Origin of the sequence: Megalodesulfovibrio gigas DSM 1382 = ATCC 19364, from assembly GCF_000468495.1 — a bacterium.
Lineage (GTDB): Bacteria > Desulfobacterota > Desulfovibrionia > Desulfovibrionales > Desulfovibrionaceae > Megalodesulfovibrio > Megalodesulfovibrio gigas.
Genome location: NC_022444.1, coordinates 731802 through 844237, shown reverse-complemented (window position 1 = coordinate 844237; position 112436 = coordinate 731802). Strand labels below are relative to the sequence as shown.

Genomic DNA, 112436 nt, shown 5'->3' with positions numbered 1-112436 from the left:
GCCGTGTGGCATGTTCGGGAGAGGGAGGCAAGGATTTCCAGCTCGTCGGCAGAGAACCGATGCGCCAGCTTGAAGGCATTGGGGCGGGAGGACGCCGCCGGCATTGTCGGCTTCATGACCAGCGCCTCCTGACACGCGCACGCCAGCCGATGATGCCGCAGGGCCAGGGCCAGATCGCGTTCCACGTCGGCCTCGCCGTCCGGGGCAAAGGCCAGATTCCAGCCGCCGTCCTCCTGCAGGCGGTCGCCGCGGAAGAGCCGGCAGCCGCCGGGCATGGTCAGGCAGGGGCCGCAGGCTCCGCCGGTTTTGCCGGTTTTGCCAGTTTCGCCAGTTTCGCCAGTTTCGCCAGTTTCGCCAGTTTCGCCAGTTTCGGAAGCCGATGGCAGCGGCGTCAGGGTAAAGGCGGCTGCATCCAGTCGGGACATGTCCGGCGAGGCCGGCGGGTGCGTCGGATCCAGCCCCAGCCGGCCGGGGCGGTCCACAGCCTCGCGGCAGCCCCAGCTGCGGGCCTCGGGGCAGGCCTCCACCGCGGCGAAGAGCAGCTCCAGCCAGCCCGGCGGGGGGATCAGGCCGGCGTCCAGAAAGACCACCCACTGCGCCCGACGCACCAGGGGATGCGCCGTGAGCCAGGTGCGGCCGATGGTGCGTCCCAGGGGGGTGGGCAGGGCCTCCAGCCCGGCGTCGGCAGGCCGGGGAACGGCCTCGATGCCGTGCCCGCACAGCAGCAGCGGGATGGGCGGGCCGGGCGCGGCGGCCAGGGCCTGCAGCGTGGCGGCCAGGGCGGCGGCATCGTCCCCCAGCAGGCAGACGAGGGGCGCAGGGACGGCAGGGGAAACACCCGGGGCGGATGGAGCAGTGGTCATGTTGTGCCGACGCTACCACACAACAACGGCGCTGCAAAGATGCCGCACGGGATGTTGCATGCGCCGGAAGACGGCTGGACAGACTGCAGGGGCGCTGCTAACAATGCGCGTCATAGTGCCCAAGGTGCGAACGACCCACGTCAGCAGGCGGAGGATGAACGTGTTCAATGCGGAAAAGCTCCTGGGGGGCATGCTGCGGCAAGGATTCAAGGGCACTCCCCCGGCAGGGGAGTTGTTTTCGTCCGGGGGCGTGTTCGGCACGAAGGCGGCGACTGGCCTTGCCTTGCTGGGCCTGGCCTGGGAGGCGGCAGAGCACTATCTGGGCGAGCCGCGTGCTCGCGAGGCCTCGTCGCGTCCAATGCCTCCGCCCCCGCCCCAAACATCCCGGGCCGTTCCGCCTCCGCCGCCCGCCGCCCCTGCGCCGGATTCCACGGCCGTGGCCTGCATGCGGGCCATGATCGCCGCCGCCTGGGCCGATGGCAGTCTGGACGGGCAGGAGCGCGCCGCCATCTTCAACGGGCTGGACGCGCTGCATCTCACGCCCGAGGAGACGGCCTTCCTGCATCGCGAACTGGCCGACCCCAGAGGCATTGAAGAAATCGCCGCCATGGCGGCCACCCCCGAGCAGGCCACGGCCATCTACACCGCCGCCTGCGTGGCCATCGTGGCCGACACCGCCGCCGAGCACGCCTTTCTGGATGCCCTGGCGGTCCGGCTGGGCCTTGATCCAAACGCCGCCCGCGCCCTCAAGCGGGGTTGATTCACGAAGTTCCCCTCAAAGGAGGACCGCGCATGTCCCAATGGTATGTGAGCTATGCCGGCAGTCAGGAAGGCCCCATGAGCCTGGCCGAGGCCAGGGCCAGAGCCCGGGAGGACAGCTCCGGCTACACCTGGCGCGAGGGCTTTTCCGACTGGCTGCCCATGGATCAGGTGGAGGAACTGATGTCCGACGAGGGGCCCGTGGGACCGGCCACGCCGCCGCCGCCGGGCATGCATATTGGCCGGGGTGCGGACAAGATCGAATACGAGATCAAGGGCGCGGAGATGCAGTTCGTGGAAGTGCAGCTTGCCCCGGGCGACTCCATTGTGGCCGAGGCCGGGGCCATGATGTTCAAGGATGCCGTTATCGACATGCAGGCCATCTTTGGCGATGGCTCTGCCACTGCCGCGGGTGGCGGCTTCATGCACAAGCTCAAGAGTGCCGGCAAGCGCATGCTCACCGGCGAAAGCATGTTCATGACCATCTTTACCAACCGCGGCCACGCCCCGGCTGTGATGGCCTTTGGCGCGCCCTTCCCGGGCAATATCATCCCCGTGAATCTGGCCGAGGCCCACGGCGCGCTCATCTGCCAGAAGGACTGCTTCCTGTGTGCCGCCCGGGGCGTGGGCATCGGCATCTTCTTTCAGAAACGCATCCTCACCGGCCTGTTTGGCGGCGAGGGCTTCGTCATGCAGAAGCTGGAAGGCGACGGCATGGCCTTCATCCACGCCGGCGGCACCGTGATTTCCCGGGAGCTGGCCGCGGGGGAGGTGCTCCACGTGGACACGGGCTGCGTGGTGGCCTTTGAGCCGCAGGTGGACTTCGACATTCAGCAGGCCGGCAACATCAAGACCGCCCTCTTCGGCGGGGAGGGGCTGTTCTTTGCCACCCTGCGCGGTCCGGGACGCATCTGGTTGCAGTCGCTCCCGTTTTCCCGTCTGGCCGGCCGCATGCTCCAGGCTGCGCCCCAGCGCGGCGGCGCCCGCGGCGAAGGCTCGGTGCTCGGTTCCCTGGGCAATCTGCTGGACGGCGACAACAAACGATAGGACCTGGGGAATCCTTTTCGCTAGGGCAAGGTGTCGTTGAAAGGAGTTCTCGGGGGAAACCTTTTGCAAAAGGTTTCCCCTCTCGCAAGATCCTTGTTCCAAGGATGCGCCGCGCTACATCTGCCAGTACATGGACGCCGACACGGCGGCCAGCAGACCGAGCACGTCGTCGGAAAACACGTGGCCGATGGTGCCGATGCGGAAGGTGTCCGCATCGCTGACCTTGCCGGGATAGATGACATAGCCGCGGGCCTTGAGCAGGTCGTAAAAGCGGCGGAAGTCGTAGGTCGGGTGCGTGGGCGAAAGAAAGGCCGTAATGACAGGGGATTGCAGCGGCCGCGCCAGCAGGGGCGTGAAGCCCAGGCCGGCCATGCCCTCCACCAGCAGCCGCTGGTTTTCTACGTACCGGGCGTGGCGGGCGGGCACGCCGCCTTCGTCCTCCAGTTCGGCCAGGGCCTCGGCAAAGGCGCGCACCGCATGCGTGGGCGAGGTGTAGCGCCACTTGCCGCCCTTGTCCTCCATCTCCTTCCACTGACTGTGCAGATCCAGCGACAAGGACCGCGCCTGCCCGGCGCAGGCCTCCAGCGCCGCCCGCCGGGCAAGAACGAAGCCGAAGCCCGGGATGCCCTGGATGCATTTGTTGGCTGAGGAGATGAGGAAATCCGCGTGGATGGCGTCCAATGTCATGGGCAGGCCGCCAAAGCTGCTCATGGCGTCCACGATGAACACCTTGCCGTATTCCTTGACGATCTCACCAATTGCCGCCACCGGGTTCAGCATGCCGGTGGTGGTTTCGCAATGCACCACGGCCACGTGGCTGATGGCCGGATTCGCGGCCAGGGTCTGCCGCAGGCGCTCCGGGTCCGGCGGGGCGGTCTCGGGGCTTTCCAGCAGCAGGTGATTCAGATGCAGCCGGGCGGCAATCTGGGCGATGCGCCGGCCGTAGGCGCCGTTGGCCAGCACCAGGAGCACGCCGTGTTCGGGCACGGCCGTGCCGATGGTCGCCTCCACGCTGAAGGTGCCGCTGCCCTGCATGAGCACCGCGGAGATGTCCGATGCGGCCTCCTCCGTGGCCAGTCTGGCCAGGGACGCGCGCACGAGCTGGACAATGCCGTTGTAGTCGTCATCCCAGGTGCACCAGTCCCGGAACAGCGCGGCGCGCACGCGCTTGCTGGTGCTCAGGGGACCGGGGGTGAGCAGGAGGTAGGGATTGTCCGGAATGTGTCTGAGATCCATCAGGTCCATGACGAGGCTCGCAGGGATAAGGGTTGCGCGGATTCAGGGACGCCCGGCGCACAGGCGGATGGCTGCCTCCAGGATGTCCAGGGCGCGATGCAGGTCGGCGTCGGCGATGGTCAGGGGCGGGGCGAGGGTCAGCACCGTGCCGGCGGAGACCTTGAAGGACAGGCCGCGGGCCAGGCATTCATACAGGACACGATCAGCCAACCCGGCGTTGTCCAGCTCCAGGGCCAGCTGCAGGCCCAGGCCCCGGGCGGCGATCACGCCGGGCACGGTGCCCACCATGGCCTGCAGGCGCGCCAGGGTCTGGTGTCCCAGGGTCTGGCTGCGTTCCACCAGCTGTTCCTGCTCCAGCACCTCCAGCGTGGCCAGGGCCGCGGCGCAGCCCAGGGGGCTTTTTTCATGGGTGTAATGCCCCAGGGCGGCCTGGGGCGCTGCGCCGGAGGCCACCACATCCAGCCCGGCGCGGGCCAGCAGGGCAGCCTGGGGCATGATGCCGCCGCCCAGGCCCTTGCCCAGCAGGAGCATGTCCGGAGCCACGCCCCAGTGCTCCCAGCAGAAAAACCGGCCGGTGCGGCCCAGGCTGGTGGGGATTTCGTCGAAGATCAGCAACACCCCGTGCCGGTCGCAACTTTGCCGCACGGCCTGCCAGTAGCCGGGCGGCGGCGGCGACACCGTGGTGCAGCGCATGGGTTCGGCGATGAAGGCGGCCACGTCGCCCTCGTGCTCGAACACGGCGTCCAGATACCGCGCGCAGGCCAGGTTGCAGGCGGCGCAGTCGCCATCCGGACGCAGCAGGCAATGGCGGGGATCCGGGGCGGGAACGTGCCCGCAGTTGGGCAGCAGCGGGCCGATGCCCTGCCGGAAGATGGCCTCGCCGCTCACGGAAATCGCATCCAGGGACGCGCCGTGGAACGCGCCCCAGCAAGAGACGAACTTGAAGCGGCCCGTGGCCAGCCGGGCCAGCTTGAGGGCCATGCCCACGGCCAGGCTGCCGCCAGGAGCCAGGAGCAGCTTCCAGGCCTCGCCTTGGGGGTCGGCCTCGGTCATGCGTTGCGTCAGGCGCTCGGCCAGCGTTACGGCCCCGGCATGGGTGAAGCGGCGGGGGCAGAAAGCCAGCGTCTCCAGTTGCGTCGTCAGGGCCTCCAGGATGCGAGGATGCCCATGCCCCAGCTGGTGGACGGAATTGCCGTGAAAATCCAGCAAGTCTCTGCCATCCAGGGAGGTCAGGTGCGCGCCGGTTGCCCCGGTCAGCACGTCCAGACAGGGGGTGGACAGGGACTGGTGCAGGAAGACGGCGGCGTCGCGGTCCAGGAGCGCCCGGGCCTCGGGGGAAAGCATCGCCTCCTGCCAGGCCCGCCGGTGCGGCGAGCTGTTCAGGTCCCCTTCGCTGTGGTCGAGATCGTCAGGGTGCGTCGCTGCTCGCACGGGTGCCCGTCCTTGTTCTACGGCCGTTCGCCCGCGGCGAGGCGGCGGGTGATGTCTTCCAGCACGGCGGGGCAGTCGGCAATGGTCTGGACCACATAATGCGCGCCTTGGGCCTGGAAGCGGGCTTCGATGTCGGCCAGCCGGGCGGCGAGCTCCGCCGGGGGCAGGGCGTCGGCGTCTTCCTTGGAGAGGCCCAGTTCGTTGCCGCTGCGGGTCAGGGCGATGGTCCACATGCCGGCGTGCAGGCCCTCCTGGACATCGCTGGGGGTGTCGCCGATCTTGACCATGGCCTCCAGGGGATAGACTTCCAGCAGCAGCGCGTTCTTGTAGCACATGAAGGGGGAGGGCCGCCCGGCCGGCACGTCCGTGGAGCAGACCACCAGATCGGGCGTGTAGCCCTGCCGCCGGGCCAGGGGCACGAGGACGTCCATCATGGACGAGGTGTAGCCGGTGGAGGTGCCGATTTTCAGGCCCATGGCCCGGAAGGCGGCCACGGCGTCCAGCAGGCCGGGGATGAGTTCGGCATGATCGACGATGGCCGCCACCATCATGGCTTCGGTGTCGTGGTAGATGGCCAGCACATCGGCTTCGGTGGGCGGGTGGCCCTTGATGTCAGCCACGCGCTCGGCCACCGCCGGCATGGCCAGCACGGCGCGCACGTGGTCGATTTTCTTCAGCCCCATGGGCACGCGGGCCTCGGCCACGGTGACGGGAATGTCATGCTGGGCAAAGGCGCGGACAAAGACATCCACGGGCCCCAGGCAGCCGTAATCCACGGCCGTGCCGGCCCAGTCCAGCACCACGGCCTGCAAGGGGCCGGCATAGGGACGGGAGACGGGAAGGGTCATGCGCGAGGCTCCTTATCGCAGCGCCCAGCGGCGGCTGCGGGCTTGCACCCCCCGGCTGGCCAGGGTGTACAGGATGCGGATGAGGATGTTCACGGCCACCACCAGCATGGCCATGGCGGCGGCGGGGGCGGTGTCCCCGGCGTCGTCCATGTTGGCGATGGCCACCGAGGCCAGCGGAATGTCAGCGGAATACAGGAAGATGACCGCCGAGACCGTGGCCATGGAGTTCACGAAATAATACATGCCGATTTCCAGCACCGCCGGCAGACATACCGGCGCCGTGACGCGGAAAAAGGTGCGGTAGAAGGGCACGGCCATGGATTCCGAAACGGCCTCGAATTCCTTGTCCAACTGCTTGAGCGCCGTGGTGGCCGTCAGAAAGCTCACGGTATAAAAGTGGACGATGTTGCACAGCACCAGAATTCCCATGGTCCCGTACAGCACATTCAAGGGATTGGGGATCTGCACCCCAGCCAGGTTGAAGAACGGCGCATTGAAGAAAAAGATGTACGCCAGGCCGATCACCAGTCCCGGCAGGGCCAGGGGGATGATGGACAGAAAATACGCCCCCTGCCGCACTCCGCGCAGGCCGCGTGTCTTTTCGATGAGATAGGCGCTGGCAAAGGTGAGGGACGCGCCGACGATGGCGGAATACAGGCTCATGCGGATGGAGTTCCACAGGGCCGCATAGCCCCCGCCGCCCATGCCCCGAAAGGCGAAGTGCCAGAAGCCCAGCTCCATGTTGTACGGCCAGACCTTCACCAGGGCGGCCAGCAGGGCGGTGCCGTAGAACACGGCCAGCAGCAGCGTCACCCCCAGGCACAGGGCCAGGGCCAGGCGGTCCCGCACGGGGTGGGGCGTGACGACCAGCGGCGTGGACCGCGCGGCGATCTGCGAGGCCTGCCGGCGCTGCACGATGCGGTCCAGGATGAAGGCCCCCACCGTGGGCAGGAGCAGCACCACGCTGACCACTGCCCCCATGACGAAATTATGCTGTCCGATCACCTGTTTGTAGATGTCCGTGGCCAGGATGTTGAACCCGCCGCCCACCACCTTGGGCGCGCCGAAGTCCGTGAAGGCCAGGATAAAGCAGACGATGATCGCCGAAAACAGCCCGTACTTCACGCCGGGCAGGGTTACGGTGCAGAACGTCCGCCAGTGGGACGCGCCCATGGACGCCGCGGCCTCGTACAGCCGGGCGTCGGTCATGCCCAGGGCCACGGTGAGGATGAGCGCCGCCTGCGGGAAGGCATAGATCGCCTCGGCAATGACGATGCCCGTCTGCCCATACAGGCCGATGTCCACGCCAGGGACCAGGCCGAACAATCCCTGCGTGACGAGGCCCTTCTTGCCGAACAGGTACACCAGGGCGATGCCGTTGAGCAGGGTGGGGGCAAACAGCGGCAGCATGCTCACGGCCTGGAAGATGGCCTTGCCGGGCAGGCAGGTGCGGGTCAGGGCGTAGGCGTAGGCGAAGCCCAGGGGCACGGCCAGGGCGGTGGTCCACACGGCCACGCTCACGGAGTTGCCCAGGGAGCGCCACAGGGCAGGGTTGCTGAAGTATTCCACAAAGTTGGCCAGGCCCACAAAGCTGCCGGCCTGGTCCTGCAGGCTTTTGCCCAGCAGGGAAGCCAGGGGCAGCACCACCACGGCCACCATCCACAGGCACAGCCCGAGGATGCAGGCCAGACGGAGCCAGCGTTCGACATCCACCGCACGCCAGGACGTGCGTCCCGGCATGGGCGAGGCCACGGTCAGGGTCTGCTCGGCGGTGTTCATGCCGCGCCCGATGCCGCGTGCCCGGCGTACACGTGCAGCCGGTCTGCCGGCAGCTGGATGCGGATGCGGTCGGCCTCGCGCACGCCCAGACGGCGGCAGTCCGCAGCGGGCACGTCGGCATGCAGGCTGGCCCAGTCGTGCGCCTCGCGGGAGACGCCGGACAGCCCCGCCTGCGATCCCGTCTGCAGTCCCAGGTGCAGCCGGTACAGGGAGCCGCGATATTCCAGGCTGTTGACGCGGGCATCAAAGACGTTGGGTGTATCGGCCGGGGGCTGGCCGTGGGCGGGTTCCAGCAGTCTGACGTCCTCGGGGCGAATGGCCACGGTGGCTGCCGCACCTTCGGCGATGCGGGCCACGTCCTCGGCGTGCAGGGTCATGGCGCCGGCGCGCAGGCGGGACCCGTTTTCCCGGACGGCCATGGGCAGGAAGTTCATGGCGCCGATGAAGGACGCCACAAAGGGCGTGGCCGGCTTTTCGTAAATCTCGTGGGGCGGGCCTTCCTGCACCAGCACGCCGTGATCCATGACCAGGATGCGATCCGCCATGGTCAGGGCCTCTTCCTGATCGTGGGTGACCATGATGGTGGTCACGCCCAGGCGGGTTTGCAGTTGCCGGATTTCGCCGCGCAGCATCACGCGCACTTTGGCGTCCAGGGCGGAGAGGGGCTCGTCGAGGAGCAGCAGATCCGGAGAAAGGGCCATGGCCCGCGCCAGGGCCACGCGCTGCTGCTGGCCGCCGGAGAGCTGCGCCGGATATTTGCGGCCCATGCCGGGCAGGCCCACCAGATCCAGCAGTTCCTGCACGCGGCGGGCGAGGGCCCCGCGGTCCATCTTGCGGTTCTTCAGTCCATAGCCCACGTTTTCCGCGGCCGACAGGTTGGGGAACAGGGCATAGGACTGGAAGACGATGCCCACCCGCCGCCGGGATACCGGCAGGGCGGAAACGTCCCGGCCTTCCACAAAAATCTCGCCGGCGTCCTGACGTTCCAGGCCGGCCACCACCCGCAGCAGGGTGGTTTTGCCGCAGCCGCTGGGGCCGAGGATGGAGATGAATTCCCCCCGGGCCGCGGCGAAACTCACATCCTGAAGCGCGGTGAAGCTTCCGAAGCGTTTGGTGACGGCCTGGGCGCGCAGGTATGCCGAATCGGCCACGGCGATCCTCCTTGGAACTGCCGCGCCGCAGGACCGGCCGGAAGAGGCGCGGTCCCGCGGCGCAGCCGGGGCGGGGTTATTTCTTGGCTTCGCTCTTGCCGTCGTAGCGCTTGGTCCACTCGGTGAGGATGCGGTCGCGGTTTTTGGCGGCCCAGTCGAAGTCGTTCTTGATCATCTGCTTTTCCGGCTCGGCGGGGTAGCCGGCGGGGACGGGCTGGCCCGAGGCATACGCCGTGACGGGATAGACCTTGCCGTATAGGCCCATGACGCTCTGGGAAATGGCCCAGTCCAGGAAGGTCTTGGCCGCGGGCTTGATGGCGGCCTTCTTCACCAGGGCATTGGCTTCCACGTCCCAGCCCGAGCCTTCGGCGGGGAACACGGTGTCCACGGGTTCGCCCTTCTGCTTCTGCATGATGCCGCGGTAGCCGAAGGACAGGCCGATCACCGTTTCGCCGGCGCCGGCCATCTTGCAGGGCTTGGAGCCGGAGTGCGTGTACTGGGCCATGTTTTCGTGCAGGGCGTCCAGGTACTTCCAGCCTTCGGCTTCGCCCTTGAGCTGCAGGATGGCGGAAACGGTCAGGAAGCCCGTGCCCGAGGACGCCGGGTTGGGCATGACCAGCAGGCCCTTGTATTCAGGCTTGATCAGGTCGGCGAAGGAGGCGGGCATGGGCAGCTTCTTGGCGTCGCGTTCGATGGTGTTCACGCAAAAGCCGGTCATCCAGGCCTTGATGCCCACCCAGGAGGGCGGGGTGGCGGCATCGCGCATGGTGGAGCGGACCTTGTCCAGACCCTTGGGCGCGTAGGCTTCCAGCAGGCCGGCCTGCTGGGCCAGCATGAGGGAGGTGGCGGCGGTGCCCCAGATGACGTCGGCCTGGGGGTTGCCCTGTTCCGCCAGGAACTTGGCCGTGATGACGCCCGTGGAATCGCGCACGATCTTCACGGTGATGTCCGGGTGCTTGGCCTTGAAGTCTTCCAGATAACCGGGAATCTCGTCGTCTTCCAGGGCGGTGTAGACCAGGATTTCCTCGGCCTGGGCCAGGGCGGTCAGCCCCAGGCACATGAGGAAGGTCAGGGCGAGGGACAGGACTCGACGCGTCGCAGCAAACATGGGGGCCTCCGTAGGGCGCAACGTGCGGTGAGGATGATGCGGATCGTCCCCATGTCTGGCATCTCGCGGTGACGACGCCGTGTCGCCCGCGTGTCACGCCGGTGACAGTTCGCCCCGAAGCTCCAGTGCGGCGCAAGGGAGTCATGGAATTGCCAAGACGTCACCAAAACGGCCGGTATTTGTCATCGATTCGCCACGGGCCGCGCCTATTGGAAGCGTGGCGAGGCACGCCGGCCCTGCGCCAGATCCCCCCGGAGCCGCCCATGAAAATTGATCTGCACGTCCACTCGAAATACTCGGACCGTCCCTCCCAATGGGCCTTGCGCAAGCTGGGCGCGCCGGAGAGCTTCGTGGACCCCGCGGTGGTCTACCAGCTGTGCAAGCTGCGCGGCATGCATCAGGTGACCGTGACGGATCACAATACCCTGGCCGGCAGTCTGGCCATCGCTCACCTGCCAGACACCTTTCTGAGCGAGGAAATCACGGCCCATTTTCCCGAGGACGGCTGCAAGGTCCATGTGCTGGCCTGGAACATCGTGGAGTCCCAGCATGAGGACATCCAAAAAATTCGCCGCAATATCTATGAATTGCTCGCCTACCTGCGTGCCCAGGGCATCGCCCACGCCCTGGCGCACCCGCTGTACGCCGTCAATGATCGCCTGACCCTGACCCACCTGGAAAAGCTGCTGGTGTTGTTCAAGACCTTTGAGGTCAACGGCACCCGCGACGGCATGCAGAACAACAGCGTCAAGGCCATCCTGGCCCTGCTCACCCCGGCCCTGCTGGAGGAGCTGGCCAATACCCACAACCTGGACCCCCGCTACGATCCCGCGGACCGCGCCCCCTGGCACAAGCATCTGGTGGGCGGCTCCGACGATCACAGCGGCCTGCACGTGGCCCGGACCTTTACGCAGATCGAAGGCCCCGAGACGCTGGAGGATTTTTTCCAGGGACTCAAATCCGGCCGCAGTCAGGCCGTGGGGGTGTATTCCAACCCGAAGACCCTCGGCCACACCCTGTACGGCATCGGCTATCAATTTTACAAATCCAAGTCGAATCTGGACAAGCACGTCCACAAGGACCGCTTTCTGACGTATCTGGACAATTTTCTGGCCCCCATGCCGGCAACAGCCACCCCCGCGGACGGCCTCTGGCGACGGGCCCGCGGCCTGGCTCGTTCCGCCGGGGCGGCCCTGCGCACCCGGGGCGGGCGGCGCGAAAAGCCCCTGCCGCGGGAGACGCACGCCATCATCCGCACCTTTGCCGAGCAGGAATTCTATGCCCGCACCGGCGGCAAGGCTTTGAAGCCCGTTTCCCAGATGCCCTGGGGCGAGGCGGAAAAGAAGTGGTTCCGCTACGTCAAGGCCACGTCCAACCGCGTGCTCAAACACTATGCCGACGAGTTCATGGACCGCGTGACCAATGCGGACGTCTTCCAGATCTTCCAGGGGCTGGCCTCGGCCGGCACCCTGTACACCATGCTCTCGCCGTATTTCGTGGGGTATTCGGTCTTCACCAAGGACCGCGTTTTCTGCCGCAAAGCCATGACCCGCTTCAAAGGACCGGACGCCCTGGCCTGTCAGCCCAACATCGCCCACTTCACCGACACCTTCTTCGAGACCAACGGTGTGGCCATGACCCTGCAGGAGCAGGTGCGCCTGGCCCAGGCCAGTGGCAAGCGCTATACGGTCATCACGTGCGATCCCGGCTGCGCCACCATGCACGACGGGCTGGCCTCCGGACCGGGGGTGCAGAATTTCAAGCCCATCGGCCGCTACGAGCTGCCCGAGTATCCCATCCTCAAGCTCTTTTACCCGCCGTTCCTGGAAATGCTGGCCTACGTGTACGAGCATGAATTCACGCACATTCACTCGGCCACGCCCGGTCCCATCGGCATTGCCGCGCTGCTCATCGCCCGCACCCTCAAGCTGCCCATTTCCGGCACCTACCACACGGCCCTGCCCCAGTACGCCATGTCCCTCACGGGCGACGAAGGCATGGAAGACCTGATGTGGAAGGCCATGGTGTGGTATTACAACCAGATGGATAAGGTCTACGTGCCCTCTGCCGCCTTTGGCGAGGAGCTGGGGGCCAAGGGCGTGCACCGGGACAAGATCACCCTCTATCCCCGCGGGGTGGATACCCTGCGCTTCACTCCGGCCAAGCGCAACGGCTTCTTCGACCGCTATTCCGGTCGTCGGGCCCTGCGGCTGCTCTACGTGGGGCGCATCTCCAGGGAAAAGAATCTCCACGTGCTGGCCCAGGCCTGGAACGCCCTGCTGGAACGCAGCAACCTGGCCGATCGGCTGGAACTGGTGCTGGTGGGCGACGGCCCCTATCGCGCCGAGATGGAAGCCGCCCTGGCCGGCACGCCCTGCGTCTTCACCGGCATGCTGGATGGCGACGACCTGGCCGCGGCCTATGCGTCCTCGGATCTCTTTGTCTTCCCCTCCAGTACGGACACCTTCGGCAAGGTGGTGCTGGAAGCCCAGGCCTCGGGGTTGCCGGTGGTGGTGACCGACCGCGGCGGCCCGCAGGAAAACGTGGAGGAGGGCGTCACGGGACGCATCGTCCAGGCCGAGAGTGTTGCCGCCCTGGTCCAGGCCCTGACCGACCTGACGGCCGATCCGCACGCCCTCCAGGCCATGGGCCTTGCCGCCCGCCGGGCCATGGAAGCCCGCTCCTCGGCCAAGGCTTTTGACGAAGCCTTTGCCCTGTATGGCGCCGGGGCGTAGCGCATTTTACTCTTGAAAAAGGACATTGCGANGGGAAACCTTTTGCAAAAGGTGCGCCCCCTCTAAAACTTTGAGAGTGACTTTGAATCACCAGAAAAAGTCTTTGGAAAGGGGGTTCGGGAGAAGAGCCTTTCTGCAGAAAGGATTTCCCCCCGAGCATCCTTTTCAAAGATAACGTGCCCTAACCTGTTGCAGGATCATTCACCATCCATGAGCCTCTCCCTCGTCCCCGCCGCTGTATCCAGGCAACGTCCCGCCCCGCCCGTGCTGTCCACCCTGGCTGCCTTCTGGCGCGGCCGCGTGCCCGGCCAGGTGGTGATCCAGTACACGGACCGCTGCAACGCCACCTGCGTGCAGTGCGGCATGCGCGCGGGCAACGTGTTTCCGCGTTCCACCATGGGGCGTGACGATGCCCGCCGGCTCATCGACGCCATGGCCGCCCGTGGCGTGCAGGCTATCTCCTTCACGGGCGGCGAGCCCCTGCTGTGCCTCAAGGACATCGTTGAACTGGCCGGCCATGCCCGGGCCCAGGGCATCCGGTACATTCGCACCGGCACCAACGGCTTTCTGTTCCGGCATCATGAAGCCCCCGATTTTGCGGACAAGATGGACCGCTTGGCCGAAACCCTGGCCGAAAGCGCCATCAACACGTTCTGGATCAGCCTGGATTCCGCGGACCCTGCCGCCCACGAGGCCAACCGCGGCCTGCCCGGGGTGGTGGCCGGCATCCGCAAGGCCCTGCCGCGCTTCCACGCCCGGGGATTGCACCCGGCGGCCAACCTGGGCATCAACCGCACCACCGGCGGTATGGGCGCACACTACCTGACCCCGGACGAGCCGGCCGCGTTTTACCAGAAGGCCGTGCAGGCCTTTGAACGGTTCTATGATTCCGTGGCAGACCTGGGCTTTACCATGACCAATGCCTGCTACCCCATGAGCCTGCCCGAGGCCGACACCGCCACCGACGCCGTGTACACCGCCACCTCCACGGCAGACATGATCCGCTTCACCCCGCAGGAAAAAGTGCAGCTGTTCAAGGCGTTGTACGACGTGATTCCCCGCCGCCGCCACGCCTTGCGCATCTTCACTCCGCGGTCGTCCCTGCTGGCCCTCATCCGCCAGTACGAGCGCGGCGAAGGCACCGCCTACCCCTGCCGCGGCGGGATCGATTTCTTCTTTGTGGATGCCAAGGACCTCAATACCTATCCCTGCGGCTACCGCGGGGAAGAAAATCTGGGCAAGTTCTGGGACCTGAATCTGACAGATCTGGCCGCCGCGCCGGACTGCACCCGTTGCGACTGGGAATGCTTCCGCGACCCGTCCGAACTGCTGGGGCCGCTGGTGGAGGGCGTGCGCCATCCCCTGCGTGTGCTGCAACGACTGCGGCAGGATCCGGCCATGACCCGCGTCTGGTGGGACGACCTGCGCTATTACAAGGCCTGCGGCTTCTTCGATGCCGGCCAGCCCCCGGATCGACAGGCCCTGGAGCGGTGGCGGGGCACAATGTAAAAAAATGTAAACCCGTCACGATCAGGATTGCGGACGGGAATCTCCCTCACGTATCCATGCAGGCACATCGGATAATGAGCCAGTGCTCAGATGGCATCCGGCGGTGTACACTGGCGTTCATCTTTCAACGGTGGGGGATTCGCATGAAAGGTGCTTTGTGGTTGCGCGGCGCGGTGTTGGCGGCGATGATGGTGCTGATGTGCGCCGGGGCGGCGCTGGCCAAGCAGGTGATTGTCATGAACGGCACCACGTTCGAGATTCACGCCCTGGCCTTGTCTCCCAGTGAATCGAACGACTGGGGAGACGATCTGTTGGGAAATGATATCCTCTCTCCTGGCGAAGGGTTGCGGATTAATATTTCCGGCAGCGCCAACAACTGGGATCTGGCCGCGGAAGATGGCGAAGGCACCGTGGTGGAATTCAAGAACCTGGATCTGCGCCAGGTGGGCACCGTCACGCTGCATTCCGACGGCACCGCCACGCTGGAATAGCGCATTTTAATTTTGAAAAAAGACATTGCTCTGGGGGGAGAACCTTTTTGCAAAAGGTTCTCCCCCCAGAGCGCGTTTCACAGAGAATGTTCCTTACCCGCCGATGGCGCTCATCTGCTTGCGGGCCACGCTCTGCTGCATCTGGCGGGCCTGGAGGATCTCGTAGCCCAGGGGCTTGCCGCGCTGGGCCATCTCGATAATGTGCTTCACCGTGGCCGGCCCCAAGGCAGGGTGGCGCAGGGCCGGACGCAGGCGGTATTCCTTGTCTGAGAACAGGCAGGTGCGCAGCCGGCCGTCGCTGGTGATGCGCAGGCGGTTGCAGCTGCCGCAGAAGTGGCTGGACATGGGGGAGATGAAGCCCAGGCGGGCAGGGCCGTCGTCAATGCGGAACACCTTGGCCGGGCCGCCCCCGGTGTCCTTGCGGTCCAGGGCCGTGAGGGACACCAGCTCCCGGGCCTGATCCAGCAGCAGGCGCGAGGGCAGGTAGTTGGCCTCGCTCCACTGGGAATTCTCGCCCATGGGCATGAACTCAATGAAGCGCACCTCGCTGCCCGTGGCCTTGGCAAAGTCGATGAATCCCGGCAACTCGGCCTCGCTGACCCCGGCCATGGCCACGGCGTTTACCTTGATGCGGATGCCGTGCTGCAGGCAGGCGTCGATGCCGCGGCGCACGTCGCCCAGGCAGTCCACGCCGGTGATTTCGTGGAAGGTCTGCGGGTTCAGGGAATCCAGGGACACGTTGACCCACTGCACGCCCAGCCGGGCCAGATCCCCGGCCATGGCGGCAAGACGGGAGCCGTTGGTGGTGATGCGCACGTCCAGGGGCGATTCCAGGCCGGCGGTACGCTCGCGGATGGCGCCCAGGAACCATGGCAGATTGCGCCGCAGCAGGGGCTCCCCGCCGGTCAGGCGCACCTTGCGCACGCCCAGTTCCGAGACCACGGTGATGAGGTCCAGCATTTCCTCGTAGCGCAGCACGTCGGCGTGAGGAATGAGGGGCGTTTCCGGTCCGCCGCGGCAGTATTTGCAGCGGAAGTTGCACCGGTCCGTGATGGAAAGCCGCAAATAGTTGATGGAGCGGCCGTGGTCGTCCACCAGCCGGCTCGGCAGGTCCGTCCCGTTGGGGACGGCCGTGTTTGGCAGTGTGGTCAAGGCGGCAACAGCTCCTCCAGTTTATCCCGCAGCGCCTCGGGGGATAGGTAGCCCTCATGCTGCAGGATGGCAAGCCCTGCGGCGTCGAAGAGCAGCAGCTTGGGGATGGATTTGATGGCCATGAGCTGCATCAGGTCCGGCGCGGCCAGGTAACTGGGCAAGGTGATGGGATTGGTTTGCAGATAGCGCGTGTAGGCGCCGCTGTCGAAGTCCAGGGAGACGAGCAGGATGCCCAGCTGCTCTTCGGTATAGGTCTGGCGCAGGGCGTGGTAGCCGGGCATCTCCTTGAGGCAGGGGCCGCACCAGGTGGCCCAGAAGGCCACCACCAGGGGCCGGCCGCGGCCCGCGCCCTGCAGACGGATCTCGTCCATCAACCCCTGGTAGTCCAGCACTGCCGGCTGCGCCAGGACAGGCGCGGCCAGGGCGGATATGCCCAGGATCGTCAGCAGGCACCATCGCAGCAGGCCGCCGAGAATCCGGCCCGGGACGCCTGGGATGACGGTCATACCCGGCAGGCCTCCCGCGGGATGTCGTGGGAGCCGCCAGCCATGCCCATGCGCATGAGCATGGCCAAGTCAGCGGGATAATTGATGTTGAAGAAGACGTGGGCCTCTTCCGGCGCATAGGGGATGTGGTGGCGCAACTCGAAGGGGATGGCCCGCGAGAGCTTGAACATGCCGGCGGCAGCGGCCGCCTCCAGCAGGGGCAGGGCGGCTGCTTCGTACACGGCCACCAGGGATTCGATGTATCCCGTGGCCGGCTGCAAAAAGGTGGTCATCACGGCATGGGGCGGCCGCCGGGCATGGGCGTCCAGCAGACGTTCCAGGGTGTCCGTGTCCAGCAGGGGCAGGTCACAGGCCAGGGCCAGCATGGGACCGCCCAGCCGGCGCAAGCAGGTGGCGATGCCGCGGATGGGCCCGCTGCCCGGGCCTTCGTCCGCCACCCATCCCAGCCGGCGCACCTCAGGCGGAAATTCTTCCAGCGAGGCGGGATTGCGGCCGGAAATGACCACGCTTTGGCACACCTGGCCGGCCAGGGCGGTCATCCGGGCCAGCAGGGGCCGGCCGTCCACGAATTCCACCACCTTGTCCCGACCGAGCCGTGTGGATTTGCCGCCCGCCAGGACCATGCCCCAGGGGAGTGTCGCGCGTTGCTCATGCATGGTCCGGCCCTCCTGCGATTCGCTGTTCGGGGTCGTGAAACACGCTCAACCGCGTGGGTTTGACGTAGGCCGCCAGGGTGATGCCGTGCTGCCGGGCCAGTTCCAGGCCCAGGGAGGTGGGCGCGGCGCGGGTGCAGACCACAGGCGTGCCCAGGCGGACGATTTTTTCCATGAGCGAAGACGTGGTCCGGGCGGAGATGCACAGGGCCAGATCCGTCAACGACCGGCCCGTCTGCACACTCCAGCCGGCCAGGCGGTCCACGCAGTTGTGGCGGGGGATGTCTTCCACGGTGACGAGGAATCGTCCCTCGGCCGGGTCCCACAAGCCGGCGCGATGGAAGCAGCCCGTCTCCACCCAGAACCCTGGCGCATCCAGCAGGGTGGCCATGGCCGCAAGCACCGTCTGCGGGGACAGGGAACCGCGCCAGGGCCGCGGGGTCGGCCTGGCGCCGGGACGCGGCGCCAGGGTGAGATCAAAGCCGGATTGCGAAACGATCTCAGGCAGTTCTCCGTCGGCGCAGCAGTGGAGCAGGGTGTGGCCCAGGGCCAGGGACGGCAGATCCACGGCATAGGCGGACAGGTGGATGGCCTCGGGCCGGCCGGCCCAACGCAGGGTCACCGGTGTTTCCGGGGCCACCATGTCTTCCATGGCGGTCCAGCGTCCATCCTGAAACCGGCGGCACGACAGGTGCGGGAAGTCCATGACGCCTCCCTGTCCCGTCAGAATCCCAGCCCGGACACGGTGGGCCGGCGGAAACCCGCCTGGCCGGCCAGCATGTCCAGGGGCAGGGATTCCAGATCGTCCAACACGGGCAGGAAGTTGCCTTCCCGCAGACGCAGGTCGATGGCCTTGGTGTAGCCGCTGCAGGTGTTGCAGTATTCGATGCGGAAGCCGGGCATCTCTTCGCCGGCCAGGAAGCCCAGGTTCTCGTTGCGGTCTTCCCCGCACAGCAGGCAGCCCAGACGCCGGACGCGGTACGTGGTGCGACAGAAGGAGCAGCTCACGCGGCGCTTGCCTTCCTTGTCCTGCAGGCAGGCGATGAGGGGCAGGCTGCCGCACACCGGGCAGTTGCCATGGGGGCGGACGTCGGTGGTCAGGTCCAGCTGTGGGTGCAGCGCCTCGGCCACGGCGATGAGGGATGGCGTGATCGAGGCCTGCGCCAGGAAGGACACTGCCCGGGGAGACTGGGGCATGGCGGTGGCAAAGGCCTCGAAAAATTCCTGATCTTCGTTGATGAACGCCTGGGCCGCCTTGCGGGGAGACAGGGGCGGCAGGTCGGCCCCGGCATCTTCCTCCAGGGCCAGGAGGATGCGCCGGCCGGCTTCGCCGGCCTGGCCGGGCATGGCCGCCAGCAGGCCAGCCAGGGTGAAAAAGAGCCGTTCGGCAGCGTCGGCGTCCCAGGGGAAGCGACTGCGTTCCAGCAGGGGCACGCCCAGGGCCAGGCGGTCCCGCGAGGCAAGGTCGGCTTCATCAGGTGCGGGGATCTGCAGGGTGATGGCCGTGACGGCCGGGTCAAGCACATCAAGCTGCGCCAGGGTCACCTGGCCCACCAGATCCACCAGGGGGGAAGGGAGATACGACACCGTGGCCAGGCGCTGTATCCGCTGGCGGATGGCGGCGCGCAGTTCGTTGAAATTGTGTGCGGGCTGTGGTTCGGTTTGGGACATGCCGGCTCCTTCTCGTAAGAGTGTTCCGGCTGTACCCCGTTTCAGCGTCCGAATCCAGTGCCGATCAAGATGCCTCCATCATGGTCTGACACAAAAACATCTTGGAATCGTTTTGGAAACTGAATATGTGGCATTCTCAGTTACGTGTCGTTTCCAACAAGATGACCATGCAAGAGTTTGATTTTACGATCAATCAAGGCCTCCAGCCAGGGATCGTCATGACTGGCCGTGATGATGGCGCAGCCCCAGCGTTCCCGGGCCAGGCGCAAGGCCTCCAGGATGCGGGCGGCGCTTTCGGCGTCCAGGTTGGCTGTGGGCTCGTCCAGCAGCAGGGCCTTGGGCCGCAGCACCAGACGTGCGGCCAGGGCCACGCGCCGGGCCTCTCCGCCGGAAAGCGCCCGCCAGGAGCGGCCGACAAAGCGATCCGGCTCCAGCCCCACCAGCTCCAGGGCCTCGGCCACGCGCCGGCGTTGTTCGCCTTCGCCGCGCACGGCCAGGCCGTAGGCCACGTTGCCGAACACGCTGCGCCGCAGCAGGTAGGGGGACTGATCCAGCAGCACGGCCTGCCGCCGCAGGGGCCAGGCCGCGCCGGAGACGGGCCGGCCCAGGAACTCCAGCCGGCCCGAGGCCGGCGCTTCCAGAAATCCCAGGATTCGCAGCAGGGTGGACTTGCCGGAGCCGTTGGGACCGGTCAGCCCCAGGCGTTCGCCTGCCGCCACCTGCAGGGCCGGCACCTGCAGGACCTCGCGGCCGGCGTAGCGCTGGGCGATGTGATCCAGCCGGTACAGGGGGGGCATCAGGCTTCTCCCCGTCGGCGCAGCCAGGTCAGGACGATATTCACCAGCAGGGCGATGCACATCAGCACCAGCCCCAGGGCGATGCCCTGGGCGAATTCGCCCTTGCCCGTCTCCAGGGCGATGGCCGTGGTGATGGTCCGGGTGTGCCATTTGATGTTGCCGCCGAGCATCATGCAGATGCCGATTTCCGAAAACACGCGACCGAAGGCCGTCACGCCGGCCAGCATCAGGCCGTGGCGGGCCTCCAGCAGGCAGGTCATGGCCTCCTGCAGGGGCGAGGCCCCCAGCGTGCGCAAGGTGACGGGCAGGCGGGCGTCCAGGCTTTCCACGCTCTGCGCCGTGAGGGCGATGACGATGGGCAGGGCCAGCAGCACTTCCCCCAGGATCATCCCTTCGATGGTGAACAGCAGGCCAAAGTCTCCCAGTGGTCCGCGGCGGGAGATGAAGGCGTACACCAGCAGCCCGATGACCACCGTGGGGATGCTCAGGGACGTTTCCACCAGCATGCGCACCAGCCGCTTGCCTGGAAAGGTGGTGAAGCCCAGCAGAAAGCCAAGGGGCGTGCCCAAGGCCAGGCTGATGGCCATGGCTGCCCCGCTCATGCCCACGCTGACGCTGATGGCGGACCATGTTTCCGGGTGTCCCTCGGCCAGCAGTCGGATGCCTTCCTGCACCCCTTCAGCAAGAAACCACATGGGGCGGACTAGTCCTGTACTGGGTCGAGGTGATGAGGTTCCATGACGCCCAGGGTCTCCAGGGCTTCCAGCGCCTGGGCCTTGCTGGCGGCTTCCAGATTCACGTGGCGTTGCACGGCCAGAAACAGGGCCAGCACCTGCTTGCCATAAGGCGTCAGGGAGTAGCCGGATCGGTCGTGCCCGGTTTTCTCCACCACGGCCTGGCCAAGCAGCGCTTCGGTCTTCTTGATTTTTCCCCAGGCCGCGCGGTAGCTCATGCTCATGGATTGCGAGGCCTTGCGCAGGGATCCCATCTGGTCGATGCGCTCCAGCAAGAGCGCCCGGCCAGGGCCGAGCAGCACGGTGCCATCGCGCTCCAGCCACACGTGGGCGCGGAAGTGCATGGCCAGATTGCCGGGATGGTCACCGGGAGGGGTGTTCGATTCCATGGAGTGCCTTGCGCTTAAAGTCAGTTCGTGCGCCTCCTATATGCTTTATTTTGCCTATAGTGAAGCGAAAACATGCCCTCCGGCCAACGCCGCCGCCGCTTTCCATTTTCTGCAAAGCGGCGTATGGATGGCGAAACCGGCACATCACTTCATTTGCAGAAGGAGCCGATCCATGCAGGCAGGACTCGAACTCGTCACGGAAAAACGCGGCCAGGCGATAGTGTTGCACCCCATGGGGCGGCTGGACAATGCCACGGCCACGGCGTTTCAGCAGGGCGTGGAACGGGTGCTGGCCATGGGTGAGACCAGGATTGTGGTGGACCTGGCCGGCCTGGAATACATTTCCTCTGCCGGCATGCGGGCGTTGTTGGCGCTGGCCATGCAGCTGCGCAGCCGGCCGCAGGGGGCCGTGGCTTTCGCCCGGCCGGCCGGCATGGTGCAGGATGTGCTCAAGCTGGCGGGATTCCATCAAATGTTCACCATCCATGCAACCCTGGAAGATGCCCTGCAGGGTTGAAGCCGCGCATGTCCTCCCTGCAACTGCATACCCTGCGTCTGCCGGCCACGCTGGAGAACCTTGACCGGGCGCGGGAATTCGTGCTTGGCCATGTCCCGGCGGCGCTGGAGCCCAAGGCGGATCTGGTGCTTGAGGAATTGTACCTCAACGTGGTCAACCATGCCTATGCCGGCGCTGCGACGGGGGCCGCCGGGTGGGGCGAGGTGGAGATTGCCTGCGGTGTGGAGCCGGATCCCGCATCGCCGCGGTTTCACCTGTGCCTGACGGACTGGGGCCCGCCCTTCGATCCCCTGGCCCTGCCCGACCCGGACCTGGAAGCCGGCCTGGACGATCGCGAGCCCGGCGGCCTGGGCGTGCATCTGGTCAAGCGCATGGCCAGCACCCTGGAATATGTCCGCACGGCCGACGCCGCCAACCGCCTGCACTGCTGCTTCGTGTTCAAGGCGTAGGCCGCCCCGGCGTGGTGCCTGTGCGTCAGCTCAGTTCATGGAACTGCACGTCCTCCATCTGGGGGATGTCCGCCAGCTTGAGGGCGAAGGCGGTGTCCAGGAAGGTATCGCACCAAAAGTAGATGTCGTGTTTGCGGATGGTCTCGCGCATGTGCTGCATGCGGCGTTTCTGTTCGGCAATGGGCATCATGCAGGCGGCCTGCAATGCGTTGGCCATGCCTTGCACGTCGAAGGGGTTCACCAGCACTGCGCCGTCGCGCTGCAGCTGGGCCGCCGCGCCGGCGAACTCGCTGAGGATCAGCACGCCGGTGTTGTTGCGGCGGCAGGCGCAGTATTCCTTGGCCACCAGGTTCATGCCGTCGCGCAATGGCGTGACGAACATGATGTGCGCCGCCAGGTAGTAGCTCACCAGCTCCTCGCGGGGCATGTTGCGATACTGGTAATGGATGGGACTCCACCCCGGCGTGGCGAACTGCCCGTTGATCTCCCCCACCAGCTGTTCAATTTCCATCTTCAAATGCCGGTATTCGCCCACGTCCTCGCGGCTGGGCACCAGCACCTGGATGAAGGAGATCTTCTCCCGCAGTTCCGGGTGTTGCTGCAGCATGAGCCGCAGGGATTCCAGGCGTTCGGGGATGCCTTTGGTGTAGTCCAGGCGGTCCACGCCGAGAATGAGGGTGCGGTGTTCGTAAGCGTCGGCCAGGGAGTGGGCGGCCTCCTTGATCTCGGGCAGGCCAGCCGTGTGGGTGAAGGATTTGTAGTCGATGGAGATGGGAATGGCGCCAATGCGCACGGTGCGGCTTTCGTATCGGGCCTGGACAATGGCCCCGCGACCGCGGATGACCGTTTTGGGCAGCAGGGACTGCAGGCAGGCCTCGAAGTTGCGGCGGTCGCGCAGGGTGTGGAACGCCACCAGCTCGTGTTCCATCAGGGCCTGCAACAACTCCTTGCGCCAGGGCAGCTTGAGGAAGTTGTCCGGCGGGGGGAAAGGGATGTGCAGAAAAAACCCGCAACGGCGGGTTGGATCGATCTTGCGGAGCATGCCGGCCACGAGCATGAGATGGTAATCATGCACCCAGCAATACGTGGAGGCCGGCAACTTGGCAGCGATGGTCTCCGCAAAGAGCTGGTTCACATCGCGGTAGTGCCGCCAGTAATCGGGCTTGTAAAAGTTGCAGCGGGTGGGCAGGTCATGGAACAGGGGCCAGAGGATTTCGTTGGAGAAGCCGGCGTAGAAACCGTGTTCCTGTTCGGGGGTGAGCTGCACGGGATGCAGCTCGTACCCGGCCTGTTTGGAGAAGGTCTCGAAGAGGGACGAGACATCCTCCTCCGTGGCCAGGCCGTTCCAGCCCACCCAGGAACCGCCGCGGTTGCGCAGCACCGGGGCCATGGCCGTCACCAGCCCCCCCGCGCCCTGGGCAAGGGTCCATTGGCCGTCGTCGTTCTTGCTCAGACGCACGGGCAACCGGTTGGAGACGACAGCAAGTTGTGGTGAGGTCATGGTGATTCTCCCTTGTTGATGCCCTCGGGCAGATCCAGCAGGGCCTGGAGGAAAGCCAGCAGCTCGGCCGGGGGACGCAACCACCAGGCCGCGACAGTGGGACGATGCTCCCCGCGCACCAGCACGGCCACATCCCGGGGGCCGAGGGCCTGGAAGGCGTCCTCATCGGTCTTGTCGTCTCCCAGATAAAGGAAGACTCGCTCCGGGCTGGCGTCCTTGCGCATGGTGGCCACGGCATGGCCTTTGTGCACGCCGCGGGGGCGCAGCTCCAGACCGCCGTCAAAGGCATGCAGCTCCAGGGGGGCGCGGGCGGCGATTTCCTGCCAGGCGGCGGCGGTGTCTGTAAGCAGAAAATCCGCCTTGGCCCTGGGCAGGCCGCGTACATGCATGGCCAGGCAGCCGGGCTTGTGTTCCAGATAGCCGGCGTGGCGGCGGGCCTCGGCCCAGGCCTCGGCATCGTCCAGGCCTTCCTGCAGGCCGGGAGCCAGGGGCAGGCGCGTGAGCTCGCCACGGGCGTTCAGGTGTTCCAGGCCGTGGCATCCCCAGATTTCCGGCGCAGGGTCAAGCCCCATGAGGGAGGCCACCAGCTCGGCCGGTCGGCCACTTACCAGGACGACATGCGTATCCGGCCGGCGCATGAGTCGGCGCACGAGATCGGGGACGCCGGGATAGGGCGGCGCGCGCATGCCCTGGGGCACAAAGGGGGCCAGGGTGCCGTCGTAATCCAGCAGCAGGGTGCGCGGCGTGGCCGCCAGACGTGCCCACAAAGGGCGGTGCGCCTGCATGGCTTGCCAGGTGCCTTGCGAAGACGTTGCAATGGCTGATGAAAGTGTCTGTTCCATACGCGGTGTGCGGGTTGGTGTGAGGCCCGGGTGGGGCCGTTGCATCAGGATGTAGCACAGAATGCAGCGAAGGTCGAACCCCATAAAAAACGCCCCGCCCGGCAATGCCGGACGGGGCGCGTACTGCTTGGTATTGCGGGATTAATCCACCCGGAAGAATGCCTGCTTCTTGGCCTTGCACACCGGGCAGGTGTCGGGGGCGTCGCCTTCGCAGGTGTAGCCACAGACGTTGCAGACGTGGTACGGCTGGTCCGCCTGCTCCTGGCCCAGGGAATCCAGGGCCTTCTGGTACAGCTCGGCGTGGATCTTTTCCACCTCGTTGGCGAAGACGAAAGACCGTTCGGCAGCCTTGTGGCCTTCGGCCTTGGCGTGCTCGATCATGTCCGGATACATATCCTTGAATTCATGGGTTTCACCGGCCACGGCCTCCTTGAGATTGGCGGCGGTGTCGGCAATGCCGTTCATGGCCCTCAGATGGGCATGGGCGTGCACGGTTTCCGCGGCGGCGGCGGCCCGGAACAGGCGGGCGACCTGCGCGTAGCCTTCCTTGTCCGCCTTTTCGGCAAAGGCAAGGTATTTGCGGTTGGCCTGGGATTCTCCGGCAAATGCTTCGCGCAGATCGGCTTCAGTCTGGGTCATGATCAGCTCCTTCAATGGTGTTGCTCTTGGTTGTCTGGGAATTGTTCTTACACGCCGGGCAGGTGCCTCGGTACAGCACATGCGGCCGGCTTGGAGTGTTCCAGCCCTCCGGCAGGGGAGGCCTGGGAAGCTCGTTCACCTCGGTCCAGTCGAAATCAGCCACAACACCGCAACGGGTGCAGACCACATGGTGATGCGGCGTCAGGTTGGGTTCGAACCGGGCGCACTCAGAACTCATCTGCACCCGGTCCAGCAGGCCCAACTCCTCGAAGAGGGCCAGTGTCCGATACACGGTGTCCCGCGAAATGGTGGGCATGGACGCTCGCACGGCCAAATACACTTCTTCCGCAGAAGGATGGCTCCTGGCCTCTGCCAACACCTCGAAAATGGCCAGACGCTGGGGCGTGCAGGCCAGATCGGCATGGGTCAAAGCCTCACGGAGCTGGTGTCGGGAAGTGACGGTGTTCATGATGGCCTCAGTTCGTATGCGAATTAATCTTTGAAAGGAATTATTCCTAATCGACCGGTTTGTCAACCGCCCCTTGGGAAAAACATTGTTTGCTGGTGAATAATTATTGAAGCCCTTGCGTCCAGAGTGTAGATTGGACACATGGTTGACGGGGTGAGCCTGTTCGTTTGCAGCCGGGGGAGAGCATGCGCAGGGATGGTTCCAGGATTGATCCGGTAGCGCCGCTGCCCCATGGCAGCCTGCGTACGTTCACCGCCTGCCATTGCGCGGGGCGTGTGTTGCCAGCGCATTTTATTCCGTCGTGGCCATAGTGTCTGACATATATCAAGACGCCCCTTATCGCCTATGAGTTCCCCTCGGCTGTCGAGCATCGTGGAAAAAACCATCGCCGCTCGTCTGCGGGTGCCGGTGCTGGCCTTTGGCCTGTTGCTGGGCTGCCTGCTGGGAGCGATGCAGTATCGCACGGTTTCGCAACACAATCTTGAACTGTCTGCCGCCATGTCGCAGTACGTGGAGCAGTACCTCGGCAATGCCGAGGGCGTGCTGCAGGCCCTGGCCTTGCAGGCTTCCCGAAGCGACGAGGCTGCGGTGGCCCAGGCCATGCAGGCCATGCTGCAGGCGGTTCCCCTGTTTGAACGGCTGGTGCGACTGGACGCCCAAGGCGTGGTGCTGTCGGGAGCGCCACCTGAAGGTTTGCTGCTGCCCCAGCCCGGCCGGCAATTGGAGGCCTCTGCCCGCGTCCGCGTGGCGACCCGTCCGCGCGTCTCGCCCGCCACGGGAAATCTGGTGGTGGAGGTGGAGTGCAGCATTCCCGGCGGCGGGGCCATGGTGGGGGCGCTCAGTCTGGAGGCGCTCACCGGGTCCATGCGCAGCCTGGTGACGGGAGGGGATGATCTGCTGTTGCTGACCGACGAAGCCGGGGCTGTCATGGTGCAGCCGCCCGGATTGCAGGGCCCGGGTGAAGACAATATCGGCCACTGGCCGGCATTTCAGCGGGCCAAGACGGGCGAGGGCAGCATCATGCTGCAGCGCATGGAGGGCGGGTTCTGCCTGACCGTGGCTCGGGAACTGTCCCACAGTGGCTGGGTGCTGCTGGTGTCGCGGCCGCTTGTGGCCCTGTTGCGGCCGGCCGTGCTGGCCCTTGCGGTGTATCTGGCCAGCGTGGCCTTGCTGTATGTGGTGCTCAGGGCGGTGATCCGTCAGGAGATGGTCCGCCGCGTGACGGCGCCGCTGCAGGCGTTCGCCGAGGCTATCCGTGCCCTGGGCGTGGCGCCATCCGCCCGCCAGACCGACTCACTGCAACAGGGGCCGTGGACCTTTGAGGAATTGGCCGGATTGGCGGAGGCCGTCGCGCGCATGGCCCAACGGGTGCAAGAGCGCGAGACCGCCTTGCGCGAGTCCGAGACCCGATACCGCACCATGTATGAGAATGCCATTGAGGGCATCTTCCGCGTCAATCCCCAGGGCGTCATGCTGGACTGCAATCCTGCCATGGCCCGCATGTTTGGCTACGTGGACGAAGCGGATGTGCTGCGGTCCGTGCCCACTGTCGCCTTGGCCTATGCCGACCTGGAGCACAGGGCCATCATCCTGGAATCGCTGTACAAGGAAGGGCAGATCACCGGCCATGAACTGCCCATGTTGCGCAAGGATGGCAGCAGCATCTGGGTGATGGTCAATGCCGTGGCCGTCTATGACGAGGCTGGCGCCCTGGAATGCATCGAAGGCATGCTGACGGACATCACCCCCCGCAAGCGCACGGAAGCGGAGCTGGAAGCGTCTCAGGAATTCTTCCGCACCGTGTTCGAAGGCATTCACGACGGCCTGGTGGTGCAGGATGCAGACAGCGGCAGGATCCTGGATGTCAACAAGCGCGCCTGCGAGATGTTCGGCTATTCCTATCAGGGAATGCTTGGTCTGGATGTGCAGCAAATCAGCCTGGGCGAGCCGCCATACTCCTTGCAGGAGGCCTGGGGCCACCTGTGCCGGGCCAGGGAGCAGGGGGCGTATTCCTTCGAGTGGCTGTCCCGGCGCAAAAGCGGCGAACTGTTCTGGTCGGACGTCACCCTCAGTTTCGCCACGTTTGCCGGCGCGGCGCGTTACATCGCCACCATCCGGGACATCTCGGAGCGCAAGCACATGGAGCTGGCACGCCGGGAAGCCGAAGCCCGGTACCGGGCGCTGGTGCACAACGCGCCGGTGGGCATCTTCAGCTCCTCCCTGGAGGGCCTCCTGCTCAGCGCCAATCCGGAGATGGCCCGCATGCTGGGCTACGCCACGCCGGAAGAGCTGCAGGCAGAGGTGCTCGACCTGGGCGCGAATGTGTACGTCGATGCCCGGGATCGGGTGGGCATCCTGGACAGACTGATGCAGCACGGCTCGGTCCATTCCCATGAAGTACGCTTCAAGCGCAAGGATGGCAGCTGGTTCTGGTGTTCCCTCACGGCCCGGCTGGTGCGCAACGAAGAGGGAGCCCCCCTGCATATTGAGGGATTCCAGATGGATGTGACCAGCCGCAAGGATGTGGAAGCCGCAGGGGAGCAGTTGCGCGAACAGTTGGAGCAGCTGGTGGCCGAGCGGACCAAGGAGCTTCGCCAGGCCAACGCCCGGCTGCTGGAGCTGGACCGGCTCAAGACGTCCTTTTTGTCCTCGGCCTCGCACGAGCTGCGCACCCCGCTTACCTCCATCCTTGGCTTTGCCAAGCTCACGGGCAAGATGTTTCGGCGTCATTTCCTGGCTGGCGAGGAGGCCGCCGGCGTGCGCCAGCACGGAGAACGCATTGCCGGCAATCTGGAGATCATCGCCAAGGAAGGGGCCCGGCTTTCACGCTTGGTGAATGATTTGCTGGACATCAACGCCATTGAGTCCGGCATGATGGCCTGGCGGGACACCGACGTGGACCTGCGCGATGTGCTGGAGCAGGCCGTGGCCAGCGCACGCGGCATGCTTCCGGCTTCCGGGCGGGTGCGCCTGGATACGCGGTTTCCCGAGGCCCTGCCCCCGCTGCGGATCGACCATGACAAGATCCTGCAAGTGCTTCAGAATCTCCTGAACAATGCCGTGAAGTTCACCATGGCCGGCGAGATTCGCGTGGAGGCACGCCTGCAGGCCGGCCCGGCAGAGACGGCAGCCGTGGTGGAGATTCGCGTGGAGGACACCGGGCAGGGGATCCCGGCCGCTTCCCTGGAGACCATCTTCGAGAAGTTCTACCAGATCGTGCCCGAAGGCCGGGACGAGGAAAAGCCCCGCGGCACCGGCCTGGGACTGGCCATCTGCAAGGAGATCGTGGAGCATTACGGCGGGCGCATCTGGGCCGAATCCATCCCGGGGGCGGGTTCGACGTTCATCGTGCAACTGCCCGTGCAGCGCGAACTGGTCTGCCTCCTGCCGCCGGCAGGCTGAGCACGCAATGTTTGGGAAGAGCCCGAACCCCCCTCCCAAAGACTTTTATTATACGTACAAGATACGATCAAATTTTTGGAAGGGGGAGAGCGCGAGCGGGGAGAACCTTTTGCAAAAAGGTTTCCCTCTCGCAATGTCCTTTTCCAAACGTAATGTCTCCTACGCCGCGCAGACCCGGTTCCGCCCCAGGCGTTTGGCCTGGTACAGGGCGGCGTCGGCGCGCTGGAGCAGGGCGTCCGGCGTATCGCCGGGCAACAGACTCGCCACGCCGGCGCTGATGGTCTGCGGGGTGCCGGTGCCCATGGCAGTGGCGGCGATGACCTGGCGAATCCGTTCCGCCACCTGCACGGCCATGTCCTCCGGGGTTTCCGGGCACAACACCAGAAATTCTTCCCCGCCCCAGCGGCCGAGGGTGTCCACCGTGCGCACGGCGTCGCGGGCGGCACGGGCCGTCGCCACGAGGACCTTGTCGCCCATCTGGTGCCCGAATTCGTCGTTCACCCGCTTAAAATTATCAATATCCAGCATGATGACCGAGAAGGGCCGGCCGTATCGCTCGCCCCGGCTGCATTCTGTGAGAAACAGTTCGTCAATGCGCGTGCGGTTGGGCAGACTGGTCAGGGTGTCTGTCTGGGACCGGCGCTCCAGTTCCTCATTGTGCTGCTTCAGGCGGCGGTTCCAGTACAGCACCACCCCCACCACGGCGAGGGCGATGGCCACCACCCGGACCACCATGGCCCGGTCCACGGCCGTCTGCACGTTGATGGACACATGCTTGTTGACGATCTGCCCGCGATCCATGGGGGTGATGGTGTCCACGCCCTTGTTGAGGATGTCCCGCAGCATAGGCTCGGTCTTCACCACGCCCATGCGCAGCGCGTTGGCATAATTGGGCAGCTGCCCGGCGATCTTGAGGTTGAACCAGCCGTCCTTCTTGATGGTGTACGCCGCCACGATGAGGGAGCGCATGGTCATGTCTGCCTTTTTCTCCGAGACCAGGGAAAAGGCCTCCTGCTCGGTGGCCACGGTGAGCACGCGCAGGTTGGGATATTCCCTGCGGATGCGCTCCTCAATGGACGTGCCTTCAGGCAGGACGATGGCTTCGTAGGAAAGCGAGGAGGGATCGGCGATGAAAGGATGCTCTTCCCGGGTGATGAAGACGTTGGAGTCCGTGAACAGGGGCTCGGTGAACGTGAGCCACTCTTCCCGATTGGGCGTCTGATTGAGGAAGCTCAGGGCCATGCACCGGCCATCTTTGGAGGCCTGCAGGCTTTCTTCCCAGTTCCTGGTGGGCACCAGCTGCATGGGCAGGCCGAGCCGGCGGGAGACCAGCAGCAGCAGATCCGCGGCGATGCCTTCGTGCTGCCCCTGCTCGTTGATCCGCTCAAAAGGCGTCCAGTCCGGGTCCACGCACAAGGTCACGGGTCCCAGGCGCTCCAGGTAGCCCCGCTCTGCCTGGCTGAGTTCAATGCCGGCGCATACGCCGGGCCGGGCAAAAGCCAGCACTCCCAAGCAGATCACGGCGAGTGCAAGGCGATGCGCGGTCGAAAAATGATGCATGCGGAAGGACATCCTTGATCCTTTGTGCTGGTTTCCCCCCTGCTGCAGTCGGGCGGTGCCCGAATCTACAGCCCTGTAATGACATGCATAGCATTGAATACGATGAATTGACAATTCCGCATCTGTTACAGCTCGTCTTCGTCGTCCATCAGCGCCTTGGGTTCCAGGTGGCCTTCCAGGCCGAAAGGACCGTACTCCCGCCCGATACCGGACTGCTTGAATCCCCCGAAGGGCGCCTTGGGCTCGTTGCTTTCCGCCCGGTTGATGAGCACCCGCCCGGCCACCAGACGCGCGGCCACGCGGCGGGCGCGGGCCAGATCCGTGCCACTCACGTAGGCGGCCAGGCCGTACATGGTGCCATTGGCAATCTCGATGGCCTGCTCCTCGGTCTCGTACGACATGAGGCACAGCACGGGGCCGAAAATTTCTTCCTGGGCAATGGTCATGTCTGGGGTGACATGCTCGAACACCGTGGGCCTGACAAAGTAGCCGTGCTCCAGGCCTTCAGGATGTCCGGGGCCGCCGATGAGCAGCGTGGCCCCCTCGTCGATGCCCAGGTGGATGTAGCGCTGGACGCGCTCGTACTGTGTCTGGCTGACGATGGGGCCGATGGTGGTGGCCTCGTCCCAGGGATCGCCCACCTGCACGGCCGCCACGGCCTGTGCCAGCCGGCGGCGGATCTCCGGCAGCATGTCCGCGGGAACCAGCAGGCGAGTGCCGGCCACGCAGGCCTGGCCGCTGTTGGCAAAGGCGATGCGCACGGCCAGGGGGATGGCCTTGTCCAGGTCGGCATCGTCCAGGATGATGTTGGCGGACTTGCCGCCCAGCTCCAGGGTGACGCGCTTGAGGGTCTCGGCCGCGCCCTGCAGGATGAGCCGGCCCACGCGCGTGGAGCCGGTGAAGGAGATCAGGGCGATGTCCGGATGCCGGGTGATGGCCGTGCCCACCTCGTCCCCGGTGCCGTTGACCACATTGACCACCCCGGCCGGCAGGCCGGCGGCGTGGATGCATTCCAGGAGCGCATCCGTCTGCAGGGTGCTGAGTTCGCTGGGCTTGACCACGGCGGTGCAGCCGGCGGCAATGGCCGAGGCCAGCTTGTTGCACAGCAGGGTGTAGTTGGCGTTCCAGGGGGTGATGATGCCCACCACGCCCAGGGGCTCCATGAGGATGGTGGCCTTGCCGATGCGGCGTACAAAGGCGAAGGTCTCCAGGGTCTCGCTGGCCAGCAGAAAGGCCCGGGCGGCAAAGCGGGTGCGGGCGATGGTGTCCTTGAGGGGGCCCCCGTACTCCTGCAGGGTGGCCTTGACGAGGGCGTCTTCGCGGGCTTGCACGGCATCGTGCAGGCGGTGCAGCAGGGCCTGACGCTCGGCCACGCTGGTGCGGGAAAAGGCGGGAAAGGCGGCGCGGGCGGCAGCCACGGCGCGCGCCACGTCCTCGGCATCGCCCAGCACGGTGTTGCCGATGACGGCCTTGGTGGCGGGGTTGATCTGCGCGTGCACCGCCGTGCCATGGGGGCGGACAAACGCGCCGTTGATGTAGATGCGGTCGATGGAAATCATCATGCACTCCTGAACCGGCGCAGCCCTGGCCGCATGCCGGAAAACAGACCGGCGGCGCGGGAGCCGGTGCCGGTCTCCTGCGCCGCCGTTGCTGACGCCGTCTTTGGTGGGCTAGAGCACGTTGTTTTTGAAAAGAACTCTCGGGGGAAAACCTNAACCTTTTGCAAAAAGGTTTCCCCTCTCGCAATGTCCTTTTTCAAGATTAATATTCTCTAGCTCATCTGTTTGAGGGCGTAGGTGAGCATCTTCTTGGCTTCCTTGAAGTCAGGATCATACTCCAGGGCTTTGTTGGCCATGTAGGCCACCTTGTCCCATTTTCCCCAGTCCACATAAAGCCGGCCGATGTTAAAATACAAATTCGAGTCGTGTTTGCAGAAGTCGAGGGCTTTGGCGTAATACTTTTCTGCCACGTCGAACTTGGAGAGCTTGCGCAGGGCGATGGCGATGCGGTTGTACAGATGGATGGATTCGGGCGAGTCTGCCAGGGCCTGGGACAGGAAGTCGTAGGCTTCCTCGTACCGACTGGCCTTGAGGAAGCGCTCGCCCACATCGGACTTCAGGGCCACGTCATCCTTGAATTCGGCCACCAGGCCGTCAAAGTGCGACTTGGCCTGGCTGAACTGCGCTGCGTCAATGAGCCGCTGGCCAGACTCCACGCCATCCTGCTTTTTGCGTTCCAGCGCGGTCAGCAGGGCCTGGGCGTCATTGAGCTGGTTTTTGCGCAGCTCGCCCAGGCACTCGCTCAGGGATTCCAGCAGCGCTTTTTCCTCGCCGGGCTTGTATTCCAGCCGGAGGGGGAAAATCGTGCGGAAGCCGCGGTGTGTGTCCAGCCGGTACACCACATCTACGAGCATGGCCGCGAATTCTTCCCGTTCCTGACGCATCAGGGGGTTGCCCATCATCGTCGCCAGGGCGTCCCGCACGGCCTGCACGGCCGGCAGGTATTTTTCCTGCTTGAGGTGGGTGCTCACCTGCGACAGTTGGGCGCGGGCTTTGATCAGCTCTGTGGACATGGGGGGCTCCAGAAGGATGCAGACGTTGCGGGCGGCCTACCGCCCCAGTGCCTCGCGCACCATGCTGCGGAAGCGATGGAAGAAGTTGCGGCTGTCGTGCGGGCCCGGGCTCGCCTCGGGGTGGAACTGGATGGCGATGATGGGCTTTTTGGTGTGGCGGAAGCCTTCCAGGGTGTTGTCGTTGAGATTCACGTGGGTGATTTCCACATCCGTGAGGCTCGCCACATCCACGCAGAAGCCGTGGTTCTGGGAGGAAATCTCAATGTGCCCGGACAGGAGATCCTTGACCGGATGGTTGCAGCCGTGGTGGCCGAACTTGAGCTTGAAGGTCGTGCCGCCCAGGGCATGCCCCAGGAGCTGGTGCCCCAGGCAGATGCCGGCCACGGGGTAGGACTGGCACAGGCTGGCCAGCTCATCGATGACCGGCCCCAGGGCTGCCGGATCGCCGGGCCCGTTGGAGAGGAACACCGCCTCGGCCCCGGTTTTGCGCACCTGCTCGGCCGTGAAGGAGGCCGGCACCACCAGGAGGTCCATGCCTTGCTCTTCCAGCAGGCGCAGGATGTTCCACTTGATGCCGAAATCGTACACCACCACGCGCACGCCGCGGCCGTCCGCAGCCGTGTGCACGCCGGGCCAGTCGTAGGAGCCGTCCTTGTTCAGGGAGATGGCCCGGGGAGCCGCGCCGTCCCAGCGGTAGGCAGACGATGCCGACACTTCCGCGGCCAGGTTCTGGCCTTCCATCACCGGGATGGCCTTGGCCCGCTCCACCAGCACGGCGGGGTCTGCCTCGCGCGTGGAGATGATGCCCCGCTTGGCGCCGTGCAGGCGCAGGTGGCGGGTGAGCTGGCGGGTATCGATGCCTTCGATGCCCAGGATGTTGTGCCGCCGGAGGTAGTCCGGCAAGGACTCCTTGGCCCGCCAGTTGGACGGGACCTTGCAACATTCCTTGACGATGAACGCTTCCACGTACACGCGGTCGGATTCCACGTCTTCGGGGTTCACGCCGTAGTTGCCGATGAGGGGATAGGTCATGCACACCATCTGGCCGGCATAGGAAGGATCGGTAAGCACTTCCTGATACCCGGTCATGCCGGTGTTGAAGATCACTTCGCCGCTGGTTTCGCCGTCGCCGGTGAAGGAGGTGCCGTGGAAGACGAGGCCGTCTTCCAGGGCCAGGATGGCACGCATGGATCAGACTCCTTGAGGGGGGATGAACACTTCCCAATACGGCACGGTGGCGCGCGGGGTCAAGCAAAAGGAATTTCTTAACAAGATTGCACCTTTTGCTCATCCATGCGCCGGGCTCTGGCCTGGCCGAGTACAAGCAGCCGGGCAATGAGGGCCTCGAACTCCAGGCCGGCGGCCCTGGCGGCTCGGGGCACCAGGCTGGTGGCGGTCATGCCCGGCAGGGTGTTGACCTCCAGCAGCGTCACGCCGTCTGCCCCGTCCCAGATGAAATCCGCGCGGCTGTAGCCCTCGCAGCCCAGGAGGCGATGGGCGGTCAGGGCCAGGGCCTGGACGCGATCGCGCACGGCGTCCGGGATGGGTGCGGGGCACAGCTCGTCGGCGCCGCCCTGCTCGTACTTGCTGGCATAGTCGAAAAATTCGCCGCGGTTGGGCTTGATAAGGATCACCGGCAGGGCCGCTTCCTCTCCCGTATTGCCCAGCACGCCGCATGTCAGTTCCACGCCGGGGCAGGCTTCTTCCACCAGGGCCTCGGCCCCTGCGGCCCACAGGCCTTCCAGCAGGGTGCGCAGGGTCACGGCGTCCGCGGCCCGGCCCATGCCCAGGGAAGAGCCACCGGTGTTGGGTTTGACGAACACGGGGAAGGCATGCGGCCAGCGCCAGTCCGCCATGTGCGGCCCGGGATCCTGCGGCAGAAAGACCCAGTTGGGCGTGGGCACGCCGGCTTCGGCCAACAGTTCCTTGGCCGCGGCCTTGTTGAGCGCCAGAAAGGATGCCGCCGGGCCGGACCCCTGGTACGGGCAGCCCACGCGGTCCAGCAGGGCCTGGATCAGCCCGTCTTCGCCGGGGGAGCCGTGCAGGTTCAGAAAGGCGAAATCCGCCTCCCGGGCCAGGGGGATGAGGCCGTGCAGGTCGTGCACGGGATCGTAGTGCCGCACCTCGTGGCCCAGGCGTTCCAGGGCCGCGTGGATGATCCGCCCCCCGGATAGGGAGACGTCACGCTCGCTGGACCAGCCGCCCGCTATCAAAAGCACACGCATCGGGATCGCATCCTAGCAATTGGGTGAAGGCCCGGGAGATTTCCAGGACCTGGGTCTGGGTCCGTTCGATGCCGGCAATGTTTTTGGGACTCGTGCCGTAGCGGTCCATGAGATCGTGATAACGCTCGTCCAGGGTGACGATGCGGTCGTGGGCCACGCGTTTGTCGCCGTAGATCACGGCCATGGGCAGAAAATGGCGGCGCACGTCCACGGGCCAGGGCCACCAGACGTGATGCGCCACGCCCTGGGCGATGCGCGGATTGCCCGTCTCGGCCAGCACCCAGGCCGCGCCCAGCTGGGCGTGGGACCCGGTGTGGCGGATGGTGTAGGCCTTGGCCAGATCGTGCAGCAGGGCGCTGGCGCGGACCTCCTGCACGGGCACGGGGAACCCGGCCTCGCAGGCGGCCTGGGCCACGGCCGTGGCGATGCGCGCCACCAGCAGGGAATGCTCGCGGATGTGCTCGGGCACGGCGTAGGCATCCCAGAGGGCCAGACAGCGCGCGTCATCAGGCACTGGAAAATCGGGCACGGGAAAGTCGGGCACGAAAACGCCCAGCGTGCGGGCCACGCCCTCGGCCACTGGCGGCGCAGGAAGAGTCAGTGCAACACCCATTAGTCAATTGTGACGAAAACCGGGGCGCGATGCAAGAAGGAAGGTCGTGCGCGGCGCATTCATGCCCTGCCATTGCCCAACAAAATCCGCGAACTCGTCTCCCCGGCGCGTTGTTGGACCACATGGGAGCCGGGGGGCAGATCTTCCGTGAGCCAGACGTTGCCGCCCACCACCGAGCCCTTGCCGATGGTGATGCGTCCCAGCAGGGTGGCTCCGGCGTAGATCACCACCTCGTCCTCCACGATGGGATGCCGGGCAATGCCCTTGATGAGCGCGCCGTTTGCGTCCTTGGGGAAGCTCTTGGCCCCCAGGGTCACGCCCTGGTAGATGCGCACGTTGGCGCCGATGATGCACGTCTCCCCCACCACCACGCCGGTGCCGTGGTCGATGAACAACCCCTCGCCGATCTGCGCGCCGGGGTGGATGTCGATGCCGGTCTTGGAGTGGGCCATCTCCGCGATGATGCGCGGGATAAGCTCCACGTCCTGCTGGTGCAGGGCATGGGCAATACGATGATGCGTGAGGGCCAGGATGCTGGGATAACAGAAGATCGTCTCTCCGGGATGCCGTGCGGCGGGGTCGCCCACATAGGCAGCCCGTACGTCCACGGCCAGCAGGCGGCGGATCTCCGGCAGGGAGGACAGGAACAGGCCGGTCGTGCGTCGGGCGGCGTCCTCGCAGGCGTCGCAGTCCGGTTCCTCATGGGGAACATCGTTGTGCCGGCAGAAGAAGCAGCGGCCGCGGCGGATCTGCTCCGTCAGCAGCCGGGCCACCACATCCAGCCCCGCGCCCACGTGAAAGCGCATGGTCTCGGGCGCGATTTCCGAATCCCCAAAATATCCTGGAAACAGAATGGCCTGCAGCCGGGCCACCACCTCCCGCAGCACCTCCACCGAGGGCATGGGCTGGTTGTGCAGGGAATGGTGGAATACGTCCTCGTAGGACTCGGCCCGGCACAGCTGTTCGGTGATCTCGTCCAGGGTCAGCAGCCGGCTCATGCCCGGGGCTCCTCGTCGGCTGGGGATTGGAACAGCGGGGAACTCAGATAGCGCTCGCCGGTGTCGCAGATGATGCACACGATGCACGCGCCGGCGAGTTCCGGCCGGCGGGCGAGGTGCAGGGCGGCAAAGACGTTGGCCCCGGAGGAGATGCCGCACAGGATGCCCTCTTCCCGCAGCAGCCGCCGGGCCGTGGCCAGGGCGTCTTGCGTGGCCACGGGCATGATCTCGTCCAGCAGGCTGCGGTCCAGCACCTCGGGCACGAACCCCGCGCCGATGCCCTGGATGCCGTGCGGCCCGGGCGCGCCGCCGGACAGCACCGGCGAATCCGCAGGCTCCACGGCCACCAGCCGTACCCCGGGCTTGCGGGCCCGCAGCGCCCGGCCCACGCCGGTGATGGTGCCGCCCGTGCCCACGCCGGCCACGAAGACATCCACGCCGCCATCGGTGTCGTTCCAGATCTCCACACCGGTGGCGGCCTCGTGTGCGGCGGGATTGTTGGGATTCTTGAACTGCTGCGGCATGAAGGCCCCGGGCGTGGCCGCCAGGATCCGTTCAGCCTCGGCCACGGCGCCGGTCATGCCCTGGGCCGCCGGGGTGAGCACCAGCCGCGCGCCGAAGCCCCGCAGCAGATCGCGCCGCTCCCGGCTCATGGATTCCGGCATGGTCAGCACCAGGGAATACCCCCGCACGGCGCACATGAACGCCAGGCCGATGCCGGTATTGCCGCTGGTGGGTTCGATGATGGTGGACCCGGGACCCACCAGCCCCTGCCGCTCGGCCTCGCGCAGCATGTGTACGCCGATGCGATCCTTGACCGAGAAGCACGGGTTGCGGTTCTCCAGCTTGGCCAGCACGGTGGCGTCCAGCCCGGCCGCAAGCCGGTTCAGGCGCACCAGGGGCGTGCCGCCCACCAGGGAGAGCATGTCCGGATGGATGTTCATGGATGTCCTCCTGTGCTGCCGGCACCTGCACCGGCTGTCTGTGGCAGTCCGGGCGGGAGATACAATTCCAGACGCGCCACGGTCATCACCCGGGCGATGCCATCTTGCAGGACGGCATCCAACACATGCCCGCCGCGGGTGCGGTCTGTGCTGAGAAAATGCAGATGCCAGCCGGCCACGCCGTAGCTGGCGGCATGGTCCGGGAAACGGAATCCCACCATGTCCCCCACCACCTGTTCCAGGTGGAAGACGGCCTGCCGGGGCAGCACCTCGGCCAGCGTGGGATACGGGGGGGACTGCCGGGGCACGCTGCGGGCCTCCAGGCTGGAAAACCGGCCGCGCACGCGGACCGCGGCGAACTGCTGGCGGTCCGGGGCCAGCTCGTCCAGCAGCCGGCACAGATCCGCCAGGGGCATGAACTGCGCCCGACGGGAGGCGTCCGGCGCAAACCGGACCGAGGTGGCGAAGGGGATGGTCGCCTCGGGCCGCGCGGCCCGGGCCACGCCGTCCATGCCCACATGATAGGCCACGCCGTCCACCTGCACCAGCTCGCCATCCAGCCCGTCCAGGGTGCCCAGTCCCAGGGTGCCCTGGCGCTCCAGGGTCTCCACGGTGACGACGCCTGCGAACGCGCCGGCCTTGAGGGCGTCCAGGGTGGATGTCTGATGGATGGCCCGCGGCTCGCCGGAGCAGCTCCAGGCCAGCAGCGCCACCGCCAGGACAGCAAGCAGTGGTATGCGGTTGTGATATTTCATGACGCCTCGCTTTGGTTGTCTGGCAGGACCATATCCCATTCCCGGACATGGCGGAAGGCCCTGGGGATATGGACAATCAGTCCGCTCCGGCGTACTGGGCAGCACATTGCCCGCATCACTGTTTCCGTTTTTTCGTGAGGCGACCATGACCACTGCCGTGCTGCTCTCCTACGTGCTTACCTGCCTTGTTGTGCTGGCCATTCCGGGCCCCACCGTGCTGCTGGTGGTGGGCGTCTCCCTGCGGGAAGGGCCGCGCGCCGCTGTGCCCCTGGCCCTGGGTGTGGCCCTGGGGGATGCGCTGGCCATCTCCCTGTCCCTGGCTGGCCTGGGCGCGGTGCTGGCGTCTTCTGCGGCGTTGTTCATCGTGGTGAAATACTGCGGGGCGGCGTACTGCATCTACCTGGGCTGGCGGATGTGGCGGGATGCGCCCGGCGATGCCGCCGGCGCCCATCTGACCGCTGCTGCGGACACCTCCAGCCATGCCTGCGCCCGACGCATCACCGGCCGGGCCTTTCTGGTGACGGCGCTCAATCCCAAGTCCATCACCTTTTTCGTGGCCTTTCTGCCGCAATTCCTGAACCCCGCCGCCCCGCTGGCCCCACAGGCCCTGGTGCTGGGCAGCGTGTTCGTGAGCCTGGCCACGGTGAATGCCCTGACGTATGCCACCCTGGCCGGGCGCTGCACCCGGTTCTTCCGCAGGCCCGGGGCCGTGCGGTTGTTCCACCGCCTGGGCGGCGGCTGCCTGATGACCGCCGGCGCGGCCGTGGCCCTGGAAGGGGCGGACGCCAGCTAAGGCAAAATGTCCTTGCGAAGAGTTCCTGGGGGGAACCCCTTTCTGTAGAAAGGGGGTTCCCCCCAGACCCCCCCTCCCCANATTGCGAGAGGGGAGAACCTTTTGCAAAAGGTTTCCCCTCTCGCACAGAATTTTTTTCTATAACGCGCTTGCCTTATCGCCGTGTCCGCGCTGCCTGTCGCAGGCTGGCGGCCACGTCCACGGCCAGGGCGGCGTTCAGCTGGCTGAGGCCGGCGGCCATGGCCGCGTAGGATTGCCCGGCCAATGGCTGTTGCAGCCGGGCGGCGCCTGTGGCCAGGGCATCCCCCCGGGAATCCAGCACCACCCAGGAGGCCTCCAGCACGCAATCACGGCCGGGCATGCAATCGTGCCGGGAAAGCTGCAGGCTCACCTGCCGATCCAGCTGCATCCCTTGCGGAAACGGGTACGAGACCGCCGGCCGGGCGCAGACCAGTTGCTCCAGATTGGTCGCCAGGGTGCGGGCGAAGGCCTTGTCCAGGGGCTCGGCCCAGCGGTCGAATTCCGCCACGGTCAGGGTGTGGTCGCCCTGGCGGGCCACCATCTGATCGCGGTCCACGAATCCGGGCAGCACCACCGGCCCCACGCCCAGCACGAAGCAGCCGGCCTCGGCCGGGGGCGGCTGGGCCGCCACGTCTTCCGGGAGGAGGGCGGCGGGCTGCAGGATATAGAATCGTGCCGGCTCGCTCCTGCCCATGCAGCCTGCGGCCAGCAGGGCCAGGCAGCAGATCCACAGCCACCGCGCGGTGCGGTGTGCGCCAGTGCGTCCGGTCATCGTTTGCCTCGCAGCAGGGCTTCGGGGTTGCGTTCCAGGTAATCGGCCAACTGTTTGACGGATTTGGCCATGGCCGCCATGTCCTGCAGGGCCCGGCGCAGATCGCCCATGGTGGGGGAGCGTGGATCAATGACCTGCTCCATCTGGGCCAGGGAGTCATGGGCCTGGGTGAGCGCGCCTTCCAGGGGCCGGAGGCTCTTGCTGGCCTCGGCCGCCAACTGGCGGTAGGCGTCCATGGTCTGGGTCATGGAGCCGGCCAGGGGATCCACATGCCCGTCCATGCGGCGGGCCAGGTCGTCATAGCTTTTCAGTGTGGCGTTGACCTGATCGGAGACGGGCCCCACCACGGCGCGCAGATCCTGCATCAGACTCCTGGCTTCCTCCAGCATGTCTGCGGCGTCGGTGGGCAGTTCCTTCAGGCGCGGGGACTGGAAGAATTCCTGAATGCCCTTCACCGCGCCGGTCACGTGGTGCACCAGCTCGTTCAGGGGGAGTTTTTCCAGGGTGTTGGCGATTTCCTCAATGGTGGAGGGCACGGTGGGAATCTCTGCCACCGCGCCGTCGCCGCGGAATATCGCCGGTTTTTCCGGCTGGTAATCCAGGGTGATGGTCAACTGGCCGGTGACGAAGCTCTGCTGCTGCAGCACGGCGCGCAGGCCCTTGTCGATGAGCCGGCTCAGGGCTTCATCGTATTGCATGTCCGGGATGTTGTCGGTGGCCAGTTGTTTGATGCCGATCTGCTCCGGCATGATCTCCACCAGCACCGGAATGCTGAAGTCCAGGGTGGAGGGGTCCAATTCCAGACGGATGTCCTTGACGCTGCCGATTTTGACCCCGCGGAACGTCACTGCCGAGCCCACGGACAGGCCGGCCACGGAGCGATCGAAGTACATGATATAGTTCCGTGTTTTGCTGAAGAGCTTGCCCGAGCCGAACAGCAGGATGGACGCCACCAGCAAGGCCAGGGCGCTCAGCACGAACACGCCGATGAGTGTTTTTCCGGCCTTGCCGCTCATGATGTGGCCTCCCGGGCCGCGGAGCCGTTTTCCTGGCCCCGGGTGAGGAACCGCCGCAGGGTCGGGTCCGTGGTGGTGCGCAATAGGTCGGTGGGGTTGCCGTGCGCGGTCATGGTTCGCGTCTCCACGTCCAGATAGATGGAATTGGTGCCGATGGCGAAGATGCTCGCCAGCTCGTGGGTGACGATGACGATGGTGCTGCCCAGGCTTTCGCGCAGCTCCAGGATCAGCTCGTCCAGCAGGTACGCGCTGACGGGATCAAGCCCTGCCGACGGTTCATCGAAATACAGGATTTCCGGGTCCAGCGCCATGGCCCGGGCCAGGCCGGCCCGCTTGCGCATGCCGCCGCTGATTTCGGAGGGGTAGAAATCCTCAAAGCCGGCCAGACCCACCAGAGAGAGCTTGAAGGACACCAGCTCGCGGATTTCCGCCGGCGTGAGCGGCGTGTACTGCTCCAGGGGCAACGCCACGTTCTGGGCCAGGGTCATGGAACTCCAGAGGGCCCCGCTCTGATACAGGATGCCCGTGCGCCGCAGCATGGCTTCCCGCCGGGCTTCGGGCGCATCCCACAGGCTTTCCCCGTGGTAATACACCGTACCCGTGGTCGGGTGTTTGAGTCCCATCAGCACTTTGAGCAGCGTGCTCTTGCCGCAGCCGCTGCCGCCCATGATGATGAAAATGTCGCCCTGCTGGATGTCGAAGGTCAGGTCGCGCATGAGCACGAAATCCCCGTAGGCCAGGGTCAGGTTGCGTACGGCAATGTGCGGATCGGCGGGCGCGGCGTTCATCAAATCCCCAGAATATCGCACGATACGGTGATGATGGCCGTGGCCACAACGAGGGCGACAATGCTTGTGACCACGGCGGCAGTGGTGGCTGTGCCCACCGCCGAGGCGCTTCTGCCGCAGCGCATGCCCTGGAAGCAGCTTGCCATGGCCACCAGCACGCCGAACACGACGCTGTGGAACAGGCCGATCCAGATGGCAGTCAGATCCACGGCATTGCGGGTGAAGGTGATGTATTCGCCGGGGGCGATGTCCAGCATGAACACGCCCACGATGAATCCGCCCAGCATGCCCATGAAGTCTGCATACAGGCACAGCAAGGGCATCATGATGGTCAGGGCTGCCAGCCGGGGCAGCACCAGGAATTCCATGGGAGAAATGCCCAGGGTGGTCAGGGCGTCGATCTCCTCGTTCACCTGCATGGAACCCAGTTCCGCGGCAAAGCTGGCGCCGGTGCGGCCGGCCATGATCACGCCGGTCATCACCGCGCCCATGACCCGGGCCATGGCGATGCCCACCAGACTGGCCACATACACCTGCGCCCCGAACATGCGCAGCTGCACCGCGCCCACATAGGCCAGGATGAGCCCCACCAGCACGCTGATGAGGGAGACGATGGGCAGGGCCTCGGCCCCGCTCATGCGGATCTGGTTCCAGACATCCGCCCGTCGCAGCACCGCCCGACCCGTGCACAGTCTCCAGACGGCCACGGTGGTTTCGCCGACAAAGGTCACATAATCCTTGGCCTTTTCCCATATGTCCATCGCCAGGGCGCCCAGGCGGGCCAGGGGGCCATCGCTGGAGGCACCGCGGGCGGCATCGGTGCGTTCGGGCACCGAGGCGGCCAGGGCCAGCAACCGGACCACGCCCGGCGGCAGGCCGGCGGTCTCCGCGGCAATGGCGCGGCGGGCGGCCTCGTCCAGAATGTTGCGGCAAACCACCAGAAAACGGCTGTCCCAGGTCTGCAGGCCGGCGGTGTCGAAGACCAGACGTGCCGGGCCTGCCGCCAGGGGCGTCTTCCACAGATCCGCGGCAGGGATACGTTGGGCAATAGTCCACTCCCCGGCGAACACAAGACGCACGACATCCCCCTCGCGGCGGGATTCCAGAACAGGCGGAGCGGGCGGGCGATCAGACATGACCTTGTCTTACCGGCAGAACAAGGGAAATGTCCATGCTCTCGTACCCGCTCCGTGAACGGCGTCTGTGCGCCGCGGCCAGCAGAACGGAGATTTGCCCTAGAGCACAGTGGTGTTGAAACGATCGGTGCGAGGGGAAGCACCTTTCCTCAGAAAGGTGCTTCCCCCGAGAACGCTGCGCACAGATCGCATGCCCTATTGCCCTCGGCGCAGCACCTGGCGCACGGCCTGCGCATTAGGCAGCTCGGCGATGCGGGCCGTCACCTCCGGTTGTTCGATCCAGCGCACGCCACCATTGGGCTGGGCCATGCTCCAGAACACCTTGTTGTCCCGGTAGCGTGCGCCCCTGGCGGCGAGGTTGTCGATGATGGCGATGATCTCCGGATAGCCGTCGGCATTGAAGTCCTCGAAAGCCAGGGCCCTGGTCAGCGGCATGCCCGGCGAGGGCTGCAGCCGGGCCAGGGTCTGCCCGCTGTACAGCAGGGCATACAGATGCGGCCCTGTGGCGGTAGCTCCGGGTTCGGCCAGGGTCACGAAACACGCCGGGCCGTACCAGGGCAGTTCCAGGCTGAAGGTTTGCTCGGGCACCATGACCTTGCCCTGGAAGCCGCGAGCCAACGGATCCGCCGGGATCATGCGGCAGCGGTTTTGGTCTGCGCTCAAGAACGAGCCACCGTGCCCCGGGGGAACGGGCATGGGCATCGTGCCTGGAGCCTGCGCGCCGGGCATTCCCTGCGGTGCACCGGGCACCGTGCTGGGAGGCATGCCCGGGGGGCGACGGGGCAGGGGCGGCTGCTGCTGCGGACCACCCGGCGCGGACGGCGGGGCCGGCACCTGCGGCGGTTGCGGGTACTGCGGTGGCTGCGGCGATTGCGGTTGCTGTTGCGATGTGGGCGGTTGTTGCTGCGGCGGTTGCGGTGTCTGGGGTTTTTGTGTTTGCGGTTTTTGCTGCGATGGTTGCTGTTGCTGCTGCGGTTGTTGCTGCTGCGGTTGTTGCTGCGGTACGGCTGTGGCCTCTGCCAGCATGGCGATACCCGGCAGCATGGCTTCAAAGGCGTCGGCCCAGGCCTTGGGCGCACCGGGGAGCTTGCCGTCTCGCGCCTGGGCAAAGAACTCCTGCTGTGCCTGCGCGTCCTGGTGGTTCTTCCACACCAGCCCCTGCCCGCACTGGGGCCGGACGGCGAAGAACTGCGGTGCGGCGGTCGCCATCTCCTGGGCATTGGCAGCGACCACGATGCTCACCTGACGATTCTGGGTGTAGAACCGCACCTCGCGTTCAAAGCGGATATCGCAGGCCTCACCCCGGGAAAAGATGGCATAGGCCTTGGCATACGTGCCCCCAGGCAGGATGAGCAGTTCTTCCGAGCCATGCACGGCCTGCCCCGGTGCTTCGCCAAATTCCTTGCCGGTCAGCACCTGCATCTCTGCCTTGGCCTGGGCGGTGGTCAGGCCGGAGCGCCCCTTGGCCGTCCGGTCCAGGGGCAGCACGTCCACGGCGATGGTCAGGCCGGAGGCCTTGCCCGCATCGGCCATGGAGGTGAGGGTGGTCCCGGCCGGAGCCGTCACGCGCAGGCCGGTGGCGGCGTCCGTGAACACGCCGCCAGCGCCGCCCTTCACGGTTCCCGTAATGCTTCCCTTGCCCTCCCTGCCCTCAGTGTTGCCTGGGCCGACGGTGGGCGGCGTCTGTTGCGTTGCTGGCGGCTGGGTCATGGACTGCAACGGCAGTGGCGCTGCCGCGGAGGCGCTGCCACCCACCTTGCGCATGCTGACGGCATCCAGTCCGGCGCGTCCTTCCACGCCGCCTTCGGTGCACAGGCCGGTCCATTGCTCCTCGGTGGCGTCGTCGATGAGCAAGAGTTGATCGCCCTGGAGGGAGCCGCGCATGGGGGCCGGCGTATTGCCGCCTTCGGTGAAGCGTTGCGCGGACACCTGCCCGTCCTGGCCGAGCGCAGTGACGGCAAGGCCGCCCCGGGCGATCACGCCGCCAGAGGCCGTCCGTTCCCAGCGCAGGGAGGCGCCTTGCTGGAACAGGTCGGCACATGGCGCCGCGGTGGCGAGGCCGGCGGGGATGAGCAGGCCGGCCAGGGCAATCAGGGCAATCAGAGCGGCGGGGCCGACCAGAGCGACCAGATTCCAGACGGTGCGCGGGGACGTGCGCCGTCGGTCACGGGCAGGGAGGGGGCTGGTCATGGGAGACATTGGACATCCTTTTGCATTCGGTGCGCGGTTGGTGCATGCTCCGGCAGCATACACCACCCCATTCGGCCTTGCCAATGGGGCACGGGAAATCCTGCCCAGAGTTTTACCAAGGAGAGACAATGACGCCAGACATCTTTCCCATCGCTCCGATACTGGAAAAAACCGGCTGGGGTGCCGTGGCCTTTGGTGGTTTCTGCCTGGTGATGACCTTGTTTTTTGTGGGCGCAATGGGCTTTGCCTGGACCACGGTGCGCAGTCTGCGCCACGCGGAATTCCGGCTGGAAGACGATGGCCTGCACGTGCGCTGCTTTCCCTTCAGCCGGGTCTATCCGTATGCCGCCCTGGAGTTGTCCGAGGCGCTGGTGACGGATTTCACGGCGCATCCGCAATTCAAGCCCACCTTGCGCACCGCGGGCACTGCCCTGGGGAGCCTCAGGGGCGGCTGGCATCGTCTGCGCAACGGGAACAAGGCCATGCTGTACCTGACCAGGGGGGAGGCGCTGGTGATTCTTCCCACCAGCCTGGGGCACACGCTGATGATCAGTCCGCAGGATCCGCACCGGTTTCTGGACCGCCTGCGGCAGCGTGCCGGGGTGCCCGCGCCGGCCGCGGCCTGAAGCGACGCACCAGGGCGGCGAGTTCCTGCAGCAGGGGCTCGCGTTGGACATCGGACAGACGTTCATAGCGCAGGGCCGTGTAACAGGCGAGGATAGCCTGGGCCTCGGCCATCAGATCCGGTCGCGCGGCGGCGATGTGTCGGCCGTAGGCCTGCGGTCCCATAGTCGGCGGGCGGGGCAGGCCGGCCGCGGCCAGCCGGCGGCAGAATGTCCGGTACTGCGTGGCGGCGGCATCTTCCCGCGCAGCCACTGTCTGCTGCAGCCGGCGTTGCCAGAAGAGCACCAGCAGCACGGCGGCACCCAGCAGCACCGCCAGCAGGGCGGCGAGCCCCAGCCAGCCGCGCAGGCTTTTCAAATCCAGCCCCAACTGCCTCAGCAGCTGCCCCTGGCGGGCCGAGCCGTAACTGAGCACCAGACTGTACCATTTGTAGGAGATGGTGGCCAGGCTGTGACGCAGCAAGGGCCAGTTGCCGAAGATGGAGGTGTTGTGATGGAAATAGCGTTGCAGATCCTCGGCACCCAGGGCCGCCTCCAGGCCAGCATGCACCCGTTCCGGGGCCACGGCGGCGGTGGGGTCCACCCGCACCCAGCCGAGCTCGGGCAGAGCCACCTCGGTCCAGGCGTGGGCCTCGGCCTGCCGGACCTCCACATGCCCGCCCACGGGGTTGACCAGTCCGCCCAGGTAGCCCAGCGTTACCCGCGCGGGCACGCCGGCGGCGCGCATGGTGAAGGCCATGGCCGAGGCGTAATGCTCGCAGAAACCGCGCTTTTGGGAAAACAGGAAGTCATCGACGGGATCTGGTCCGAGGGTCGGGGGCGACAGGGTGTAGTGGAAGGCGTCGTCTCGGAAGTGCTGCAGCATGGCCTGCACCCGCGCGGCGGGGTTGGGATGCTCCCGGGCCAGCTGCACGCCCAGGGCGCGGGCGCGGGGATTGCCTCGCGGTGGCAGTTGCAGGCCGGCTTTGCGGTCCTCCTGGGTCACGGGGTCGCGCGATTGCAGGAAGGATTCCACCCGGTACTGCCGCCGCTGCGTCACCGGCTTGCGGGCGCGCAGGGTACGGTCCTGGTGCATGACGCCAAAGAGGGGGTGCATCTCCGGCGCACGGGCGGGCTTGTCCAGGGCGAAGAGCCAGCGGGTGTGCATGGGTTCCAGGATGATGGAGTAGGACACGGGCTGCGACCCCGCCAACCGGGTGCGGATGTGCTCCACTTCCCGACCTCGCACCCAGCTGCGGCCGTCGAAGTGCCACAGGGTCAGGCCGCGCCAGTAGCGTTGCGCCGCGGGCGGAAGTTGGCCTGTGTCGAACTCCGCGCGAAAGACCAAGGTTTCGTCCGTCACCAGATGACTGATCGCGCCGGGGGTCATGTTGTCGTCAAAGCCGGTGGGCACGGCATTGGCAGGCAGGCCGAATATGCCCGAGGGCATTCGCGGAAACAGGAAGAACAGCACCAGCATGAACGGCGCGCCCTGCAGCAGCAGGCCGGCTGCCTGGCGTAGCACGTGGCGCAGCCGTTCCTGGGGCCGCACCAGATGGATGAATTGCATGCAGGCCCCCAGACTGGCCGCCAGCAGATAGCCGGCCATGCCCAGGGATTCGGTGTACAGCAGGTTGGACAACACCAGGAACAGCCCGAGCATGGTGGCGGCGATATAGTCGCGCCGGGACACGCTCTCCAGCGGTTTCAGGCCCATGACCACCGCCAGCACGGCGACGCCGCCGGCCAGGGTGCGGTTTTCGCCGGCCGCACCGGCCGGGAACAAGAGGGCAATGCCCACCGCCAGCAAGGTGACGGCCTGCAGCAGCCACCGCGGCAGCCTGGGCCAGCCGCTGCGCGGCCCGAGGATGGCATATGTCCAGGAAAGCAGGACCAGTCCGACAATCCAGGCCGGCAACCGCAAGGCATGCGGGGCCAGGCCCAGGGCCAGAAAGGCCACCAGCGCTTCCATGCGGGGAGTCGGCTGATTCATGCGGCATCCTCCGCGCCAGGGCCGTACACACCGGCCCGGTGGGCGGCCAGGGCGTTCAGGCATTGCCGCTTGTGGCGGTGCGGATCAGACGTCGGATCCAGCCGCCGGCCGGGAAGCAGCAGGGCATAGGACCGCCCCATCCCGTGCGCCTTGCGGACCATGGCGCACAAGGCCGAGAGCCTGGATTCCACATCCCCCTGCAGACGGGCGAAGTCCAGCAGGAGGGTTTCTCCGGTCATCCCTTCAAATTCCTTGACGAACAACCCCTGCCCGCGAGTGGAGGCCTTCCAGGAGACGCGCTGGGGCGGGTCGCCGGGAACGTAGGGTCTGAGTTCGCGGAAGTCATCGATGCCTGGGCCGCCACTGCGGCTGTGCCCCTGGCCGCGGTCATCGGCGTGAAAGGGAGGTGTGTCCTGCGCGGGCGCAGGCCAGACCAGGCATTCCAGATTCAGGTCCACCACGGTCCAGGCCCGGAACAGCCCCAGGGGCCAGGCCGTCTGCAGCAGCACCGGTCCGGGCCGCAGGCGGCCGCGGCGGGGGGCGTGCATGGTGAGGCTGAACAACCGGGGCGAGCCGGCCGGCAAATCCTGGGCCGGAAGTTCGTCATCCAGGCCGGACGGCAGGCCGAAGCCCAGGGCGATGGCCAGGCGGTCGGTGGGGGCCACGGCCTGCAGGGAGAACACGGCGTCCTCGCCGGCAAAGACCGCCGGCGCAGTCACGACCGAGAGGCGGATGTCACGCAGGGCCCGGCGTGTCTGCAGGCAGGCGGCCAGACTCATGCCGATGAGGAGGAAGGCCAGGCCGAAGCCGAGGTTCAAATTGTAGTTGAGGCTGCCCAGCAGCATCACCAGCAGGGCCACGGCAAACCAGCGGCCGTAGCGGGTCGCGCCCAGGGTCACGCGGCCGGGCTTTGGCTGCGGGCGTCGCCACAGGCGCAGGGCACGCGGGGGGCGGTGCGGCATCAGACCACCGCAACGTGGGCCAGCAGCTCATCCAGGGCCGCAGGCGGAAACTCCCGCAACGTGGCCCGGGCCTTGAGCCGGTGCCCCACCACCCAGGGCAGCACGGCCTGCACGTCTTCGGGCAGCACATGGTTGCGTTTCTGCAGCCAGGCCCAGGCCTGGGCAGCCCGCACCAGCCCCTGGCCGGCGCGGGGGGACAGCCCCATGACCACCTCGGGGTGGCGTCTGGTGAGCGTCAGGATGTTCAGCACGTAGTCCACCAGGGCCTCGGAGGCGAACACTGCCGCCACCTCCTGCTGCATGGCCGGGATGGCCGTGGCGTCCAGCACGGGCGAGAGACTGGCAATGCGCGAGCGCGTTTCCCCCAACTGCAGCAGCGCCTTTTCGAAATGGCGCTCCGGATACCCCAGATGGATGCGCATGAGGAAGCGATCCAGCTGGGAATCCGGCAGGGGATAGACCCCGGCCTGCTCCACCGGGTTCTGTGTGGCGATAACGAAAAACGGCGCGGGCAGGGGATGGGTGATCCCCTCCACGCTGGCCTGGCGTTCCTCCATGGCTTCCAACAGGGCGGATTGCGTCTTGGGAGTGGCGCGGTTGATTTCGTCCGCCAGGAGCACCTGGGTGAACAGCGGGCCCCGGTGGAAGTGGAAGGCCCGGTCAGCCGGGTCGTAGATGGAGACGCCGATGACATCGCCGGGGAGCAGGTCCGACGTGAACTGCACCCGCTGGAACGCCAGCCCCAGGGACCGCGCCAGGCACTGGGCCAGGGTGGTCTTGCCGATGCCGGGCATGTCCTCGATGAGCAGATGCCCCTGGGCCAGCAGGCAGGCGAGCGCCAGACGGGTCTGATGCTCCTTGCCGAAAACAACGGTGCCGATTTGATCGATGATGGACTGCGTTTGGACGTGCGCGTGCATGAGACTCCCGCTGCGGCTGGTACGGCCAGGATGGCGCGCAGGGGAAGCCTACCATCGGGCGGCCGGCAGGTCCAGCGCCAGGGGAGGGGCAACCGGTCAGAAAATGGCTGCTATTTCATGCGATAGGTGATGCGGCCGCGCGTGAGGTCGTACGGCGAGAGCTCCACCTTCACCCGGTCGCCGGGCAGAATGCGGATGTAATACTTGCGCATTTTGCCGGAAATGTGGGCCAGCACTTCGTGGCCGTTTTCCAGCTCCACGCGGAACATGGCATTGGGCAGGGCTTCCTGCACTACGCCGTCAACTTCAATGGCATCTTCCTTGGCCATGGTGACTCCTTGGTTTCAGTTACAGTCAGGGAAACCTGCATCTATTTTCATGGTTCGACGTGTCTGTCAATGAAAGAACAGCACCAAAAAGCCCCGCAGGCATTGGCCGCACCAATGTTGCTGTGCTTCTGGACTGTTGCGATTCACGAAAAAAGGGCAGGGGAGGATCAGTCGCGGGGCAGGGGCGGCGTTCCCGGCGAGTCCTGCTGCTGCGTCGCGGTCTGGTGTTGCTGCAGGGTATCCAGATCCGGCATCTCCAGGGAGGGGTCCAGCTCGCGGGCCAGCTCGAAATCCCGCAGCGCCTGGGCATGATTGCCGGCCAGGGAGAGGGCATAGCCGCGATTGAAATGCAGGGTGGCGTTGCCCGGCAGCAGGGTGATGGCGTGGGAATAATCCGTGGCGGCCTGGAGGAATTGTTCCTTTTCCTTCCAGATGTCCCCGCGGGCGGCATAGGCCTGATGCAGGGTGGGATTCTGGACCACGGCGTTGGTGAAGTCGTTGAGGGCCTGTTCGTAGCCGCCCAGGGCGTACCAGGCGCGGCCCCGGTAGTAGTAGGTCAGGGCCAGATTGTTGGGGCCGAGTTTGTCGGATTCGATGGCCTTGGTCATGAACTTGATGCCGAGTTCCTCGCCCACGGCCAGCACGGCTTCCAGCAGCGGCGTGATGACGAATCGGGGATCCAGACGGCTGGCGTCGGCAAAATCTTCCATGGCCTTGGCGGCATCGCCATTGAGGGAGTACAGCAGGCCGCGGACAAAATAGGCTTTGGGATTTTCCGGCGCCAGGGCCACGGCCTGATCCAGGTCCGCCATGGCGGCGGCATAGTCGTTCTTGTCTTTGAAGATTTGCCCACGCTTGATGAGCGCTTCGGCAAAGGACGGATTCTTTTCCAGGGCGAGGTTGAGATCCTCCAGGGCCTTGGCGAGATCCTTCTTGTGATACCAGGCGTTGCCGCGATTGTAGTAGGCAATGGGCAGGTTCTCTGGGCCGAGCTTGCCGGACTGCAGGGCCTTGGTGATCAGCTCAATGCCTTTGTCGTAGTCGCCCTGTTCAAGCGCCTTGTAGCCGGCAATGGCGTCCTGCAGGGGGCCGGCAAAGGCGGCTTGTGGCGCTGTCGCGGCGTGGCCGGCCAGCAGGCACAGCGCCAGTAGCAACACCACTCGCAGCAGCATGATCTCCATGCAGGCACACCATCGTGAGGGGGGAATCTTTTTGGGAAAGATTCTCCCCTCTTGTGCGCTTCCCCTCCAAAAAATTTTACAGAACGCTGTAATCATAAATAAAATCTTTGGAAAGGGGTCGTGGGAGAGAACGTTGTTGCGGCACGCTTCCTGTGGCCGGGCCAGTCAGGCTCCGCCGCCGCACACCGCCTACTTGGTGGAGACGCTGCCAAAGGCCAGGGCGAACCGGGCCCGCAGGTCTGCCGGGAGGTCCTCCCATTTGACGTTGGCGGGGTCCAGGTTTTTTTCCGCCGCATACATGTCGATCCAGGACTGCTTGATGCGAGCGGCAATCCATTCGTTCCACTGTTCCTGTTCCGTCTGGGTTGCCTGGGCCGGCTGGCCGGCAAGGGCCGGCACAGGCACGAACAAGGTGCAGCAGGACAGGGCCAGAACAAGTGCGGGGGCGAGAAGTCGGGACGTCATGACGGGTCTCCTGAACGTAACGCAGTCAGCGCGGACAATGCTGGCAGGTACGGCAACCACTAGCTGTCGATTCCAAGCAACGTCTTCAGATCGCGACGGTATGCCGCGCTGGAGGGGTCGAATTCCGGGAACAACGCGAAGAAGGTGGCCATGTAGTTCTTGGGGAGGTTGTACAATGTGGCGGTGCGCTGGCACTCCAGCAGATCCGAGGCAGTGCTGTTGATGCTGCAGTAGGAGTTTACCAGCTGCTGCGCAGTATTGCGGGCGGCCTCGTTGCGGGCGGCTTCCTGCTCGGCTGTCAGGTCGGAGGGGTAGACGTAATGGTCGTCGAGGTACTTGTTTTCCCGGTCCACCTGGGCGTCAAGGTTTTTGAGCTCCCGGTCAACCTCCGCGTCGAGCGCCTTTTTCTGCCGCGAGAAGTCGGCCTGCTGGATCTCGTCCATGAGGTCGCCGGTTTTTTCGAGGATCTCGGCGAGGCTGGCCCGTTGGGATTCCTGAATGGCTTCGCGGCGCGCCTGGCGTCCGAAGTCCAGCTGTTGCGAGGAAGCCGACAAGGCGTCCAGAAACAGCGCGCCCAGACAGCCGAGCACAAGAAGCATCAGTGTTCGCACCATGTTGCTGGCCATGCTCCACCCTCCTGCAAACGCGCCTGTATGACATGGCGCGTGTTCGTGGCCACTGGAGGCCATGCGGATTGCTGCCCGCGCGCAAAACGGCACGGGGGCGCACAGACGGCAGCCGAGGCGCGCGACATGGCGCATCGCGTCTGACTCTATGCGTGGGGTCAAAATATCTGATGTGCAGACTCTTGTCAATTGCATTTCTACTTTAGCGCGGCTGCAACAGCGGCGCAAGACATTCAGGAGCACACAATGCAGCAATCATTGGACACACAGTTTGGCAGCACCTGAACGTATGATTATGTCTGGCACATCTTTCTGTTGGAAAGATACATTAATATAAACAGGTATTATCATCTAAAAAAAATCTAGAGAACACAAGTGGACTGCATGATTACGCCAGAATACGTGCCGAATGCTGCCGTGCTTCTTCTGCATCAGCGCCTTCCCCGTACGGATACCGAAAAAAACCCGGGCAGCACCTTGCCTGCCCGGGGTGATGCGGTTTTTCGCCGCGGCGTCGTGTCGCAGCCCCGTCAGGCGCCGTATTTGCTGGCGCTGACCACGGGGCAGGGTGCCTCCACCAGCACCTGATGCAGCACGGCGTCGTGCCATTCCTCTTCGGTATCGAGGTGGCTGGCGTGATGGGCCATGACCACCAGCCCTGCGTGCAGGGCCTTGGCCTTGGCCACGATGGCCGGGGCGGCGTCGCCTTCCGCGATGCTCGTCGTCACGGGCACGCCGTCGGCCTTGTCCAGGTATTTTTTCTTCAGGGCTTCGTCCACTTCCGCATCGTCCAGCCCTGCATGGAGGATGTGGATGGACGCGCCGACCGCCTTGGCAACGGTCTTGGCGAAGGCGAAGGCCCGGTCGCAGTAGGGGGAAAGGTCCGTGGCGAACACGATGGTGTTGAGGTCTTCCAGCGCTGCCGGCGTGGGGTGGTTGACCACCAGTACCGGGGCCTTGGCGGCCTTGGCCACGCGCAGGATGGTGGAGCCGGGGAAGTCTTTTTTGACCTGTGCCGCTTCCAGCTCGTCGTGGGTGGACCCGCCCATGACGATGAGGTCCACCTGTTCGTCGCGGGCGATGCGCAGGACCTCGCGGTGCGGGAAGCCCACGGTGGTTTCAATGCGGCAGGTGGCGCAACCGTCCAGGTCGCTGGCGTAGTATTCGCGCACGGCCGTGTCCACCTTGTCCTTGTATTCGTCGGTCAGCACCACATCCTCGCCGGTTTTGAGGTCGGCGAAGAACTGGCTGTAGGCCCGGGTGGGGGTGGCGAAGTCATTGAAGATCAACAGATCGGCCTGGGTGCGTTTGGCCATGGCGAAGGCCAGGCGGGCGGCGTCGTCGCAGGCAGGCGAGGCTGAGGTGGCGAAAAGAATTTTTTTGAACAGGCTGGTCATGCGTGGCTCCTTACTGCGCGAGATGCAGGGCGGGGCGCTCGTCATCTGGAACCGACCCTCGCTCCTGGGATTTTTGATGTGATGACGATACCGCAAGACGTCCCCTCGTGCCAGCAAAAATGCGGAATATGAGGGAGGACGCAAAAAAAACCGGGAACGCGCAAAGCACGTTCCCGGCTGCAGTGGCTCATCGAAGCGGGGAGGGAGCTCGCCAGTACAGGCGTGCTCCGGCGCCGTGATTCCAGGCCTGCGACACATGGCTGCGTCTTCCATGTGCCTCAATCCGGAAAGGAAGCCCAAGCCACGCGGGCGGGGAGCGCCAGGGCGTTCCCCGTTGCCGCGCGGTGTGGTCGGCTATGCTTCTTCTTCCATCTCCTCTTCTTCCTGCGGCTTGAGGTGCTCGGGGATGATGGCCGCGTGCACCACAAGGGGTTTGAGGAAGGACCAGCGGATGCCGATGGCGAAGTGTTCTTCCAGGTCGCGGATGGCGTCCCAGCAGTTGTGACAGGGGGCGATGACCAGCTTGGCCCCGGTGGCCAGGATCTGATCACGTTTGGTCATGAGCGCGAAGTTGCGTTCCTTGCGGTACATGCCGATGCCGTTGAAGCCGCCACCACCGCCGCAGCAGTAGTTGTGCTCCAGGTCGGGTTCCATGGGCCGGTAGTAGCTGGGGTCGGCCAGGTAGCTCATGACCTCGCGCACGGCCTTTTTGATGCCGTGGTTGCGCACGTAGTTGCAGGAGTCCTGGATGGTGTAGGGCTCTTTGATGCGCTTGGCGGGGTCGATCTTGATCTTGCCCAGCCGCAGGGCTTCGGCCAGCCATTCCACGTAGTGCTGGCAGGGCACGGGGGGCAGGCCGTCTTCGCGGCCGGCCCAGTAGGGGCCTTCGATGACCGTGGCGCGGTGGGCGTGGCCGCATTCGGTGCCCACCATGCGCTTGGGCTTCAGGCGCTCCATGGCGTCATAGACTTCCTTGACCTGCATGGTGCAGGCTTCCCAGTCTCCGGCGAACATGGAGAGGGAGGTCTGTTCCCAGCCCTTGGAAGGCACGGTCCAGTCTTCGCCGGCGATGTGGAAGAGGATGGCCATTTCGGCAATGTCTTCCGGGTAGTGCTTGGGCTCGCGGGCGTTGCAGGTGTACATGATGTCCGCGCCCTCTTTATCCACGGGGATTTCGAGGAGCGGGTACTCTTCCTGCTGTTCTTCGGCCATCCATTCGCAGGTTTCGACCCAGTCTTCTTCCGTGACGTTCATCTGTGCGCGGTACACGCGGTGCATGCCCGAGCCGATCTTCAGTTCCCACGGCACAAAGCCCTGGGAGAAGAGCAGGCCGCGCAGGTAGCCGAACATCACGCCCATGTCGATGCCGTGCGGGCAGTAGGTGCCGCAGCGGTTGCAGCAGGTGCACTTGGCCCAGGCGGTGTACATGCAGTGCTGCATGAACTTGTTGTCCACCTTGCCGTTGCGGCGCACGATTTCGCCCAGGGTGGTCTGGATCTTGTAAGCGGGCACCTGCTTGGGATCGCGATTGTGAATGCGATACAGGAAGCAGCTTTCCGCACACATGCCGCACTTGGCGCAGATGTTGAGCCAGGTGCGCAGGCGCGATTTGAGGGTTTTCTGGAGGGTGGCGGCCAGTTTGTCCGCATTCACATCCAGTTCTTGCATTTCAGCGTAGTATTTTTTGCCGCCGGTGTCTGCGAGGAGCTCTTTGAGCTCCTCTTCATTTTGCACCGGCAAGGCCCGACACAACGTACCTTGAGGCATGATGCGATTCCTCCTCGGAGTTCGAGCTTACCAGGCGAATTTCGTGCCCTTCAAACCACCACGCTTGATGCCGAAGTCCATGCCCAGCTGGCCGCGGGACATGAAGAACAGCACAAAGTGAGACAGCTTGGTGAACGGAATGGCAATGAGCATGACTTCGCCGCAGAAGATGTGCATGTTCAACCAGAACTGGTAGTCACCGGTATGGGTGCTGGCAAGCACGCCGGTGATGAAAGGCGCGATGGTAATGGCCAGCACCATCACGTCCTGCCAGTTGGTCAGGATGCGCACTTCCGGCAGCGCGACGCGCCGCAGGATGAGGAACGCTGCGGAGATGAAGAACATCAGGATCAGAAAATCCACCACGCTCTGGGGCAGGGACAAGGGGGCAATCCACAGCCACTGATCCATCAGCGTCGTGTGGGCAGGCGCAAACAGCGGGATGCCCACAATGGCGAAGTGGAAGAAGAACGTGGCGATGGTCATGGCCGGCTTGGCCCGCCAGGTGTGGGACCCGAAGGGGATGATGAACGCAATCACCGAGCGGGCGGCATGCTTGAGGCCGTGCTCCAGATGCGCCTTGTAGGCCACGCGATCGAGCTTCTGGTCCAGCCCGCGGATGTACCACACCACGCGCCAGATGCAGCCGCCGATGAAGATGGCCAGGGACAAGTACAGCATGGGGCCGGTCAGGAAATCATACATGGCAGCGGCTCCTTAGTATTTGCGGATGGGCTTCTCACGGGCAGTCAGGAAGCGCCAGAAGATGAGCGCGCCAATGGCAATCACGCCCATGAGAATGTAAACGTTGCCTTTGCTGTGCACTATGAAGTCGTGCAGCGTGTGGAACGTGCCGGTATCCATGTGGGTTCCCCTTTAATGACCGCCGTGGGCGGGTTCGACGGCGGCGTCTTCGTCGTGATCTTCATAGTCCGGGTGCGTGTACAGGATGGGCATCCTGTTGGCGATGAGCCGGAAGACCAGCACGTGCAGTCCGAGAATGAAGGCCGTGACCACGATTTCCCAGAAATGCGGGAAGTAGCGCAGGTCGGACGGCAGCTGCCAGTTGAACGCGATCTGGGAGACATTCAGGCGGTTGACGACAATGCCCAGGATGGTCCACACGGCGGCCACCTTGACGAAGGTGGGGTTCTGTTCCCGGTAGCCGATGGCGTAGCACACCGCCGGCAGGAAGACGAAGCCGATCACTTCCACCAGGAACCAGGCGCCATAGCCGGTGCCCAGGTAGTGCCAGTTGTTGTCCGCGGCCACGCCCACCCACTTGATGAAGAAGTAGCCCATGAGGACCCAGGCGGCAGCCTTGGCAAAGCCGAACATCACGCCGTCGTGTTCCTCGATGGTGATCTTGTCCATCTTCGCATGCATGTATTTGTGGGACAGCATGCCCTCGAAGATGACCACCGAGAGGCCGGCGCAGATGGCCGAGACAAAGAAGTACACCGGCAGGTAGCTGGAGTACCACAGCGGATGCACCTTGGACGGCGCGATGAGGAACAGCGCGCCCAGGGAGCTCTGGTGCAGGGTGGAGAGCATCACGCCGAAGATGGTCAGCACGATGGTCAGGCCGTGCACCACGTTGCGAATCTTCTTCAGGCCCAGCCACTCCAGGGCGGCGGGGCAGAATTCGATGAACAGCACGGTGAGGTACAGGAACACGCACAGGCCCACTTCAAACAGCAGGGAGCTTGTGCCCTGGGACCAGAACAGGGGGTAGGGCAGGCGGTAGGGCCGGCCGACGTCGTAGTTCAGGGCGAAGACCACCAGGGCGTAGCCGATGAAGGCCGTGAGGATGGCCGGGCGCACCGCGGAGTGGAACTTCTTGAAGCCGAAGATGTAGCACGCGGCGGAGGTGACGAACCCGCCGGCTGCCAGGGCGACACCGCAGAGCAGGTCGATGGAAATCCAGATGCCCCAGGGGTTGTTGTCGTCCAGGTTGGTGACCGTGCCCAGGCCGAAGGTGAACCGCAGCAGGGTGGCCAGGCCGCCCATGATGAGCAGGGTGGCCATGACCGGATGCTGCCGGGCGGCCTCAAGGATTTTCTCCTTGGTGGTCAGCTCCCTGGCAAGGCCGGTGAGGCCGTCTTTGGTCAGGTATTTCGGGTCCACGGTGAACGTGGACACGTCTGGCTTATGGTCGGACATTAGTCGCCCTCCTTCTGGTCGCCTTCAGACGGCGCTTTGGCGGCTTCCATCTCGGCCACCTTGGCCTTGACGGCTTCGTCCACGGCTTTCTTTACTTCCGCGTCCATCTTCTTCTGCGCGGCGGCTTCGGCTTTCTTCAGCTCTTCCTGCAGCTTGGCTTTGGCGGCTTGCTCGGTTTCCTGCCTGGCCGTGGCCACGGCGTCGGCCTTTTCCTGCTTCACGGCACGGTCACGCATGGTGTTGATGCCGTAGAGGCCGCCCAGCAGCACGGGCCACAGGCCCACCACGATGGGCACCGCGCCCAGGGCGCCGGCAGTGAGGGCCGGAGCCGGGGTCACGCCCAGGCCTTCGTTGAGGCCGATCTGCTCGAAGGGCACGGGGGAGATGACCATCCAGGCCGTGCCGCCCATTTCGGTTTCGCCGTAGACGTGTTCCACGTACTTGCCAGGATTGCTGCGGATGCGTTCCCAGGCCAGGCGCAGCACGTCTTCGCGCTTGCCGAAGAGCATGGCTTCCTTGGGGCAGGCTTCCACGCAGCCGGGGAGCAGGCCCTGCTCCAGCCGGGGATGGCAGAAGGTGCACTTCTGGACTTTGGGGACCAGGGCGGAATCGTACTCGTACGTGGGCACGTAGAAGGGGCAGGCGACCATGCAATACCGGCAGCCCACGCAGAGGCTGGCATCGTAGGTCACGGAGCCGTCGGGGTTCTTGGTGAACGCCTTGACGAAGCAGCTGGAGGCACACGCCGGTTCGTTGCAGTGGTTGCACTGAAACTTGTGGAACGTCTTGCCTTCCGGTGCGGCCGGGTTGGCGAACTGATTGATCACCGTGTAGTTGGTGGCGTCGGTACGGCGGCGCTCCTGCAGCACGGTGAGGTCGTCAAAGGGTTTTTCGGGCTTGGGCAGGTCGTTGACCTTCTGACACGCTGCTTCGCATTTGCGGCACCCGATGCAGCGGGTGGCGTCGAAGACCACGCCAAAGCTGTCCTTGTAGCCAGTAAAGTGGGTATTGCCGGCGGCCTGCGCTGCGGCGGGGGCAAGGCTTGCTCCAAGCCCTGCCGCGCCCACGAGGCCGAGGAACGAACGTCGTTTCATGAGCTCCTCTCTTTTGGGATGCGCCGCTTAGGAGTTCTTGGGCTTGTGACAGCCCTGGCAGTCCGTGGCCTTGGGATTGACCTGCATCTCCTGGTGGCAGCCGATGCACTGATTATGGAACGCGCCTTTGAGACCGGGCTGATTCGCGGTGCGCTCCTGGAACGGCTTGGAGTGGCAGGAGGCGCACTTGGGCGGATTCAGCGAGGGCTTGGCGTTGTGGTGACAGCCGGAGCACATGGTCAGCGCATCGCCATGGAAATGGTTGGCCATGGGGCTCTTGGCCGCTTCTTCCACCAGCTTCTGGTAGATCTTGCGGTGCGGGAATTCCGCGGCCTGCCATTCGTCGCCCTTCTCATCCATATAATTGAGTGTCAGCTTCTCAGGCACGTTTTCCAGGGGCACCGTCTTGGGCTTTTCGTCCTTGGCAGCCAGAATCTTGGCAGCCGTGGCTTCGCGTTCCTCCTTGCCCAGGGTCTGGGTGCCGGACGTGGGGAAGCCGGCTTCGTGGCACTGGATGCAGCTGTTCTGCGAAAGCGCCGTCTTCTGCATGGGCGCATGGCAGCCGGCGCATTCCTTGCGGGCATTGGCCTGGGTGGTGTGGCATCCCACGCAGGAGGTGGTGACGCCCAGCTGGTGCGCGGACTGGGCTGTGGTGACGAAGTTGCCGTCCTTGCTGCCGGTGGTGGTGTGGCAGGCCACACCGCAGGCCGCCAGGGAACCGCCGGTTTGGGTGGGATGATGGCAGGTGACGCAGTTGCCCACAAAGCCTTCATGGGCCTTGTGATCAAACGCCACCGGACCGGGGCCGGCAGCGGCCCAGTTCACGTCCACGGTGCCGTTGGCCGTGGCAGCGCCGGCCACGAGCAGGGTGGCATCGGGCTGGCCGCGGAACAGACGGGGCGTTTCAGCCGTCTTTTTCCAGGCTGCCTGCGCCTCGGCAGTGTGGCAACCCACGCACAGCACGGGGCCGCTTTCAGTCTGGGCCTTGCGGGTGCTCAGGTGACAGTTGACGCAGGATTCATGGGAGGCGTCCCGCGTGCTGGGCACGACACGGTCCTGCTGCACCGGGGAGGGCAGCGGTTCCTGCTTGTGGCAGTACACGCAGCTGCCTTCTTCGCCCTTGGCGTAGACAAGCTTCTTCTGCGCTTCGTCATACGTGTGGTGGCAGGCCTTGCAGCTTTCGTCTTCCTTGACCTGCAGCCGCTTGGCTTCCGCAACCACATGGCGGCCATGCAGATTCAGATCCAGGGACGGCTTGGGCGTAACGGTGGCGCCTTCCACCCCGGGGCCCACATGGCAGCGCTTGCACTCGGCCGCCTGGGGCGCCGTGGGATAGCTGCCCACCACTTTCTCGTGACACGCCATGCAGTTGGCGTGGTACTGCTCGGCCATGGCGTTTTTGGACGTGGGATCCACTGTCCGGGCGAACTTGAAGGACAACTTGCCTTCGGTCTCCACATGGCAAGACGTGCAGTCCTTGGCCATCTTCTCAAGGGCAGTGGTGTGCTTTTCGTGATAGAACACCACCCCCGGCTGCTCCAGCTTGCCGAATACGGCAGCCGTGTCGATGACGATGGCGTCCACCTTGGGCTCGGCGGTGCTCGCCGGGCCGGGCGTGCTCGCCGTCGCCGAAATAAAGGGAACTGTCAAAAAGAGAATCGCACACGGGATTCCCACCCACCTAGCCGCTCGTTTTCGTTGCGTCATGGCCTCACATTCCTTCCTGAGTTGCACGTCGCCACTGCCGCTGGATTTGTACCAACTCCGCCTCGACCGCCTGGGAAGAAGGCGCCCCTTCTTCCCAACATTTCATACCAAATCAATCCGAGATTCGCCGCATTTTATGACCCGTTTTATGGAATACAAGGTTTGCCAGTCAAGGGAAATTTCTCACATAGCCCGCAAGAATAGGATATGATTATGAACCAGTTGCGCCCAGAATCCGGGGAAATCCGGCCTTTTTTGTCAAGTGGCAAATATATTTAAATCGATAAGGCCATCAATTCGCGACCCTGCCGCCGTGCCGTTTTGAAATTTGCCACCAGATCGGCACCCTTTTTTTGTCGAGGCCTGGAAAAAATTGTGCTACACTTGATGGAACGTGTGATGTACCCATCCTTGCCACTACCTTTTGGAGGCGACTGCGCATGACGAATATTTCTGCTCTGCTGGGGGACGAGGCCGACTCGCTCCTTACCCATGTCTGCAAAACCATACCAAAGGCGTCGTTGCATCTGCCTGGCTCGGACTTTGTGGATCGCGCCTTCCTCGATTCGGACCGCCCCATCCCGGTGCTCAAGAATCTGCAAGCCTTGTACGGCGCGGGTCGCCTGGGTGGCAGCGGGTATTTGTCCATCCTGCCGGTGGATCAGGCCATCGAGCACACTGCCGGGGCGTCTTTTGCCGCCAACCCGATGTATTTTGATCCGGAAAACATCGTCAAACTGGCGGCAGAGTCCGGCTGCTCCGGCGTGGCCTCCACCCTGGGCGTGCTGGCATTGTGCGCCCGCAAGTGGGCCCACAAGATTCCCTTCATCCTCAAGATCAACCATAATGAATTGATGACCTACCCCAACAAGCACGACCAGATTCTCTTCGCCTCCATCAAGCAGGCGTTCGAGATGGGCTGTACGGCGGTGGGGGCGACCATCTACTTTGGGCATCCCACGTCCAACCGGCAGATCCAGGAAATTTCCCGCGCCTTCGAGGCGGCCCACGCCTACGGCATGGCCACCATCCTGTGGGCCTACACCCGCAACGACGCCTTCTCCACCCCCGAGAAGGACTACCATGTGGCTGCGGACCTCACGGGCCAGGCCAACCACTTGGCTGCCACCATCAAGGCGGACATCGTCAAGCAGAAGCTGCCCGAGAACAACGGCGGCTTCACGGCCCTCAAGTTCGCCAAGTCCGATCCCCGCATGTATTCGGAACTCTGCACCGACCACCCCATTGATCTGTGCCGCTATCAGGTGGCCAACACGTACATGGGCCGCATCGGGCTCATCAACTCCGGCGGCGGGGCTGGCAAGCGGGATCTGGAAGAGGCCGTGCGCACGGCCGTCATCAACAAGCGCGCCGGCGGGCAGGGGCTCATCATGGGCCGCAAGGCCTTCATGCGCCCCATGGGCGACGGCGTGGCCCTCATCCAGGCCGTGCAGAATGTCTACCTGGACAAGACCGTGACCGTGGCCTAGGGCCTGTTGTTTTTTGAAAAGAGCTCTCGGGGGAAAACCTTTCTTTAGAAAGGTTCTTCCCCCGANAAAGGGTTCCCCTCTCGCAATCTTCTTCTTTTAAACGAAATTTTCTCTCATGCCACTCATCGTTGCCTGCCGGGCCGGCGCTGCAGCACCTCGGCGACGACGCAGGCAAGGGTGTCCATATCCACGGGTTTGGCGATGTAATCGTCCATGCCGGCATCCAGGAAGGCTTCCTTGTCCCCGGCCATGGCATAGGCTGTCATGGCGATGATGGGCGTCCCGCGCCGGTCCTCCCCGGCCTCGCCGCGGCGGATGGCCTGGGCGGCCTCCACTCCGTGCAGCACCGGCATCTGTACGTCCATGAGCACCACATCAAACGGTTCCCCGCGCAGGGCGTCCAGGGCTTGGCGGCCGTTCTCCACGGTGCGGACCACGCCGCCGTGCTTTTCCAGCATGCGCGAGGCCGCCACGCGGCTCACGGCGTCGTCTTCGGCCAGGAGGAATTTGCGGCCGGCCACCACCGCTGCGGGCCTGGGCTCCGGGCAATCGGCGGGCGGGCCTTTCGGCAGGAGGAAGGGGATGCTGAAATGGAAGCTGGTGCCACGGTTCAGCTCAGATTCCATGGAAATGCCGCCGCCCATGAGCCCGACCAGCCGTTTGCAGATGGAAAGCCCCAGCCCGGCGCCCTGGTGGGTGCGCTGGTAACCCTGGGCTGCCTGGGAGAAGGGCTCGAACAATTGGCCGATCATCTGATCGGGAATGCCGCACCCCGTATCTTCCACCGTGAAGAGCACCCGCTGCAGCCCTGGGCGGGAATCGGGCAGGGCGACGGCGTGAATGGTCACGTGGCCCTGGGCGGTGTATTTGAGGGCGTTGCCCACCAGATTGATGAGCACCTGCTGCAGGCGGCAGGCGTCGCCGATGACCACGGGGGGCAGGGCAGGGTCGAGATGGCATTTCAGGGCCACACCGGACTGATGCGAGGCGGGGAGCAGCAATTCCACCACCTGGTGCAGGATCTCCTGCAGGGTGAAGGGCTCGGCCACGATGTGCATCTTGCCGGCTTCGATCTGCGAGAGGTCCAGGATATCGGAGAGCAGGCGTGTCAGACGCGTGCCCGAGGCGATGGCCAGATCCACATATTCGCGCTGGTCGTCGCGCAGGGCATCGGCGCGCAGCAGTTGCAGCATGCCCAGCAGCCCGTTCAGCGGGGTGCGGATTTCGTGGCTCATGTTGGCCAGGAATTCGGATTTGGCCCAGTTGGCGGCCTCGGCCTGTTCCCGGGCGGCGGCCAGGTTGGCCAGGGCCTCGTGCAGGGCGGTCACGTCATCCACCTGGGAGAGGATGGACACCGTGTTGCCCGTGGCATCGCGCTGGGCGGAATTGTACCACTGGCAGTGGATGACGCTGCCATCCTTGCGGACGTTGCGGTTCTGAGTGATGTTGCAAGGGGTTGAGCCATTGAGCAACGAGCCGATGGACTGGGTGACGGACTGCTCGTCCTCGGGATATACGAGCAGGAAGTCCCCCCAATTTTTGCCCAGCACTTCATCGGCCGTCCAGCCGAAGATCGCCTCGGCCCGGGGGCTCCACAGGGTGATGGTGCGGCCGTTCTCCCACTCGATGACGCCAAGGGGCGAGTTCTCCACATGAAAGGAAAGCCGGTCCAGGGCGTGCTGCAGGGCCAGCTGGGCCTGCTTGCGGTCGGTGATGTCCAGGGACATGGACAGGACGCAGGGCTGCTGCGCCCGGCCGTAGCGGATGGGGAGCATGGTGTTGTGGAACCATTGTTCCCCTGCGGCCATGCGCACGCAGACTTCGCGGATCCGGGGGGTCTGGGTCTCCACCACTTCCCGATACTGCGCCATGAGGGCCTGGGCATGCTCGGGGGGGGCGAAGTCCCGGATGTTCCGGCCCGTCACGGCTTCGGGAGGCTGCCCGCCGCTCAGGTTGCAGGCGGCCTTGTCGTTGACGAAGAGAAAGGTCCCGTCTGGCGTGATGACGGACAGGGTCTCCCGCATGGCGTTGATCACCTGCCGGTAACGTTCCTCGCTTTCCCGCAGGGCTTCCTCGGCGCAGCGGCGCTCGGAGATATCCTCAAAAATGCAGTGGGTCTGCTTGAAGCGGCCCTCGGCATCGCGGCCGATGCGGCCATTGAACGCCACCAGGACGGGGTGGCCATCCTTGTGGATCAGCTCGAATTCCACGCCCAGGATTTCGCCCAGGGCCTTGAAGCGGGGAAAGTTCTGGCGGAAGTGATCCTGCCATTCCAGGGGCAGGAACTCGGCGAAGTTTTTGCCGAGCACTTCCGCCCTGGTATAGCCCAGGGCGGTCAGCCATGCCTGATTCACTTCCAGGAAATTGCCGTGCTCATCAAGGGATTGATACCCAAGCGGGGCATTTTCAAACAGTTTTTGGAACTTGAGTGTTTCCTGCTGCTGTTGGGTTTCGCGCGCGGCGAGGCGCGCTTCCAACTGGGCAATACGCCGATGGCATGCCGCCAGCGCTGCGTCTCGCGGGTCTGTGTGTGTGCTGCCGGTCATTGCCCCCCCTCAGACCAAACACTGCGTACGGTCTTGCGTTGCGTATCCCATACTCCATTGCCACGGCACGGCGGTCAGCGCAATGCCGGGGAGCGCGGGGAGTCGTTTTCCTGCGGTCGATGCTTGCGGAAAGACAGCAATAAGCGTACGATGTTTTTTCGGAATATTCTGCCCGCGATGCGGGCGCCTGCAAACTGCGGGGGCAACGTGCGCAACCATTCGGTAGAACCCTGGTTCACGCAATTGCGGAAGTTCGTGGCGCCGGAAATGGTGTTTGGCCTGGGCGCGCTGGAGATGGCCGGTCGCTTTGCCGGAAACCTGCGGGCCTCGCGGGTACTGGTGGTCAGCGATGCTGCCCTGGCCGGCATCAGCTGGGTGGAGCGGCTCCTGGAGGTGCTGGCGGCCGCCGGGGTGGAGGCCAAGCCCTGGCTGCAGGTGTCCGCCAATCCCAAAGACGGCGAGGCCGCGGCTGCGGCGGAATTTTATCTGCAGGAAGGCTGCGAGGGCATCGTGGCCCTGGGGGGCGGCAGTCCCATGGATCTGGCCAAGGCCGTGGGCATCATCACGTCCAACCAGGCGCCCGTGCTGTCCTTTGCCGGGGTGGACAACGTGGAGAAGCCCGGCCCGCCCCTGATCTGCCTGCCCACCACGGCCGGCACGGGGGCGGAGGTGTCGCAGTTTGCCATCATCACCGACACGGCCAACCGGGTTAAGGTGGCCATTGTCAGCAAGACCGTCATCCCGGATGTGGCCCTGCTGGACCCGGAACTCACCTGCACCATGGGGCCGGAGCTGACGGCCCACACCGGATTGGACGCCCTGACCCACGCCGTGGAAGCGTACGTGTCCAACGCGCATTCCCCCCTCACGGACATGCTGGCCCTGGAAGCCATGGGCCGCATTGCCCGCTGGCTGCCCGTGGCCGTGCAGTCTGCGTCGGGGCCTGCCCCGCACCTGGAGGCCCGGTCGGAAATGCTGCTGGCCAGCCTGCAGGCAGGCATGGCCTTTTCCAACGCCATCCTGGGCGCGGTGCATGCCATGGCCCACAGTCTGGGCGGGTATCTGGATCTGCCGCACGGGCTGTGCAACGCGCTGCTGCTGGATCACGTCATCCTGTACAATTTTTCGGGAGCCGAGGCGCGGTACCGGGCCATCGGCAGGGCCCTGGGCGCGCACATTCCGGACGATGCCCCGGCGGACGAGGCCCGGGAGCTGGTGGTGGCGACGGTGCGGCAGCTCAAGCAGACCGTGGGTGTCACGCAGTCCCTGGCCACCCTTGGCGTCACGCCCGAGTCCCTGGACACCCTGGCCGGCAAGGCCGCTCAGGACCCCTGTATGCTCACCAACCCCATCCCTGCAGACGTGCAGGATCTGAGGCGCATCTTTGCCAAGGCCGCCGGATTCGAGTGATCCACCCCCTTCCTTGCGGGAGAAGCTCATCGGTCTTGGGGAACGCTCCATCGCCAAAAGCTACTATCCTGAACTCAAGGAACGGCTGCAGGAGCTGGAACGCTTCCGCGCCCTGATGGACGCGGCCAGTGATGCCATTTTTCTGGTGGAAACGCCGTCCCTGCACATCATGGACGCCGTGGGCGCCTGGCGCGATCTCCTGGACAAGCCCGATGGCGAGGTGGTGGGGGTCTCGTTCCTCGATCTGTTCCCGGATCCGTGCCACAGTCCCCTGGCCGACCAGTTCTCCGGCGTGGCCTCGCATGCTACGGTGGTCTGTGCCTTGCGCCCGCCCCCGGGCACCGAGGAAGGCGCGCTGGTGGAGATGAGCATCCGCCTCACCCCGGATGGCGGCCGGCGCAGCGCCGTGGTGGTGGTGCGCGACGTGACCGAACGGGCGGTCATGGAAAAGTCTCTGGCCGCCAAGGTGCAGGAACTCCAGGCCCTGCACCGCATGGGCATGGCGGTGGCCTCGTATCTGTCCGTGGAAAGCGTCATCCAGAGCGCATTCAAGGACGTCATGAACGCCGTGGAGCCGGATCTGCTCATGCTCTTCACGGCGGACGGCCAGCGGCTGCGCCTGCAGGGGTTCGAATCGCGCCGGGGCGATGCGAATGCCGACCAGTTCGCGGGGCACGGCATCACCGAATGCCTGTGCGGGGCCACGGTCTCGGAGGGAGAGCCCCTCTTCGTGCAGGACATTCACGCCGACCCTCGCTGCACCAGGGATGAATGCAAACACCACGGCCTGAGCTCCATGGCCACGCTGCCCCTGCGGCTGGGGAACCTCACCATCGGTGTGCTGGCCCTGGGCTCCTTCACGCCGCGGAATTTCGGCGCGGCGAGCGTGTTTTTGCGGTCCGCAGCCAGCATCGTCACCGGGGCGCTGCACAACGCCATGCTTCACGAGGACCTGGAACGCTCCATCCGGGAACTGAACGAATCCCGCGAAAACCTGACCACCATCCTGGATACCCTCCCCGTGGGCGTCATTCTCATGAGCGCAGAGCGCAAGGTGCTGCGCATCAACGGCTATGCCCTGAAAATGTTGGACTATGACCACGAGGAGGAGCTGCTGGGCAAGACTTGCCGCGAGGTGCTCTGCGTCTATCATAATGATCGCTGTCCCATCTTCGACCAGTGCCAGGAAGTGGACCAGCGCGAGTGCGACCTGCTCACCAGAAAAGGCAGACCCCTGACCGTGCTCAAAAGCGCCATCCCCATCACCCTGGAAGGGCAACGGGTGCTGCTGGAGGCCTTCACCAACATCAGCGAGCTCAAGGAGACCCAGCTGGCGCTGCAGCGGGCCCACGATGAGCTGGAAGAGCGTGTGCTGCAGCGCACCCGGGAACTGCAGCAGGCCAACGACCGGCTGCAGGAGCTGGATCAGCTCAAGAGCTCCTTCCTGACCACTGTCTCCCACGACCTGCGCACGCCCCTGACCTCCATTTACGGTTTCGCCAAGCTCATCCGGCGCGACCTCAGGCGCATCGAAGCCAACGTTCCCATCCAGGACCCCGGCATCCGCCGCCGCCGCGAGGCCGTGCTCTCGAACATCGACATCATCCTTAACGAAAGCGAACGGCTCACGCGGCTGATCAACGACTTCCTCGACCTCTCCAAAATCGAGGAAGGCCGCTACGAATGGGCGGACGAAGCCGTGGACCTCGGCCAGCTGGCCCTGGACACCGTGGATTCCATGCGCGGCATGTTTCTGGAAAATCCGGCGCTCACCCTCCATGTGCAACTGGAGTCGGGGGTGCCGCTGCTGCAGCTGGATCCGGACCGCATCCAGCAGGTGCTGGTGAACCTGTTGAGCAATGCCTACAAGTTTACCTCCCGCGGGGAGGTGAGTGTGGAGGTGCGCACCGGGCCGCAGTGCGTGCAGGTGTCTGTGTCTGATACCGGCGAAGGCATCCCGGCGCATGAGCAGGAACGCATCTTCGAGCGGTTCCATCAGGTGGTGGGGGATACCCTGCATGCCCCCAAGGGCACAGGCCTGGGGCTGGCCATCTGCAGGCGCATCGTGGAGCATTACCGGGGCCGCATCTGGGTGGAGTCGCGAGTCGGCGAGGGAAGCCGCTTCATTTTTGAGCTGCCCCGGCCGCAGGAAGACTGCCCGCCGCCGTGCTGAGCCCGTGTGCGCAGTTCTCTTGCAATCAACAAATCAAAACACCTGCGGCGGCCTGATGACGCCGGCGCGCTTGAGCTGGCCATCCTCCAGACACAGCGGCAACACCGCCGTGTTGCCGGGCTGTCCGGTCACCTCCACCCGCAGGATGACGGCCGGAGTGCAGCTGCGGGCAAAGCGAGAGTCCGGCAGCAGGCCGGGCCCAGGCGGCAGCCAGACAAAGCGCAGGGCGCGGGGATTCGTCCCCAGGGCAGCCAGCATCGGCCGCAGGGTCTGCTGGTTCCAGGCCACGTCCGTCATGCTCATGCCGGCGGTCATGAGCAGGGGTTCCAGCGGGGCGATGCTCCCGGTGCGGACGGCCTCCCGAAAGGCCGCCGCAAAGGCGTCCTGCTGCGCCGGGGCGACAGCGGCAATGTCCCCCGTTCCCTGGCCTGCTACGGACGGACCAGCCCACAGCCATGCGCCCGCCAGAAGCGCGAACACCAGCACCGCACCACATACGCGGCAGCGTGACGACATGACATGACCTCCTGCAATGATGTTGCACACCCGGCTGCCTGCGAATGTATCCGGATTCGGCGCGATGGCCAACCGCGTCGCGTGCAGTGTTTGCCGCCAGTTGCGCAATCCTGCAAACATGCTATTTCGAGGCGGGTTGACGCAGCATAGCCTTCCTGCAAGGGGCGAGGGGGACATCGCGTTGCATGCATCGAACGAGGCGTCGTCGTTGCCATCCGCCACACCGTATGGGGCATTGCCACCGGGCGCCGTGCTGGGCGGGTATGTGGTCTGGCGCGTGCTGGGCAAGGGCGCGTCCGGCATCACGTACCTCGCCGAAGACGTCACCCTGCGCACGGAAGTGGCCATCAAGGAATTTTTTCCCCAGGACGTGGCTTTCCGGGACACGTCCGGAGGCATCCGGCCGGCCGCTCCCGAGCTGCAGGCCGTGTTTCTGGCCGGTCGCGAAGCCTTTCTGGAGGAAGCGCGCACCCTGGCCCGGTTCAAGCATCCGAACATCGTCAGGATTTTGGCATTCTTTGAAGCCGGCAACACGGCCTGCTTCGTGATGGATTATGAGCGCGGGCAGAGTCTGAAGATGCTGCTTAAACGTCGGGGTACGCTGACCTCGGACGAAGTGGCCGCCCTCCTGACGCCCCTGCTGGACGGTCTGGAGGAATTGCACGCCCAGGACGTCCTGCATCGTGACATCAAGCCCGGCAACATCTATCTGCGCCAAAACGGCGAGCCGGTGCTGCTGGACTTCGGGGCCGCCTGCGGTCGTCTCGACGTATCCGGAACCGTCAGCCCTGTTGTCACAGCCGGCTACGCCCCGCTGGAACAGTACCGGGACGATCTGAGCGCCCAGGGTCCCTGGACGGATTGCTATGCCCTGGCTGCCGTGGCCCTGCGCTGCCTGACCGGTGCGCTGCCGCCGGATGCCCCGGCCCGGCAGCGGGCGCTGGAGATGCGGGCGGAAGACCCGCTGCTGCCGTTGTTGCGCCAGGCCCAGGCGGTGGCGTCTGCGCCGCTTTTGGCCGTGCTGCGTCGTGGGCTGGTGCTGAATGCCCGGCGGCGATTGCGCAATGTGGGGGAGTGGCGGCAGGTCTGGGAGCAGGCGGTTCGGGCGCAGCCCACTCGGACAGACCGACCGGACCGCGGGGACCGGCCGGACCGGGGAGACCGACCGGACCGGCAAGTCCAGGCAGACCAGGCAGACCGGGCAGACCGGGCAGACCGGGCAGGCGCCGGCACGGCCTGCGCCGTGGCTCCAGGGACCCGTCCTGCGGCCGTCTTGCTTGTCACGGCCATCCCCGAGCACGGGGCCGAGGATGCGGCCTCCTTGCGGCAGCTGTTGCCCGTGGCGACAGTCGCCGTCACCACGGGGGAGGAGGCCCTGCAGCGGCTCACCCGTGCGCGATGGCACGGCTGTGTGGTGGATTTTTTGCTGGAGGACATGAGCGGCCTGGAATTGCTGCGCCGCCTGCGGGATGTCGCCAGCCTGCGGCAGCCGCCCCTGTGCCTTGCCGGGTCAGATCTGGCCCGCGATCAGCAGTTGGAGGCCGTGAGCCTGGGCGCATGCGCCCTGCTTGTGCGGCCATGCACCGTGGCAGGCATGGCCCTGGCCGTGCGCCGGATGGACGCCTTGCGGGAATGCCATGCCCGGGAGGCCGGGGCAGTGGCGCAATCGCGCCAGGCATTGCGCCGGGAGGATTTTGCGGCGGCCCTGCGCTGCTTTGAGACTTGGCAGCCGCTGTTGCCGGGGCCGGATGCCATCGGGACGTCGCCGGCGTCGGAGGGGTCCCGTCTGCGCGGGGCGTCCCTGCAACTGTTCGTGCAAGGGTGCAATGCCCTGGTGCAGGACCGGCTGGACGATGCCGGTCTGGCCCTGGCCATGAGCCGCAAAACGGCCATCCTGGAAGCGGAAGCCCGCATGGCCATGGGCGAGGCGCATCGCATGGCCGGCTGGCTGCAGGCCTTTGCCGAGTCTGCCCAGCAGGCCCATCATGCGCATCAGCTGCTGGAGCGTATGGACCAGGTGGCCGCGGCGCTTGTGGAGGTGTTGTGTTATGATGACCGTCTCCCCCTGCCCCTGAACACGGCAGGCGTGCAGTTGCGCCGGGCCGGGGAGCTGGATGCCGCGGAGCTGGCGTATGCTGTGGCCCTGGAGCTTTCGCCTCAGGCGCCCGGCGTGCACTTCAATCTGGCCAAGACGCTGGCCCGCAACAGCAGGCACAAGGAAGCCTTTGACGAAATACGCCGGGCCCTGCAGTTGGATCCGGATTTCGAGGAAGCCGGCCTGCTGTACCGCAAAATCACCGGCAAGGCGTGGCATGGCGAAGGAACCGGGATTCCCTCGCACGCGGCGCACGGGTTGCGCCAGCCGCTGCTGGATGTCTGACGCCATTTTTGCATCAAAAGCGCATCTATTCAATTTAATTTAGAAATGGATAGGGAGAATACCCAGGCGGTCTTGACGCTGCGCGCGTTTCCGGCCTAGCATGCAAGGAGCCGTCCCCTTCCGCACTTCATCCCCCCGGAGCGTCTTGTTCGTGTCCACTGCCAAAGAGGTCATGGAAAATCTGGCCCGCGCCAAGGGCTATTTTCATCGACACGATGTGCCTCGCGCCGTGCTGGCCCTGGCGCATGTGCTCAAGGAGTTCCTGGAGTCGCCGCAGATCGTGGGGCGCGACAAGCAAACCATCCAGATGACCGTCGCCGAGCTGGCCCAGCTCCTCGGCCGCACCGAGGAAGCCCAGGAGTTCATGCTGGAAGGCCTGCTGTACGAGCGGGGCAAGGAAAAGTCCTTTCTCAAGGATTGCGCCACATTTTATAAAAGACTGGACGCCGCAGCCAAGGCCGAGCAGGAAGCCCAGACCCAGGCCCGCAAGCTGCGCATGGATCGCCTGATGCTTCGCGGGGGCAAGTTCCTGGCTGCCGGCCGTCTGGCCGAGGCCCTGCAGTGTTACGACGAAGCCGCCAGCCTGCATCATGACGAGGACATCATCTTTACCATGATTGGCCGCCGGCTCCTGGAGGCTGAGGCCTCGGAGGCGGCCCTGCCCTGGCTGGCCAAGGCCGTGGCCACCAAGGATGCCAACATCACCGCATGGCTGGCCTATGGTCAGGCCCTCAAGGCCCAGAATCGCATCGAGGACGCAGCCCAGGCCTGCCGGGACGGGCTGGAACGCCTGGGGCCGCGCGCCGAGCTGCACCTGCTTCTGGCCCAGCTGGAGGAGCAGGCCGGCAGAAAACCGGAGGCGCTCTCCCAGTATGCCGCCGCCCTGGAACAACCGGATACGGACTCCCTGGTGCGCGGCAAGGCCCTGGCCGGCCGCAAGCGCCTTGGTGCGTCGTAATTTTTTGTGACACGTGCCTGTTTTTGCCGTCACCTCAACCACAAGACAAGGACCACATCGCCATGGACAACGCCATGACCGCGAATCCCGCCCCCCTGGGCCTCATGGGATTCGGCATGACCACCATCCTGCTCAACATTCACAATGCCGGCTTCTTCCCCATCTCGGCCATGATCCTGGCCATGGGGATTTTTTACGGCGGCGCGGCCCAGATTATCGCGGGCATCATGGAGTTCAAGAAAGGCAACACCTTCGGGTTCACGGCCTTCACCTCGTACGGGTTCTTCTGGCTCACCCTGGTGTTCATCATCATGGCGCCCAAGCTGGGCCTGGCCGAGGCCACCCCGCACGCCTTCATGGGCTGGTACCTGCTGGTGTGGGGCCTGTTCACCTTCTTCATGTTCCTGGGCACGGCCGGCAAGAGCCCGGTGCTGCGCTTCATTTTCGGATCCCTGGTGATCCTCTTCCTGCTCCTGGCCATCCGGGACTGGACCGGCTCCGAGTTTATCGGCATGGTGGCCGGCTTTGAGGGCATTATCTGCGGGGCCAGCGCCTGCTACCTGGGCATGGCCGAGGTGCTGCACGCCGCCCAGAGCAAGAAGGTGCTGCCGTACTAGAGCGGTTTAATTTTGAAAAAAGACCTTGCGAGAGGGGAAACCTTTTGCAAAAGGTTCTCCCCTCTCGCGNGAACCTTCCTTCAGAAAGGTTTTCCCCCGAGAACTTCTTTTAAAGACAACTTGCCCTAGGGCCTGTTTCGAAAAGTGTCATCGGGGGAAACCCGTTCCAAGGAAAGGTGCTTCCCCCGAATCTCGCAAGCGATTTTTTGTAATTTCGAGTGGCTGTCAATTTTTTGAAAGGGAAGGGCGAGAGCGGGAAAAACCCTGTGCAAAAGGATTTGCCCCGCTCCCGCAACGCCCTTGTCTAAACATTTGCAACACGCGCTGACACCCAGCAGCCCCTCCCGACACATGCCGGCAATATGGGAGCGGTATTCTCGTGGATATGAAGACGCACAGACTGCTTTTCGACGTGGGCAACACCACGGTGAGCGTGGGGCTCACGCCCCTGGACCGGCCGGACGTCCTGACGGTCTGGCAGTTGCCTTCCACCGGGCCCACCACGCCGGACGCCTTCGGGCTTTCCCTGTATGGCCTGCTGCAACTGGCCGGCGTGCCGCGGGAGCGTCTGGCTCCGGCCCTGGCCTGCAGCGTGGCGCCCTCCTTTGACGGCATCCTGCGGCAGGCCTGCGCCTCGTTCCTGGGTGTTGCCGTGCGCTTTGTGCACCAGGAGGTGCCCATTCCCCTGGAAAACCGCTACGAGCGACCCTCGGAAGTGGGGGCAGACCGGCTCATGGCTGCCTGGGCTGTCTGCCGGCTGCTGCCGGCGGCCTCGCATTTGGTGGTGGACTTCGGCACCGCCACCACCCTTGACTGCGTGCGCGGAAGCGCCTATCTGGGCGGACTCATTTGCCCGGGCGTGCTCTCGTCGGCGCGCGCCCTCTCATCCCAGACGGCCAAGTTGCCGCAGATTGATCTGGATCTGAAAAGCGAGGTCGTCGCGCCGGGCCGATCCACCAAAGAATCCCTCTCGCAAGGGCTGGTCTTCGGCTTTGCATCCATGATAGATGGACTTGTGGACAAGCTGACGCCCGTGGTGCAGGGCGGGCTTCCGGACGCGCCCCTGGTGGTGGCTGCCGGCGGCCTGGCTGCCGCCATTGCCCCGCATGCCGCGCGCATCGCGCATGTGCGGCCCGCGCTCATCCTGGAAGGCATGGCCCTGCTGGCGCTGGACGTCTGCTGATCCCCCGTTTGCCTATTGCTTTTTCCATCACCAATGAACCTGCCAGACAAACAGTTTGAGGCAAGGAGAATACGAGCATGAGCACCATCGTCGCCGTATGGGGCCGGGAAATCCTGGACTCCCGTGGCAACCCCACCGTGGAAGTGGAAGTGACCCTGGAGACGGGTGAAGTGGGTCGGGCGGCTGTGCCCTCCGGCGCCTCCACCGGCACCCGCGAGGCCCTGGAACTGCGCGATGGCGACGCCGCCCGCTACCAGGGCAAGGGCGTCACCAAGGCCGTGGACCACGTGAACGGCGAGATCGCCGAAGCCGTGGTGGGCGTGGACGCCCTGCGGCAGAGCGCCCTGGACAACCTGCTCATCGAGCTGGACGGCACCGAAGGCAAAACCCGCCTGGGCGCCAACGCCATCCTGGGCGTGTCCATGGCCGCAGCCCGCGCCGCCTCCGAATTCGTGGGCCTGCCCCTGTACCAGTACCTGGGCGGCGTGAACGCCAAAATCCTGCCCGTGCCCCTGATGAACATCCTGAACGGCGGCATGCATGCCCCCAACACCCTGGACATCCAGGAATTCATGATCATGCCCCTGGGTGCGGACACCTTTGCCGACGCCCTGCGCATGGGTGCGGAAACCTTCCACACCCTCAAGAAGATCCTTGCCAAAGACAAGCACATCACCTCCGTGGGCGATGAAGGCGGCTTTGCTCCCAATCTGGCCAGCCACCGCGAAGCCTTCCAGTACATCATGAAGGCCATCGAGGAAGCCGGCTACGTGCCCGGCGTGGATATCGCCCTGGCCATCGACGCCGCAGCCAGCGAATTCTATCGCGAGGGCAAGTACATCCTCGCCGGCGAGGGCAAGACCCTCTCCAGCAAGGACATGGTGGACTACCTGGGCCAGTTCGTCAGCGAATTCCCCCTGGTGTCCATTGAAGACGGCCTGGCTGAAGGCGACTGGGACGGCTGGAGCCACCTGACCATGGAGCTGGGCGACGTCATCCAGCTGGTGGGCGACGATATCTTCGTCACCAATCCCTCCATCCTTGCCCGTGGCATCCAGACCGGTGTGGCCAACTCCATCCTCATCAAGCTGAACCAGATCGGCACCGTCACCGAAACGCTGGACACCATCGAGATGGCCAAGCAGGCGGCCTACACCACGGTGATTTCCCACCGCTCCGGCGAAACCGAAGACAGCTTCATCGCCGACCTGGCCGTGGCCGTGAACGCCGGGCAGATCAAGACCGGCTCGCTGTGCCGCTCCGATCGTGTCGCCAAGTACAACCAGTTGCTGCGCATCGAAGAAGAACTGGAAGACGACGCCATCTACTTTGGTCCCACCATGGCCGACCACTTCTGCGCCGTGGATGAAGACGGGATGGACGCCCAGGACGAAACCGACTAGAACGACCGCGAACGCGGGATGTGCGAGGGGGAACCGGGTGCCGCGCCCCCCTCGCGCTCCCCTTTCCGGAACGGTTGCCCGGGGATGCCCCCGGCAGCTGTCCCCGGGGAGGGGGTTCGGGGGAACCCTTTCTCCGGAATGGGGTTCCCCCGATCTTTTTCTGCCCTTTTCAAAGGTGATCCTCATGCTTCTCATCGACGGCAAAGCCACGGCCCAGGCCATCCGCACCGAGCTCAAGGAAGAAATCCGCGCCATCGGCGCTGCGGCCTCCCGGCCGCCGCAACTGACGGTGATTCTGGTGGGGGACGATCCCGCCTCGGCCGTGTACGTGCGCAACAAGGAGCGCGCCTGCGCCGAAGTGGGCATTGATTCCAAAACCGTCCGCCTGTCCGCCGATACCGATGCCGTCACCCTGGATCGTCTGATTGCCGACCTGAACGCCGATGCCGGCGTGGACGGCATCCTGCTGCAGCTGCCCCTGCCCCGCGGTCTGGATTCCCAGGCTTGCCTGGCCTGCATCGCCCCGGACAAGGACGTGGACGGCTTCCATCCCACCAACATGGGCAATCTGGCCCTGGGACACGCCGGCTTCCAGCCCTGCACCCCGGCCGGGGTGATGGAACTGCTGCGGCGGTACGATCTTTCGCCCAGCGGCAAGCATGCCGTGGTGGTGGGCCGCTCCAACATCGTGGGCCGGCCGCTCTCCCTCATGCTCGGCCAGTCCGGCCCCTTTGCCAACGCCACGGTCACGGTGTGCCACTCCCGCACCAGGGATCTGCCGGCTGTGACGCGTCAGGCGGATTTCCTCTTTGCCGCCATCGGCAGGCCTCGGTTCATCACCGCGGACATGGTCAGGGAAGGCGCAGTGGTCATCGATGTGGGCATCAACCGCACCGAGACCGGCCTGTGCGGGGACTGCGACTTCGACGGCCTGAAGGACAAGGTCGCCGCCATGACCCCCGTGCCCGGCGGCGTGGGACCCATGACCATCGCCATGCTGCTGCGCAACGCCGTGACGGCCTGGAAGGCCCATCTCGGCCTGGGCGCGCGGGCCGATCATGCTCGATTCTGATGTTCGACTCTGATCGCGGCACGGCCCGGGCAGCCCGGTTCTGCGCCTGCGGTCAGGATGCCGGTGGATATGGCCCCGCAGGTCATCCTTAAACGGCTGCGCACTGCCAGCGCCCTGGGTGTGGCCTGTCTGACCCTGGGCACGGCCAGCGCCGCGGCCCCAGATCTTCCCGAGCCCTCTTGTGAGCAAAAAATTCCGCGCCGACCAGCTCGCCCATGAGCGGGGCCTGGCCGAGAGCCGCGAACAGGCCAAACGGCTGATCATGGCTGGCCAGGTGCTGCTGGAAACGGCCCACGGCCCCGAGCCCGTAGTCAAGCCCGGCCAGCCCCTGCCCCTGGATGCGCTGCTCTCCCTGAAAACGCCGCAGCGTTTCGTCTCCCGCGGGGGCGAAAAACTGCTCACGGCAATCGAGGCGTTTGCGCTCGATTTTGCAGGGAAAGTCTGCCTGGATGCCGGCGCGTCCACGGGCGGGTTCACGGATTGCATGCTCCAGCACGGCGCGGCGCGCGTCTATGCCGCGGACGTGGGCCACGGCCAGTTGCACGAAAAACTCACCGCCGATTCCCGGGTGGTCAACCTGGAACGCATCAACCTGCGCCACGCGCCGCCCAACCTGCTGCCCGAGCAGGTGGACTGCATCAGCGTGGATGTGTCCTTCATCTCCCTCGTCCACATCCTGCCGGCCTGCCTGCAATTCCTGAAGACCCGCGGAGAGCTGGTGGCCCTGGTCAAGCCGCAGTTCGAGCTGGGCCCGGGCCGCACGGTCAAGGGCGTGGTCAGACGCGAGGAAGACCGCCAGGAAGCGGTGGACACGGTGGCAGCCTTTGTCACTGCCCAGCTGGGCCTGACCCTGGTGGGCGTGGTGCCTTCGAAGATCCTCGGCCCCAAGGGCAATCAGGAATACGTCAGCTATTTCACGCGATAGATTGCCGGCCGGCATATTCTGCCGGGGTTTGCATGGAATGCTTTGTGCAAGGACGTGTTGGGATGGTGTTGCAGGCCCCCCGGACGTTCCGCCGCCGCATGTCGTGCGACCGAACGCAGCACCTGGCAGGCCTGCAGCAGCGGCGCATCGCAGTACGCACCACAAGCGGGCTGCATGCGACAGTTGAACACGTCATATAACTGGCGGAAACTCTTGACGCTGCCTGCAACTTGACACGTGAACGTTGCAGAGTCGATGCGGGCGAGTCTTTATGGAGGCAGGGCATGTCTGTCCGAACTGTTGAACTGATCGAACTGCATTGCGTGGACCACTGCAACAATAATTGCCGTTGGTGCAACAGCCATTCGCCGTTTGCTCCGGATAGAACCTATGACGCCGAGGAATACTACCCCTGGCTGGACGCCCTGGTGCGCAATCGCATCGGGTTTTCGATGCTGTCCATCTCGGGGGGGGAACCGTTCCTGCATCCCCGGATCTTCGAGTTCTGCCAGAAGCTGCGGCAGCGCTACGCCAAGCGGTTGATGCTCTCCACCAACCTCTTTTGGCTGTCGGAGTTTGATATTGAGTTCCACCGGCCATTGTTCGGCCTGCTGCATACGCTGCGCGTGACCGTGTTTCCGAACATGGTGCGCGGCCTGGGCGGGCTGGAGCGCGTGCAGAAGCTGCTGGAGCGTCTCAAGGCGACCTCGCCGCATGTGTATGTGGATGTTCGCCTTGCCGAGGAACATTTCTGCCGGCTGGAGTTCACGGCCGAACCGCTCGACGTGAATCAGCATTGTCCGTGTGCCGAGAGTGTCAACCTGCTGGTGGACGGGCGGCTGGCCCGTTGCGCCCCCGGGGCGTATGCGCACTTCAGTCCCCACGCCATCCAGGAGTTTCGCGACTCCACGGACATGTTCTACGACCTCCGCCAGCCCGACGCCGACTTCTGGCACTGGAAGTACAAGTGGCCGATGGATGCCTGCAGCCACTGCACCCACTTCCGGCAGGAGCGGTCCCAGTGGAAGGTGGAGTCTGGCACACGCCGTCGCCGCGAGCTGGAGGCGCGTTACAATCTGAATCTGGGCGCGCAGCTGGAGCAGGACGAACCGACTCCGGGCATCCTGCGCAGGCAGAACGAGGCGCTGATTGTCGCCACGCCGCCCGAAGTGCGCGCCAAGCTCCCCGCCGCCTGCCTGCATGGCAATGTCTATTACATGCCCAGACGGCAGGGACTCCACGCCCGCGAATAACCCGGCAATACGCATGGGAATCTGAACAGACAATGCGTGCGCCCGGCGTCTGCGCCGGGTTGCAAAAGGAGAGGTTGCATGACCGTGAAGGAACTTGTGCTCAAGAATCGCAGTTGCCGCCGCTTCCGGCAGGATGCGCCTGTGTCCATGGCCCAGCTGGAAGCGCTGGTGGACATCGCCCGCCTTGGCCCGTCGGCCGGCAACAAGCAGCCCCTCAAGTACATCGTCAGCAACGATCCGGTCACCAACGCCACCATCTTCGCGCGGCTGGCCTGGGCCGGCTATCTGGCCGACTGGCCCGGTCCGGTGGAAGGCGAGCGGCCGGCGGCGTATATCGTCGTCCTGCTGGATACCACCATCGATGAAAAAACCGACTGCGATCACGGGCTGGCCACCCAGAGCATCATGCTTGCCGCGGTGGAGCAGGGGTTGGCCGGCTGCATCATCGCCTCCGTGGGCCGGGAACCGTTGCGGGCCGAACTGGGCATCCCCGAGCACCTGAAGATCCTGCTGGTGCTGGCCCTGGGGCAGCCGGTGGAGGAATGCGTCATCGAGCCCCTGGGGCCGGACGGCAACATCCGCTACTGGCGCGACGAGCAGGCCGTGCACCACGTGCCCAAGCGCGCCCTGGCCGATGTGCTGGTGGCCCGCCACGGAGGGTAGGGCGGTCTGTGTCTGAAAAGAATGCTCGGGGGAAACTCTAGAGCATTTTTCTTTTGAAAAAGGACGTTGCGAGAGGGGAAACCTTATTCAAAAGGCTTCCCCTCTCGTCATGTCGTTTGTTTCGAAGACGGGTTGCGCGACTACTGTGACGTCCCCGAAATACGACGATGTTTCCATCATCCTATTTCGGGGAGGACGCAACACTACTGCCTGCTCCAGTGCCCCGGCGACCAGCTGCCGTCCGGGCGGCGGTGGGCCGGCACCCACGTCCAGCCCGGGCGCGGCGGCCCCACGTATGACCAGTAGCCTTCGGGATTGTCCGGCCCGGCAGGCACCCAGACGTAATGGTCCGGCGGACCGTCGGGGCGTGCCGGCATGAAGCCCGCCCCCACGTACCCGGGGCCGGACTCCACATAACAGGACGACAGGGACAGCGCCAGCACGGTCAGCGCGGCGCAGCACGCCAACAGCACAACTCGACGGGTGACACGTCTGCGGACGGGTGCGAGCATGGGGCCTCCGGGTCGGTCAGTGCATGGTGTCTGTGGAGCAGGAGATGGTGGGCATGGGCGCCTGGTTGAGCTTGTTCACAAACTCCTGCACCGGCGCGGAGCGTTTCCATTCCTCGTACAGTTCCATCCATTTGGCAAAGTCGAGCATGCCCTGATCCAACTGCTCTTCATGATGCTGCGTCCAGACATGGAACAACTGCATTTCTATCTGAAAGGCATTGGTGTCCATGACCTCCATCACTTTTCCTGTCGGAAACATGACGCCATCGTAATGGGAAATCATGTGCTGGCAGACCATGTTCACGGATTTTTCGTACGTGATGGTTTCGTTATTGAGCAGGTTCACCAGCTCCATGTGTTCCGGATACAGCTCCTGCATTTTTGCAATGGCGGCGTCCGGGATGCGGATGAACAGAGCGTCTTCTTCTTCCGTGATGAAATAGAAGCGAATCCAACTTTCGAACTTCATGACGCCGGAGAGCTTTTGCACGGCGTCGGCCTGATCATACTGCATTGCGTGGCTCCTTGCGCAGGGCGGCCCTGCTGGGTGATGAGGCAATGATGGACACTGTTGCGCCGGACGTCAACTCCGGACTGCGGGTTAGTCCTTGGCGGCCAGGCTGCGCAGCCGGGCCAGCACATGATCCGGGCCGATGACGTCTTCCATGGCCGGCAGGTCCATGTTCAGGGTCTTCAGCAGGGCCTCGTGGGGCTTGAGCAGGGCATATGTTTTTGATTTATTGAAGGAACTCTGCTTGTTGGTCCGGTACAGGATGTTCAGATCCTTCAGCTCGTCCACGTCGTTCCATTCCGGCATCTGCAGCAGTTCACGCCGGGCCGCCTGAAGATCGGCCACCGTGGCCTTGCAGACGCCGTTGGTGCCCCAGTGCTTGTTGGCGAACACGGCTGGCGTGTAGGCCTCCTTGGAAAAGCCGATGGCGTAGTAGCCACCATCCATGGACGGGCCGATGATGGCATCCACCCGGTGCAGCACCTCGAAGGCGCCGCCGATGACCTTGGCCGGATAGTCCGGCACGTCGCTGCCCAGGAGCACGGCCCGCTGCGCGCCCTGGGCAAAGGCGGTTTCGAAGGCGTGGGCCATGCGCTGTCCCAGATCGCCCGGCGGTTGCAGGCGGATGTCCAGATCCTGCCCGAGCCAGTGCCGGGCCTGGGCCAGGGCTTCGGGTTCGGAAAGGTCGGCGGGATCGAGCCAGAGCTGCAGCGCCGCCGGCACGGTGGCCATGGCCTCCAGCAGGTCTTCCACAAAGGCGGTGTGCAGGGCCAGGGTCAGGGCCTGGGCGGCGGCGGGGTCCATGTGGTCGGCCAGGCCTGCGGCCAGGCGCGTTTTCACTGCGCCGGCACGGGGCAGCCTGGCGAACAGGAGCAGGGTGTTGTCTTGGTGTGTCATGATTTGTCCTGAAAAGCGCGGTACCAGTGGGTGAGGGCCTGCGGGGGCACGCCGCAGGCGTGGAGCAGGCGTAAGCCATTGTTGCGCAGCCCGGCCCAGAGCAGGCCGTCGGCCCGGTAGCGCCGGGCCGACGTGGCCACCCGCTGTGGCAGGATGACCAGCTGTTCGCCACGGCGGTGCAGGGTGCGCATGATGTCCACATCCTCCATGAGCGGTATGGCCGGGTAGCCGCCCATGGCATGGAAGGTTTCTGTCCGAAAGAACTGGGCCTGATCCCCGTACGGCGTGCCGGTGAGGCGATTACGCAGGGAGGCCAGCCGGGCCATGCACTCCAGGAGCAGCCCGCCTTCCGCATACCCCAGGGAGAAGGCCCCGGCCTGGGCGGGTTTTCCGCCGCGGGGCGGGAAGAGCGCCTGCCAGATCAGGATGAGGCCCGCGGGGGGGAGACGGGTATCCGCATGGAGAAACACCAGGATGTGGCCGCGGGCCTGGGCGGCGCCGGCATTCATCTGGTTGGCCCGGCCGCGCGGGGCGCGCAAGGGGTGGACCCGCACTGCGGCTTCTGGCGCCAGGTGCTCGGGAGCCAGGGCGGCCAGGGTGTCTCCGGTGCCGGTGACGTCCAGTGCATCCACCACCAGAATCTCCACATCCGTGCAGCATTCCAGGCCCTTGACATGGGCAATGCACTCGTTGATGGTGGCGGCTTCATGCAGCACAGGGATGATTACCGAGATCATGGGCGACGCCACCGGAGAGTGGCACGCAGGGTGTTGGCGGGGGGCGTCGGGGTGATCTTCGGGGTGCGTCATGGCTGTCTCCTGCGTGATGGCGTGTTGTGACGCATTTTGCGGATCTTGAAAAGAGGCCGGCCCGCTGCGGCCGGCATCAAGCCCCTTGGAGCGAGTATCCATGCACGACGTCTGGCCGCACAATTCCCGGACCCTCATGCGCCGCAAGGAAAAGCACATGAACGATCCCGCAGCCATCGCCGCCGTGCTGCGCAGCGCAGACGTGCTGCACCTCGGTATGTGCGACGACGGCTGGCCTTATGTGACCCCGGTGAATTTTGCCTTGGTGGACGACCGCATCCTTATCCATTCTGCCCGCAAGGGCCGCAAGATGGAGATGCTGCGCAAGAACGACCGCGTGTGCATTCAGGTGGAGACCGATACCGCCCTGGTGGAGCCGGCCGCCCCGGACAACGCCTGCCAGTACACCATGCGCTTCCGGAGCGTCATCGGCTTTGGCCGGGCCGTCATCCATACCGATGCTGCCACCGTGCAGCGCGGGCTGGAAGCCCTCATGGCGCGGTATTCCTCGCGGCAGTTCCATTTTCCGGCGGCGGTTGTGGAGAAGACGGCCGTCATTGCCGTCACGCTGGAAACAGTCACCGGCAAGCAGGATGGCTGGGAATAAGGCGAATGATCTTTGAAAGGAGTACTCGGGGGAAAACCTTTCTCAAGAAAGGTTCTTCCCCCGAACCCCCTTTNGGGGAGCGCGAGAGGGGAGAATTTTTTGCAAACGGTTTCCCCTCTCGCCATGTCCTTTTTCAAGAGTAAAACGTCCGAGCGGCCGGCTTCTCCGTGCCGTTTTTGCAAAGGCAGCATCGATGCACGACATCAGCCTGGGCCATACCCTGGAGGACTACCTCACGGGCGAGCTGGTGGAAGCCACCACCTACGAAGACCTGCGCCAGGCCCTGGCCCGGCTGCTGGTGGAGGAACTGGGCTGGCCCAGGGACCGCCTGCAGCCGCGGCAAAAAATCGAGTTCGAGGCCCAGGGCGCGGCGTATGTGCGGCTGGTGGATTTCATCGCCAGGGACCACGCCGGCGCGCCGGTGTGCCTGCTGGACTTCTGCCCCGGCGAGGTCTCCACTTTCGTGCGGGAAACCCTGGCCGCGGCCCGCATCCACCCGGACGGCCCCATTCCCCTGGCCGTGATCACCGATTCCAAGGACGCGCTGCTGCTGGCTGTGGCCACGGGCGAGCCCCTGGCGCAGGGCATGCAGGCCTTGCCGCGCTGGCAGAGGCTGCAGGAACTGGCCGCGGCGCATCCCGTGCGGGCGCTGCCCCCGCAGCAGCTGGCCCTGGAGCGGCGCATCTGCCATGCCTACAGCGAATCGCGCCACAGCTGCTGCAGCCATGCCGCTGCCTGCCAACTGGCCCGTGGCGGCGGCCGGCCGGCAGGCTGATGCGTCCGCAGTGCGGGGGGATTACTTCGCTTCAGCCAACAGCATTCTGGCCACGGCTTCGTCGTACAGCAGCATGGGATTTTTGTCCGGCTGCCGATCCGAATACCGGCCGGCAGCCTGGCGGATGATTTCCAGGGAGAGCCAGCCGTGCTGCTCCCAAAGCCGCGGTTCCTGACGATTCCAAAGGCGGAACTCGATATTTCCTTGCTGGTTTTTGCGCACGTAGCAGCGGGTGTCGTGCTGGCTGGGATTGGGATAGTAGTAAAAACCCAGTTCGTCTTGCATGACGGCTCCTTTGGGACGGTGGACTCAGTAAAAAGGGCGCGGCTGCTCCTCGGCGGGCCGACACAGGGCAGATGCCTGGGAGCAGGGTGGTTGGTCAAGGGGGGGCGTTGCTGGCGTAGCGATTGATTCTCGGAACAGCCCTTGCGTTGCGGGGCGGAATACGCTAACCCCACAATGCAAAGACCTTATGGGAGAATTCCCGCGTTTCCGGGCGGCGTGGCTGCATCGCCTTGCTGGGGCAATGGCCATGTGCATTAATGAACAAATGTTTTGTTGACAAAGCAGAGCAAGCCTTCTAGCGTGAACTTCTGCTAGATGAAGCAATCCCTTCCGCCTGTGTTCGCTGCCGGTTGCGGTGGCGAGAAGGGCGGCGCACGCGCAAGTGTGCGGGGGCTCGGCAGGACCCTGTCGCGCCATCTGGTGTTGCAGCGCGTTTTGCGAACGGTTTGGTAACGTCTCGACGGGAGCGCATGCGGCGCGCCGTCGGTTGGAACATCCAACCTAACCAATGTGGAGGTAAGGCGATGGCGAAGCATCCAACCCCGATGTTGGACGAACTCGAAAAAGGGCCCTGGCCCAGCTTCGTGTCCGACATCAAGCAGGAGTGCGACAATCGGGCCAAGAACCCCAAGGGGCTTGACTACCAGATTCCTGCCGAATGCCCTGACGACCTGCTGGGGATCCTTGAGCTCTCCTTCCACGAAGGGGAAACCCACTGGAAGCACGGCGGCATCGTGGGCGTGTTCGGCTACGGTGGCGGCGTCATTGGTCGTTACTGCGACCAGCCCGAAATGTTCCCCGGCGTGGCGCACTTCCACACTGTCCGTCTGGCCCAGCCTGCAGCCAAGTATTACACGGCTGAGTACCTGGAAGCCATCTGCGACGTCTGGGACCTGCGCGGTTCCGGTCTGACCAACATGCACGGGTCCACCGGCGACATCGTGCTTCTGGGCACCCAGACCCCGCAGCTCGAAGAAATCTTCTTCGAAATGACCCACAATCTGAACACCGACCTCGGCGGCTCCGGTTCCAACCTGCGGACGCCTGAATCCTGCCTGGGCATCTCCCGCTGCGAATTCGCCTGCTACGATACGCAGCTGATGTGCTACCAGCTGACTCAGGATTACCAGGACGAACTGCACCGCCCCGCGTTCCCCTACAAGTTCAAGTTCAAGTTCGACGGCTGCCCCAACGGCTGCGTGGCTTCCATGGCCCGGTCCGACTTCGCGGTCATCGGCACCTGGAAGGACGACATCAAGATCGACCAGGAAGCCGTGAAGGCTTACGTTGGTGGCGAATTCAAGCCCAATGCTGGCGCCCACGCCGGTCGCGACTGGGGCAAGTTCGACATCGAAGCCGAAGTGGTTGGCCTGTGCCCCACCGGCTGCATGACGTACGAGTCCGGCACGCTGAGCATCGACAACAAGAACTGCACCCGTTGCATGCACTGCATCAACACCATGCCTCGCGCCCTGAAGATCGGTGATGAACGCGGCGCGTCCATCCTCGTCGGCGCCAAGGCCCCCGTGCTCGACGGCGCGCAGATGGGCTCCCTGCTCATCCCCTTCATCGCCGCCGAAGAGCCTTTCGATGAAGTGAAAGAAGTCATCGAAAATATCTGGGAATGGTGGATGGAAGAAGGCAAGAACCGCGAGCGCCTGGGTGAAACCATGAAGCGCGTCGGGTTCCAGAAGCTTCTGGAAGTCACTGGCACCAAGGCTGTTCCCCAGCACGTGTCCGAGCCCCGCCACAACCCGTACATCTTCTTCAAGGAAGAAGAAGTGCCTGGTGGCTGGTCCCGCGACATCTCCGATTACCGCAAGCGCCACATGAGATAAGGGGAGGAGAGAAAAGATGGCTTTCATTTCTTCCGGGTACAATCCCGCTAAGCCGATGGAAAACCGTATCACGGACATCGGCCCCCGCAAATTCACCGAGTTCTTCCCCCCGGTCATCGCCAAAAACGCTGGCAACTGGGATTATCACGAGATTCTTGAGCCCGGCATCCTGGTGCACGTGGCCAAAAATGGCGACAAGGTCTTCACCGTCCGTTGCGGCGCTGCTCGCCTGATGTCCACCTCGCACATTCGTGAAGCGTGCGAAATCGCCAAGAAGTTCTGCAACGGTCACCTGCGGTTCACCACTCGTAACAACATCGAGTTCATGGTGGACAACGAGGAAACCCTCAAGGCCCTCGTTGCCGACCTGAAGACCCGCAAGTTTGCTGCTGGCAGCTTCAAGTTCCCCATCGGCGGCACTGGCGCTTCCATCTCCAACATCGTGCACACCCAGGGCTGGGTCCACTGCCACACCCCCGCCACCGACGCCTCCGGCCCGGTGAAAGCGGTGATGGACGAACTCTTCGAAGAGTTCACCTCCATGCGCCTGCCCGCCATTGTGCGCGTCTCCCTGGCGTGCTGCATCAACATGTGCGGCGCTGTGCACTGCTCCGACATCGGCCTGGTGGGCATCCACCGCAAGCCCCCGATGATCGACCACGAAAACCTGGCCAACCTCTGCGAAATCCCCCTCGCCGTGGCTGCCTGCCCCACCGCCGCCGTGAAGCCCATCACCGCGGAAGTGAACGGCCAGAAGGTCAAGTCTGTGGCCATCAACAACGACCGGTGCATGTACTGTGGCAACTGCTACACCATGTGCCCGGCCCTGCCCCTGTCCGACGGCACCGGTGACGGCATCGCCATCATGGTCGGCGGCAAGATCTCCAACCGTATCAAGGTCCCCTCCTTCTCCAAGGTCGTGGTCGCCTTCGTGCCCAACGAGCCTCCTCGCTGGCCCACAATGGCCAAGATCGTGAAGAAGATTGTGGAAGTGTACGCTGAAGACGCCCGCAAGTACGAACGTATCGGCGACTGGATTCACCGCATTGGCTGGGAAACCTTCTACGAGAAGACCGGCCTGGAATTCAGCCACCACTGCATCGACGACTTCCGGGATCCCGCCTACTACACCTGGCGGCAGACCACTCAGTTCAAGTTCACCAGCCACCTCGACTAGCGGCGGCTGTCTGTCGCGGGCCGGGCGCGCATGCGCCCGGCCCGTTCACTCGAAGCGCAGAGAGGCGTGACATCATGGAAGAAGCGAAACAGAAAGTTGTGGAATACCTGCAGGGTAAAAAGGGCAAGACCAAGTTCTACTTCAACGATTTCACCGACCTCTTCCCCGACATGAAGCAGCGCGAAGTCAAGAAGATCCTTACTGCATTGGTGAATGACAGCGTGCTCGAATTTTGGTCCAGCGGCTCCACCACCATGTATGGTCTCAAAGGCGCCGGAAACCGCTCCGAGGTCGAGGGCTAGCTCTTTTTTCGTGCCCTTTGCCTATTCTTTCTTGCAAAGGCGCGCGTAAGAGGGGCGTCGGGGGATAGGTAGGGCCGCAGCACTCATGCCTGAACGCCCCGGTACCCATCCAAAGCGCGCCTTGGCGCATGCGTCACCTGCCGCCCCCGCGACGGCAGGCGAACGCGTGCGTGCGCAGGGCTCGCCAGAACCATCCCCCCCCGCTTCCCCCGCGCCGGTCAACGGCCCGCCTTCCCTGCCGCGACCTCGGCTCATGATCGCCGGCCTCAGCGGCGGTGCCGGCAAGACCCTCGTCTCCCTGGGCCTGTGCCGCGCCTGGACGCGCGCCGGCCTCACGGTGCGTCCCTTCAAAAAAGGCCCGGACTACATCGATGCCGGCTGGCTCGGACTGGCCACGGGACTGCCCCCCACCAATCTGGACCCGTTTTTCCTCAGCCCGGAGCAGCTCCAGGCCCTGTTCCAGTATCGCCTGCAGGAAGGCGAGCTGGCAGTGGTGGAAGGCAACCGCGGCCTCTTTGACGGGCACGACGTGGAAGGCGCCTGCGCCAGCTCCCGTCTGGCCCGCACCCTGGATTGCCCGGTGGTGCTGGTTATCGATGCCACCAAGATGACGCGCACCATCGCCGCCATCATCCAGGGCGTGCAGCGCTTCGAAGAGGGAATGCAGTTGGCCGGGGTGATCTGCAACCGCACTGCCGGAGACCGGCACCGCGATTCCCTGCGGCAGGCCATCGAGCAGTACACCGATGTGCCCATCATGGGCATGCTCCCGAAAATCAAGCAAAATCCCATCCCCGAACGCCACATGGGCCTCATGAGCATGCGGGAGCAGGAAGGCGCAGAAGCGGCCCTGGACGCCATTGCAGACATCATCGAGCGCCATCTGGATCTTGACCGCCTGCGGACCGTGGCGCAGGAGGCTTCGGCCTGGCATCCCGTGCCGGAACTGGTCTGGCCCGGAGACCGCGGCCCCGGCGAGCGGCCCGTGGCACGCATCGGGTATGTGCGCGACGCTGCCCTGTGGTTCTACTACGAGGAAAATCTCGAAGCGCTGCGGCGCGCCGGCGCAAAACTCGTCCCCCTGAGCCTGCTGGATCCGGCGCCCTGGCCCGAGATTCACGGCCTGTACCTCGGGGGCGGATTCCCCGAGGCCCTGGCCGAGCAGCTTGCCGCCAACGCCCCCGTGCGTCAGCGGGTGCGCATGCTGGCGGAAATGGGCGTGCCCATTTTTGCGGAGTGCGGAGGGTTCATGTATCTGGCGAACTCCTTGCGGATCAACGGCAAGGACTACCCCATGGCCGGCGTGTTCCCTGTGCATACGGAGCTTTCCTCCCATCCCGTGGGGCTGGGCTATGTGCAGGCCGAGGTGGTGGCCGAGAATCCCTTTCTGCCCCTGGGCACGACGTTTCATGGTCACGAATTTCACTATTCCCGCTGCGTGGCGGCGGATGGCGCGGTGCTCACCCTGGGCCTCAGACTGCACAAGGGCGAAGGCATGCTGGCCGGATACGACGGCCTGCTGTACAAGAACGTCATGGCCTCATACACGCACACGCATGCCCTGGCCCTGCCGGATTGGGCGCCCCGGTTCGTCCAGGCTGCCATGGCCACCCGAAGGCTGGCCGGCTGATGCGCCTGGCCGTGCTGGCAGACATCCATGGCAACCTCGAAGCGTTGCAGGCAGTCTGGGAGGACGTGCAGCGCCGCGAGGTGGATGCCGTCTATTGCCTGGGGGACATGGTGGGCTACGGGCCAGACCCCCTGGCCGTGCTGGAATTTCTGGAAGCCCACGGCGTGCGCATGGTCCAGGGCAACCACGAATGGGCGCTCATGGGCGTGGGGCGCAGCATCTGGTTCAATTTCCTGGCCCAGATGGCCCTGCAACGCACCCGGGTCCTGCTGGGTCGGCCGGCCATGCGGCGGCTGCAGGCCCTGCCCTATGCCAGGGTGGCCCATGACTGCCGCTTTGTGCATGGCTTCCCCCCGGAATCCTGCATGAAGTACCTGTTCAAGGCCGGACGCGCGGAATTGCAGGTGATGTTTCGGCACCTGCGCCAGCGCATCTGTTTTGTCGGCCATACCCACCTGCTGGGTTGGATGGAATGGGCCGACGGCCGGGTGCTGCGCCACTCCCTGCGCGAGGGCGAACATCCCGTCGATCCCGCCACCCGCCACGTGATCAACGTCGGCAGCGTGGGCCAGCCCCGGGAGCACGACAAGCGCGCCAAATATGTCATCTGGGACGCCGCGCGGCATCGGCTGGAGGTCATGGCCCTGACCTACGACGCCCAGACCACGGCCGCAAAAATCATCGCCCGGGGCATCCCCAAGGCGTATGCAACCAAGCTGCTGTAAGGAGAAACCATGCGCACCATCGGCGGGTATGGCGTTCGCGGCCTGCTGGGCAAGGGCGGCATGGGCGCGGTGTACAAGGTGGAGCACCCGGCCCTGGGCAAGCTCGTGGCCCTCAAGCTCCTGGCGCCCTCGGAGCATCTGGCCCAGCTGGTGGGGTACGAGACGCTCAAGGAGCGCTTTCTGCGGGAGGCGCGCATCATGGCCGGCATCCGCCATCCCCACGTCAGCCAGGTCTGGGACTACGGGGAAGACGCCGGCCGGCCGTTCTTCGTCATGGAATACGCCTGCGACAGCCTCGGGGCGCTCATGGGCGAATCCTACCGCATGGAAGCGCCCTCGCGCCAGTTGCCGCCGGCCATGGCCATGGATTACGCCATCCAGACCCTCTCCGGCCTGGCCCGGCTGCACCATGCCGGCATCATCCACCGGGATATCAAGCCCTTCAACCTGCTGTTGACGGAAGAAAACCGCATCAAGATCATCGACTTCGGCCTGTCCAAGCTGCGCGGGGAGACCGCCCGCAACGACCCGGACGCCGTGAAGATCGGCACCCCCTATTACGCTGCCCCGGAGCAGGCCGAGAATCCCGAAGCCGCCGGCCCGGCCGCAGACTGTTACGCCGTGGGCGTGCTGCTGTGGCGCATGCTGGTGGGCATGCTGCCGCCGGACGAGATGGAGGGCGAGGAAGCCGACGCTGCCTGCCTCCGCCGCGATGTGTTCCTGGCGCGCTGGGACGATCTGGACCCTGCCCTGGGCCGCCAGGTGCGGGACTTCTTCGCCACGGCCCTGGCCCGGGAGCCCCTGCATCGCCACGCCACGGCCCTGGCCATGGCCGCGGACATCGAGGCCCTGCGCGAACGCTTCCAGGACGCTCTGGATGCCGCCTGCCGCCTGCCCGAGGAAGATCAGACCCTGCTGGGGTTGAGAACCCTGGATACGACAGCGCAGGGAGCGGCCGCCACCACCCTGCGGGCCGTGCCCCTGAAGACCGGGCCGCTGCGGGATCTGGAGCAGCTGGAGCTGGATTGCCTGGGCCGGCCCCTGGTGCCGCGCCGGCCGCACCTCGTCTGCGATGCCCAAGGCGAGACCGTGCAGGACCCGGTCCACGGCCTGCAGTGGCAGCGCTCGGGCACGCCGTATCCCTGCACCTGGCAGGAGGCCCATGCCCATGTGGCCCAGCTCAATGCGGTCCGCTTTGCCGGTCATGCCGACTGGCGGCTGCCCACCGTGGCCGAGCTGGCCAGTTGCATTGATCCGGACAAGGAACCCGGCGTTTCCTGCGCAGATACCTGTTTCGACACCCACCAGACCACCTGCTGGAGCGCCGACCGGCGCAGCTACATCGCGGCCTGGCGGCTGCATGCGGCCATGGGCTTCATCCAGTGGGTGGATATGCATTGCCAGACCCATGCCCGGGCCGTGCGCACGGCGTGCCCCGCCATCGGGAACAAGGAGAACGCATGACTACTTGCATCCGCTGCGGCGCCTGCTGCCGCGACGGCGGCCCGGCGCTGCACCGCCAGGACCTCGGCCTGCTGACGGCAGATCCCGGCGGGGTGCGGCCTTTTTTGGATATTGCAGACCTCGTGACCCTGCGCGCCGGCGAACCCGTGCGCGACCAGCCCGCAGGGCAGGGGCTGGCCGTGCTGACGACGGAGATGGTCAAGATCCGCGGCCGCGCCCCCGGCGACTGGACCTGCGTGTTTTACGATCCCGAGCCCAGCACCTGCATCCGCCATCCCTGGCGGCCCTGGGAGTGCCGGCTGCAGGACTGCCGCAACCCCGAGGCGCTGCGTACGGCCTATCTGGAAGATCGGGCGACGCGGTTCGACATCATGCCCGCAGGCGGCCGTCTGGCCAGTCTGGCGACCATGCACGAGACCCATTGCAGCGTGCCGGCCATGGCCCGGCTGGCCCTGGCCTTCCGTCGTGGGGATCAGAACGCGGAGTCCCTCCTGCTGCGCATGCTGGCCATGGATCAGAGCGCCCGCGGCATGCTGGCCGAGGTCGGCGGCGGCGCGGCCGAAGGCTTTGTGCTGGGCCGGCCCCTGGCCGGGCTGCTGGATGTCTTCGGGCTGGCCGTCACACGCGGCGAGGACGGCGCGCTTCATCTGGTCAAGGTCGGCCTGTGGCGGTATCCCGAGACGGCAACAGCGGAGCAGACGGCATGAACGGGCGCGGCATTGTGGTGATTACCGGCGCGGCCGGCTTCCTGGGCAGCGTGCTCTGCTGGCAGTTGAACGAGCTGGGCGAGGACCGGCTGCTGCTGGTGGACGAGCTGGGCGCGGGGGAGAAGTGGCGCAATCTGGTAAAGCGCCGCTACCTGGATTTTCTGCCCAAGGACGAGTTCCTGCGCCGCGTCAAGGCCGATGCCCTGGATCTGCCCGTGCGCGCCGTGGTGCACCTGGGGGCGCGGTCCGCCACCACCGAGCGCGATGCCGGCTTCCTCTACGAAAACAACGTCCGCTACGCCACCACCCTGTGCCGCTGGACCCTGGCCCGCGGGGCGCGGTTCCTCTTCGCCTCCAGCGCCGCCACCTACGGCAACGGCGAGCATGGATTCGACGACGATTCCGCCCGCCTGCCCGTGCTGCGGCCCCGCAACGCCTACGCCTGGAGCAAGCATCGCGTGGATCAGTGGCTGGCCATGGAAGGCCTGCTGGACCGGGTGGCCTCCCTCAAATTCTTCAATGTGTTCGGCCCGAACGAGTACCACAAGGGCCCCATGCGCAGCGTGGCCCTGCAGGCCTTCGAGCAGATTCGCGACGCCGGCCGCGTGAAACTCTTCGCCTCCCACCGCGAAGACTATGCCGACGGCGGCCAGCTTCGGGATTTCGTCTCGGTCAAGGACTGCGCCGCGGTCATGGCCTGGCTGCTGGAGCATCCCGAGGCCTGCGGCATCTTCAACGTAGGCACGGGCCAGGCCCGCAGCTTCAGGGATCTGGCAACGGCCGTGTTCCAGGCCATGGGCCGGGAGCCGGCCATTGACTACATCCCCATGCCCGAGCCCCTGCGCGCCGGGTACCAGTATTTCACCCAGGCCGGCATGACCCGCCTGCGCAACGCCGGCTACGCCGCCCCCTTCCAGACCCTGGAAGCGGCCGTGACGGACTACGTCCAGGGCCACCTGCTGACAGACGACTGGTACTGCTGATTCCATGCCGGCCATGCGTGCTGCAACGAGGATCTGCCCCAGGGCAGTTTATTCTTGAGGAAGATCTTTGCGAGAGGGGAAACCTTTTGAAATAGGTTCTCCCCTCTCGCGCTCNTTTCAAAAGGTTTTCCCCCGAGAGTTCTTTTCAAAAACAACGTGCCCTATGCCGCGCCGCCCCGGCCGGACTGCAGCCCGTCGATCAGGCGGCGCAGCTGGCGGGTTTGATCGGTCAATTCGGCCAGGGCCTCGGCGGACTGGCGCAGGGCCTCGGCCGTTTCGGACGAGATGCGGCTGATGTCCATGACGCTGCGATTGATTTCTTCGGTGGTGGCGGACTGCTGCTCGGACGCCGTGGCGATGGAGCGCACCTGGTCCGTGGTCTGGTCTACCAAATGGACAATGGTTTCCAGGGCCTGCCCGGACTGGCCGGCCAGGGTGGTGGCGTTCTCGATGCCCTGCACGGCCTGTTCGACATTCTCGACATTGGTGCGCGTGCCTTGCTGAATGCCGGCAATGGCCGCGCCCACCTCCTTGGTGGCGGTCATGGTCTTTTCGGCCAGCTTGCGCACCTCGTCGGCCNCACGGCGAAGCCGCGGCCGGCGTCGCCAGCCCGGGCCGCCTCAATGGCGGCATTGAGCGCCAGCAGATTGGTCTGGTCGGCAATGTCCGAGATGACGTTCATGATCTGGCCGATACCCTGGGCCTGCTCGCCAAGGCGGGTCATGTCTGCCTTCAGGTGCAGGGCCTTGGCTTGCACGTCGCCGATGCTGCGGATCACCTGCGCCACAATGCCCGAGCCCTCGCCGGCCTTGCCGCGGGCCGTGTCGGCGGTCTGGGCGGCCTGGGCGGCGTTCTGGGCCACCTCGATGACTGTGGCGTTCATCTCCTCCATGGCCGCGGCCGTCTCGCCCACCCGGTGCGACTGGATTTGCGATCCCTGACTGGACTGGTTGATCTGCGAGGAAATGGCCTGCGACGCCTCGGTGACAGCGCCGACGATGTGCTCCAGCTGGCGGGCCGCCTGGAGCATGCCTTCCTGGCGGGCCTGCTCGGCCTTGCGCAGGGCGGCGTCGGCCTCGGCGGTGGCGGCGTTAGCCTTGCGGCTTTCCTCGGCAGCCAGCCGGGTCTGCTCCTCGGCCTCGCCGATCTTGGCCTTGAGGTTGCCCACCATGGCCCCCATGGCCCGCTGCAGGACGCCGAGTTCATCCTTGCGCGTGCTGGCCAGGATGGGACTCAAATCCCCGCCGGCAATGCGCGTGGCTGCCGCCACCAGGCCCCGGATGGGATGCAGGACGTTGCGGGACAGGATGATCCACAATCCCGCCACCAGCAGGGCCGCCTGCCCCAGGAACAGCCCCAGGATCAGCAGTCCCAGATGGTGGGCATCCGTCAGTGCGATGCGCTTGGACACGGCCATGCCGATCACCCAGTCGGTGACGGTGGATTTTTCAAAGAGGATGAGCTTTTCATCACCCAGGGAGACGGTGTCCAGGGTGCCCTTGTCCATGGCGGCCATACTGGAGCCATAGACGGTTTCCTTGAACACATTGAACTTGCCAATCAGCGAGGCGTCGGGATGGGACAGGACAATGCCGTCGGGCGCCAGGATGAAGGGATAGCCGGCCTTGGATTCCAGCGGTTTGACAAATCTGGCGGTGAACTCGTCGATCTTGATGCCCGCGCAGATGATGCCGACGAGTTTTTCTTCAAAACGCACAGGCGCGGCGATGACGAAGATGTTTCCGCCCGTGGCTGCGTTGCGCAGTGGCTTGGACGTGAACAGCCGTCCGGTCATGGCCTGCTGGAAATACTCCCGCGCCGCGAGATCGACGCCCACCAGCGCAGAGTTGGAGCCCGTGAGGCAGGTGCCGTTGGTGCTGATGAGCAGGATGCTGTCGTAAGTGGGATGCCTGGAGGCGCTGTCCTGCAGCAGGGCCAGGGCCTGCGCCACGTGATCGGGCTCGGCTGGGCCATGGTACAGTGCGTTTACGACATCCCCGGCGGCGGCCAGGGTCAACAGTTCATTCTGCGCGCCCTTCACCCATAATTCCACCGTGGACTTGAGACCATGCACACTGGCGGCGGATTTTTCGGTGAAGGCGACGGTCAACGAGGCCGTGCTGCGCGTGTACGTCAGCCAGGTCGTCACGGCCATGCCGACAAGAATAAGCGACAAGGCCGGCAAAATGAATTGCATGCGGAGGGTCATGGTTGCTCGCTTTTATGCAACGTGTTTGAAAAAAATGGTAAAAAATGATACGGCAATGTTTCAAATAATGCCACAAATATGTCGTTTTTGCAATGGATCGTCAAAAAAAGTGTCCCTGAATTATGTCAAGACAATGCAAGACGAGAACCGGGCGGAAGCCGCGGCCAGCGTGACGGAAGATCCGGCGTTTGCGGTTGAAATGGCTAGAGCATTTTAATTTTGAAAAAGGACATCGCGAGAGGGGAAACCGTTTGCAAAAGGTTCTCCCCCTCTCGCGCTCTCCCCTTCCAAAATGTGCATAGTTGCCTTGAATCACAATAAAAAGTCTTTGGAAAGGGGGGGCTTCCCCCGAGGGTTCTTTTCAAAAACAACGTGCTCCAGGGGTTCAGGGGGGGGAAACCCTAGCTGCGGCGCTTGAAGGCCCGTTCCAGGTCCTCGCCGGTCCAGCGCAGCAGGGCCGGCCGGCCGTGGGGGCAGTATTGATGATCCGGCGTGGCCTGCCAGGTTTCCAGCAGGGCGATGGCCTCATCCGGGGCCAGGGACTGGCCGGCGGTGAGGGCCGTCTTGCAGGCCATCAGCGCGCACAGGGCGTGCCCGGGATCGTCGGGGTCCAGGGTGCCGCCGGCCACATCGCGCAGCAGGCTGCGGGCCTGGGCTGCGGTGAGCATGGCCGGCACGGCCGTGCAGCGCAACAGCGTCGGGTCAATGTGCAGCGCGAATCCCAGCTGCGCCAGATGCGGCGCGGCCGTCTCCAGGGCGGCGGCCTCGGCGGGATGCAGGGGCATTTCCAGGGGGGCGGCCAGCAGTTGCGCCGGCTCCTGGCCCATGCCCTGGCGCAGGCGATGGTACAGCACGCGCTCGTGGGCGGCATGCTGATCCACCACGGCCATGGACCCGTCGGCCAGGGCCAGCAGCAGGTAGGTGGAGGCGACCTGCCCCAGATAGCGCCAGGAGGCTGCCGGTCTGGCTGCCGGCGCTTCAGGCCGGGCAGGGGAGACGGGCCGAACCGGTTGGACGGGCCGGGCTGACTGGGCCGGCGGCGGGGCGGCCGGCGGCGGGGCGGTGGGCCTGGGCTCGCCGTAGGGCCTGACCGATTCAGCCACGTGATGCCCGGGCGCGGCGATGGCCGCCGGCACGGGCAGCGCAAAGGGGATGGGGGTCGATGTTGGTCGCGCGGCGTGGTCGGTCCGTGGTGCGGGGAAGGATGGGGACTTTACGGACAGCTCCGGCGTTTCGGCCTCCAGCCCGCTCAAGACGGCGCGGCGGACCAGGGAGAAGACGCGGTCCTCGTCTCGGAAGCGGACCTCGGTTTTGGCCGGGTGGACGTTCATGTCCACGGTCTCGGGCGGAAGTTCCAGAAACAGCACGAGCTGCGGATGCTCCCGGGTCAGGAGCCGGAGCTTGTAGGCCTCGCGCACGGCGGCCTGGAGCACGCGATCCTGCACGGGCCGCTGGTTGACGTAGCACAGCAGCCGGTCCCCTCTGGCCTGGGCCTGGGCCGGGCTGCCGGTCAGGCCGTGGGCGCGGCCGTCTTCGCGGGAAAGGTGAAAGGGGATGAGCCCCTGCAGCAGCTGGGGCGGCCAGATGCTGGCCAGGCGGTCGCGCAGGGTTTGCCGGGCCGGGAAGCGGTAGGCCTCGCGGCCGTCCAGGGTCAGGGAAAAGGCCACCTCCAGATGCGCCAGGGCCAGACGGGCCAGCAGCTCCTGACAGCGCTTGGCCTCGGTGGTCTGGGTCTTGAGGAATTTCAGGCGGGCCGGCACGTTGGCGAAGAGATCGCGCACGGTCACTTCCGTGCCCGGCTGCGGCGGGATCTGGCCGCGGCCCAGCAGGCGGCCGTGGAGCACCTCCACGAACGCGCCTTCGCCGTGGCCTCGGGGGGTGGAGGCCAGGATCAGCCGGGAGACGGAGGCCACGCTGGGCAGGGCCTCGCCCCGGAAGCCGAAGCTGCCCAGGGAGAAGAGTTCCTCCAGCCGGGCGATCTTGCTGGTGGCGTGGCGGGTGAGGGCCAGTTCCAGGTCAGTGGCGGGGATGCCGCCGCCGTCGTCGCGGACACGGATCAGCCCCTGGCCGCCGCGTTCAATGGTCACGTCGATGCGCCGGGCCCCGGCATCCAGGCTGTTTTCCAGCAACTCCTTGAGCACCGAGGCCGGCCGCTCCACCACCTCGCCGGCGGCAATCTGGTTTTGCAGGGCCGGTGGCAACACGGCAATGCGTCGGGCAGGGGCGTCGGACGACGGGGCAGGGGAGTGATGCTGCATGATGGAGATGGTAGCCGCTTGGGGCGTGCTGTCAAGACAGGTGGGCGAATGGAAAATATTGAAAAAAAGATCTGAATGGTTTGCTAGTTGCGGTATGATTGTTCGTGTTTCCCGTGCGGTCTCTAGAGTAATCGCCGCGATGGTCGATAGGCAAGGCAGTGGCACACACCAGGAGGGCTGCGGCATGATGCAACGACACCACCCCAAACCGACGTTGGCCTCGGAACGCGCTGCGGCGCGGCGTGTGTTGGCCGACCTCTTTCCCGAAGCCTTCGAGGTCGGCCTGGCCTTCGATTTGTCCTTGCTGTACGCAGAATGCGGGGAGTGCGGCCGGCCGCTGGTCTGGCCGGTCAATGTCACCCGGCTGGTGCTCAAGCACGCCGGCGTGGCTCCGGAATCCCTGGACTACTCGCACCTGCTGCGCAGCAACGGCTGTGCGGTCTGTTCGCCGGAACTGACGGATCCGATCATTACCCTCGTCCGGCTCATGTGACCGCCGGCGATTACGCCGGCGATTCCAGCGTGGCAGCCGCGGTCGCCACTTCCTCGCGGAATTTCTCCCGGGCTGCGGTCAGCCGGCCGGCCAGCTCGGGATCCTGCAGGGCCAGGATTTGCGCCGCCAGCCAGGCGGCGTTCTTGGCTCCGGCGCCGTCCAGGGCCACGGTGGCCACGGGGAAGCCCGGGGGCATTTGCACCGTGGCCAGGAGGGCATCCAGGCCGTTCAGGGCCGAGGCGTTGATGGGCACGCCAATGACCGGCTTCATGGTCCGGGCGGCCACGGCGCCGGCCAGATGGGCGGCCATGCCTGCGCCGCAGATGAACACCTGACAGCCGGCGGCTTCCAGTTCATCCACCAGTTGTTCGGTGCGGGCCGGGGTACGGTGGGCCGAGGTGACGGTGAAGCGATAGGTCACGCCCAGGGCATCCAGCACGCTGGCGCAGGGGCGCATCTTGGCTTCGTCGGACAGGCTGCCCATGAAAATCGCCACGCGGGGCATACAAACTCCTGCTGCAAAAGTGGTTTCGGGTGGGAGGATCAGGCCAGGCCCAAACGCCTGAGGCCTTTCATGCCAATGTCGGAACGACAATACTTTCCGTCAAACTCAATATGCGCTGCGGCGGTGTAGGCCTGATCCCTGGCCTGGGCCAGATCCGCGCCCAGGGCGGTCACGCCCAGCACCCGGCCGCCGGAGGTCTGCACCTGCCCGTGTTCCAGGCGGGTGCCGGCATGAAAGACGGTCACGCCCGGCACGGTCCCGGCTGCATCCAGGCCGGCAATGGCCTTGCCCGTGTCGTAGCTGCCGGGATAGCCCCCGGCGGCCAGCACCAGACACAGGGCCGATTCGGGCCGGATGGCCAGCATGTCCGGCGCAAGCCGGCCCTCGCAACAGGCCAGAAGCACGGCCGGCAGGTCGCAGTCCAGGCGGGTCATGAGGGGCTGGCATTCGGGATCGCCGAAGCGGACGTTGTATTCCAGGACGAACGGCTGCCCGTCCACGAACATCAACCCGGCATACAGCACGCCCTTGAACGGCGTGCCGCGCTGGGCCATGAGGCGGACAATGGGGGTGATGGCCAGGTCGCACATGGCCTGCAGGGAGGCGTCGGGGAGGATGGGAGCCGGGGAATAGGCGCCCATGCCGCCGGTGTTGGGACCGGTGTCGCCGTCGTAGATGGCCTTGTGATCCTGGCAGGCCGGCAGGGGCACCACGTGTTCGCCGTCGCACAGGGCCAGCAGGGAGGCCTCTTCGCCGGCCAGGGCGTCCTCGATGAGCACGCGCGCGCCGGCCTCGCCAAAGCAGTGCTGCACCAGCATGGCGTCCACGGCTTCCAGGGCCTCTTCGTGGGTTTTGGCCACCACCACGCCCTTGCCGGCGGCCAGGCCATCGGCCTTGATCACCATGGGCACGCTGTGGGCCAGCACATGGGCGCGGGCGGCGTCGGCGTCGTCGAACACGGCAAAGCCGGCCGTGGGCACGCCGGCATCCACCATGGCTTCCTTGGCGAAGATCTTGCTGCCTTCCAGCCGGGCTGCGGCCTGCACCGGTCCAAAGCAGGGCACGCCGGCGGCGGCGCAGGCGTCTGCCAGACCCAGGGTCAGGGGCAGTTCCGGACCGGCCACCACCAGATCGATGCGTTCGCGGGCCACGAGGGCCATGAGGCCGGGGATGTCGCCGTCCTTGACCGGCACGTTCTGCACGCGGCCGGCGGATGCGGCGGCCATGGCGGCGGTGCCGCCGTTGCCGGGTGCGATGAGAAGCGATTCAACGGCAGGACTCTGGGCCATCTTCCAGGCCAGGGCATGTTCGCGGCCGCCGCCGCCGACGATGAGGCAACGCATGGAGGCTCCTTGCGGGTGAGCGGCGCGACGTCTGCTTTTCCCTGAGGGTGGAATGTGCTAGGAGACGCCGACGCCGATGTGGGACGTATTTGTGTGGTGGATACGAAATTTTGCCCCGCGGCGCAATTGCGACCATCTCCCCAGGAGCGCCGGCATGGCAGCCAATCGCCGATTCTTGCCCGAAGTGACCGCCCAATCCCTGCACGACACCCAGACCCGCGGCCTCGACTGGACCCTCAACCATGCCTGGCAGGGCAGCCCGGTCTATCGGGCCCGGCTGCAGGAAGCCGGCTGGCAGCCCGGCGAAGGCCTGGGGCTGGAGGATCTCGGCCGTCTGCCCTTCACCACCGTGGAAGACCTGCGCCAGGGCTACCCCCTGCCCCTGCTGAGCGTGCCCGAGGAGCAGGTGGTCCGGGTGCATGCCTCCTCCGGCACCACGGGCAAGCGCAAGGTCCTGGCCTACTCGGAAAAGGACATCCAGACCTGGAAGCACATGTTCGCCCGCTGCTACGAGCTGGCCGGCCTGACCGTGCTGGACCGCGTGCAGATCTGCGTGGGCTACGGCCTGTGGACGGCCGGGGCCGGGTTTCAGCTGGGCTGCGAACACTTCGGGGCCATGGCCGTGCCCGTGGGGCCGGGCAACCTGGAAATGCAGTTGACCCTGCTGGAAGACTTCCGCAGCACCTGCCTGTGCTCCACGGCCTCCATGGCCCTGCTGCTGGGCGAGGCCGTGGAAAAGCAGGGCTTGCGGGACAAGATCGCCCTCAGAAAATGCATTTTCGGGGCCGAGGCCCACAGCCCGGCCATGCGCAAGGCCTTTGAAGAAAAGCTGGGCCTGGAGGAGAGCTTCGACATCGCCGGCCTCACGGAGCTGTACGGCCCCGGTACCGGCCTGGAATGTCAGGCCCACGACGGCCTGCACTACTGGGCCGATCTGTTCATCCTGGAGATCCTGGACCCGGCGACGCTGCAGCCCGTAGCCCCCGGCGAGGTGGGGGAGATGGTGGTCACCACCCTGTGCAAGGAGGCTGCGCCGCTGATCCGCTATCGCACCCGGGATCTGACGCGGCTGTTGCCCGGCGACTGCCCCTGCGGCTGCAGCCTGCCGCGGCATGATCGCATCCTGGGCCGCAGCGACGATATGATCATTTATCGCGGCGTGAACATCTACCCCGGCCAGATCGCCGAAGTCCTGGGCAGGTTCGCGGACTGCTCCTCGGAATACCGCATCGTGCTGGAGCGCAGCATGGGCAAGGACGTGATGCGCGTGGAGGTGGAGCGGGCCCGCTGCGCCTCGGCCGACGCCGATCAGGCCCTGGCGGCCAGGGTGGCGGAATCCCTCCATAAGGCCCTGCTGGCCCGGGTGCAGGTGCGGCTGGTGGACCCAGGCAGCCTGCCGCGCAGCTTCGGCAAGAGCAGGCGCGTGGTGGACGAGCGCGGGGAGTAGGCGGGCCTCGGTTTTTTTGAAAAGAGTCGCCGGGGGGGACCCCTTTCTGAAGAAAGGGGTCCCCCCCGAGCCCCCCTCCCCAAAGACTTTTGGCGGGATTACAAGATACTACAAAAGTTTTGGAAGGGGAGCGCGCGAGAGGGGAGAACCTTNAGGTTTCCCCTCTCGCAAAGTCCTTTTTCAAGAGTAAAATGCTCTATTGCATGGGCGGCTCGGGCGCGGGTCTGGCGATGCAGAAGCCTTGCACGTAGTCCACGCCCGCGGCCTGCAGCCAGGCCAGTTCCTCCGGCGTTTCCACGCCTTCGGCAATGGAGATCACGTGCAGCTGTCGGGCCAGCTCGATACAGTTGCGGGTGATGGCGGCCTTGTACGCGTCCCGGTCCACATGGCGGATGAGCTGCATGTCCAGCTTCATGAAGTCCGGCTTGAGCTGGGAGAGCAGGTTCAGGGAGCTGTAGCCTGCGCCCAGGTCGTCCAGGGCGTGGCGGAAGCCATGGGCGCGGTAGTAGTCCAGGATGGCCAGCAGGTGGTTGGTGTCGGACACATGCTCGCTTTCCGTCACCTCGAAGACCACCTGGGCCGGGTCGAGGCCCCTGGCCTGGATGGCCTGGAAGGTCGTCTGCAGGCAGGCTTCTGGCCGGTAGATGGTGGTGGGAATGAAATTGATGAAGATCTTCTGCCGGATGCCGTGACGGTGGGCGGCTTCCACGGCGCTCAGGCGGCAGGCGCGGTCCAGCTGGAAGAGCAGGTCGGCCTTGCGGGCGATGGAGAAGATCTCGCCGGGGGTCACCAGCGCGCCGGCTGCGGTCCTGCCGCGCATGAGGCACTCATAGGCGAACACTTCCTGCGGCGCGTCAGCATGGACGATGGGCTGGAACCAGGTTTCAATGCGTCCCGCGGCCAGCATGTCCGCCAGCCACTCGCCGCGAACACGGGTCAGCAGTTGTTCCAGGCTCTGCAGCCGCAGCAGGTGGCCGATCTCCAGGGCCTCGCCGTGGGGCAGGTACAGGCATTTGGTGTCCCGCAGTTCCTGCTCGTGCAGGGTTTCCCCCAGTTGGGCGGCCACCGTCTCCAGCAGCCCCAGGCTGCAGGCCGTCTGCAGCAGGCCAGGGAAGCAGGCCTCGGTGCACGGCGCCTGCAGGGTGGCGAACAGTGTTTCCAGCAGGCGGGATGTGGGTGCAATGGGCGGGGCCATATACAGCATCCCCTCCCGGGGCAGGGGCGGGGGCAGCATTTCACAACGGGAACAGGGCATGGAATATCCTGGGTGGAGAACGGAATATGCCAAGTATGTACGAGGAAGACCGCGCGTTGTCAACGGGGCAGGGAGATACCGTCTGGCTCCGGGCGTGTCGTCCAAAGACGTGCAACGCGCTGGGGCGCACCTGCTATGCGCCGTCGCCAGCGTCCAGGAGCGCTCGGGCCCAGAGGCTGGCCTGGGCGTGCAGGGCGGCGGTTTCTTCGGGCGGCAGGCCCAGGTACAGCAGCAGCCTGGCGGCGGTGTCGAAGTCTCCGATGCTCAGGGCCTTGGCCAGATCCAGGGCCTTGGCGGCCGGGCCGCCCGTGCACAGCAGGGCCTGTTCCAACACGTCGGACAGGCCCAGCGCGGGCAGAATCTCGTCCATGGGCTGGCCCAGCAGGGCGTCCAGCTGGGAGAAGACGCCCAGGAGGAAGAAGCCGTCCTCGGACAAGGCCGGTCTGGGCATGCGGTGGCTGCAGGTGGCCAGAAACCGGCCGCGCAGCACGGAGGAGTAGAACAGTTCCTGGCCGCGGTCGGAATCGCCCATGTCCGAGAGGGTGGCCACCAGCAGCCACTGCCGCAGGGCCCGGCCCCCCAGAAAGGCCACGGCCTGCGGGATCGAATCCACCTTGCGGGCAAGATGGAACGCAGCGGAATTCAGGTGCCGCAGCAGGCGGAAGGAGAGGGACGGGTCCTGGGTGACGGTCTGTGCCACCCGGCCCACGTCATAGTCGTCCCTGGCCAGTTGGCCCAGGAGCTGGAGCTTGGCCATGTTGCCGGTGGACAGGGTGCGGCCGGGAATGACTTGCGGCTTGGAAAAGTAGAATCCCTGGAAGAGCTGGAAGCCGCAGGCGCGGCAAAGGTCGTGCACTTCCTTGTTTTCCACCTTTTCGGCCAGCAGCACGGCCTTGGAGCGCAGCAGCGCCCGGCTGAGGGCGATGATTGTGGCCGGCTCCATGCCCAGCACGTCCACCTTGACGATGTCTGCCAGGGCCAGCAGGGCCTCGTAGCCGGGCTGGCCCACGAAGTCGTCCAGGGCCAGCTGGTAGCCTTCCTTCTTGAGGCCCGCGCACGCCTTGAGCACGGCCGGTTCGGGCTGGACCGTCTCCAGGATTTCGGGAATGCAGATGGAGCTGGGCAGGGCCAGGGCGCTGCGGGAGAGCAGCAGCCGGGCCGGGAAGTTGATGAGGATTTTCTGCTCCGGCGCGAGCCCCTGGCTGCCCAGGGCGAAGCCGTCCGCAATGACCCGGGCCGTGGCGGCGTCCGGGTCGTCGATGCGGGCGATCTGGTCGCCCTGGGCCTGGCGGAAGAGCAGCTCGTAACCCCACACATGCTGGTCCCGGTCGAAGATGGGCTGCCGGGCCACGAATATGGCATGGAAGGCGCTGGGATTGGCAATGGGCGGGGTGGTGGGCATGGAGCGCTCCTGGAGAGCCATGCTATGGCATGGCCGGGGCGAGGCTCAGCCCGGCATCCAACGGCAGGCCGAGCATGAGGTTGGCGTTGGCCACAGCCTGGCCGGACGCGCCGCGGCAGAGATTGTCGATGACCGAGACGATGAGCAGCCGGCCGGTGCGCAGATCCGGCACCACGGCGATGTCGCAGAACATGGTGCCCCGCACGTGCCGGGTTTCCGGGAGCATGCCCGCAGGCAGCACGCGGACAAAGGCGTGCCCGGCGTAGTGGCCGGCATAGGCCTGGCGCAGGCCGTCCGCGCCCAGGGCCAGCCCTTCGGGGGTGAGCATGGTGTAGATGGTGCTCAGGATGCCGCGGTTGATGGGCAGCAGGTGGGGCGAGAAGTTCACCACCACCGGCGTGCTGGCCACGGCGCTGAGTTCCTGTTCGATTTCCGGCGTGTGGCGATGCCGGCCCAGATTGTAGGCCCGGAAGGTGTCCGTCACTTCGCAGAAGAGCGTCCCTGTCTGGGCCTTGCGGCCTGCGCCGCTGGCGCCGGACTTGGCGTCGATGACGATCCCCTGGGTGGACACCAGCCCGTTGGCCAGCGCCGGCCACAGGCCCAGGATGGCCGCCGTGGGGTAGCAGCCGGGATTGGCCACCAGGGACGCGCCGGCAATGGCGTGGCCGTACATCTCGGGCAGGCCGTAGACGGCATCTTCCAGCAGATGCTGCTGCTCGTGGGGCTGGTTGTACCATTCGCGGTACACTTCTGGATCCCTGAGACGGAAATCCGCCGACAGATCCACCACCTTGACGCCGCGGCCGCGCAGGGCGGCGGCCATTTCCTGGGCGGCGCCGTGGGGCACGGCCAGAAACACCAGCTCGCAGCGCTGGGCCAGGGCGGCGGGGTCCGGCTCCACCACCGGGCACAGGCCGGTGCGGCAGTGGCGCAGGAAGGGATAGATGTCCTGCAGCACCTTGCCGCATTCGGTGCGGGAGGTGGCGGCAACGAGTTCGAACCGGGGGTGCCCTTCCAGGAGCCGGGCCAGCTCCATGCCGGTGTAGCCGGTCACGCCCACAAGGCCAACGGGAATGCGTTCCACAGGCGCCTCGCCTAGGGTTTGCGCATGACGTACTTCATGCGCAGTTCATACAGCAGGCCGTCCACGAGCCGGGTTTCCTCTGCATCCAGATTGCCGGCGGTTTTTTCCTTGAGCATGGTCAGGGTGTCGATGGTGTGTTTGGCCATGGCCAGATCCATGCAGACGTTCCTGTTTTCCGGGTTGGGCACTTCGCCCAGGTGCACCAGGCAGCTGGAGAACAGGGAAAAGACGAAGGTGGAGAAGTTGGGCTCGGGCAGGGTGGGCATGCCGCAGACCTGCGCGGGGTCCTGGTCCTGGTCGGCCGGGGATGGTGCAGCGTCCGCCGGCCCATCCACCTGAGCGTCCGCCTGAGCGTTCGCTGCCGTTTCGTCCTCCACCGTGACTCGACGATCATGCACGACGAATTCTTCCTTTTTTTCAGTCTCCGACATGGAAGTCACCTCGTGAAAATGGATCAGTAGGGACCTGCATCGTTAGCATGCCGACAGGGGCAAATCAATGTGCATCCGCCCAGGTCCGGCCCATGCCCCAGTCCACCACCAGGGGGACATCCAGGGGCGCGATGCCGGACGCAGCATGGTCCAGCACGCCGGCCATGAGCGCCTGCAGGCGGCGTCCGGCCGTGGCGGCGACGTCTTCGCCGCCGGGCACCTCCAGCACCAGTTCGTCATGCACCTGGAGCAGCATGGCCGCGCCCAGGCGGCGCAGTTCCTCGTCGTGGAACACCGCCAGCATGGCCAGCTTGATGATGTCTGCGGCGCTGCCCTGGATGCGCGTGTTCACGGCCTGGCGGCGGGCCTGGCTGGCCACCTGGGCGTTCTGGGAGTGGATCTGCGGCAGCAGGCGGCGGCGGCGGGCCAGGGTGAGGACGAAGCCATCGCGCCGGGCGGCCTCTTCCACCTCGTCGTAAAAGGCCTTGAGCCGGGCCAGCTTCTCGAAATACCGCGCGATGAAGGCTTTGGCGTCCTTGAGGGAGACGTGCAGCTCCTGGGCCAGGGACTGCGGCCCCATGCCGTAGATGAGACCGAAGTTGATGGTCTTGGCGTTGCGGCGTTCGTCCGGGGTCACGGCGTCCTGTGGCTTGTCGAAGAGCAGGGCTGCGGTGCGGGCGTGGATGTCTGCGCCGTGGCGGAAGGCGTCGATGAGGGTGGGGTCGCCGCTCATGTGCGCCAGCACCCGCAGTTCGATCTGGGAATAGTCCGCCGCCACCAGCAGCGCACCGGGCCGGGCCACGAAGCACTGGCGCATGCGCGTGCCGTGCTCGCCGCGGATGGGGATGTTCTGCAGGTTGGGATTGGAGGAGGACAGCCGGCCCGTGGCCGTGGCCACCTGATGAAAGGTGGTGCGGATGACGCCCTGTTCGTCGGCCAGCCGGGGCAGGGGTTCCAGGTACGTGGAGCGGAGTTTTTCCAGCTTGCGAAAGTCCAGGATGGCCTGGACCACCGGGTGCGCGCCGGCCAGTTTGTCCAACACTTCCTGGGAGGTCGAGGCCTTGCCGCCGGGAGTCTTGCCGGCCGGGGCGAGCTTGAGGTCCGTGAACAGCACCTGGGCCAGTTGCAGGCTGGAGCGGATGTTGAAGGGGCGGCCGGCCAGCTGGTGGATGCTGCGCTCCAGGGTGTCCAGCTCGCGGGTGACATCCTGCAGGAACTCGCGGAAGGCGGCGCGGTCGATGGCAATGCCCGTGGCCTCCATGGACGCCAGCACCGGGAGCAGGGGCGCTTCCAGGGTGCGCATGAGCTCGGCCATGTCGTTTTCAGCCACGCGCCGGGCCAGCAGCTGCCCCAGGGCCAGGGCCTGGGCCGCGGGCACGGCCGGCGGGGCCGGGTCCAGCTCCGGTCCCAGGCGCTCCAGCAGGCGGGGCAGGGCGTAGTCGCGCTCTTCGGGGTCCAGCAGATAGGCGGCCAGGCTCGTGTCCTGGAGGGTGTCGATGCCGGCATGGATCCAGGCAGGGCAGGCCCGCAGCAGGGCCTTGACGTCCGGGCAGTGGACCGCCGCCGCCGACCGTAGCCAGCCGGCCAGGGCCTCGGCGTCCACCTCCAGCCGATAGTGCCGGTCGTCGATCCAGGCATGCGGCGCACCGTCCTGCAGGGCCAGGCCGATAGTCCGGCCGGCGATGTCCGGCAACTCTTCGGTCTGGGCAATGCGTGTTACTTCCGGCAGGGCGGGGGTGTCGGCCGGTTCCTGGAACAGGGACAACTCGGCCATGACCGCCGGCTTGGTCTGCTTGACGAGCCGTGCGGGCTGGCGGTCCTGGAAGCCGAGGGCGGGATCGGCCTGGAACTCCCGCGCCAGGGACCGGAGTTCCCATTCCTGCAGAAAGGCGGCCAGGGCGTCACGATCCGGTGCGGTGCGGGGGAAGTCCTTCCAGGTGCCGGGGGCGCAGCCCGCGCGGTCGAGGGTGGTCAGCGTGCGGTAGAGGAAGGTCTTGTCCATCACCGGGGCCAGCTTGGCCCGCACCGAGGGCTTGAGGGCGTCCAGATGTGCCTGCACGGCCTCCAGGGTGGGGTGCTCCTTGAAGATGGCCAGGGCCGTTTTGGGGCCGATGCCGGACACGCCGGGAATGTTGTCCGAGGTGTCGCCCACCAGGGCCTGCACGTCCGGCCACTGTTCGGGCGAAAGGCCGGTCTCCTGCTGGAACATGGCCTTGGTGACGAGCTTTTCCGGGGTGCTCATGGGATCCCAGAGCACCACGCCGTCGTCCAGCAGCTGCCGCAAGTCTTTGTCGGACCCCACGATGACCACCGGCCGCTCGCGCTTGGTCTGGGTCGCCAGACTGGCGATGCAGTCGTCGGCCTCGCAGCCCTGGCTCACATGGGTGCGCACGCCCAGGAGTTCCACGGCCTTGAGGATGACCGGCATCTGCCGCAGCAGGCCTTCCGGGGTGGCGTCGCGCTGGGCCTTGTATTCGGGGAAGGCCTGATGGCGGAAGTTGGGGCCGGGGCCGTCCACGAAAAAGATGATGTGCTCTGGCCGCTGCGTTTTCAGGAGACCGAAGAGCATGCGCAACACCAGAAACAGCGCATTGGTGGGATGCCCGTCGGAACGCGAGAGGTTGGGCAGGGCAAAGAAGCTGCGGAAGATGTACGCCGAGCCGTCGATGCAGAACAGGGGGGGCTGGGAAAAGCCGAGTTGGGCGGCAAGGGGCGCGGAGGGGGGCGGCGTGGTTGGAGGCATGCGAGGATCCTGGGCGTGTTGGGATGAAGGCTGGCCGGCCTCTCCTTGACGTGAGGCCCTGCGACGCTACAGGCTGGCCAGCCGCTCGATCTGTTTTTTGTACTGCAGGATGCCTTGCGCCAGCCCCTGGGCCTGGCGGGTGAGGTAGGCCTCGCTGGTGAGGTTGGCGCGTTCGGCAGGATTGGTGATGTAGCCAAGCTCCACCAGAATGGCGGGCATGCGCGCGCCCATGAGCACATAGAACGGCGCGGAGCGCACGCCCATATCCTTCACCTTGTGCTTTTTGACCACGGTGGACAGGATGCTCTTGTGGGTGTTCCTGGCAAGATCCTGCGACTCTTTCATCTTCGAGTTAAGCATGAGATCGGTGAGGATGAACTGCAGATCCGAGATTTTCTTGGAGGAGACGGCGTTTTCCCGGGCCGCCACCCGCACGGCGTCTTCGGAGGTGGCCAGGTCGAGGTAGTAGGTCTCCAGGCCGTGGATGCTGTCAGTATTGTAGGCGTTGACGTGGATGGAAATGAAGATGTCCGCCTTCTTCATGTTGGCCATGGCCGTGCGCTCTTCCAGGGGGATGAAGGTGTCGTCGGTGCGGGTGTAGAGCACCTGGAAGCCTTCCTTCTGCAGGAGCTTGCCCAGAATTTTGGCGAACCTGAGGTTGATATCCTTCTCGAAGGTGGACCCCACGAACGCGCCGGGATCCTTGCCGCCGTGGCCGGGGTCCAGCATGATCACGCCCACAGTCAGGCCAAGCTGCTCCACCAGGGTGCCGGGGTGCTTGGCGGCGCTGGCCGGAGGGACGGGCGCGGCGGCGGATTTTTTCTCAGGCACAGCAGGTTTGGCCGGCGGGGCGGCGGAACTGGAGGGTGCTGGCGGCACGCTGGAGGCCGGCGGCGCGGTGGATGCTGGTGGCGCGCTAGATGCCGGGGGAGCGCTGGACGCCGGCGGCGCGGTGGAAGATTCGCCAGCCGGACGCGAGCCCTGCTTGCTGGGTTTCTTGACCACCACAGGCTGCGTTGTGTCTGGCGTGGCGGGCGCAGCGGGCGCAGGCTGCGGGCTTGCCGCAGCCCGGGGGACAGCGCCGGTGGAGACATTCGGACCGCCATACACATCCACCAGCAGGCGGAACCCGTCGTCCGACTCCATGGCGAAGACCTTGAATCGCTGCATGGTTTGCAAATCCAGCACCACGCGGGTCACGTCCGGCGCATTCTGGGCCGTGCGCACCCGGCGCAGGTTGCCGTCGGCCACCGTGAGATCTGCCGGCACGGCCCTGGACTTGTGCACGTTCTTCAGATCCAGATACAGCCGGTGCGGCAGGTTCTTCTCCGGCGCGGGCGGCAGGGTCTGCTGGGTGTACTGGACGGGCTTGTCCAGAACCAGGGTGACGCGCGTGTACTCCTCGCTGGATTGATGCCGGACGGCCAGCAGCTGGGCCGGCCCTCCTGGCGAAACAGGTGCAGGCGCCGGGGCTGCTGGCGCAGGCGCCGGGGCCTTGGCCGCCACCGGCGGCACCGGAGCTTTGGCCGCCACCGGCGGCACCGGAGCTTTGGCCGCCGGTGCGGGGGCGGGTGCAGGCGTTGGCGCAGGCGTTGGGGCGGGTGCAGGGGCTGACGCCTTGGCTGCCGGTGCCGGCGGTGCCGCCGGGGGCGTCACCAGTTCGCCGTCTTCCGGATGGGCCTTGGAGCGAGTCACCACAGGCTGCTTGGGTTGCGCCGGTGCCGAGTCCAGGGTGACGAGCATCCGCACGAACCGGTCGCGCATGTCGCCCTTGGGGTACTTGGCCAGGCCGGTTTTGCAGCTCTGGCGGGCGGCGTCGGCGTCGTTGAGGTGATTGTACTGCACCTGGGCCGTGCGCCAGAGGGCGTCGTCAGCCCAGGAATGATCCGGATACCGGGTGGTCACGCGGTTGTAGTAGTCCAGGGCCACCTTGAAATCCGTGGCCAGGGACGAGCGTCTGCCCAGTTCTTCGTTCACCCGGCCCACGTAATACAAGGCCTTGGCCGCCACGGCGCCGCGCGGGTTCTGTTTGTAAATGGAGAGGAAGGCTGTTTCCAGAGCCTGCCAGTTGCTGCGGTACGCGCTGTCTTTTTGGTCCTGGGCCAGGGCCTGGAACTCGGCGTGGTATTTTTCGAAGTCCTCTTTGGGGCCGGCCCAGGCCTGCACCGTGGCGCAGGCCTGCAGCAGCGTCAGCCACATGAGCCACATGGCCAGCCAGCCAAGCGCCCGACGCGCCAAGGGGCGTTGGGGCGAGGCTGGCACGGGGAGGGAAACGGGACGGCGCAAGGGAGGCATCTTACTCCACGGTGACGCTTTTTGCCAAGTTGCGGGGCTGATCCACGTCCTTGCCCAGGTAGTCCGCCGTTTCATAGGCGAAGAGCTGCAGGGCCGGCAGGGCCATGAAGGCGCCAAGCGGCCCCCAGACGCGGGGGATGATCCAGGGGTGCTCCACCTGCAGGTCCATCCCTTCGTTGGTCAGGGCGATGATCTCCCCGTTGCGGGCCTGCACTTCCTGCAGGTTGGATTTGACCTTGGGGAACAATGCGTCGTCCAGGGCCAGGGCAAAGGTGGGGAAGTGGGGATCGATGAGGGCGATGGGCCCGTGCTTCATCTCGCCGGCGGCGTAGCCCTCGGCATGGATGTAGCTTATTTCCTTGAGCTTCAGTGCGCCTTCCAGGGCCAGGGGGCAGCAGTGGCCGCGGCCCAGGAACAAAAAGCTGCGGGCGTCTGCATACAGGCGGGAGAGCTCGCGGGCCTTTTCGCGCATGGCGGGCAGGTGGTCGTCCAGCAGAGCGGGCAGTTGCCTGAGGGCCTCGATGCAGGCGATGCGATCCGCCTCCCGCAGGGTGCCTTTTTCCTGTCCCCAGTGCAGGGCCATGAGGGTGAGCAGGGTCAGCTGGCTGCACATGGCTTTGGTGGAGGCCACGCTGATTTCCGGTCCGGCCTGGGTGTAGACGACGCGATCAGATTCCCGGGCGATGGACGAGCCCACCACGTTGCACAGCCCGATGACCGGCACGCCCATGGACTTGACCAGTTGCAGGCAGGCCAGGGAATCCGCCGTCTCCCCGGACTGGCTGATGATCAGCACGGCGTCGTCCTCGTCCAGCAGGACGTTGCGGTAGCGGAATTCCGAGGCGATTTCCACGGAGACGGGAATGCGCGCCCAGTCCTCGAACAGGTGCATGCCCCACAGGCCGGCATGATACGAGGTGCCGCAGGCCAGGACGTGCAGCCGCTTGGGCACGGGCATGCCGGCCAGTTCTTCCAGACAGACGCGCTGGTGCGTCGCGTCCAGGCGGCCGGCCAGGCAGTCCGCCACCACGCGGGGCTGCTCGAAGATCTCCTTGAGCATGAAATGCTTGTAGCCGCCTTTCTGGGCTGCCTGCACATCCCAGGAAATGCGCTGGGGCGTTTTGTGCACCGGCGCCAGGGTGGCCGCCTCCCAGACGCCCCAGGAGTTGGCGTCGATGCGGACAATCTCGTCGCTGTCCAGGAAGACCACATTGCGGGTGTAGGGCAGGAAGGCCGGGATGTCCGAGGCGATGAAGTTTTCGCCCTCGCCCACGCCGAGCACCAGTGGCGAATGCCGGCGCGCACCGTAGATGACGCCCGGTTCTTCCAGCCGGACGATGGCCAGGGCAAAGGAGCCGTCCACCTGATTGAGCGTCCAGGCCAGGGCCTTGAGCATGTCGCCAGCGTGTTCCTGCAGGCCCTTGGCCAGCAGGTGGGCCAGGGATTCGGTGTCCGTATCCGAGACGAAAGACGCGCCTTCGCCCTGCAGCATGCAGCGCAGGGTCTGGAAGTTCTCCACGATGCCATTGTGGGCCAGGGCCAGATGCCCGGCGGCGTCGCGATGCGGGTGGGCGTTCTTTTCGTTGGGCAGGCCGTGGGTGGCCCAGCGGGTGTGCCCGATGCCGGAAACCGCGCCGCCCACGTTCATGGAGGCCAGTTTGGTATCCAGCTCGATGAGCTTGCCCGGCGCGCGGACCACGTGCAGGCGGTCATCCATGATGTAGGCCACGCCGGCCGAATCATAGCCGCGATATTCCAACCGCCGCAGGCCTTCCATGATCAGGGGCACGGCCACACGATGGCCGCTGTAACCGATGATGCCGCACATGCCGTGTCACCTCGTAAGGGTAGAGTTGTCTGCATGCTCCGCCAAAAAGGCGGGAAGAAGCGCCGCAAGGTGGCGCAGGGCCTGCCCGCGATGGCTGCGGGCGTTCTTTTCCTGAGGGCTGAGCTCGGCCGCGGTGCAACCGGCGTCTTCATCAAAAAAAACAGGATCATAGCCAAAACCGTTGCAGCCGCGCGGCTCGTGGAGGATGCGGCCCTGCCAGCTGCCCTGGGCAGTGACGGCAGCGCCGTCCGGGCTGGCCAGGGCCACCACGGTGACAAACCGGGCCGAGCGGGACAGATCCGGCACGTCGGTCAGGGCGTGCAGCAGTTTCTGGGTATTCAGGAGATCCTTTTGCGCCCCGGTGGCATCGACGGGGAACGGCTCGCCATACCGGGCAGAGCGCACGCCCGGCGCTCCCTGCAGGGCATCCACCACCAGGCCGGAATCGTCGGCGATGGCCGGCAGGCCCGTGTGGGCGGCTACGGCGCGCGCCTTGAGCAGGGCGTTGTCCGAAAAGGTGTCGCCGGTTTCCTCTACGTCAGGCATGTCCGCAAAGGCATCCAGGCCAAGGACTGTGACCGGCACGTCCAGGGCGGACAGCAAGGACTGCAATTCGGCGAGTTTTCCAGGGTTGCGCGTGGCGAGAACAAGCGTGTGCGGCATGAAAGGACCCTTGATTCACATGGACGACAGGCAACGCATTGCAGGAGTTGCAGCGACGGCACCCGGAAGGATGCCGGAGAGCGCTTTCTTGTACCAAATTGTATAGATTCATTCAAGAGAGATTCTAAAGCTCGCGCCCTGGGGAAGAACCCCGAAGCCCGCCGCCGGGCCTGGCATTGCCGGCAGGCAGCGCGGGCAGGATGAGCGTGATGGTGGCGCCCTGGCCTTCCTGGCTGACGAGGTGCACTTCGCCCCCCATTTCTTCGATGATCTTTTTGGTCATGGCCAGCCCAAGCCCGGACCCCTGGTTCTTGGTGCTGAAGAAGGGGTTGAAAATGCGGGGGCGGATGTCTTCGGGAATGCCGGGACCGTCGTCTTCCACGGCAATGCTCACGAACGGCG

Annotated in this window: 102 protein-coding genes and 1 pseudogene (2 of these 103 cut by a window edge); 35 read left to right on the top strand and 68 right to left on the bottom strand. The window is 65.4% G+C overall.

Annotated elements, in window-relative coordinates; translation table 11 throughout:
* On the bottom strand, positions 1-863 hold the 5' portion of the coding sequence (locus tag DGI_RS18670) for a glycosyl transferase (protein WP_021759359.1). It extends 31 nt beyond the left edge of the window; only the first 863 of its 894 coding nucleotides appear in the window; it begins with the start codon at positions 861-863; its stop codon lies beyond the left edge, outside the window.
* A 154-nt stretch (positions 864-1017) separates the two neighbouring features.
* Between DGI_RS18670 and DGI_RS18665 the strand changes: the two genes are divergently transcribed.
* Together DGI_RS18665 and DGI_RS03700 are read left to right on the top strand one after the other, a co-directional pair.
* Positions 1018-1623, top strand: coding sequence for a DUF533 domain-containing protein (locus DGI_RS18665; RefSeq protein WP_051286189.1), 606 nt, complete (start codon positions 1018-1020; stop codon positions 1621-1623).
* 32 nt (positions 1624-1655) lie between these two features.
* A complete protein-coding gene (locus tag DGI_RS03700) occupies positions 1656-2669 on the top strand; it encodes a TIGR00266 family protein (protein WP_027192784.1) in 1014 nt (337 codons plus the stop codon).
* A gap of 114 nt (positions 2670-2783) precedes the next feature.
* Here the strand turns inward: DGI_RS03700 and phnW are convergent, their stop codons facing one another.
* The 6 genes from phnW to DGI_RS03670 all read right to left on the bottom strand — a co-directional run bounded on the left by phnW (position 2784) and on the right by DGI_RS03670 (position 10222).
* Positions 2784-3914: a 2-aminoethylphosphonate--pyruvate transaminase gene (gene phnW, locus DGI_RS03695; RefSeq protein WP_456152269.1), complete on the bottom strand. Its 1131-nt coding sequence runs from the start codon at positions 3912-3914 to the stop codon at positions 2784-2786.
* A gap of 33 nt (positions 3915-3947) precedes the next feature.
* Complete coding sequence (pbfA, locus tag DGI_RS03690; protein ID WP_021759356.1) at positions 3948-5336, bottom strand: (R)-1-hydroxy-2-aminoethylphosphonate ammonia-lyase; 1389 nt, start codon at positions 5334-5336, stop codon at positions 3948-3950.
* Between the two features lie 17 nt (positions 5337-5353).
* Positions 5354-6184, bottom strand: a complete 831-nt coding sequence (gene phnX / locus DGI_RS03685) for a phosphonoacetaldehyde hydrolase (protein WP_021759355.1) — start codon at positions 6182-6184, stop codon at positions 5354-5356.
* A 12-nt stretch (positions 6185-6196) separates the two neighbouring features.
* Positions 6197-7963: a putative 2-aminoethylphosphonate ABC transporter permease subunit gene (locus tag DGI_RS03680; RefSeq protein ID WP_021759354.1), complete on the bottom strand. Its 1767-nt coding sequence runs from the start codon at positions 7961-7963 to the stop codon at positions 6197-6199.
* Entirely contained in the window at positions 7960-9114 is a 1155-nt protein-coding gene (locus DGI_RS03675; RefSeq protein ID WP_021759353.1) for a putative 2-aminoethylphosphonate ABC transporter ATP-binding protein, read from the bottom strand. The genes DGI_RS03680 and DGI_RS03675 overlap by 4 nt, the downstream gene beginning before the upstream one ends.
* A 76-nt stretch (positions 9115-9190) precedes the next feature.
* The gene (locus DGI_RS03670) at positions 9191-10222 is read right to left on the bottom strand and encodes a putative 2-aminoethylphosphonate ABC transporter substrate-binding protein (RefSeq protein ID WP_021759352.1); all 1032 of its coding nucleotides are present in this window, start codon (positions 10220-10222) and stop codon (positions 9191-9193) included.
* Between the two features lie 263 nt (positions 10223-10485).
* Between DGI_RS03670 and DGI_RS03665 the strand changes: the two genes are divergently transcribed.
* From DGI_RS03665 to DGI_RS16865, 3 genes are all read left to right on the top strand, one after another.
* Positions 10486-12957 carry a glycosyltransferase gene (locus tag DGI_RS03665; RefSeq protein WP_021759351.1) on the top strand — a complete coding sequence of 824 codons (2472 nt, stop codon included), beginning with the start codon at positions 10486-10488 and terminating at the stop codon, positions 12955-12957.
* A gap of 210 nt (positions 12958-13167) precedes the next feature.
* A complete protein-coding gene (locus DGI_RS03660) occupies positions 13168-14466 on the top strand; it encodes a radical SAM protein (RefSeq protein WP_081696679.1) in 1299 nt (432 codons plus the stop codon).
* Positions 14467-14609: 143 nt separating this feature from the next.
* Positions 14610-14957: a hypothetical protein gene (locus tag DGI_RS16865; RefSeq protein ID WP_021759348.1), complete on the top strand. Its 348-nt coding sequence runs from the start codon at positions 14610-14612 to the stop codon at positions 14955-14957.
* A gap of 93 nt (positions 14958-15050) precedes the next feature.
* On the opposite strand, the gene moaA is transcribed toward DGI_RS16865, so the two are convergent.
* The 8 genes from moaA to DGI_RS03615 all read right to left on the bottom strand — a co-directional run bounded on the left by moaA (position 15051) and on the right by DGI_RS03615 (position 20859).
* The gene (moaA, locus tag DGI_RS03650) at positions 15051-16109 is read right to left on the bottom strand and encodes a GTP 3',8-cyclase MoaA (RefSeq protein WP_021759346.1); all 1059 of its coding nucleotides are present in this window, start codon (positions 16107-16109) and stop codon (positions 15051-15053) included.
* A complete protein-coding gene (locus DGI_RS03645) occupies positions 16106-16615 on the bottom strand; it encodes a TlpA family protein disulfide reductase (RefSeq protein WP_021759345.1) in 510 nt (169 codons plus the stop codon). The genes moaA and DGI_RS03645 overlap by 4 nt, the downstream gene beginning before the upstream one ends.
* A complete protein-coding gene (gene mobA / locus DGI_RS03640) occupies positions 16612-17271 on the bottom strand; it encodes a molybdenum cofactor guanylyltransferase (RefSeq protein ID WP_021759344.1) in 660 nt (219 codons plus the stop codon). The genes DGI_RS03645 and mobA overlap by 4 nt, the downstream gene beginning before the upstream one ends.
* Positions 17264-17974, bottom strand: a complete 711-nt coding sequence (locus tag DGI_RS03635; protein ID WP_021759343.1) for a formate dehydrogenase accessory sulfurtransferase FdhD — start codon at positions 17972-17974, stop codon at positions 17264-17266. The genes mobA and DGI_RS03635 overlap by 8 nt, the downstream gene beginning before the upstream one ends.
* Before the next feature lie 17 nt (positions 17975-17991).
* Complete coding sequence (locus tag DGI_RS03630) at positions 17992-18939, bottom strand: formate dehydrogenase accessory protein FdhE (protein ID WP_021759342.1); 948 nt, start codon at positions 18937-18939, stop codon at positions 17992-17994.
* A gap of 140 nt (positions 18940-19079) precedes the next feature.
* Entirely contained in the window at positions 19080-19736 is a 657-nt protein-coding gene (locus tag DGI_RS03625; RefSeq protein WP_021759341.1) for an ABC transporter ATP-binding protein, read from the bottom strand.
* A complete protein-coding gene (locus tag DGI_RS03620) occupies positions 19736-20431 on the bottom strand; it encodes an ABC transporter permease (RefSeq protein ID WP_021759340.1) in 696 nt (231 codons plus the stop codon). The genes DGI_RS03625 and DGI_RS03620 overlap by 1 nt, the downstream gene beginning before the upstream one ends.
* A gap of 8 nt (positions 20432-20439) precedes the next feature.
* Complete coding sequence (locus DGI_RS03615) at positions 20440-20859, bottom strand: winged helix-turn-helix domain-containing protein (RefSeq protein ID WP_021759339.1); 420 nt, start codon at positions 20857-20859, stop codon at positions 20440-20442.
* Positions 20860-21031: 172 nt separating this feature from the next.
* Here DGI_RS03615 and DGI_RS18660 point away from each other — a divergent pair, with 172 nt between their 5' ends.
* The gene (locus tag DGI_RS18660) at positions 21032-21376 is read left to right on the top strand and encodes an STAS domain-containing protein (RefSeq protein ID WP_021759338.1); all 345 of its coding nucleotides are present in this window, start codon (positions 21032-21034) and stop codon (positions 21374-21376) included.
* Between the two features lie 8 nt (positions 21377-21384).
* On the top strand, positions 21385-21825 hold the full coding sequence (locus tag DGI_RS03605) for an ATP-binding protein (RefSeq protein ID WP_021759337.1): 441 nt from the start codon (positions 21385-21387) through the stop codon (positions 21823-21825).
* A gap of 25 nt (positions 21826-21850) precedes the next feature.
* On the opposite strand, the gene DGI_RS03600 is transcribed toward DGI_RS03605, so the two are convergent.
* The 4 genes from DGI_RS03600 to DGI_RS16860 all read right to left on the bottom strand — a co-directional run bounded on the left by DGI_RS03600 (position 21851) and on the right by DGI_RS16860 (position 25276).
* Positions 21851-23326 (bottom strand): alpha,alpha-trehalose-phosphate synthase (UDP-forming), encoded by a 1476-nt coding sequence (locus DGI_RS03600; RefSeq protein ID WP_021759336.1) that lies wholly within the window; start codon positions 23324-23326, stop codon positions 21851-21853.
* Positions 23323-24111: a trehalose-phosphatase gene (otsB, locus tag DGI_RS03595; protein ID WP_051286190.1), complete on the bottom strand. Its 789-nt coding sequence runs from the start codon at positions 24109-24111 to the stop codon at positions 23323-23325. The genes DGI_RS03600 and otsB overlap by 4 nt, the downstream gene beginning before the upstream one ends.
* 198 nt (positions 24112-24309) lie before the next feature.
* Entirely contained in the window at positions 24310-24807 is a 498-nt protein-coding gene (locus DGI_RS03590; protein ID WP_021759334.1) for a rubrerythrin family protein, read from the bottom strand.
* A complete protein-coding gene (locus DGI_RS16860) occupies positions 24794-25276 on the bottom strand; it encodes a Fur family transcriptional regulator (RefSeq protein WP_021759333.1) in 483 nt (160 codons plus the stop codon). The genes DGI_RS03590 and DGI_RS16860 overlap by 14 nt, the downstream gene beginning before the upstream one ends.
* Positions 25277-25621: 345 nt before the next feature.
* Between DGI_RS16860 and DGI_RS16855 the strand changes: the two genes are divergently transcribed.
* Positions 25622-28678 (top strand): PAS domain S-box protein, encoded by a 3057-nt coding sequence (locus DGI_RS16855; RefSeq protein WP_021759332.1) that lies wholly within the window; start codon positions 25622-25624, stop codon positions 28676-28678.
* A gap of 159 nt (positions 28679-28837) precedes the next feature.
* Here the strand turns inward: DGI_RS16855 and DGI_RS03575 are convergent, their stop codons facing one another.
* From DGI_RS03575 to budA, 9 genes are all read right to left on the bottom strand, one after another.
* Positions 28838-30238: a diguanylate cyclase gene (locus DGI_RS03575; protein WP_081696687.1), complete on the bottom strand. Its 1401-nt coding sequence runs from the start codon at positions 30236-30238 to the stop codon at positions 28838-28840.
* Positions 30239-30363: 125 nt separating this feature from the next.
* The gene (locus DGI_RS03570) at positions 30364-31800 is read right to left on the bottom strand and encodes an aldehyde dehydrogenase family protein (RefSeq protein ID WP_202961831.1); all 1437 of its coding nucleotides are present in this window, start codon (positions 31798-31800) and stop codon (positions 30364-30366) included.
* A gap of 209 nt (positions 31801-32009) precedes the next feature.
* On the bottom strand, positions 32010-32810 hold the full coding sequence (locus DGI_RS03565) for a tetratricopeptide repeat protein (RefSeq protein WP_021759329.1): 801 nt from the start codon (positions 32808-32810) through the stop codon (positions 32010-32012).
* Between the two features lie 36 nt (positions 32811-32846).
* Positions 32847-33998, bottom strand: coding sequence for a glutamine-hydrolyzing carbamoyl-phosphate synthase small subunit (gene carA, locus DGI_RS03560; protein ID WP_021759328.1), 1152 nt, complete (start codon positions 33996-33998; stop codon positions 32847-32849).
* A 77-nt stretch (positions 33999-34075) separates the two neighbouring features.
* On the bottom strand, positions 34076-35035 hold the full coding sequence (locus DGI_RS03555) for a D-alanine--D-alanine ligase family protein (protein ID WP_021759327.1): 960 nt from the start codon (positions 35033-35035) through the stop codon (positions 34076-34078).
* Positions 34992-35648: an HDIG domain-containing metalloprotein gene (locus DGI_RS03550; RefSeq protein WP_021759326.1), complete on the bottom strand. Its 657-nt coding sequence runs from the start codon at positions 35646-35648 to the stop codon at positions 34992-34994. The genes DGI_RS03555 and DGI_RS03550 overlap by 44 nt, the downstream gene beginning before the upstream one ends.
* Positions 35649-35707: 59 nt before the next feature.
* Positions 35708-36646 carry a serine O-acetyltransferase EpsC gene (gene epsC / locus DGI_RS03545; protein WP_021759325.1) on the bottom strand — a complete coding sequence of 313 codons (939 nt, stop codon included), beginning with the start codon at positions 36644-36646 and terminating at the stop codon, positions 35708-35710.
* On the bottom strand, positions 36643-37590 hold the full coding sequence (gene cysK, locus DGI_RS03540; protein ID WP_021759324.1) for a cysteine synthase A: 948 nt from the start codon (positions 37588-37590) through the stop codon (positions 36643-36645). The genes epsC and cysK overlap by 4 nt, the downstream gene beginning before the upstream one ends.
* Positions 37587-38345, bottom strand: a complete 759-nt coding sequence (gene budA, locus DGI_RS03535) for an acetolactate decarboxylase (protein ID WP_021759323.1) — start codon at positions 38343-38345, stop codon at positions 37587-37589. Before budA ends, cysK begins: the two co-directional genes overlap by 4 nt.
* Positions 38346-38490: 145 nt before the next feature.
* Between budA and DGI_RS03530 the strand changes: the two genes are divergently transcribed.
* Entirely contained in the window at positions 38491-39138 is a 648-nt protein-coding gene (locus DGI_RS03530; protein ID WP_021759322.1) for a LysE family translocator, read from the top strand.
* Between the two features lie 154 nt (positions 39139-39292).
* Here DGI_RS03530 and DGI_RS03525 read toward each other — a convergent pair whose 3' ends face one another.
* The 5 genes from DGI_RS03525 to DGI_RS03505 form a co-directional block, all read right to left on the bottom strand.
* Positions 39293-39931 (bottom strand): PqiC family protein, encoded by a 639-nt coding sequence (locus DGI_RS03525; protein ID WP_021759321.1) that lies wholly within the window; start codon positions 39929-39931, stop codon positions 39293-39295.
* Positions 39928-40947, bottom strand: a complete 1020-nt coding sequence (locus tag DGI_RS03520; RefSeq protein ID WP_021759320.1) for an MlaD family protein — start codon at positions 40945-40947, stop codon at positions 39928-39930. Before DGI_RS03520 ends, DGI_RS03525 begins: the two co-directional genes overlap by 4 nt.
* Positions 40944-41735 carry an ABC transporter ATP-binding protein gene (locus DGI_RS03515; protein WP_021759319.1) on the bottom strand — a complete coding sequence of 264 codons (792 nt, stop codon included), beginning with the start codon at positions 41733-41735 and terminating at the stop codon, positions 40944-40946. The genes DGI_RS03520 and DGI_RS03515 overlap by 4 nt, the downstream gene beginning before the upstream one ends.
* Positions 41735-42871, bottom strand: coding sequence for an MlaE family ABC transporter permease (locus tag DGI_RS03510; RefSeq protein ID WP_021759318.1), 1137 nt, complete (start codon positions 42869-42871; stop codon positions 41735-41737). Before DGI_RS03510 ends, DGI_RS03515 begins: the two co-directional genes overlap by 1 nt.
* A gap of 195 nt (positions 42872-43066) precedes the next feature.
* Complete coding sequence (locus tag DGI_RS03505) at positions 43067-45061, bottom strand: hypothetical protein (RefSeq protein ID WP_144284104.1); 1995 nt, start codon at positions 45059-45061, stop codon at positions 43067-43069.
* A 128-nt stretch (positions 45062-45189) separates the two neighbouring features.
* On the opposite strand from DGI_RS03505, the gene DGI_RS03500 reads away from it, so the two are divergent.
* Positions 45190-45687: a PH domain-containing protein gene (locus tag DGI_RS03500; protein WP_021759316.1), complete on the top strand. Its 498-nt coding sequence runs from the start codon at positions 45190-45192 to the stop codon at positions 45685-45687.
* Here the strand turns inward: DGI_RS03500 and DGI_RS03495 are convergent.
* The 14 genes and pseudogenes from DGI_RS03495 to hmcA all read right to left on the bottom strand — a co-directional run bounded on the left by DGI_RS03495 (position 45611) and on the right by hmcA (position 60267).
* Positions 45611-47656: a transglutaminase TgpA family protein gene (locus tag DGI_RS03495; protein WP_051286119.1), complete on the bottom strand. Its 2046-nt coding sequence runs from the start codon at positions 47654-47656 to the stop codon at positions 45611-45613. The genes DGI_RS03500 and DGI_RS03495 overlap by 77 nt on opposite strands.
* On the bottom strand, positions 47653-48618 hold the full coding sequence (locus DGI_RS18260; protein WP_021759313.1) for a DUF58 domain-containing protein: 966 nt from the start codon (positions 48616-48618) through the stop codon (positions 47653-47655). The genes DGI_RS03495 and DGI_RS18260 overlap by 4 nt, the downstream gene beginning before the upstream one ends.
* Positions 48618-49538 (bottom strand): AAA family ATPase, encoded by a 921-nt coding sequence (locus DGI_RS03485; protein WP_021759311.1) that lies wholly within the window; start codon positions 49536-49538, stop codon positions 48618-48620. The genes DGI_RS18260 and DGI_RS03485 overlap by 1 nt, the downstream gene beginning before the upstream one ends.
* 110 nt (positions 49539-49648) lie before the next feature.
* Positions 49649-49867, bottom strand: a complete 219-nt coding sequence (gene infA / locus DGI_RS03480) for a translation initiation factor IF-1 (RefSeq protein ID WP_021759309.1) — start codon at positions 49865-49867, stop codon at positions 49649-49651.
* A 167-nt stretch (positions 49868-50034) separates the two neighbouring features.
* Positions 50035-51048, bottom strand: a complete 1014-nt coding sequence (locus tag DGI_RS03475) for a tetratricopeptide repeat protein (RefSeq protein ID WP_021759307.1) — start codon at positions 51046-51048, stop codon at positions 50035-50037.
* A 189-nt stretch (positions 51049-51237) separates the two neighbouring features.
* Positions 51238-51513: a hypothetical protein gene (locus DGI_RS03470; protein WP_021759305.1), complete on the bottom strand. Its 276-nt coding sequence runs from the start codon at positions 51511-51513 to the stop codon at positions 51238-51240.
* 59 nt (positions 51514-51572) lie between these two features.
* The gene (locus tag DGI_RS03465) at positions 51573-52139 is read right to left on the bottom strand and encodes a hypothetical protein (protein WP_021759303.1); all 567 of its coding nucleotides are present in this window, start codon (positions 52137-52139) and stop codon (positions 51573-51575) included.
* 530 nt (positions 52140-52669) lie between these two features.
* On the bottom strand, positions 52670-53536 hold the full coding sequence (locus DGI_RS03460) for a universal stress protein (RefSeq protein ID WP_021759299.1): 867 nt from the start codon (positions 53534-53536) through the stop codon (positions 52670-52672).
* Between the two features lie 354 nt (positions 53537-53890).
* Complete coding sequence (gene hmcF / locus DGI_RS03455) at positions 53891-55303, bottom strand: sulfate respiration complex iron-sulfur protein HmcF (RefSeq protein ID WP_021759297.1); 1413 nt, start codon at positions 55301-55303, stop codon at positions 53891-53893.
* A 27-nt stretch (positions 55304-55330) separates the two neighbouring features.
* Positions 55331-56008 (bottom strand): sulfate respiration complex protein HmcE, encoded by a 678-nt coding sequence (gene hmcE, locus DGI_RS03450; protein ID WP_021759295.1) that lies wholly within the window; start codon positions 56006-56008, stop codon positions 55331-55333.
* Between the two features lie 12 nt (positions 56009-56020).
* Positions 56021-56167 (bottom strand): sulfate respiration complex protein HmcD, encoded by a 147-nt coding sequence (hmcD, locus tag DGI_RS18920; protein ID WP_021759293.1) that lies wholly within the window; start codon positions 56165-56167, stop codon positions 56021-56023.
* A 12-nt stretch (positions 56168-56179) separates the two neighbouring features.
* Positions 56180-57357 (bottom strand): annotated as a pseudogene (gene hmcC, locus DGI_RS03445) (sulfate respiration complex protein HmcC).
* Between the two features lie 108 nt (positions 57358-57465).
* Positions 57466-58560, bottom strand: coding sequence for a sulfate respiration complex iron-sulfur protein HmcB (gene hmcB / locus DGI_RS03440; protein WP_021759289.1), 1095 nt, complete (start codon positions 58558-58560; stop codon positions 57466-57468).
* Between the two features lie 27 nt (positions 58561-58587).
* The gene (gene hmcA / locus DGI_RS03435) at positions 58588-60267 is read right to left on the bottom strand and encodes a sulfate respiration complex hexadecaheme cytochrome HmcA (protein ID WP_021759287.1); all 1680 of its coding nucleotides are present in this window, start codon (positions 60265-60267) and stop codon (positions 58588-58590) included.
* Between the two features lie 440 nt (positions 60268-60707).
* Here hmcA and DGI_RS03430 point away from each other — a divergent pair, with 440 nt between their 5' ends.
* The gene (locus DGI_RS03430) at positions 60708-61757 is read left to right on the top strand and encodes a class I fructose-bisphosphate aldolase (protein WP_021759285.1); all 1050 of its coding nucleotides are present in this window, start codon (positions 60708-60710) and stop codon (positions 61755-61757) included.
* A gap of 122 nt (positions 61758-61879) precedes the next feature.
* On the opposite strand, the gene DGI_RS03425 is transcribed toward DGI_RS03430, so the two are convergent.
* The gene (locus DGI_RS03425) at positions 61880-64303 is read right to left on the bottom strand and encodes a PAS domain S-box protein (protein WP_021759283.1); all 2424 of its coding nucleotides are present in this window, start codon (positions 64301-64303) and stop codon (positions 61880-61882) included.
* Between the two features lie 267 nt (positions 64304-64570).
* Here DGI_RS03425 and DGI_RS03420 point away from each other — a divergent pair, with 267 nt between their 5' ends.
* The gene (locus DGI_RS03420) at positions 64571-65713 is read left to right on the top strand and encodes an iron-containing alcohol dehydrogenase (RefSeq protein ID WP_051286165.1); all 1143 of its coding nucleotides are present in this window, start codon (positions 64571-64573) and stop codon (positions 65711-65713) included.
* Between the two features lie 13 nt (positions 65714-65726).
* The gene (locus tag DGI_RS16850; protein WP_051286126.1) at positions 65727-67886 is read left to right on the top strand and encodes an ATP-binding protein; all 2160 of its coding nucleotides are present in this window, start codon (positions 65727-65729) and stop codon (positions 67884-67886) included.
* A 33-nt stretch (positions 67887-67919) separates the two neighbouring features.
* Here DGI_RS16850 and DGI_RS03410 read toward each other — a convergent pair whose 3' ends face one another.
* Positions 67920-68402: a hypothetical protein gene (locus tag DGI_RS03410; RefSeq protein ID WP_021759279.1), complete on the bottom strand. Its 483-nt coding sequence runs from the start codon at positions 68400-68402 to the stop codon at positions 67920-67922.
* A gap of 208 nt (positions 68403-68610) precedes the next feature.
* Between DGI_RS03410 and DGI_RS19380 the strand changes: the two genes are divergently transcribed.
* The 9 genes from DGI_RS19380 (at position 68611) to DGI_RS03365 (ending at position 78856) form a co-directional block, all read left to right on the top strand.
* On the top strand, positions 68611-70782 hold the full coding sequence (locus DGI_RS19380; RefSeq protein ID WP_158407282.1) for a protein kinase domain-containing protein: 2172 nt from the start codon (positions 68611-68613) through the stop codon (positions 70780-70782).
* 151 nt (positions 70783-70933) lie between these two features.
* Entirely contained in the window at positions 70934-71740 is an 807-nt protein-coding gene (locus DGI_RS03400) for a tetratricopeptide repeat protein (RefSeq protein ID WP_144284102.1), read from the top strand.
* Between the two features lie 62 nt (positions 71741-71802).
* Positions 71803-72357, top strand: a complete 555-nt coding sequence (locus DGI_RS03395) for an acetate uptake transporter (RefSeq protein ID WP_021759276.1) — start codon at positions 71803-71805, stop codon at positions 72355-72357.
* 385 nt (positions 72358-72742) lie between these two features.
* Positions 72743-73540, top strand: a complete 798-nt coding sequence (locus DGI_RS03390; RefSeq protein ID WP_021759275.1) for a type III pantothenate kinase — start codon at positions 72743-72745, stop codon at positions 73538-73540.
* Between the two features lie 77 nt (positions 73541-73617).
* Positions 73618-74943 carry a phosphopyruvate hydratase gene (gene eno / locus DGI_RS03385; RefSeq protein ID WP_021759274.1) on the top strand — a complete coding sequence of 442 codons (1326 nt, stop codon included), beginning with the start codon at positions 73618-73620 and terminating at the stop codon, positions 74941-74943.
* Between the two features lie 184 nt (positions 74944-75127).
* On the top strand, positions 75128-76015 hold the full coding sequence (gene folD, locus DGI_RS03380; protein ID WP_021759273.1) for a bifunctional methylenetetrahydrofolate dehydrogenase/methenyltetrahydrofolate cyclohydrolase FolD: 888 nt from the start codon (positions 75128-75130) through the stop codon (positions 76013-76015).
* A gap of 181 nt (positions 76016-76196) precedes the next feature.
* On the top strand, positions 76197-76940 hold the full coding sequence (locus DGI_RS03375; RefSeq protein ID WP_021759272.1) for a TlyA family RNA methyltransferase: 744 nt from the start codon (positions 76197-76199) through the stop codon (positions 76938-76940).
* A 284-nt stretch (positions 76941-77224) separates the two neighbouring features.
* On the top strand, positions 77225-78193 hold the full coding sequence (locus DGI_RS03370; RefSeq protein WP_021759271.1) for a radical SAM protein: 969 nt from the start codon (positions 77225-77227) through the stop codon (positions 78191-78193).
* Between the two features lie 78 nt (positions 78194-78271).
* A complete protein-coding gene (locus DGI_RS03365; protein ID WP_021759270.1) occupies positions 78272-78856 on the top strand; it encodes a nitroreductase family protein in 585 nt (194 codons plus the stop codon).
* A 203-nt stretch (positions 78857-79059) separates the two neighbouring features.
* Here DGI_RS03365 and DGI_RS03360 read toward each other — a convergent pair whose 3' ends face one another.
* The 4 genes from DGI_RS03360 to DGI_RS03345 all read right to left on the bottom strand — a co-directional run bounded on the left by DGI_RS03360 (position 79060) and on the right by DGI_RS03345 (position 81585).
* Complete coding sequence (locus tag DGI_RS03360; RefSeq protein WP_021759269.1) at positions 79060-79368, bottom strand: hypothetical protein; 309 nt, start codon at positions 79366-79368, stop codon at positions 79060-79062.
* A gap of 16 nt (positions 79369-79384) precedes the next feature.
* Positions 79385-79882: a hypothetical protein gene (locus tag DGI_RS03355; protein WP_021759268.1), complete on the bottom strand. Its 498-nt coding sequence runs from the start codon at positions 79880-79882 to the stop codon at positions 79385-79387.
* 87 nt (positions 79883-79969) lie between these two features.
* On the bottom strand, positions 79970-80776 hold the full coding sequence (locus tag DGI_RS03350) for a TIGR04282 family arsenosugar biosynthesis glycosyltransferase (protein ID WP_021759267.1): 807 nt from the start codon (positions 80774-80776) through the stop codon (positions 79970-79972).
* On the bottom strand, positions 80773-81585 hold the full coding sequence (locus tag DGI_RS03345) for a TIGR04283 family arsenosugar biosynthesis glycosyltransferase (RefSeq protein ID WP_021759266.1): 813 nt from the start codon (positions 81583-81585) through the stop codon (positions 80773-80775). The genes DGI_RS03350 and DGI_RS03345 overlap by 4 nt, the downstream gene beginning before the upstream one ends.
* Positions 81586-81685: 100 nt before the next feature.
* On the opposite strand from DGI_RS03345, the gene DGI_RS03340 reads away from it, so the two are divergent.
* Complete coding sequence (locus tag DGI_RS03340; protein ID WP_051286130.1) at positions 81686-82192, top strand: pyridoxamine 5'-phosphate oxidase family protein; 507 nt, start codon at positions 81686-81688, stop codon at positions 82190-82192.
* A 193-nt stretch (positions 82193-82385) separates the two neighbouring features.
* A complete protein-coding gene (locus tag DGI_RS03335) occupies positions 82386-82967 on the top strand; it encodes a type I restriction enzyme HsdR N-terminal domain-containing protein (RefSeq protein ID WP_021759264.1) in 582 nt (193 codons plus the stop codon).
* 21 nt (positions 82968-82988) lie between these two features.
* Here the strand turns inward: DGI_RS03335 and DGI_RS03330 are convergent, their stop codons facing one another.
* Positions 82989-83252 carry a hypothetical protein gene (locus DGI_RS03330; protein WP_021759263.1) on the bottom strand — a complete coding sequence of 88 codons (264 nt, stop codon included), beginning with the start codon at positions 83250-83252 and terminating at the stop codon, positions 82989-82991.
* Positions 83253-83776: 524 nt separating this feature from the next.
* Between DGI_RS03330 and dsrA the strand changes: the two genes are divergently transcribed.
* The 8 genes from dsrA (at position 83777) to rfaD (ending at position 92078) form a co-directional block, all read left to right on the top strand.
* The gene (dsrA, locus tag DGI_RS03325) at positions 83777-85090 is read left to right on the top strand and encodes a dissimilatory-type sulfite reductase subunit alpha (RefSeq protein ID WP_021759262.1); all 1314 of its coding nucleotides are present in this window, start codon (positions 83777-83779) and stop codon (positions 85088-85090) included.
* 16 nt (positions 85091-85106) lie between these two features.
* Positions 85107-86267: a dissimilatory-type sulfite reductase subunit beta gene (gene dsrB, locus DGI_RS03320; RefSeq protein ID WP_021759261.1), complete on the top strand. Its 1161-nt coding sequence runs from the start codon at positions 85107-85109 to the stop codon at positions 86265-86267.
* Between the two features lie 74 nt (positions 86268-86341).
* Complete coding sequence (locus DGI_RS03315; protein WP_021759260.1) at positions 86342-86569, top strand: dissimilatory sulfite reductase D family protein; 228 nt, start codon at positions 86342-86344, stop codon at positions 86567-86569.
* A gap of 253 nt (positions 86570-86822) precedes the next feature.
* A complete protein-coding gene (locus DGI_RS03310) occupies positions 86823-88199 on the top strand; it encodes a cobyrinate a,c-diamide synthase (RefSeq protein WP_034606646.1) in 1377 nt (458 codons plus the stop codon).
* Positions 88199-88924 carry a metallophosphoesterase family protein gene (locus DGI_RS03305; RefSeq protein ID WP_021759258.1) on the top strand — a complete coding sequence of 242 codons (726 nt, stop codon included), beginning with the start codon at positions 88199-88201 and terminating at the stop codon, positions 88922-88924. Before DGI_RS03310 ends, DGI_RS03305 begins: the two co-directional genes overlap by 1 nt.
* A 9-nt stretch (positions 88925-88933) precedes the next feature.
* Positions 88934-90388 carry a protein kinase domain-containing protein gene (locus tag DGI_RS03300; protein WP_021759257.1) on the top strand — a complete coding sequence of 485 codons (1455 nt, stop codon included), beginning with the start codon at positions 88934-88936 and terminating at the stop codon, positions 90386-90388.
* Positions 90385-91095 carry a YkgJ family cysteine cluster protein gene (locus DGI_RS18995; protein ID WP_021759256.1) on the top strand — a complete coding sequence of 237 codons (711 nt, stop codon included), beginning with the start codon at positions 90385-90387 and terminating at the stop codon, positions 91093-91095. Before DGI_RS03300 ends, DGI_RS18995 begins: the two co-directional genes overlap by 4 nt.
* Before the next feature lie 11 nt (positions 91096-91106).
* Entirely contained in the window at positions 91107-92078 is a 972-nt protein-coding gene (rfaD, locus tag DGI_RS03290) for an ADP-glyceromanno-heptose 6-epimerase (RefSeq protein ID WP_027192710.1), read from the top strand.
* Positions 92079-92239: 161 nt separating this feature from the next.
* On the opposite strand, the gene DGI_RS19375 is transcribed toward rfaD, so the two are convergent.
* Both DGI_RS19375 and DGI_RS17750 read right to left on the bottom strand, forming a co-directional pair.
* Positions 92240-92623, bottom strand: a complete 384-nt coding sequence (locus DGI_RS19375) for a methyl-accepting chemotaxis protein (RefSeq protein ID WP_268742066.1) — start codon at positions 92621-92623, stop codon at positions 92240-92242.
* On the bottom strand, positions 92620-94233 hold the full coding sequence (locus tag DGI_RS17750) for a methyl-accepting chemotaxis protein (RefSeq protein WP_456152272.1): 1614 nt from the start codon (positions 94231-94233) through the stop codon (positions 92620-92622). The genes DGI_RS19375 and DGI_RS17750 overlap by 4 nt, the downstream gene beginning before the upstream one ends.
* 52 nt (positions 94234-94285) lie before the next feature.
* Here DGI_RS17750 and DGI_RS18245 point away from each other — a divergent pair, with 52 nt between their 5' ends.
* A complete protein-coding gene (locus DGI_RS18245; RefSeq protein WP_144284101.1) occupies positions 94286-94504 on the top strand; it encodes a hypothetical protein in 219 nt (72 codons plus the stop codon).
* 184 nt (positions 94505-94688) lie between these two features.
* On the opposite strand, the gene mutL is transcribed toward DGI_RS18245, so the two are convergent.
* Positions 94689-96545: a DNA mismatch repair endonuclease MutL gene (gene mutL, locus DGI_RS03280; RefSeq protein WP_021759254.1), complete on the bottom strand. Its 1857-nt coding sequence runs from the start codon at positions 96543-96545 to the stop codon at positions 94689-94691.
* 184 nt (positions 96546-96729) lie between these two features.
* Between mutL and DGI_RS16830 the strand changes: the two genes are divergently transcribed.
* On the top strand, positions 96730-97038 hold the full coding sequence (locus tag DGI_RS16830) for a hypothetical protein (RefSeq protein ID WP_021759253.1): 309 nt from the start codon (positions 96730-96732) through the stop codon (positions 97036-97038).
* 10 nt (positions 97039-97048) lie between these two features.
* Here the strand turns inward: DGI_RS16830 and purE are convergent, their stop codons facing one another.
* A complete protein-coding gene (gene purE / locus DGI_RS03270) occupies positions 97049-97543 on the bottom strand; it encodes a 5-(carboxyamino)imidazole ribonucleotide mutase (RefSeq protein ID WP_021759252.1) in 495 nt (164 codons plus the stop codon).
* Positions 97544-97581: 38 nt separating this feature from the next.
* Positions 97582-98886: a phosphoribosylamine--glycine ligase gene (gene purD, locus DGI_RS03265; protein WP_021759251.1), complete on the bottom strand. Its 1305-nt coding sequence runs from the start codon at positions 98884-98886 to the stop codon at positions 97582-97584.
* Positions 98887-99040: 154 nt separating this feature from the next.
* Here purD and DGI_RS03260 point away from each other — a divergent pair, with 154 nt between their 5' ends.
* Entirely contained in the window at positions 99041-100333 is a 1293-nt protein-coding gene (locus tag DGI_RS03260; protein ID WP_021759250.1) for a phenylacetate--CoA ligase family protein, read from the top strand.
* Positions 100334-100529: 196 nt separating this feature from the next.
* Here the strand turns inward: DGI_RS03260 and DGI_RS03255 are convergent, their stop codons facing one another.
* The 9 genes from DGI_RS03255 to DGI_RS03215 form a co-directional block, all read right to left on the bottom strand.
* Positions 100530-101588 (bottom strand): EAL domain-containing protein, encoded by a 1059-nt coding sequence (locus DGI_RS03255; protein ID WP_027192712.1) that lies wholly within the window; start codon positions 101586-101588, stop codon positions 100530-100532.
* 133 nt (positions 101589-101721) lie between these two features.
* Positions 101722-102990, bottom strand: coding sequence for an EAL and HDOD domain-containing protein (locus DGI_RS03250; RefSeq protein WP_021759248.1), 1269 nt, complete (start codon positions 102988-102990; stop codon positions 101722-101724).
* A 22-nt stretch (positions 102991-103012) separates the two neighbouring features.
* The gene (gene argC, locus DGI_RS03245; RefSeq protein ID WP_021759247.1) at positions 103013-104074 is read right to left on the bottom strand and encodes an N-acetyl-gamma-glutamyl-phosphate reductase; all 1062 of its coding nucleotides are present in this window, start codon (positions 104072-104074) and stop codon (positions 103013-103015) included.
* Between the two features lie 11 nt (positions 104075-104085).
* The gene (locus DGI_RS19500; RefSeq protein ID WP_021759246.1) at positions 104086-104505 is read right to left on the bottom strand and encodes a DUF1844 domain-containing protein; all 420 of its coding nucleotides are present in this window, start codon (positions 104503-104505) and stop codon (positions 104086-104088) included.
* 64 nt (positions 104506-104569) lie between these two features.
* Entirely contained in the window at positions 104570-107248 is a 2679-nt protein-coding gene (gene polA, locus DGI_RS03235; RefSeq protein ID WP_021759245.1) for a DNA polymerase I, read from the bottom strand.
* Positions 107249-107314: 66 nt separating this feature from the next.
* Positions 107315-109543, bottom strand: coding sequence for an N-acetylmuramoyl-L-alanine amidase (locus DGI_RS18240; protein WP_051286134.1), 2229 nt, complete (start codon positions 109541-109543; stop codon positions 107315-107317).
* Position 109544: 1 nt separating this feature from the next.
* Positions 109545-111371, bottom strand: a complete 1827-nt coding sequence (gene glmS / locus DGI_RS03225) for a glutamine--fructose-6-phosphate transaminase (isomerizing) (protein WP_021759243.1) — start codon at positions 111369-111371, stop codon at positions 109545-109547.
* Between the two features lie 6 nt (positions 111372-111377).
* Entirely contained in the window at positions 111378-112034 is a 657-nt protein-coding gene (gene rdgB, locus DGI_RS03220) for an RdgB/HAM1 family non-canonical purine NTP pyrophosphatase (RefSeq protein ID WP_021759242.1), read from the bottom strand.
* A 124-nt stretch (positions 112035-112158) separates the two neighbouring features.
* A protein-coding gene (locus tag DGI_RS03215) for a two-component system sensor histidine kinase NtrB (RefSeq protein ID WP_021759241.1) crosses the window boundary here: on the bottom strand, positions 112159-112436 show its end. It continues 1252 nt past the right edge of the window; 278 of the gene's 1530 nt are visible here — the last part of the coding sequence; its start codon lies beyond the right edge, outside the window; the stop codon is at positions 112159-112161.

What these genes read in the sequence shown, in the direction of transcription:
- otsB (WP_051286190.1), bottom strand. Translation starts at nt 24,111, where the DNA reads ATGCAGGCGCACCGCCCTTTGTGGGCACGTCTGGCGGCCACGCCGCGC.
- DGI_RS03620 (WP_021759340.1), bottom strand. Translation starts at nt 20,431, where the DNA reads ATGTGGTTTCTTGCTGAAGGGGTGCAGGAAGGCATCCGACTGCTGGCC.
- DGI_RS03365 (WP_021759270.1), top strand. Translation starts at nt 78,272, where the DNA reads ATGACCGTGAAGGAACTTGTGCTCAAGAATCGCAGTTGCCGCCGCTTC.
- polA (WP_021759245.1), bottom strand. Translation starts at nt 107,248, where the DNA reads ATGCCTCCAACCACGCCGCCCCCCTCCGCGCCCCTTGCCGCCCAACTC.
- epsC (WP_021759325.1), bottom strand. Translation starts at nt 36,646, where the DNA reads ATGAGCCGGCTGCTGACCCTGGACGAGATCACCGAACAGCTGTGCCGG.
- DGI_RS03660 (WP_081696679.1), top strand. Translation starts at nt 13,168, where the DNA reads ATGAGCCTCTCCCTCGTCCCCGCCGCTGTATCCAGGCAACGTCCCGCC.
- DGI_RS18245 (WP_144284101.1), top strand. Translation starts at nt 94,286, where the DNA reads ATGGTTGCTCGCTTTTATGCAACGTGTTTGAAAAAAATGGTAAAAAAT.
- DGI_RS16865 (WP_021759348.1), top strand. Translation starts at nt 14,610, where the DNA reads ATGAAAGGTGCTTTGTGGTTGCGCGGCGCGGTGTTGGCGGCGATGATG.
- DGI_RS03635 (WP_021759343.1), bottom strand. Translation starts at nt 17,974, where the DNA reads ATGGACTTCCCGCACCTGTCGTGCCGCCGGTTTCAGGATGGACGCTGG.
- DGI_RS03575 (WP_081696687.1), bottom strand. Translation starts at nt 30,238, where the DNA reads ATGCATCATTTTTCGACCGCGCATCGCCTTGCACTCGCCGTGATCTGC.
- DGI_RS03680 (WP_021759354.1), bottom strand. Translation starts at nt 7,963, where the DNA reads ATGAACACCGCCGAGCAGACCCTGACCGTGGCCTCGCCCATGCCGGGA.
- mutL (WP_021759254.1), bottom strand. Translation starts at nt 96,545, where the DNA reads ATGCAGCATCACTCCCCTGCCCCGTCGTCCGACGCCCCTGCCCGACGC.
- DGI_RS03485 (WP_021759311.1), bottom strand. Translation starts at nt 49,538, where the DNA reads ATGCACGCGCACGTCCAAACGCAGTCCATCATCGATCAAATCGGCACC.
- DGI_RS03305 (WP_021759258.1), top strand. Translation starts at nt 88,199, where the DNA reads ATGCGCCTGGCCGTGCTGGCAGACATCCATGGCAACCTCGAAGCGTTG.
- DGI_RS03600 (WP_021759336.1), bottom strand. Translation starts at nt 23,326, where the DNA reads ATGACCTCACCACAACTTGCTGTCGTCTCCAACCGGTTGCCCGTGCGT.
- phnX (WP_021759355.1), bottom strand. Translation starts at nt 6,184, where the DNA reads ATGACCCTTCCCGTCTCCCGTCCCTATGCCGGCCCCTTGCAGGCCGTG.
- DGI_RS16860 (WP_021759333.1), bottom strand. Translation starts at nt 25,276, where the DNA reads ATGAACACCGTCACTTCCCGACACCAGCTCCGTGAGGCTTTGACCCAT.
- purD (WP_021759251.1), bottom strand. Translation starts at nt 98,886, where the DNA reads ATGCGTTGCCTCATCGTCGGCGGCGGCGGCCGCGAACATGCCCTGGCC.
- rdgB (WP_021759242.1), bottom strand. Translation starts at nt 112,034, where the DNA reads ATGCCGCACACGCTTGTTCTCGCCACGCGCAACCCTGGAAAACTCGCC.
- budA (WP_021759323.1), bottom strand. Translation starts at nt 38,345, where the DNA reads ATGAAATATCACAACCGCATACCACTGCTTGCTGTCCTGGCGGTGGCG.
- DGI_RS03425 (WP_021759283.1), bottom strand. Translation starts at nt 64,303, where the DNA reads ATGACCGGCAGCACACACACAGACCCGCGAGACGCAGCGCTGGCGGCA.
- DGI_RS03260 (WP_021759250.1), top strand. Translation starts at nt 99,041, where the DNA reads ATGGCAGCCAATCGCCGATTCTTGCCCGAAGTGACCGCCCAATCCCTG.
- DGI_RS03250 (WP_021759248.1), bottom strand. Translation starts at nt 102,990, where the DNA reads ATGCCCACCACCCCGCCCATTGCCAATCCCAGCGCCTTCCATGCCATA.
- DGI_RS03315 (WP_021759260.1), top strand. Translation starts at nt 86,342, where the DNA reads ATGGAAGAAGCGAAACAGAAAGTTGTGGAATACCTGCAGGGTAAAAAG.
- infA (WP_021759309.1), bottom strand. Translation starts at nt 49,867, where the DNA reads ATGGCCAAGGAAGATGCCATTGAAGTTGACGGCGTAGTGCAGGAAGCC.
- hmcB (WP_021759289.1), bottom strand. Translation starts at nt 58,560, where the DNA reads ATGAAACGACGTTCGTTCCTCGGCCTCGTGGGCGCGGCAGGGCTTGGA.
- DGI_RS18260 (WP_021759313.1), bottom strand. Translation starts at nt 48,618, where the DNA reads ATGCCGCACCGCCCCCCGCGTGCCCTGCGCCTGTGGCGACGCCCGCAG.
- hmcE (WP_021759295.1), bottom strand. Translation starts at nt 56,008, where the DNA reads ATGTATGATTTCCTGACCGGCCCCATGCTGTACTTGTCCCTGGCCATC.
- DGI_RS16855 (WP_021759332.1), top strand. Translation starts at nt 25,622, where the DNA reads ATGAGTTCCCCTCGGCTGTCGAGCATCGTGGAAAAAACCATCGCCGCT.
- DGI_RS03430 (WP_021759285.1), top strand. Translation starts at nt 60,708, where the DNA reads ATGACGAATATTTCTGCTCTGCTGGGGGACGAGGCCGACTCGCTCCTT.
- DGI_RS03340 (WP_051286130.1), top strand. Translation starts at nt 81,686, where the DNA reads ATGCACGACGTCTGGCCGCACAATTCCCGGACCCTCATGCGCCGCAAG.
- DGI_RS03590 (WP_021759334.1), bottom strand. Translation starts at nt 24,807, where the DNA reads ATGACCCAGACTGAAGCCGATCTGCGCGAAGCATTTGCCGGAGAATCC.
- DGI_RS03550 (WP_021759326.1), bottom strand. Translation starts at nt 35,648, where the DNA reads ATGGGTGTTGCACTGACTCTTCCTGCGCCGCCAGTGGCCGAGGGCGTG.
- DGI_RS03420 (WP_051286165.1), top strand. Translation starts at nt 64,571, where the DNA reads ATGGTGTTTGGCCTGGGCGCGCTGGAGATGGCCGGTCGCTTTGCCGGA.
- DGI_RS18995 (WP_021759256.1), top strand. Translation starts at nt 90,385, where the DNA reads ATGACTACTTGCATCCGCTGCGGCGCCTGCTGCCGCGACGGCGGCCCG.
- DGI_RS03360 (WP_021759269.1), bottom strand. Translation starts at nt 79,368, where the DNA reads ATGCTCGCACCCGTCCGCAGACGTGTCACCCGTCGAGTTGTGCTGTTG.
- DGI_RS03570 (WP_202961831.1), bottom strand. Translation starts at nt 31,800, where the DNA reads ATGATGATTTCCATCGACCGCATCTACATCAACGGCGCGTTTGTCCGC.
- DGI_RS03515 (WP_021759319.1), bottom strand. Translation starts at nt 41,735, where the DNA reads ATGAACGCCGCGCCCGCCGATCCGCACATTGCCGTACGCAACCTGACC.
- DGI_RS03520 (WP_021759320.1), bottom strand. Translation starts at nt 40,947, where the DNA reads ATGAGCGGCAAGGCCGGAAAAACACTCATCGGCGTGTTCGTGCTGAGC.
- DGI_RS03335 (WP_021759264.1), top strand. Translation starts at nt 82,386, where the DNA reads ATGCACGACATCAGCCTGGGCCATACCCTGGAGGACTACCTCACGGGC.
- DGI_RS18665 (WP_051286189.1), top strand. Translation starts at nt 1,018, where the DNA reads ATGAACGTGTTCAATGCGGAAAAGCTCCTGGGGGGCATGCTGCGGCAA.
- DGI_RS03565 (WP_021759329.1), bottom strand. Translation starts at nt 32,810, where the DNA reads ATGTCCACAGAGCTGATCAAAGCCCGCGCCCAACTGTCGCAGGTGAGC.
- DGI_RS03410 (WP_021759279.1), bottom strand. Translation starts at nt 68,402, where the DNA reads ATGTCGTCACGCTGCCGCGTATGTGGTGCGGTGCTGGTGTTCGCGCTT.
- hmcD (WP_021759293.1), bottom strand. Translation starts at nt 56,167, where the DNA reads ATGGATACCGGCACGTTCCACACGCTGCACGACTTCATAGTGCACAGC.
- purE (WP_021759252.1), bottom strand. Translation starts at nt 97,543, where the DNA reads ATGCCCCGCGTGGCGATTTTCATGGGCAGCCTGTCCGACGAAGCCAAG.
- DGI_RS03645 (WP_021759345.1), bottom strand. Translation starts at nt 16,615, where the DNA reads ATGACCGTCATCCCAGGCGTCCCGGGCCGGATTCTCGGCGGCCTGCTG.
- DGI_RS19500 (WP_021759246.1), bottom strand. Translation starts at nt 104,505, where the DNA reads ATGTCGGAGACTGAAAAAAAGGAAGAATTCGTCGTGCATGATCGTCGA.
- cysK (WP_021759324.1), bottom strand. Translation starts at nt 37,590, where the DNA reads ATGAACATCCATCCGGACATGCTCTCCCTGGTGGGCGGCACGCCCCTG.
- DGI_RS03310 (WP_034606646.1), top strand. Translation starts at nt 86,823, where the DNA reads ATGATCGCCGGCCTCAGCGGCGGTGCCGGCAAGACCCTCGTCTCCCTG.
- dsrB (WP_021759261.1), top strand. Translation starts at nt 85,107, where the DNA reads ATGGCTTTCATTTCTTCCGGGTACAATCCCGCTAAGCCGATGGAAAAC.
- DGI_RS03470 (WP_021759305.1), bottom strand. Translation starts at nt 51,513, where the DNA reads ATGACGTCCCGACTTCTCGCCCCCGCACTTGTTCTGGCCCTGTCCTGC.
- dsrA (WP_021759262.1), top strand. Translation starts at nt 83,777, where the DNA reads ATGGCGAAGCATCCAACCCCGATGTTGGACGAACTCGAAAAAGGGCCC.
- DGI_RS03630 (WP_021759342.1), bottom strand. Translation starts at nt 18,939, where the DNA reads ATGTCCCAAACCGAACCACAGCCCGCACACAATTTCAACGAACTGCGC.
- DGI_RS03300 (WP_021759257.1), top strand. Translation starts at nt 88,934, where the DNA reads ATGCGCACCATCGGCGGGTATGGCGTTCGCGGCCTGCTGGGCAAGGGC.
- glmS (WP_021759243.1), bottom strand. Translation starts at nt 111,371, where the DNA reads ATGTGCGGCATCATCGGTTACAGCGGCCATCGTGTGGCCGTGCCCCTG.
- DGI_RS03670 (WP_021759352.1), bottom strand. Translation starts at nt 10,222, where the DNA reads ATGTTTGCTGCGACGCGTCGAGTCCTGTCCCTCGCCCTGACCTTCCTC.
- hmcF (WP_021759297.1), bottom strand. Translation starts at nt 55,303, where the DNA reads ATGCCTCAAGGTACGTTGTGTCGGGCCTTGCCGGTGCAAAATGAAGAG.
- DGI_RS03355 (WP_021759268.1), bottom strand. Translation starts at nt 79,882, where the DNA reads ATGCAGTATGATCAGGCCGACGCCGTGCAAAAGCTCTCCGGCGTCATG.
- DGI_RS03370 (WP_021759271.1), top strand. Translation starts at nt 77,225, where the DNA reads ATGTCTGTCCGAACTGTTGAACTGATCGAACTGCATTGCGTGGACCAC.
- DGI_RS03605 (WP_021759337.1), top strand. Translation starts at nt 21,385, where the DNA reads ATGTCCTCCCTGCAACTGCATACCCTGCGTCTGCCGGCCACGCTGGAG.
- DGI_RS18660 (WP_021759338.1), top strand. Translation starts at nt 21,032, where the DNA reads ATGCAGGCAGGACTCGAACTCGTCACGGAAAAACGCGGCCAGGCGATA.
- mobA (WP_021759344.1), bottom strand. Translation starts at nt 17,271, where the DNA reads ATGCATGAGCAACGCGCGACACTCCCCTGGGGCATGGTCCTGGCGGGC.
- DGI_RS03615 (WP_021759339.1), bottom strand. Translation starts at nt 20,859, where the DNA reads ATGGAATCGAACACCCCTCCCGGTGACCATCCCGGCAATCTGGCCATG.
- DGI_RS03510 (WP_021759318.1), bottom strand. Translation starts at nt 42,871, where the DNA reads ATGTCTGATCGCCCGCCCGCTCCGCCTGTTCTGGAATCCCGCCGCGAG.
- DGI_RS03530 (WP_021759322.1), top strand. Translation starts at nt 38,491, where the DNA reads ATGACCACTGCCGTGCTGCTCTCCTACGTGCTTACCTGCCTTGTTGTG.
- DGI_RS19375 (WP_268742066.1), bottom strand. Translation starts at nt 92,623, where the DNA reads ATGACCGCCACCAAGGAGGTGGGCGCGGCCATTGCCGGCATTCAGCAA.
- DGI_RS03505 (WP_144284104.1), bottom strand. Translation starts at nt 45,061, where the DNA reads ATGACCAGCCCCCTCCCTGCCCGTGACCGACGGCGCACGTCCCCGCGC.
- DGI_RS03460 (WP_021759299.1), bottom strand. Translation starts at nt 53,536, where the DNA reads ATGACCAGCCTGTTCAAAAAAATTCTTTTCGCCACCTCAGCCTCGCCT.
- DGI_RS03700 (WP_027192784.1), top strand. Translation starts at nt 1,656, where the DNA reads ATGTCCCAATGGTATGTGAGCTATGCCGGCAGTCAGGAAGGCCCCATG.
- DGI_RS03495 (WP_051286119.1), bottom strand. Translation starts at nt 47,656, where the DNA reads ATGAATCAGCCGACTCCCCGCATGGAAGCGCTGGTGGCCTTTCTGGCC.
- DGI_RS18240 (WP_051286134.1), bottom strand. Translation starts at nt 109,543, where the DNA reads ATGCCTCCCTTGCGCCGTCCCGTTTCCCTCCCCGTGCCAGCCTCGCCC.
- DGI_RS16830 (WP_021759253.1), top strand. Translation starts at nt 96,730, where the DNA reads ATGATGCAACGACACCACCCCAAACCGACGTTGGCCTCGGAACGCGCT.
- DGI_RS03350 (WP_021759267.1), bottom strand. Translation starts at nt 80,776, where the DNA reads ATGACACACCAAGACAACACCCTGCTCCTGTTCGCCAGGCTGCCCCGT.
- DGI_RS03525 (WP_021759321.1), bottom strand. Translation starts at nt 39,931, where the DNA reads ATGACCGGACGCACTGGCGCACACCGCACCGCGCGGTGGCTGTGGATC.
- hmcA (WP_021759287.1), bottom strand. Translation starts at nt 60,267, where the DNA reads ATGACGCAACGAAAACGAGCGGCTAGGTGGGTGGGAATCCCGTGTGCG.
- DGI_RS03345 (WP_021759266.1), bottom strand. Translation starts at nt 81,585, where the DNA reads ATGACGCACCCCGAAGATCACCCCGACGCCCCCCGCCAACACCCTGCG.
- DGI_RS03625 (WP_021759341.1), bottom strand. Translation starts at nt 19,736, where the DNA reads ATGCCCCCCCTGTACCGGCTGGATCACATCGCCCAGCGCTACGCCGGC.
- DGI_RS03330 (WP_021759263.1), bottom strand. Translation starts at nt 83,252, where the DNA reads ATGCAAGACGAACTGGGTTTTTACTACTATCCCAATCCCAGCCAGCAC.
- DGI_RS03255 (WP_027192712.1), bottom strand. Translation starts at nt 101,588, where the DNA reads ATGCCCTGTTCCCGTTGTGAAATGCTGCCCCCGCCCCTGCCCCGGGAG.
- folD (WP_021759273.1), top strand. Translation starts at nt 75,128, where the DNA reads ATGCTTCTCATCGACGGCAAAGCCACGGCCCAGGCCATCCGCACCGAG.
- phnW (WP_456152269.1), bottom strand. Translation starts at nt 3,914, where the DNA reads ATGGACCTGATGGATCTCAGACACATTCCGGACAATCCCTACCTCCTG.
- DGI_RS03390 (WP_021759275.1), top strand. Translation starts at nt 72,743, where the DNA reads ATGAAGACGCACAGACTGCTTTTCGACGTGGGCAACACCACGGTGAGC.
- DGI_RS03555 (WP_021759327.1), bottom strand. Translation starts at nt 35,035, where the DNA reads ATGCGTGTGCTTTTGATAGCGGGCGGCTGGTCCAGCGAGCGTGACGTC.
- DGI_RS03665 (WP_021759351.1), top strand. Translation starts at nt 10,486, where the DNA reads ATGAAAATTGATCTGCACGTCCACTCGAAATACTCGGACCGTCCCTCC.
- eno (WP_021759274.1), top strand. Translation starts at nt 73,618, where the DNA reads ATGAGCACCATCGTCGCCGTATGGGGCCGGGAAATCCTGGACTCCCGT.
- carA (WP_021759328.1), bottom strand. Translation starts at nt 33,998, where the DNA reads ATGCGTGCCATCCTGGCCCTGGAAGACGGCCTCGTCTTCCACGGCACC.
- DGI_RS03465 (WP_021759303.1), bottom strand. Translation starts at nt 52,139, where the DNA reads ATGGCCAGCAACATGGTGCGAACACTGATGCTTCTTGTGCTCGGCTGT.
- DGI_RS03475 (WP_021759307.1), bottom strand. Translation starts at nt 51,048, where the DNA reads ATGGAGATCATGCTGCTGCGAGTGGTGTTGCTACTGGCGCTGTGCCTG.
- DGI_RS03500 (WP_021759316.1), top strand. Translation starts at nt 45,190, where the DNA reads ATGACGCCAGACATCTTTCCCATCGCTCCGATACTGGAAAAAACCGGC.
- DGI_RS03395 (WP_021759276.1), top strand. Translation starts at nt 71,803, where the DNA reads ATGGACAACGCCATGACCGCGAATCCCGCCCCCCTGGGCCTCATGGGA.